This is a genomic window from Dechloromonas sp. ZY10 (genome assembly GCF_041378895.1).
Lineage (GTDB): Bacteria > Pseudomonadota > Gammaproteobacteria > Burkholderiales > Rhodocyclaceae > Azonexus > Azonexus aquae.
Window position 1 is genome coordinate 977,501 of sequence record NZ_CP144212.1, and the last position, 115,343, is coordinate 1,092,843.

Annotated in this window: 96 protein-coding genes and 1 other RNA gene (2 of these 97 running past the window's edge); 79 read left to right on the forward strand and 18 right to left on the reverse strand. The window is 59.6% G+C overall.

Annotated elements, in window-relative coordinates; genetic code table 11:
- The 28 genes from VX159_RS04460 to ybiB form a co-directional block, all read left to right on the forward strand.
- Positions 1-461: the 3' portion of a hypothetical protein gene (locus tag VX159_RS04460; protein ID WP_371324784.1), read on the forward strand. 202 nt of this gene lie to the left of the window's left edge; 461 of the gene's 663 nt are visible here — the last part of the coding sequence; its start codon lies off the left edge, out of view; its stop codon occupies positions 459-461.
- A gap of 92 nt (positions 462-553) precedes the next feature.
- Positions 554-982 (forward strand): nucleoside-diphosphate kinase, encoded by a 429-nt coding sequence (gene ndk / locus VX159_RS04465; protein WP_371324785.1) that lies wholly within the window; start codon positions 554-556, stop codon positions 980-982.
- Positions 983-1,000: 18 nt separating this feature from the next.
- Positions 1,001-2,095 carry a 23S rRNA (adenine(2503)-C(2))-methyltransferase RlmN gene (rlmN, locus tag VX159_RS04470; protein ID WP_371324786.1) on the forward strand — a complete coding sequence of 365 codons (1,095 nt, stop codon included), beginning with the start codon at positions 1,001-1,003 and terminating at the stop codon, positions 2,093-2,095.
- Positions 2,092-2,865 (forward strand): type IV pilus biogenesis/stability protein PilW, encoded by a 774-nt coding sequence (gene pilW / locus VX159_RS04475; RefSeq protein WP_371324787.1) that lies wholly within the window; start codon positions 2,092-2,094, stop codon positions 2,863-2,865. Before rlmN ends, pilW begins: the two co-directional genes overlap by 4 nt.
- Positions 2,862-3,788 (forward strand): helix-turn-helix domain-containing protein, encoded by a 927-nt coding sequence (locus tag VX159_RS04480; protein WP_371324788.1) that lies wholly within the window; start codon positions 2,862-2,864, stop codon positions 3,786-3,788. The genes pilW and VX159_RS04480 overlap by 4 nt, the downstream gene beginning before the upstream one ends.
- Positions 3,789-3,794: 6 nt before the next feature.
- Positions 3,795-5,024 carry a flavodoxin-dependent (E)-4-hydroxy-3-methylbut-2-enyl-diphosphate synthase gene (gene ispG / locus VX159_RS04485; RefSeq protein WP_371324789.1) on the forward strand — a complete coding sequence of 410 codons (1,230 nt, stop codon included), beginning with the start codon at positions 3,795-3,797 and terminating at the stop codon, positions 5,022-5,024.
- The gene (gene hisS / locus VX159_RS04490; RefSeq protein WP_371324790.1) at positions 5,021-6,319 is read left to right on the forward strand and encodes a histidine--tRNA ligase; all 1,299 of its coding nucleotides are present in this window, start codon (positions 5,021-5,023) and stop codon (positions 6,317-6,319) included. Before ispG ends, hisS begins: the two co-directional genes overlap by 4 nt.
- Before the next feature lie 5 nt (positions 6,320-6,324).
- On the forward strand, positions 6,325-6,963 hold the full coding sequence (locus tag VX159_RS04495; RefSeq protein ID WP_371324791.1) for a YfgM family protein: 639 nt from the start codon (positions 6,325-6,327) through the stop codon (positions 6,961-6,963).
- Positions 6,963-8,117, forward strand: a complete 1,155-nt coding sequence (bamB, locus tag VX159_RS04500; protein WP_371324792.1) for an outer membrane protein assembly factor BamB — start codon at positions 6,963-6,965, stop codon at positions 8,115-8,117. Before VX159_RS04495 ends, bamB begins: the two co-directional genes overlap by 1 nt.
- Entirely contained in the window at positions 8,114-9,439 is a 1,326-nt protein-coding gene (der, locus tag VX159_RS04505) for a ribosome biogenesis GTPase Der (RefSeq protein WP_371324793.1), read from the forward strand. The genes bamB and der overlap by 4 nt, the downstream gene beginning before the upstream one ends.
- An 84-nt stretch (positions 9,440-9,523) precedes the next feature.
- Positions 9,524-9,760 carry an RNA chaperone Hfq gene (gene hfq, locus VX159_RS04510; protein ID WP_011288708.1) on the forward strand — a complete coding sequence of 79 codons (237 nt, stop codon included), beginning with the start codon at positions 9,524-9,526 and terminating at the stop codon, positions 9,758-9,760.
- Between the two features lie 63 nt (positions 9,761-9,823).
- Positions 9,824-10,978: a GTPase HflX gene (gene hflX / locus VX159_RS04515; protein ID WP_371324794.1), complete on the forward strand. Its 1,155-nt coding sequence runs from the start codon at positions 9,824-9,826 to the stop codon at positions 10,976-10,978.
- A gap of 35 nt (positions 10,979-11,013) precedes the next feature.
- A complete protein-coding gene (gene hflK / locus VX159_RS04520; protein WP_371324795.1) occupies positions 11,014-12,318 on the forward strand; it encodes an FtsH protease activity modulator HflK in 1,305 nt (434 codons plus the stop codon).
- Positions 12,318-13,205: a protease modulator HflC gene (gene hflC / locus VX159_RS04525; RefSeq protein WP_371324796.1), complete on the forward strand. Its 888-nt coding sequence runs from the start codon at positions 12,318-12,320 to the stop codon at positions 13,203-13,205. Before hflK ends, hflC begins: the two co-directional genes overlap by 1 nt.
- Positions 13,202-13,387 carry a DUF2065 domain-containing protein gene (locus VX159_RS04530; protein WP_371324797.1) on the forward strand — a complete coding sequence of 62 codons (186 nt, stop codon included), beginning with the start codon at positions 13,202-13,204 and terminating at the stop codon, positions 13,385-13,387. Before hflC ends, VX159_RS04530 begins: the two co-directional genes overlap by 4 nt.
- Positions 13,384-14,538 carry an ATP phosphoribosyltransferase regulatory subunit gene (locus tag VX159_RS04535; RefSeq protein WP_371324798.1) on the forward strand — a complete coding sequence of 385 codons (1,155 nt, stop codon included), beginning with the start codon at positions 13,384-13,386 and terminating at the stop codon, positions 14,536-14,538. Before VX159_RS04530 ends, VX159_RS04535 begins: the two co-directional genes overlap by 4 nt.
- A gap of 4 nt (positions 14,539-14,542) precedes the next feature.
- Complete coding sequence (locus VX159_RS04540) at positions 14,543-15,850, forward strand: adenylosuccinate synthase (RefSeq protein ID WP_371324799.1); 1,308 nt, start codon at positions 14,543-14,545, stop codon at positions 15,848-15,850.
- Positions 15,851-15,992: 142 nt separating this feature from the next.
- An RNA gene (ffs, locus tag VX159_RS04545) (signal recognition particle sRNA small type) lies at positions 15,993-16,091 on the forward strand.
- A 27-nt stretch (positions 16,092-16,118) separates the two neighbouring features.
- Positions 16,119-17,750: a DNA polymerase III subunit gamma/tau gene (gene dnaX / locus VX159_RS04550; RefSeq protein ID WP_371324800.1), complete on the forward strand. Its 1,632-nt coding sequence runs from the start codon at positions 16,119-16,121 to the stop codon at positions 17,748-17,750.
- Between the two features lie 12 nt (positions 17,751-17,762).
- The gene (locus VX159_RS04555) at positions 17,763-18,086 is read left to right on the forward strand and encodes a YbaB/EbfC family nucleoid-associated protein (protein ID WP_371324801.1); all 324 of its coding nucleotides are present in this window, start codon (positions 17,763-17,765) and stop codon (positions 18,084-18,086) included.
- Positions 18,087-18,686 carry a recombination mediator RecR gene (gene recR, locus VX159_RS04560; protein ID WP_371324802.1) on the forward strand — a complete coding sequence of 200 codons (600 nt, stop codon included), beginning with the start codon at positions 18,087-18,089 and terminating at the stop codon, positions 18,684-18,686.
- Between the two features lie 83 nt (positions 18,687-18,769).
- On the forward strand, positions 18,770-19,366 hold the full coding sequence (petA, locus tag VX159_RS04565) for a ubiquinol-cytochrome c reductase iron-sulfur subunit (RefSeq protein WP_371324803.1): 597 nt from the start codon (positions 18,770-18,772) through the stop codon (positions 19,364-19,366).
- Between the two features lie 3 nt (positions 19,367-19,369).
- Positions 19,370-20,671 carry a cytochrome bc complex cytochrome b subunit gene (locus VX159_RS04570; RefSeq protein WP_371324804.1) on the forward strand — a complete coding sequence of 434 codons (1,302 nt, stop codon included), beginning with the start codon at positions 19,370-19,372 and terminating at the stop codon, positions 20,669-20,671.
- A 13-nt stretch (positions 20,672-20,684) separates the two neighbouring features.
- Positions 20,685-21,404, forward strand: a complete 720-nt coding sequence (locus tag VX159_RS04575) for a cytochrome c1 (RefSeq protein WP_371324805.1) — start codon at positions 20,685-20,687, stop codon at positions 21,402-21,404.
- Between the two features lie 82 nt (positions 21,405-21,486).
- Positions 21,487-22,092 carry a glutathione S-transferase N-terminal domain-containing protein gene (locus VX159_RS04580; protein ID WP_371324806.1) on the forward strand — a complete coding sequence of 202 codons (606 nt, stop codon included), beginning with the start codon at positions 21,487-21,489 and terminating at the stop codon, positions 22,090-22,092.
- Positions 22,092-22,541 (forward strand): ClpXP protease specificity-enhancing factor, encoded by a 450-nt coding sequence (locus tag VX159_RS04585; RefSeq protein ID WP_371324807.1) that lies wholly within the window; start codon positions 22,092-22,094, stop codon positions 22,539-22,541. The genes VX159_RS04580 and VX159_RS04585 overlap by 1 nt, the downstream gene beginning before the upstream one ends.
- 130 nt (positions 22,542-22,671) lie before the next feature.
- Entirely contained in the window at positions 22,672-25,395 is a 2,724-nt protein-coding gene (locus VX159_RS04590; RefSeq protein WP_371324808.1) for a molybdopterin-dependent oxidoreductase, read from the forward strand.
- 15 nt (positions 25,396-25,410) lie between these two features.
- Positions 25,411-26,394 carry a DNA-binding protein YbiB gene (gene ybiB / locus VX159_RS04595; RefSeq protein WP_371324809.1) on the forward strand — a complete coding sequence of 328 codons (984 nt, stop codon included), beginning with the start codon at positions 25,411-25,413 and terminating at the stop codon, positions 26,392-26,394.
- 176 nt (positions 26,395-26,570) lie between these two features.
- On the opposite strand, the gene VX159_RS04600 is transcribed toward ybiB, so the two are convergent.
- Both VX159_RS04600 and VX159_RS04605 read right to left on the reverse strand, forming a co-directional pair.
- Positions 26,571-27,653, reverse strand: a complete 1,083-nt coding sequence (locus tag VX159_RS04600) for a two-component system response regulator (protein WP_371324810.1) — start codon at positions 27,651-27,653, stop codon at positions 26,571-26,573.
- Positions 27,650-32,314: a response regulator gene (locus VX159_RS04605; protein ID WP_371324811.1), complete on the reverse strand. Its 4,665-nt coding sequence runs from the start codon at positions 32,312-32,314 to the stop codon at positions 27,650-27,652. The genes VX159_RS04600 and VX159_RS04605 overlap by 4 nt, the downstream gene beginning before the upstream one ends.
- 330 nt (positions 32,315-32,644) lie before the next feature.
- Between VX159_RS04605 and nirB the strand changes: the two genes are divergently transcribed.
- The 10 genes from nirB (at position 32,645) to VX159_RS04655 (ending at position 46,326) form a co-directional block, all read left to right on the forward strand.
- Positions 32,645-35,098, forward strand: a complete 2,454-nt coding sequence (gene nirB / locus VX159_RS04610; protein ID WP_371324812.1) for a nitrite reductase large subunit NirB — start codon at positions 32,645-32,647, stop codon at positions 35,096-35,098.
- 26 nt (positions 35,099-35,124) lie between these two features.
- Positions 35,125-35,433 carry a nitrite reductase small subunit NirD gene (gene nirD, locus VX159_RS04615; protein ID WP_371324813.1) on the forward strand — a complete coding sequence of 103 codons (309 nt, stop codon included), beginning with the start codon at positions 35,125-35,127 and terminating at the stop codon, positions 35,431-35,433.
- Between the two features lie 75 nt (positions 35,434-35,508).
- Positions 35,509-35,955, forward strand: a complete 447-nt coding sequence (locus VX159_RS04620; protein WP_371324814.1) for a hypothetical protein — start codon at positions 35,509-35,511, stop codon at positions 35,953-35,955.
- Between the two features lie 213 nt (positions 35,956-36,168).
- On the forward strand, positions 36,169-37,383 hold the full coding sequence (locus VX159_RS04625) for a nitrate/nitrite transporter (RefSeq protein ID WP_371324815.1): 1,215 nt from the start codon (positions 36,169-36,171) through the stop codon (positions 37,381-37,383).
- Positions 37,384-37,462: 79 nt separating this feature from the next.
- Positions 37,463-39,103 (forward strand): methyl-accepting chemotaxis protein, encoded by a 1,641-nt coding sequence (locus VX159_RS04630; protein ID WP_371324816.1) that lies wholly within the window; start codon positions 37,463-37,465, stop codon positions 39,101-39,103.
- 15 nt (positions 39,104-39,118) lie between these two features.
- Positions 39,119-40,825 carry a protein phosphatase 2C domain-containing protein gene (locus VX159_RS04635; RefSeq protein ID WP_371324817.1) on the forward strand — a complete coding sequence of 569 codons (1,707 nt, stop codon included), beginning with the start codon at positions 39,119-39,121 and terminating at the stop codon, positions 40,823-40,825.
- Positions 40,826-40,913: 88 nt separating this feature from the next.
- On the forward strand, positions 40,914-41,987 hold the full coding sequence (locus VX159_RS04640) for an HD domain-containing phosphohydrolase (protein WP_371324818.1): 1,074 nt from the start codon (positions 40,914-40,916) through the stop codon (positions 41,985-41,987).
- Positions 41,988-42,005: 18 nt separating this feature from the next.
- Positions 42,006-45,206, forward strand: coding sequence for an ATP-binding protein (locus tag VX159_RS04645; RefSeq protein ID WP_371324819.1), 3,201 nt, complete (start codon positions 42,006-42,008; stop codon positions 45,204-45,206).
- A gap of 155 nt (positions 45,207-45,361) precedes the next feature.
- Entirely contained in the window at positions 45,362-45,733 is a 372-nt protein-coding gene (locus VX159_RS04650; RefSeq protein WP_371324820.1) for a sirohydrochlorin chelatase, read from the forward strand.
- Between the two features lie 17 nt (positions 45,734-45,750).
- A complete protein-coding gene (locus VX159_RS04655; protein WP_371324821.1) occupies positions 45,751-46,326 on the forward strand; it encodes an ANTAR domain-containing response regulator in 576 nt (191 codons plus the stop codon).
- Positions 46,327-46,394: 68 nt separating this feature from the next.
- On the opposite strand, the gene VX159_RS04660 is transcribed toward VX159_RS04655, so the two are convergent.
- Entirely contained in the window at positions 46,395-48,389 is a 1,995-nt protein-coding gene (locus VX159_RS04660) for a methyl-accepting chemotaxis protein (protein ID WP_371324822.1), read from the reverse strand.
- Between the two features lie 195 nt (positions 48,390-48,584).
- Positions 48,585-48,938: a hypothetical protein gene (locus VX159_RS04665; protein ID WP_371324823.1), complete on the reverse strand. Its 354-nt coding sequence runs from the start codon at positions 48,936-48,938 to the stop codon at positions 48,585-48,587.
- On the opposite strand from VX159_RS04665, the gene VX159_RS04670 reads away from it, so the two are divergent.
- From VX159_RS04670 to VX159_RS04850, 37 genes are all read left to right on the forward strand, one after another.
- Positions 48,931-50,112 carry a CmpA/NrtA family ABC transporter substrate-binding protein gene (locus VX159_RS04670; protein WP_371324824.1) on the forward strand — a complete coding sequence of 394 codons (1,182 nt, stop codon included), beginning with the start codon at positions 48,931-48,933 and terminating at the stop codon, positions 50,110-50,112. The genes VX159_RS04665 and VX159_RS04670 overlap by 8 nt on opposite strands.
- 45 nt (positions 50,113-50,157) lie before the next feature.
- Positions 50,158-51,096, forward strand: coding sequence for a nitrate ABC transporter permease (gene ntrB / locus VX159_RS04675; protein ID WP_371324825.1), 939 nt, complete (start codon positions 50,158-50,160; stop codon positions 51,094-51,096).
- Positions 51,097-51,108: 12 nt separating this feature from the next.
- On the forward strand, positions 51,109-51,906 hold the full coding sequence (locus tag VX159_RS04680) for an ABC transporter ATP-binding protein (RefSeq protein ID WP_371324826.1): 798 nt from the start codon (positions 51,109-51,111) through the stop codon (positions 51,904-51,906).
- 115 nt (positions 51,907-52,021) lie between these two features.
- On the forward strand, positions 52,022-53,176 hold the full coding sequence (locus VX159_RS04685) for a response regulator transcription factor (protein WP_371324827.1): 1,155 nt from the start codon (positions 52,022-52,024) through the stop codon (positions 53,174-53,176).
- A gap of 27 nt (positions 53,177-53,203) precedes the next feature.
- Complete coding sequence (locus VX159_RS04690; RefSeq protein WP_371324828.1) at positions 53,204-57,184, forward strand: PAS domain S-box protein; 3,981 nt, start codon at positions 53,204-53,206, stop codon at positions 57,182-57,184.
- Positions 57,171-58,286 (forward strand): HD domain-containing phosphohydrolase, encoded by a 1,116-nt coding sequence (locus tag VX159_RS04695; protein ID WP_371324829.1) that lies wholly within the window; start codon positions 57,171-57,173, stop codon positions 58,284-58,286. The genes VX159_RS04690 and VX159_RS04695 overlap by 14 nt, the downstream gene beginning before the upstream one ends.
- Positions 58,287-58,305: 19 nt before the next feature.
- Positions 58,306-60,132: a diguanylate cyclase domain-containing protein gene (locus tag VX159_RS04700; protein WP_371324830.1), complete on the forward strand. Its 1,827-nt coding sequence runs from the start codon at positions 58,306-58,308 to the stop codon at positions 60,130-60,132.
- A gap of 132 nt (positions 60,133-60,264) precedes the next feature.
- Positions 60,265-63,297 (forward strand): FimV/HubP family polar landmark protein, encoded by a 3,033-nt coding sequence (locus VX159_RS04705; protein WP_371324831.1) that lies wholly within the window; start codon positions 60,265-60,267, stop codon positions 63,295-63,297.
- Positions 63,298-63,373: 76 nt separating this feature from the next.
- Positions 63,374-63,982, forward strand: a complete 609-nt coding sequence (locus tag VX159_RS04710; RefSeq protein WP_371324832.1) for a hypothetical protein — start codon at positions 63,374-63,376, stop codon at positions 63,980-63,982.
- The gene (gene truA / locus VX159_RS04715; RefSeq protein WP_371324833.1) at positions 63,982-64,770 is read left to right on the forward strand and encodes a tRNA pseudouridine(38-40) synthase TruA; all 789 of its coding nucleotides are present in this window, start codon (positions 63,982-63,984) and stop codon (positions 64,768-64,770) included. The genes VX159_RS04710 and truA overlap by 1 nt, the downstream gene beginning before the upstream one ends.
- Positions 64,771-64,881: 111 nt before the next feature.
- On the forward strand, positions 64,882-65,508 hold the full coding sequence (locus VX159_RS04720; protein ID WP_371325491.1) for a phosphoribosylanthranilate isomerase: 627 nt from the start codon (positions 64,882-64,884) through the stop codon (positions 65,506-65,508).
- Positions 65,509-65,678: 170 nt separating this feature from the next.
- Positions 65,679-66,896 carry a tryptophan synthase subunit beta gene (gene trpB, locus VX159_RS04725; RefSeq protein ID WP_371324834.1) on the forward strand — a complete coding sequence of 406 codons (1,218 nt, stop codon included), beginning with the start codon at positions 65,679-65,681 and terminating at the stop codon, positions 66,894-66,896.
- Positions 66,897-66,923: 27 nt separating this feature from the next.
- Complete coding sequence (gene trpA, locus VX159_RS04730; RefSeq protein ID WP_371324835.1) at positions 66,924-67,730, forward strand: tryptophan synthase subunit alpha; 807 nt, start codon at positions 66,924-66,926, stop codon at positions 67,728-67,730.
- Complete coding sequence (gene accD, locus VX159_RS04735; RefSeq protein ID WP_371324836.1) at positions 67,727-68,593, forward strand: acetyl-CoA carboxylase, carboxyltransferase subunit beta; 867 nt, start codon at positions 67,727-67,729, stop codon at positions 68,591-68,593. The genes trpA and accD overlap by 4 nt, the downstream gene beginning before the upstream one ends.
- Positions 68,594-68,601: 8 nt before the next feature.
- Entirely contained in the window at positions 68,602-69,924 is a 1,323-nt protein-coding gene (folC, locus tag VX159_RS04740) for a bifunctional tetrahydrofolate synthase/dihydrofolate synthase (protein ID WP_371324837.1), read from the forward strand.
- A 3-nt stretch (positions 69,925-69,927) separates the two neighbouring features.
- Positions 69,928-70,716: an SPOR domain-containing protein gene (locus VX159_RS04745; protein ID WP_371324838.1), complete on the forward strand. Its 789-nt coding sequence runs from the start codon at positions 69,928-69,930 to the stop codon at positions 70,714-70,716.
- Positions 70,716-71,207: a CvpA family protein gene (locus VX159_RS04750; protein WP_371324839.1), complete on the forward strand. Its 492-nt coding sequence runs from the start codon at positions 70,716-70,718 to the stop codon at positions 71,205-71,207. Before VX159_RS04745 ends, VX159_RS04750 begins: the two co-directional genes overlap by 1 nt.
- Positions 71,208-71,299: 92 nt before the next feature.
- Positions 71,300-72,838 (forward strand): amidophosphoribosyltransferase, encoded by a 1,539-nt coding sequence (gene purF / locus VX159_RS04755; protein ID WP_371324840.1) that lies wholly within the window; start codon positions 71,300-71,302, stop codon positions 72,836-72,838.
- The gene (locus tag VX159_RS04760; protein ID WP_371324841.1) at positions 72,838-74,043 is read left to right on the forward strand and encodes an O-succinylhomoserine sulfhydrylase; all 1,206 of its coding nucleotides are present in this window, start codon (positions 72,838-72,840) and stop codon (positions 74,041-74,043) included. The genes purF and VX159_RS04760 overlap by 1 nt, the downstream gene beginning before the upstream one ends.
- A gap of 101 nt (positions 74,044-74,144) precedes the next feature.
- Positions 74,145-75,443 carry a DEAD/DEAH box helicase gene (locus tag VX159_RS04765; protein ID WP_371324842.1) on the forward strand — a complete coding sequence of 433 codons (1,299 nt, stop codon included), beginning with the start codon at positions 74,145-74,147 and terminating at the stop codon, positions 75,441-75,443.
- A gap of 79 nt (positions 75,444-75,522) precedes the next feature.
- The gene (locus VX159_RS04770) at positions 75,523-76,764 is read left to right on the forward strand and encodes an HD-GYP domain-containing protein (RefSeq protein ID WP_371324843.1); all 1,242 of its coding nucleotides are present in this window, start codon (positions 75,523-75,525) and stop codon (positions 76,762-76,764) included.
- 228 nt (positions 76,765-76,992) lie between these two features.
- Entirely contained in the window at positions 76,993-78,702 is a 1,710-nt protein-coding gene (locus VX159_RS04775) for a GspE/PulE family protein (protein WP_371324844.1), read from the forward strand.
- Complete coding sequence (locus VX159_RS04780; protein WP_371324845.1) at positions 78,702-79,934, forward strand: type II secretion system F family protein; 1,233 nt, start codon at positions 78,702-78,704, stop codon at positions 79,932-79,934. The genes VX159_RS04775 and VX159_RS04780 overlap by 1 nt, the downstream gene beginning before the upstream one ends.
- Before the next feature lie 3 nt (positions 79,935-79,937).
- Positions 79,938-80,438 (forward strand): type II secretion system protein, encoded by a 501-nt coding sequence (locus VX159_RS04785; RefSeq protein ID WP_371324846.1) that lies wholly within the window; start codon positions 79,938-79,940, stop codon positions 80,436-80,438.
- Positions 80,439-80,454: 16 nt separating this feature from the next.
- Complete coding sequence (locus VX159_RS04790; RefSeq protein WP_371324847.1) at positions 80,455-80,868, forward strand: type II secretion system protein; 414 nt, start codon at positions 80,455-80,457, stop codon at positions 80,866-80,868.
- A 71-nt stretch (positions 80,869-80,939) separates the two neighbouring features.
- Positions 80,940-84,773: a DUF6701 domain-containing protein gene (locus tag VX159_RS04795; RefSeq protein ID WP_371324848.1), complete on the forward strand. Its 3,834-nt coding sequence runs from the start codon at positions 80,940-80,942 to the stop codon at positions 84,771-84,773.
- Positions 84,754-85,260, forward strand: a complete 507-nt coding sequence (locus VX159_RS04800; protein WP_371324849.1) for a Tfp pilus assembly protein FimT/FimU — start codon at positions 84,754-84,756, stop codon at positions 85,258-85,260. The genes VX159_RS04795 and VX159_RS04800 overlap by 20 nt, the downstream gene beginning before the upstream one ends.
- Complete coding sequence (locus VX159_RS04805; protein ID WP_371324850.1) at positions 85,244-85,702, forward strand: prepilin-type N-terminal cleavage/methylation domain-containing protein; 459 nt, start codon at positions 85,244-85,246, stop codon at positions 85,700-85,702. The genes VX159_RS04800 and VX159_RS04805 overlap by 17 nt, the downstream gene beginning before the upstream one ends.
- The gene (locus VX159_RS04810; protein ID WP_371324851.1) at positions 85,702-86,586 is read left to right on the forward strand and encodes a type II secretion system protein; all 885 of its coding nucleotides are present in this window, start codon (positions 85,702-85,704) and stop codon (positions 86,584-86,586) included. The genes VX159_RS04805 and VX159_RS04810 overlap by 1 nt, the downstream gene beginning before the upstream one ends.
- Positions 86,583-87,080 carry a hypothetical protein gene (locus VX159_RS04815; protein ID WP_371324852.1) on the forward strand — a complete coding sequence of 166 codons (498 nt, stop codon included), beginning with the start codon at positions 86,583-86,585 and terminating at the stop codon, positions 87,078-87,080. Before VX159_RS04810 ends, VX159_RS04815 begins: the two co-directional genes overlap by 4 nt.
- A gap of 366 nt (positions 87,081-87,446) precedes the next feature.
- Positions 87,447-88,277, forward strand: coding sequence for a hypothetical protein (locus VX159_RS04820; protein WP_371324853.1), 831 nt, complete (start codon positions 87,447-87,449; stop codon positions 88,275-88,277).
- Positions 88,274-89,035, forward strand: coding sequence for a PilN domain-containing protein (locus VX159_RS04825; RefSeq protein ID WP_371324854.1), 762 nt, complete (start codon positions 88,274-88,276; stop codon positions 89,033-89,035). The genes VX159_RS04820 and VX159_RS04825 overlap by 4 nt, the downstream gene beginning before the upstream one ends.
- The gene (locus tag VX159_RS04830) at positions 89,032-89,712 is read left to right on the forward strand and encodes a hypothetical protein (protein WP_371324855.1); all 681 of its coding nucleotides are present in this window, start codon (positions 89,032-89,034) and stop codon (positions 89,710-89,712) included. The genes VX159_RS04825 and VX159_RS04830 overlap by 4 nt, the downstream gene beginning before the upstream one ends.
- Entirely contained in the window at positions 89,697-90,089 is a 393-nt protein-coding gene (locus tag VX159_RS04835) for a hypothetical protein (protein ID WP_371324856.1), read from the forward strand. The genes VX159_RS04830 and VX159_RS04835 overlap by 16 nt, the downstream gene beginning before the upstream one ends.
- Before the next feature lie 20 nt (positions 90,090-90,109).
- Positions 90,110-92,008: a pilus (MSHA type) biogenesis protein MshL gene (mshL, locus tag VX159_RS04840; protein ID WP_371324857.1), complete on the forward strand. Its 1,899-nt coding sequence runs from the start codon at positions 90,110-90,112 to the stop codon at positions 92,006-92,008.
- Complete coding sequence (locus VX159_RS04845) at positions 92,005-92,943, forward strand: ExeA family protein (protein ID WP_371324858.1); 939 nt, start codon at positions 92,005-92,007, stop codon at positions 92,941-92,943. Before mshL ends, VX159_RS04845 begins: the two co-directional genes overlap by 4 nt.
- Before the next feature lie 30 nt (positions 92,944-92,973).
- The gene (locus VX159_RS04850; protein WP_371324859.1) at positions 92,974-93,996 is read left to right on the forward strand and encodes a tetratricopeptide repeat protein; all 1,023 of its coding nucleotides are present in this window, start codon (positions 92,974-92,976) and stop codon (positions 93,994-93,996) included.
- A gap of 73 nt (positions 93,997-94,069) precedes the next feature.
- Here VX159_RS04850 and recQ read toward each other — a convergent pair whose 3' ends face one another.
- The 6 genes from recQ to VX159_RS04880 all read right to left on the reverse strand — a co-directional run bounded on the left by recQ (position 94,070) and on the right by VX159_RS04880 (position 100,318).
- Complete coding sequence (recQ, locus tag VX159_RS04855; protein WP_371324860.1) at positions 94,070-95,911, reverse strand: DNA helicase RecQ; 1,842 nt, start codon at positions 95,909-95,911, stop codon at positions 94,070-94,072.
- Between the two features lie 63 nt (positions 95,912-95,974).
- Positions 95,975-96,703, reverse strand: a complete 729-nt coding sequence (locus tag VX159_RS04860) for a UDP-2,3-diacylglucosamine diphosphatase (protein WP_371324861.1) — start codon at positions 96,701-96,703, stop codon at positions 95,975-95,977.
- Complete coding sequence (locus tag VX159_RS04865; protein ID WP_371324862.1) at positions 96,700-97,197, reverse strand: peptidylprolyl isomerase; 498 nt, start codon at positions 97,195-97,197, stop codon at positions 96,700-96,702. Before VX159_RS04865 ends, VX159_RS04860 begins: the two co-directional genes overlap by 4 nt.
- A gap of 12 nt (positions 97,198-97,209) precedes the next feature.
- On the reverse strand, positions 97,210-97,827 hold the full coding sequence (locus tag VX159_RS04870; protein WP_371324863.1) for a peptidylprolyl isomerase: 618 nt from the start codon (positions 97,825-97,827) through the stop codon (positions 97,210-97,212).
- Positions 97,797-99,188, reverse strand: a complete 1,392-nt coding sequence (locus tag VX159_RS04875) for a L,D-transpeptidase family protein (RefSeq protein WP_371324864.1) — start codon at positions 99,186-99,188, stop codon at positions 97,797-97,799. The genes VX159_RS04870 and VX159_RS04875 overlap by 31 nt, the downstream gene beginning before the upstream one ends.
- Entirely contained in the window at positions 99,158-100,318 is a 1,161-nt protein-coding gene (locus VX159_RS04880; RefSeq protein ID WP_371324865.1) for a tetratricopeptide repeat protein, read from the reverse strand. Before VX159_RS04880 ends, VX159_RS04875 begins: the two co-directional genes overlap by 31 nt.
- A 117-nt stretch (positions 100,319-100,435) precedes the next feature.
- Here VX159_RS04880 and cysS point away from each other — a divergent pair, with 117 nt between their 5' ends.
- Positions 100,436-101,809, forward strand: a complete 1,374-nt coding sequence (cysS, locus tag VX159_RS04885; RefSeq protein ID WP_371324866.1) for a cysteine--tRNA ligase — start codon at positions 100,436-100,438, stop codon at positions 101,807-101,809.
- Positions 101,810-101,949: 140 nt separating this feature from the next.
- Here the strand turns inward: cysS and VX159_RS04890 are convergent, their stop codons facing one another.
- From VX159_RS04890 to hrcA, 8 genes are all read right to left on the reverse strand, one after another.
- Positions 101,950-103,053: an ABC transporter substrate-binding protein gene (locus VX159_RS04890; protein ID WP_371324867.1), complete on the reverse strand. Its 1,104-nt coding sequence runs from the start codon at positions 103,051-103,053 to the stop codon at positions 101,950-101,952.
- A 203-nt stretch (positions 103,054-103,256) separates the two neighbouring features.
- Positions 103,257-104,390 carry a molecular chaperone DnaJ gene (gene dnaJ / locus VX159_RS04895; RefSeq protein ID WP_371324868.1) on the reverse strand — a complete coding sequence of 378 codons (1,134 nt, stop codon included), beginning with the start codon at positions 104,388-104,390 and terminating at the stop codon, positions 103,257-103,259.
- Positions 104,391-104,533: 143 nt separating this feature from the next.
- Positions 104,534-106,477 carry a molecular chaperone DnaK gene (gene dnaK, locus VX159_RS04900; protein WP_371324869.1) on the reverse strand — a complete coding sequence of 648 codons (1,944 nt, stop codon included), beginning with the start codon at positions 106,475-106,477 and terminating at the stop codon, positions 104,534-104,536.
- 117 nt (positions 106,478-106,594) lie between these two features.
- On the reverse strand, positions 106,595-107,149 hold the full coding sequence (gene grpE / locus VX159_RS04905; RefSeq protein ID WP_371324870.1) for a nucleotide exchange factor GrpE: 555 nt from the start codon (positions 107,147-107,149) through the stop codon (positions 106,595-106,597).
- A gap of 124 nt (positions 107,150-107,273) precedes the next feature.
- Positions 107,274-108,893, reverse strand: coding sequence for a methyl-accepting chemotaxis protein (locus VX159_RS04910; RefSeq protein WP_371324871.1), 1,620 nt, complete (start codon positions 108,891-108,893; stop codon positions 107,274-107,276).
- A 25-nt stretch (positions 108,894-108,918) separates the two neighbouring features.
- The gene (locus tag VX159_RS04915; protein WP_371324872.1) at positions 108,919-109,974 is read right to left on the reverse strand and encodes a VCBS repeat-containing protein; all 1,056 of its coding nucleotides are present in this window, start codon (positions 109,972-109,974) and stop codon (positions 108,919-108,921) included.
- A gap of 67 nt (positions 109,975-110,041) precedes the next feature.
- Positions 110,042-111,145, reverse strand: a complete 1,104-nt coding sequence (gene hemH / locus VX159_RS04920) for a ferrochelatase (protein ID WP_371324873.1) — start codon at positions 111,143-111,145, stop codon at positions 110,042-110,044.
- On the reverse strand, positions 111,145-112,173 hold the full coding sequence (gene hrcA / locus VX159_RS04925) for a heat-inducible transcriptional repressor HrcA (protein ID WP_371324874.1): 1,029 nt from the start codon (positions 112,171-112,173) through the stop codon (positions 111,145-111,147). Before hrcA ends, hemH begins: the two co-directional genes overlap by 1 nt.
- Positions 112,174-112,237: 64 nt before the next feature.
- Between hrcA and VX159_RS04930 the strand changes: the two genes are divergently transcribed.
- The 3 genes from VX159_RS04930 to VX159_RS04940 form a co-directional block, all read left to right on the forward strand.
- Positions 112,238-113,149 carry an NAD kinase gene (locus VX159_RS04930; RefSeq protein WP_371324875.1) on the forward strand — a complete coding sequence of 304 codons (912 nt, stop codon included), beginning with the start codon at positions 112,238-112,240 and terminating at the stop codon, positions 113,147-113,149.
- On the forward strand, positions 113,149-114,810 hold the full coding sequence (gene recN, locus VX159_RS04935) for a DNA repair protein RecN (RefSeq protein WP_371324876.1): 1,662 nt from the start codon (positions 113,149-113,151) through the stop codon (positions 114,808-114,810). The genes VX159_RS04930 and recN overlap by 1 nt, the downstream gene beginning before the upstream one ends.
- Before the next feature lie 154 nt (positions 114,811-114,964).
- Positions 114,965-115,343 carry the 5' portion of a putative metalloprotease CJM1_0395 family protein gene (locus VX159_RS04940; RefSeq protein ID WP_371324877.1) on the forward strand. It continues 167 nt past the right edge of the window, so the window shows 379 of its 546 coding nt (coding positions 1-379); the start codon lies at positions 114,965-114,967; the stop codon falls past the right edge of the window.

Consider the following 115,343-nt stretch of genomic DNA (forward strand, 5'->3'; position numbering starts at 1 on the left):
GCAATGACCTGGAATTGGCGCTTGTTGCTGCTCCTGACGAAGAGGGAAATCTGGAAGCTTATTATTCTCAGCTGCTCCTCGGATTTATTCAAGCGCGAATGATTGTTACGGTCGACGCAGGGAAGGAGCAAATTCTGCACATGCGTGAGCGGGCTTCCAAAGCCGAGTATATGGAGAGCGCAACCAAGAAAATTCGCCTTCATCCGGAAGATATCGAGACAGCGCAGGGGTTGCCGATTCGTGCGCTGGCAGTGATTCCCTCCGCTAATCTAGAGGAAGCAGTCTTGCTAGAGCGCTTTGGTCCGCCGGCTGAGCGCCTGGAGGATGATCACAAGCGTGTCCATTTGCTTTATCCGGCAAAAGGGCTGGCAATTGTTGTCGATCCCAAAGGGAAGGAATTGCTGCAGTATGTTGCGCCGAGAAATTTTTCGGTGCTGAGAGAGCCATTGCGCAACCCTTGAGTTTGGTCGTTACCAAGTGATACGGCGGAGAGGTAGCTAATCTGCTAGAATCCCCGGTTTTTCAACTGACTAGCTTTTTTCGGAGCAAATTCATGGCTATCGAACGTACCCTTTCCATCATCAAGCCCGACGCCGTCAAAAAGAACGTTATCGGCCAGATCTACTCCCGCTTTGAAGGTGCCGGCCTGAAGGTCATTGCGGCCCGCATGACTTGGTTGTCCGAGCAGGAGGCTGGTCAATTCTATGCTGTGCACAAGGAGCGCCCTTTCTTCAAGGATTTGGTTGAATTCATGACCTCTGGTCCGGTTATGATCCAGTGCCTCGAAGGCGAGAATGCCATCGCCAAGAACCGCGAGTTGATGGGCGCAACCGATCCGAAGAAGGCCGAGCCGGGCACTATTCGCGCTGACTTCGCCGAGTCGATCGACGCTAACGCAGTTCACGGCTCTGACGCTCCGGAAACCGCTGCCGTTGAAGTTGCTTTCTTCTTCCCGGGCATGAATACCTACTCCGGTCGCTAAGATCGTAGCTGACTGAATATGACCGTCAATTTACTGGATTTCGATGCAGAGGGCCTGTTAGCCTGGTTCGCTGAGAATGGCGAAAAGCCGTTCCGTGCTCGCCAGGTATTGCGCTGGATGCATCGGTCCGGCGTGGCGGACTTTGATGCCATGACCGACATTGCCAAGAGCTTGCGCGACAAACTCAAGGCGATGGCGGTCGTGCTGCCGCCGACCGTGGTTTCCGACAAGTTGTCGGACGATGGTACGCGGAAGTTTTTGCTCGACGTGGGCGGTAACAATGCGGTTGAGACTGTCTTCATTCCCGAGGACGACCGCGGAACTTTGTGTATTTCTACTCAGGCAGGCTGTGCGCTCGATTGCGCTTTTTGCTCTACCGGTAAACAGGGATTCAATCGCAATCTGACAGTTGCGGAAATTATTGGGCAGCTTTGGCGGGCCAACCAGGCGTTGGGCGTTGTTCATGGCGACGAACGTGTCATTTCGAACGTCGTGATGATGGGGATGGGAGAGCCCCTAGCTAATTTTGACAACACTGTGGCTGCGTTGCGCCTGATGCTCGACGATCATGCGTATGGTTTGTCAAGGCGGCGTGTAACCGTTTCGACCTCGGGGTTGGTTCCTGCAATGGATCGATTGCGCGATGAGTGCCCGGTTGCACTGGCGGTCTCCTTGCATGCGCCCAACGATGCTTTGCGCGACCAATTGGTCCCGATTAACCAAAAATACCCATTGGGTGACTTGATGGCCGCTTGTCGCAGATACCTGGAGAAGGCGCCTCGCGATTTTGTGACCTTCGAGTACACTATGCTGGATGGTGTGAACGATAGTGATGCACATGCACGGGAATTGTTGGCGTTGGTTCGCGACGTGCCGTGCAAATTCAATTTGATTCCTTTCAATCCTTTCCCCGGGGCGCCATTCCGGCGGTCAAGCAGTGAACGTATCCGTAAGTTTGCTGATCGCTTGATTCAGGCCGGAATTGTTACCACTACCCGCAAGACCCGTGGTGATGATATTGATGCTGCATGTGGCCAACTGGCCGGTCAGGTCAAGGACAAGACGCGTCGTACTGGCGCCGTGCCGTTGCGTTTTCAGGAACTGAAGCCGTGATCAGGGGTTTGTGTCGCTGCCTGTTTTTTATTCTCCTTTCAAGCATGCTTGGGCTGGCTTGGGGCCAGCAGGAAAGCAGTCGTGCCTTATCCGATGCACGAAGCCGGGCGCGTATTCATGCGGAACTCGGCGCGGCCTATTTCCAGGCCGGTAATCCTGCCGTTGCATTGGAGGAGCTGGAGATCGCACTGGCATCGGACTCGTCGTACTTTCCGGCCTACAGTATTCGTGGTTTGGTACTTGCAAGCCTTAAAGAGAATGCAAAGGCGGAAGAGGATTTCAAGAGAGCCATGGCGTTGGCCCCTAAAGACCCTGAGGTCAATAACAACTATGGCTGGTATCTTTGTGAGACCGGGAAGCCGCGCCAATCCATCAGTTTCTTTTTGGAGGCTTTGAAAAGCCCTTTGTACGAGACCCCTGAGCGCGCCTACGCCAATGCCGGCTCGTGCGCCTTGAAGGCGGGTGACCAGGATGAAGCCTTGGGATATTTGCTCAAGGCGCTCCAGTTCTCTAAGGACGGCGGTGCCTTGCCGCGTATGTTACTGGCCCGCTTGTTCTATCAGCAAGGGCGCCTGGATGAGGCGCGGATCTATCTGGCGGATGCTATGAAGCTGATTGAGCCGCCTAGTGCGGAGATTCTCTGGCTCGGGATTCGGTTGGAACGGAAATTGGGAAATCGTTTGGCTGAAAGTAGCTATGTTGCGCAATTGCGGAGCAGGCATCCGACTTCCTCTGAGTATCAGGATTTTCTCAAGGGTAACTTTGAATGAGCGAACAAACGGGGTCCGTCGATATGGTGGATGGAACTGAGGCCGGTTATCCAGCCGCCACGCCTGTTGGCGAGTTGTTGCGGGGAGGTCGCGATGCAAAGGGACTGACCAAGGCGGACATTGCGCAGACCTTGAAGCTTGGCGTGCGGCAAGTAGAGGCTCTCGAACGCGGGAACTGGGAGTTGTTACCTGGGGCAACCTTTATTCGTGGTTTTGTTCGTAACTATGCTCGCTTGGTGCAATTGGACAGCGAACCGCTGATGCGAGAACTTGATCGCTGCCTGATTCAGAAGGAAAACCGGCTTTCCCTTCCCGATGCCCAGCCGACTGATATGCCGGTGGCTGGTGCTCGCATGGCTCAAAGGGACCGTGTGGTCGTTTTTTCGGGATTGGCACTGGTTGTAATTGCTTTGCTGATTTATAGCTTGTTTGCCGCAGATCTCTCTGCCTTGCGGGATCAAGCGCAACAGATGCTCGACGCAGCCAAAAAAACAGAAGAGAAGGCTGCCGTCGTGTCGTCGCCGGTGCAGGAAGCTTTGATGCCACCGGGGGCTTCGGAACGAGATGTGCTGAATCCTCAGAACGCGGTTAACGACGCAGCCGTTTCGTCCTCTGCTCCCGTAGCCGCTGTCAGCAACCCAAATCCGCCTGTGGCTACGGTAGATGTGCCGAGTAGCGGCAGCAATCCGCCACAGATTCGTTTCTCTGTCCTCAAAGAGTCCTGGATTGAGGTTCGTGATCGCGATAACCGGGTTTTGTATTCGCAGCGCTTGCCTGCTGATAGCGAGCATGTCTTGTCCGGGCAAGGCCCCCTTTCGCTGGTCATCGGCTACGCTCCCGGCGTCAAGCTGTTCTGGCATGGGCAGGCTGTGGATCTGCAACCACACACCAAGGGTGACGTCGCCCGTCTGGTTCTGGAGTAATTGTCAGTGGCCGCCGCAAGCAAGCGCAATACTAAAAGTTGTCATGTTGGTCATGTTCTCCTTGGGGGGGATGCACCGGTAGTGGTGCAATCAATGACCAATACCGATACCGCCGATTACCTCGCCACAGCGATTCAGTGTGCCGAGTTGGCCCGTGCCGGTTCTGAACTAGTGCGGATTACGGTCAACACGCCCGAGGCAGCTGCTTCTGTTCCCAAAATTCGTGATCATCTGGGACGAATGGGCTGCGATGTGCCATTAATCGGTGATTTTCACTACAACGGACATCGTTTGCTGGCAGAGCATCCGGCATGTGCGGAGGCTTTGGCAAAGTACCGGATTAACCCTGGCAACGTTGGTTTCGGTAAAAAGAAGGACGAGCAATTTGCGCAGATGATCGAATTCGCCTGTCGCTACCAAAAACCGGTTCGTATTGGTGTCAATTGGGGCAGTCTTGATCAGGAATTGCTGGCACGCGTGATGGATGACAACAGCCGCTCTGCGGCTTCGCTTGATGCGACCCAAATCATGCGTCATGCCATGGTGACATCAGCCTTGGAATCGGCTGCGAAGGCACAGGAAATTGGTTTGGAGGCGGAAAAGATCATTCTTTCCTGCAAGGTTTCAAGTGTTCAAGATCTGATCGCCATTTATCGCGAACTGGCTAGGCGTGCCGACTATGCGTTGCATCTTGGATTGACTGAAGCCGGTATGGGGTCGAAAGGCATCGTCGCTTCAACTGCCGCCTTGTCTGTTTTGCTGCAAGAGGGGATTGGTGACACGATCCGCGTTTCGCTCACACCTTTGCCGGGTGGTTCCCGGTCGGAGGAGGTTATTGTCGCGCAGGAAATTTTGCAGAGCATGGGCTTGCGCGCGTTTACTCCGATGGTGGCTGCCTGCCCAGGGTGTGGTCGTACGACATCCACCTTGTTTCAGGAATTGGCTGGCGAGGTTCAGGATTTTGTTCGGGCAAAAATGCCAGAATGGCGATTGCATTATGATGGCGCAGAAAACATGACCTTGGCGGTGATGGGGTGCATTGTCAACGGCCCTGGCGAGTCCAAGCATGCGAATATCGGCATTTCCCTTCCTGGTACCGGTGAGGCCCCGGCAGCTCCCGTGTATGAAGACGGAGTCAAGACGGTAACCCTCAAGGGGGAGAACATTGCCAGTGAATTCAAGCAAATTATTGAGCGCTACGTAGAGCGTACTTACAAAAAGAAGTTACAAAAATGAGCCAAACCCTACAGTCTGTTCGCGGGATGAACGACATCCTGCCGGATGAAGCAGAATTCTGGGAAATTTTTGAAGAAACTGTCCGTTCCTGGTTGAAGGCCTATGGCTATCGGCCAATTCGGATGCCCATCGTTGAGCCGACGCCGCTGTTCAAGCGAGCGATTGGCGAAGTCACCGATATTGTCGAAAAGGAGATGTATTCCTTTACTGACAGTCTCAACGGCGAACTTTTGACCTTGCGTCCCGAGGGTACGGCGGGCTGTGTGCGGGCATTGATCCAGCACAATCTTGCGGCTCAGCATCCTCGGCGCCTTTACTACATGGGGCAGATGTTTCGCCATGAGCGGCCGCAAAAGGGGCGTTATCGTCAGTTTCATCAAGTAGGTGTTGAAACTTTTGGTTTCTCCGGCCCAGATATTGATGCCGAGTTGATTTTGATGGGAGCCCGGCTGTGGGCCGATTTGGGGTTGGAAGGGATTCAACTGCAAATCAATAGTCTGGGGCAGCCGGCGGAACGTGCTGAGCACCGCTCTGCCTTGATCGCTTATTTTGAACAGCATCTCGAAAAGCTTGATGAGGATGCCAGGCGCCGGTTGTACACCAATCCGTTGCGGATTCTCGATAGCAAGAATCCGGACTTACAGGCGCTTTGTGCTGCAGCGCCCAAATTGATTGATTATCTCGGAGAGGAGTCGCTCGCCCATTTTGAGGGGGTTCAGCAGATACTCCGCGATGCCGGGCAGCCTTTCACGGTCAATCCGCGTTTGGTGCGGGGTCTCGATTACTACAATCTGACGGTATTTGAATGGGTTACCGATAAGCTTGGGGCGCAAGGAACCGTTTGTGCCGGTGGGCGCTATGATGGCCTGGTCGAGCAGTTGGGGGGGAAAGTCACCCCGGCTTGCGGCTTTGCGATGGGGATTGAACGCCTTGTTGCATTGATTCGGGATAGCGGCGGAGAGCCTGCACTTGCCGCTCCGGATGTTTATTTGGTGCATCAAGGAAGCGCAGCCAGTCGCTTGGCGTTTCGTGTTGCCGAAGGTTTGCGCGATCAGGGGATCAACGTTCTCCTGCATTGTGGCGGCGGAAGCTTCAAGTCGCAGATGAAGAAGGCAGATGCCTGTGGTGCGCCCTTTGCCATTGTGATTGGTGATGATGAGGCGGCGACCGGCGAGGCGCAATTGAAACCTTTGCGTGCTGGTGCAGGTGAACAGCGTAAACTGAAAGTGGATGACCTCGCGGAGTCAATCATCGGTCAGTTGATCGACTCCGAAACAGTTGGCGAACAGGAATAAGCGATATGGCGCATTACGATCTCGAAGAACAGGAGCAGATTGATTCGCTCAAGGCTTGGTGGGGAATGTATGGCAACTTGGTGACTGGGCTGGTGGTTGTCGCTTCCTTGGCCGTCATTGGTTGGCAGGCTTGGGGTTGGTATCAGAATGCTCAGGCAGCCAAGGCTGCTGCCGTATACGGTGCTTTCGAGCAAGCATTGCAGGCCGGTGATGCACAGCGGATCAAGGCTGCTACCGGAGAGTTGGCCGAAAAATATTCGTCCACTCATTATGCGGCCTTGGCTGCATTGCAGGCTGCTCAGCATTCTGTTGCTTCGGCTGACTTGAAGACTGCGAAGGCTCAGTTGTCTTGGCTGGTTGATAATGCCAAAGATGAGATTCGTGACTTGGCACGCATGCGTCTGGCTGCTGTCATGCTCGATGAGCAGGCATTTGATGCCGCTGCTGCGATTTTGGCTGTAACGCCAGCGCCGGCATTTCAGGCTCGCCAGCAAGAGCTTTTGGGCGATGTTTATGTAGCCCAGGGGAAATATCAGGAAGCCAAGGCCGCCTACCGGACTGCGCTCGAAAAAACGCAGCAAAAGCCGATGCCCGGACGGGAATTGCTACAGCAGAAACTTGATGCCCTAGGCGAGGCCGCATAATGTCCTATCGAATTTTGCCGGTGGTTTTGGCGCTGGCGATGGCTGGATGCTCAACGCTAGGCGACGCGTTCGATTCGCTTAACCCATTTTCCTCAAGCGCCCCAAAAATGGCGCCGTTGAAAGCGATAGCCGCAACGGCCGAGGTACGTTCAAGCTGGAGTGCTAATGTTGGCAAAGCCGGCGAATATACCCTGAGTCCGGCGGTGGTCGGCAATGTGGTCTATGTGGCTGCACAGGATGGAACGGTGGCAAAGCTCGAAGAGGGTCGTAACGTTTGGCAGATCAAGACGGCGATGCAACTCTCAGGGGGCGTAGGTGCTGATGGGAAAATGGTTGTGGTCGGAACACGTTCCGGCGACGTATTGGCCTTTTCTGCTGTTGATGGCCGTACCCTTTGGCAAGCCAAGGTGAGTAGCGAGGTACTTGCCGCACCGGCCGTGGGGGAAGAGGGGGTTGCCGTGCGCAGCGGCGACAACCGGATCGCGCTGTTGAACCTGGCAGACGGCACTCGCAAGTGGGTCTATCAGCGCTCAACTCCGGCACTTTCCATTCGCAGCACTGCGGCTCCGGTATTCGCCGACCGCTATCTGTTCGCCGGTTTCCCCGGGGGTAAGCTGGTTGCGTTGGCCTTGACCAATGGTGCGCCAATTTGGGAGGGTACTGTAGCCCAGCCCAAGGGGGCGACCGAAGTGGATCGGGCGGCCGATGTGGTTGCTGCTCCGGCGGTTGATGGCCGGCAAATCTGTGCAGTTGCCTTTCAGGGGCGAGTGGCTTGCTTCGATATGGGGCAAGGCGGTTCCATGGTGTGGTCCCGGGATCTTTCTTCGGCCAGTGGCCTGACGCTCGATGGCCGTTATCTGTTCGTGACCGATGACAAGGGGGCCGTGCACGCCCTGGACCGCCTGACTGGCAGCAGCTTGTGGAAGCAGGCCGCCTTGTTTAACCGCAAGGTCTCCGCGCCAGCCGTCAAGCGCGGCTTGGTGGCCGTTGCCGATGGCGAAGGGGTGGTGCATTTCCTTTCGCGTGAAGACGGTAGTTTTGTTGCAAGAAAAACGACCGATGGCACGCCAGTTCGTGCCGCTGTTCAATCAATTGGTGCGGGCTTCCTGGTGCAAACCGCCGGCGGCAGTATCAGCAAGTTCGAGGTGCAATGAAGCCAACTCTCGTTTTGGTGGGGCGGCCGAATGTCGGCAAGTCTACCCTGTTTAATCGTTTGACCCGCTCACGCGACGCGATCGTCGCCGATCTCCCCGGTCTGACCCGCGACCGTCATTATGGACACGGTCGACTGGGAAAAAAGCCGTATTTGGTGGTTGATACCGGTGGTTTTGAGCCGCTGGTCAAGGACGGGATTCTCCATGAGATGGCGCGTCAGACGGAGCAGGCGATTGCGGAAGCCGACGCGATCATCTTCGTGGTCGATGGCCGGACTGGGCTCACCCCGCACGACAAGGAAATCGCCAACAAATTACGCCGCCAGCAGGTGCCGGTGTTCGTGGCGGTCAACAAAGCCGAAGGGATGAATCGCGGCATGGTTGCCGCCGACTTCCATGAACTCGGCCTGGGTGAGCCGTACGCGATTTCTTCTGCCCACGGCGAAGGGGTGCGCAATTTGGTTGAATTGGCTTTGGAAAGTTTTCCGGAGCCGGATGAGGATGAAGAGAAGGAAGAGGTGGTCAAGGTTGCTATCGTTGGTCGCCCCAATGTCGGCAAATCAACCTTGATTAACGCCTTGCTCGGCGAGGAACGGGTCATTGCCTTTGATGCGCCCGGTACGACCCGCGATGCCATCGAGATCGATTTCGAACGCGATGGCAGAAAATACGTCTTGATCGATACCGCTGGGATGCGTAAGCGGGGCAAGATTTTCGAGGCTATCGAGAAATTTTCGGTGGTCAAGACATTGAAGGCGGTCGAGGATGCCAATGTGGTGATTCTGATGGTCGATGCCCAGGCCGATGTGTCCGATCAGGATGCCCATATCGCAGATTTCGTTGTGCAGTCGGGGCGAGCCCTAGTGGTTGCGGTTAACAAATGGGACGGGCTTGATGCCTATGTCCGGGAGCAAACGCGGCAGATTTTGCAGCGTAAATTGAAGTTTCTTGATTTCGCAAAATTCCACTTCATTTCGGCTCGTGAGAACGTCGGTCTGAAGAACCTGTTTCGTTCGGTAGATGCTGCCTATCGTGCAGCAATGACCAAGTTATCGACCCCGCGCTTGACTCGCGTACTTGCTGATGCAGTAGCCAAGCAGGCTCCCGCCAAACATGGCTTGTTCCGTCCGAAGCCACGCTACGCCCACCAAGGTGGATCGAATCCACCGATCATTGTGGTGCACGGAAATGCGGTGGATCAGATCACCGACAGCTATCGCCGGTATTTGGAGCATACATTCCGCGAGGCTTTCAAGTTGCAGGGAACGCCTTTGCGGATTCAGTTTGTCGCCGGCAAGAACCCGTTTGCCGATAAGGAGTAAAGGAAAACGCAAATAGTTTTCCCTTGCATCGGAAAATTGGGTACATTAGACCACTCATATAACAACACACATGGAGTCCACACCATGAGCAACAAAGGGCAACTTTTACAAGACCCCTTCCTCAACGCGCTTCGTCGTGAGCACGTTCCCGTTTCGATTTACCTGGTTAACGGTATCAAGTTGCAGGGGCAGGTCGAGTCCTTTGATCAATACGTCGTGCTGCTGAAGAACACGGTAACTCAGATGGTATATAAGCATGCCATCTCTACGGTGGTTCCCGCCCGTCCGGTGAATCTGCAGCAGGAACAGGCTGCCGAGTAATTTTCGCATCCTCTCTTTTCGGCCTGCCCTGGTGGCAGGCCGTATTATTTTATCGGAGCGACAATGATCGAACGGCCAGCCGCAGGTGAGCGGGCAGTCATCGTTCAACTCGACTTCGGCCAGTTCGATATCGATGACCAGGTTGAAGAGGTTCGCCTGTTGGCCGAGTCTGCAGGAGCCGTAGTTCTTGCCGAGGTGCATGGAAAGCGCCAAAGTCCTGATCCCAAAACCTTTGCCGGCAAAGGTAAGGTCGACGAGATCGCTGCTGCGCTCGCTGCTGCGGGGGCCGATCTGGCGATTTTCAATCATGAGTTATCGCCTGCCCAGCAAAGAAATCTCGAACGGGATTTAAAGTGCCGGGTTGTCGACCGCACTAGCCTGATCTTGGATATTTTTGCCCTGCGCGCTGCGAGTTCCGAAGGTAAGCTGCAAGTTGAGTTGGCGCAACTTGAGCATCTTTCTACCCGCCTGGTTAGGGGTTGGACACACCTCGAGCGGCAGCGAGGGGGGATCGGGATGCGAGGGCCTGGCGAGAAACAGCTTGAAACCGACAGGCGCCTCTTGGGGAATCGTGTCAAATTGCTCAAGGAGCGGCTTGCCAGATTGTCCCGTCAGCGCGGCGTGCAGCGCAAAGCCCGGCGGCGAGGAGATGTCCTGAATGTATCGCTGGTTGGCTATACCAATGCAGGTAAATCCACCCTCTTCAATGCCTTGACCCATGCTGGGGTTTATGCGGCAAATCAATTGTTTGCGACTCTGGATACCACCTCGCGCAAACTGTGGGTCGAAGGTGGCGGGAATATCGTCATCTCCGATACCGTCGGTTTTATCCGCGATTTGCCGCACTCGCTGGTCGATGCCTTTCATGCGACACTCGAGACGGCAGTCGATGCGGATGTATTGCTGCATGTGGTGGATGGAGCCAGTCATGCTAGAGATGAGCAGATTGCCGAAGTTGGGAAGGTCTTGGCGGAAATTGGCGCCGCGGGTTTGCCGCAAATCCTATTGTGGAACAAGATCGATCTGACCGAGGCCTCGCCGGGGGTTGAGCGTGATGGATATGGTAATATCGCCAAGGTCCGAGTCAGTGCACGCACCGGCGAAGGGCTGGAACTTTTGCGGGCCACTTTGGCCGAATATGCGCAGGCCAAAGCCGAGGCGCGCCGTAAGGCGCATGCCGAAGCTGCTTGTGAAGCAGAATCAGATTACTTCAATTAAAAACCCCGAGCATGATTCCGACCTTAGGCATATTCATGTCACTGAACGATCCCGGCTGGGGAAATCGTGGCAGTAACGATGGTGGCAACAACTCCGGCGGTCCTCGCCGTCCTGGTGAAGGTCCTCCTGATCTTGAGGAGTTGTGGCGAGATTTCAATCGCAAACTTAATGGTATTTTTTCCGGTAAGCGCAGCGGAGGGCAGGGGGGCGGCGATGGTCCTCGCATGCCACCGGTAGATTTTAATCCCCGCTTCCTAGGGGGGGGGCTCGGCTTGCTGGCTATTCTGGTCGCGGCTCTGTGGCTTGCATCCGGCTTCTACATTGTTGATGCATCGCAACGTGGGATCGTTCTGCAGTTCGGTAGTTTCAAGGAAACTACCGAACCCGGTTTGCGCTGGCGCCTTCCTTATCCGATGCAGTCCCACGAACTGGTGAACCTGACCGGGGTGCGCACTATTGAAATTGGATATCGAGGCAGCGAACGTAACAAGGTTCTGAAAGAAGCATTGATGCTCACCGATGATGAAAACATCGTGAACATCCAGTTTGCCGTTCAGTACATTCTGAAGGACCCGGTTGAGTACCTGTTCAATAACCGCAGCACGGACGAGGCGGTAGTAGGTGCCGCAGAGTCTGCTGTACGCGAGATTGTCGGGAAGAGCAAAATGGACTTCGTCTTGTACGAAGGGCGCGAGCAGATCGCAACGCAAGCCGCCAAACTGATGCAGGATATTCTCGATCGTTACCAAAGCGGCATCCTGATTTCCAAGGTGACAATGCAAAATGCTCAGCCTCCGGAACAGGTGCAGGCCGCTTTCGATGATGCAGTCAAGGCTGGACAGGACCGCGAGCGGCAAAAGAATGAAGGTCAGGCTTATGCTAACGATGTGATTCCCAAGGCCAAAGGAACATCCGCTCGTTTGCTCGAAGAGGCCAATGGTTATCGGCAGCGGGTGATTTCGACCGCCGATGGGGATGCATCGCGCTTCCGCCAGATTGTCGCAGAGTATTCGAAGGCACCGGAAGTTACACGTCAGCGGATGTACCTTGAAACCATGCAGCAGATTTTTGCCAACACCAGCAAAGTCTTGGTTGATGCCAAGGGCCAAGGAAACTTGCTCTATCTGCCGCTGGATAAACTCATGCAGGCGACGGCCGGTGTTGCTGTTCCGAATGGCGAAGCCGTGGTTAGCGGTCCATCCGGCCGGGTTGCAACGCCCTCCTTGCCCACTGAGGTTCCGCCGCAACTGGAGGCGGCTCCGAAGGTAGGAGGGGGCGGTTCATATTCGTCGTCTGGGCGTGATGGCTCATTGCGTTCGCGTGATCGGGAGGGGCGTTGATGAGCCAGCGTATCAATTTCCTGGGGGGTCTGGCTGCAGCGATTCTGGCAGTTCTCGCAATGTCGATTTTTACAGTCGATCAGCGCCAGTACGCCTTGGTCTTTCAACTGGGTGAGGTCAAGCGTGCAATCGCGGAGCCTGGTTTGTATTTCAAGGTCCCATTAATCCAGAATGTTCGCTATTTCGAGAAGCGCATCATCACGCTGGATAACGCTGAGCCGGAGCGCTTCATTACTTCGGAAAAGAAGAATGTCCTAGTTGATTCCTATATCAAATGGCGGATTGTTGACCCGAAGCTCTACTACATCTCAGTTGGTGGCGATGAAGCTAGAGCCAAGACCCGCCTGAATCAGACAGTGAATGCTGGTCTGCGTGAAGAGTTCGGCAAGCGCACAGTGCACGATGTGGTTTCCGGGGCGCGTGACAAAATCATGGATCAGATGCGTGAAAAGGCTGATGCCGACTCTCGCAAGATCGGGGTTCAGATCGTTGATGTTCGCCTGAAGCGTGTCGAGTTGCCGACCGAGGTCAGCGAGGCGGTCTATCGTCGAATGGAGGCTGAGCGCAAGCGGGTTGCCAATGAACTGCGTTCCGAAGGGGCTGCGGAGGCCGAGAAAATTCGTGCCGATGCGGATCGTCAGCGTGAGGTGCTGATTGCGGAAGCGTATCGTGAGGCTCAGAAAATCAAGGGTGAAGGCGATGCCAAAGCGACTGCAATTTATGGTCAGGCGTTTAGCCAGAACTCCGAGTTTTATGCTTTCTATCGTAGTCTTGAAGCTTATCGTGGTAGTTTCAAGAGCAAAAATGATGTACTTGTTGTCGAGCCTGGTGGCGATTTCTTCAAATACATGAAGAATTCCGGTCGGGGCAGCGACAAGCACAAATGACCGATACCCTGTTGCAGGCCTTCGCGCTGATGCTGATCATCGAAGGGGCTATGCCGTTCATTGCCCCTTCTGCCTGGCGGGAAACCTTTCGCCGCCTGATTCAGTTCTCTGATGGGCAGATTCGTTTTGTCGGGTTGACTTCAATGTTGCTCGGCCTGATTTTTATTGTGTTTTTTTCATGAACTGGCTGTTACCTGAACATATTGCCGATGCACTGCCGCTAGAGGCTGCCCGGATCGAGTCCCTGCGCCGCACGGTGCTGGATCATTTCACCCGGCGGGGTTACGAATACGTGATGCCGCCGATGCTAGAGTATCTTGAGTCATTATTGACCGGGGCTGCCCAGGATTTGCGGTTGCGAACCTTCAAGTTGGTCGACCAGTTGTCCGGTCGGACCATGGGCGTTCGCGCAGACATCACCCCGCAGGCCGCCCGCATCGATGCGCACTTGCTGAATCACCAGGGGGTGACCCGGTTGTGCTACTGCGGTAGCGTGCTGCACACTTTGCCTGCCAGTATTTCGGCAGGAAGAGAACCCCTCCAGGTCGGTGCCGAGCTTTATGGCTATGCCGGGATCGCTGCTGACTTGGATGTTATCCGACTGATGGCAGGGGCTTTCGAGACCATGCAGTTGCCAGTGTCGCGCATTGATCTGGGGCATGTTGGGATTTTTCGTGCCCTGGCTGAAGCGGCTGGGTTGCCTGCAGAATCCGAGGATGCGTTGCTTGATATTCTGCGGGCCAAGGATGTGCCCGCCTTGCGTCAGTTCTGTTCCGAATTGTCATCGCCCTATCGCGAGGCGTTGTTGGCTCTGCCTCGCCTCTACGGTGGTGCTGAGGTCTTGGACCGTGCCGAACAATTGCTGCCGCCGCTACCAGAGATTCGGGAGGCGCTGGCTGGGTTGCGTTATCTGATCGACAATGCGCCAGATTTGCCGTTTTCAATCGATTTGGGTGATTTGCGCGGTTATCACTATCATAACGGCGTCGTTTTTGCGGCTTATAGCCAAGCTTATCCGGCTGCTGTAGCACAAGGCGGGCGCTATGACGGTGTCGGTCGCGCATTTGGCCGGGCGCGCCCGGCAACCGGCTTCTCCCTCGATTTGCGTGAAGTGGCGCGCTTGGTGCCACCGGCTGTGACCAAGGGGGCAATCCTGGCGCCGCATGTCGGGAATGATCTGGTACTGGTGGCGCATATCAATGCGCTTCGGGCGCAGGGCGAGAGTGTGGTTGAACTGTTGCCAGGGGAGTCAGCCTGTGAGGGGCCTTTCTGTGATCGCAAGCTGGTGCATGTTGGCGGTCGCTGGATTATCGAAGCAATACAAGAGGACTGAAAAAATGGCCAAGAATGTAATCGTCGTGGGGACCCAGTGGGGCGACGAGGGAAAAGGCAAAATCGTTGATTGGTTGACCGATCACGCCAAGGGCGTTGTGCGCTTTCAGGGGGGGCATAATGCGGGTCATACGCTGGTGGTTGGCGAGAATGTCTATAAGCTCAATCTGGTCCCGTCCGGAATCGTTCGCGATGGTGTCGATTGCTACATCGGCAATGGCGTGGTTCTCGATATTCACCACCTCATTTCGGAAATTGGAGAACTTGAAAAGGGGGGGATCAATGTTCGCTCCCGGCTCAAGATCAGCCCGGGGTGTCCGATCATTCTCCCCTATCATTCCGCAATTGATAAGGCGCGTGAGGCGGCTAAGGCTGGCGACAAAAAAATCGGCACTACTGGAAAGGGGATTGGCCCGACCTACGAGGACAAGGTTTCCCGCCGTGGGTTGCGGGTTTATGACTTGTTCTACCCCGAGCGCTTTGCCGAAAAGCTTAAGGAGGTTCTGGAGTATCACAATTTTGTCCTGACCCAGTACTTCAAGGCTGATCCAGTTGATTTCCAGTTGGTCTACGATCAGGCAATGGCTGACGCTGAGGTAATCAGGCCGATGGTCGTCGATGTTTCTGCCGCACTTTATGATGCCAATAAAGCCGGTCAGAACATGCTGTTCGAAGGCGCCCAAGGGACCCTGCTTGATATCGATCACGGGACCTATCCTTTTGTTACCTCCTCAAATTGTGTTGCCGGTCAGGCTGCGGCTGGGGCAGGGATTGGTCCGGGTATGCTGCATTATGTCCTCGGAATCACCAAGGCCTACTGTACACGGGTTGGTGGCGGGCCGTTCCCTAGCGAACTTGATATCGATGCCGAAGGGACTCCTGGTCACCAGATGTTCACGGTGGGTAAGGAGTTTGGTACCGTGACCGGCCGCAAGCGTCGCTGCGGGTGGTTTGATGCGGCGCTGCTCCGGCGTTCGGCTCGGATCAATGGGTTGACAGGTCTGTGTATTACCAAACTTGATGTTCTCGATGGGCTCACGGAGATCAAGATTTGTACGGGTTACAAGCTGGATGGCAAGGTGCTTGATTTGCTACCGATCGGTGCTGACGACGTTGCGCGCTGCGAACCGATCTACGAAACCATGCCGGGCTGGGAAGGAACCACTTTCCGGGTCAAGTGCTGGGAGGATTTGCCTGTTAACGCGCAGGCTTATCTGAATCGCCTTGAGGCCCTGTGCGAAGTTCCGATCGCGATTGTGTCTACCGGTCCTGAGCGCGACGAAACCATTCTCAAGCAACACCCGTTCAAGTAAGCATCGAATTACATATTCTTACGGTCAACGGGCCTACGGGCCCGTTTTTCTTTGGCAGCGCTGAATCATCGTTTTGTCGGTGATGCAATAAAACCCCCCCGTAGAAGCGTTATCCGCGAAATGCTGTGCTAGAATTCGCGCCGGCGGGTCTCCCCGCATTGCAGGGTGGTGAACCTGGTCAGGTCCGGAAGGAAGCAGCCACAGCCATTTACTGCAAGTGCCGGGGGTTAGGCTCGCCATTTTCATTTTTGCTTCTGGTGTGAGGCGCATGAGTTATCAGGTTCTTGCGCGCAAGTGGCGGCCGCGCAATTTTTCAACGCTGGTTGGGCAGGAGCACGTAGTTCGTGCCTTGACGCATGCGCTGACCGAGCAGCGTCTTCATCATGCCTACCTTTTCACCGGAACGCGCGGGGTTGGCAAGACCACGCTGGCGCGCATCCTCGCCAAATCACTGAACTGTGAACGCGGTATTACGTCCGAGCCCTGTGGGCAGTGCTCGGCCTGTCTCGAAATCGATGCCGGGCGCTTTGTCGATCTGCTGGAGGTCGATGCGGCCACCAATACCCGTGTTGACGAAATGCGGCAGTTGCTCGAAAACGCCGTGTACGCACCGACCCGTGGGCGCTTCAAGGTCTATGTGATTGACGAAGTGCATATGCTCTCAACTTCAGCCTTCAATGCAATGCTGAAGACCTTGGAGGAGCCGCCTGAGCACGTCAAGTTCATTCTGGCTACGACCGATCCGCAAAAAATCCCGGTGACTGTGCTGTCGCGCTGCTTGCAGTTCAACTTGAAGCAAATGCCTCCGCCGGCGATCTGTGGGCATTTGTCGCATGTGCTGCAGGCAGAAGGAGTGCCCTTTGAGGCGGCCGCTCTGGCGCAGATTGCGCATGCCGCGGCGGGCAGTATGCGTGATGCTTTGTCGCTGCTTGATCAGGCTATCGCGCATGGGGCGGGGGCCGTATATGATGGCCAGGTTCGCGCCATGCTGGGTACGGTCGATCAAGATCACCTCTTCGCGCTGCTTGAAGCGGTGCGGCTCGGTGATGCCTCTGAATTGTTGCGGGTGGCCGCTGACATGAGTGTGCGCAGCTTGTCTTTTGCCTCGGCTTTGCAGGCCTTGGCGGGGCTGCTCACCCAGATTCAGGTGGCGCAGTGTGCGCCGGCCGCGATTGCAGAGGATGAGCCGGGGCGCGATCGTCTGCTGGCCCTGGCGGCGGGGTTTTCGCCCGAATTCGTGCAGTTGGCCTATCAGATTGCGATTGTTGGGCGCTCTGAGCTCGGCTTGGCGCCGGATGAATATTCCGGTTTCGTGATGACCTTGCTGCGCCTGCATTCATTTCGGCCGTCTTCAGTTGCCGATGTGGTCGCTGCGGTGGCGCCCCGGGCCAAGTCATTGGTGCGCAGTCCCATCGCACCCGGAGGGCAGATGGCGGTTCGAGGCGAGTCTGAAATGGCTCCTTCCAGGGCTGTGGTGGTTGAGTTGACTGTGGCAAATTCGACCGAAGCTGCCGGGGGTGGGGTGGTTGACTGGCGGAGAGTTGTCGCGGAGTTGCCGATTTCAGGGCTGGCGCGGGAGCTTGCGCAAAACTGCGAGTTGCGCCAACTGGACGATGCCTTGTGTCTTCTACGTTTGCCGCCGGAGCGTGGCCATCTGCAGATGAAGGCATCGCAGGACAAGTTGCAGCAAGCCCTGGCGGCCTATTTCGGTCGTAACCTCGCCCTTCGTATCGAGGTCAAGCAAATTGACGGAGATACGCCGGCGGCGCAGGCCGGACGTGAGCGTGAGCAGCGCCAGCAGCAAGCATGTGCCGCGATTGATCGTGACCCATTTGTGCGTGAAATGCTCGAGTCCTGCGATGCGGTGCTCGACAAGGAAACTATTAAACCCGTTGGCTAATGGAGTGAATCGATGTTGAAAGGTGGATTGGGCGGCCTGATGAAGCAGGCTCAGGCGATGCAGGACAATATGAAAAAGGCGCAAGAGCAACTTGCCCTGGTTGAGGTTGAGGGGCAGTCCGGTGCGGGTATGGTCAAGATCGTGATGACCTGCAGCAACGAGGTGCGGCGCATCAATATCGATCCGTCTGTCATGGATGACCGGGAAATGCTGGAAGACTTGATTGCGGCTGCATTCAACGATGCAATCCGCCGCGCCGAAGCTGTTAGTCAAGAAAAGATGGCCGGTTTTACCTCTGGCCTGAAGTTGCCGCCTGGCTTCAAGATGCCTTTCTAAGTGAACCCCAGCGGTCTTGAGGCTTTGATCGAGGCCTTGCGCTGCTTGCCGGGTGTCGGTCCGAAATCGGCGCAGCGCATGGCCTACCATCTCCTGCAGAGTGATCGTCTGGGAGCGCGGCGGTTGGGTGACGCCCTGTTGCACGCCTTGGATGCAGTGCGCCATTGTCAGCGCTGCAATACCCTTTCCGAATCCGATTTGTGCGACCGCTGCGCCTCCCCGCATCGCGATTCCTCGTTGTTGTGCGTCGTCGAGACTCCGGTCGATATGAACATGATGGAGCAAACCTTGGCTTACAAGGGGCTCTATTACGTATTGATGGGGCGAATTTCTCCGCTTGATGGAGTCGGTGCCCGCGAATTGGGGTTCGAGCGACTGCTTGATCGGGTTCTTGATGGAGCGGTGAAGGAAGTGATTCTGGCGACCAACTACACGAATGAGGGCGAGGCAACTGCGCATTACCTGAGTGCGATGCTGGCGCCTCGCGGGATTCGTGTGACCAGGATCGCGCGCGGTATACCTGTAGGGGGGGAGCTCGAATTCGTTGATCCGGGAACGCTGGCGCAGGCCTTGCGGGAGCGAAAGTCCTTTGCTGAATGATGTCGGCTTTTAACAGGGCTGCGCTTGCCGTATAATCTCGCGTTTATGTTCCATCCCATCCAATTCCTTTAGGGGTCAGCGTTATGAGCAATCAAGGAAAAGTGGACTGCGGTCGCCGGCGTCTTGTCGTCGCGACGGCAGCCGTGGGCGGGGCAGGTGCCGTGGGGGCGCTTGTACCGTTCGTCTCCAGCTTGCTTCCTTCCGAGCGCGCCAAAGCAGCAGGTGCGCCGGTCGAAGTCGATATCAGCAAGCTCGAAGCAGGTCAGATGTTGACCGTCGAGTGGCGCGGCAAGCCGGTGTGGATTATCAATCGCACCAAGGAGATGCTTGATACCTTGCCGAAACTGGCTGATGCAGTGGCCGATCCGAAGTCTGAAAAGAATCAGCAGCCGGCCTACGCGCAGAACGAAACCCGCTCGATCAAGCCTGAGCTTCTGGTGGTCGTCGGTATCTGTACTCACCTTGGCTGCTCTCCCTCCAATAAGTTCAAGAAGGGGGCCGAGGAAGGCATGGGCGGTGACTGGCTGGGTGGCTTCCTGTGCCCCTGCCACGGTTCCACCTTCGATTTTGCTGGCCGCGTCTTCAAGGCAAAGCCCGCACCGACCAATCTCGAAGTTCCGCCGCACGTGTATCTCTCTGATACGCGCATTCTGATCGGCGAAGACAAGAAGGGGGCTTAAGAAATGGCTGGTGGTACTTTTGAAAAGTACAAGTCCGACGGTTCGATTGCCGGCAACGTACTGGAATGGGTTGATGCCCGTTTCCCCGCAACTTCCATGTGGAAGGGGCACCTCTCCGAATACTACGCTCCGAAGAACTTCAACTTCTGGTATTTCTTCGGTTCGCTGGCACTCTTGGTGTTGGTGATCCAGATTGTCACCGGCATCTTCCTGGTCATGCACTACAAGCCGGATGCAGCCGTTAACGCCAATGGCGTGCCGGTGGCCTTCGCTTCCGTCGAGTACATCATGCGCGACGTGCCGGGCGGTTGGATCATCCGCTACATGCACTCGACCGGCGCTTCGGCCTTCTTCATCGTGGTTTACATGCACATGTTCCGTGGCTTGCTCTACGGTTCCTATCGTAAACCGCGTGAACTGACCTGGCTGTTCGGTGTCGGCATCTTCCTGGTGCTGATGGGTGAAGCCTTCTTCGGCTACCTGCTCCCTTGGGGCCAGATGTCCTTCTGGGGCGCCCAGGTGATCGTGAACCTGTTCTCGGCGATTCCCATCATCGGGCCGGATCTGTCGATCGTCATCCGCGGCGACTTCGTCGTTGGCGATGCCACGCTGAACCGCTTCTTCTCCTTCCACGTGATCGCCTTCCCGCTGGTCCTGCTCGGCCTGGTCGCCGCGCACATCCTGGCGCTGCACGAAACCGGTTCGAACAACCCGGACGGTATCGACATCAAGGAAAAGAAGGACGAGAACGGCATTCCGCTCGACGGCATTCCGTTCCACCCCTACTACTCGGTCAAGGACATCGTCGGTGTCATCGTCTTCCTGATGGCTTTCTCGGCAGTGATGTTCTTCGCACCGGAAGGTGGTGGCTACTTCCTCGAAACCCCGAACTTCTACCCGGCTGACCCGCTGAAGACCCCGCCGCACATCGCACCGGTCTGGTACTTCACCCCGTTCTACTCGATCCTGCGTGCCGTGACCTACCCGCTGTTCGGTCTCGACGCCAAGTTCTGGGGCGTCGTCGCCATGGGCGCTTCGGTGGTGATCTTTGCTTTCCTGCCCTGGCTTGACCGTTCCCCGGTGCGCTCGATCCGCTATCGCGGTCCGATCACCAAGGTCATGCTCACCATCTTCGTGATTTGCTTCTTCATCCTCGGCTATCTGGGCACCCTGTCCCCGTCGCCGATGGGCGAACTGGTTTCCCAGGTTTGCTCGGTGTTCTATTTCGGTTTCTTCCTCGGCATGCCGTGGTGGTCCCGCATGGACAAGTTCAAGCCGGTCCCCGAACGTGTCACGATGAAGTGAGAGGATGCCTAAAATGAAAAAATTCCTGATCGCATTGCTCTTTGCTCCGATGCTGGCACTGGCCAGTGGCGGCAACGTGCATCTCGATAAATGGCCGGGTTCGGTCAGCGATAAGGCCGCGCTGCAAAACGGCGCCAAGCTGTTCGTCAATTACTGTCTGAACTGTCACGGTGCGTCCTACATGCGCTACAAAAACCTGCTCGATCTCGGCTTGACCGAGCAGCAGGTCAAGGACAACCTGATGTTCACCTCCGACAAGATCGGTGGCCTGATGGCTGTTGCCGCTCGTTCTGACGAGCAGAAGCAGTGGTTCGGTGCTACGCCTCCGGACCTGACGATTCTGGCTCGTGCCCGTGGCGAGGCCGGAAACGCCGGTGCTGGCGCCGACTGGCTCTACACTTACCTGCGTTCGTTCTACCGTGACGAAAACCGCCCGACTGGCTGGAATAACGTGATTTTTGAAAATGTCGGCATGCCCAACCCGCTGTGGGAAGTGCAAGGCCAGTACAAGCTGAATCACGAAAGCCATAAACTCGAGCAGGTTGTTCCGGGTAAACTCTCCCCGACCGAATACGACAAGGCGATTTCCGACCTGGTCGGGTTCATGGTCTGGATGGGCGAGCCGCAGCAGGAGTTCCGCAAGACTCTGGGCTTCTTCGTTCTGGCTTTCCTGGGCTTGCTCTTCGTGGTCGCTTACGCGCTCAAGAAGGAATACTGGAAAGACATCCACTGATCCTTGCCGGATCGGATCGCGGCATCGCGGCAGGGCTTTGGCCCCGCCCCGATGCCGAATCGCATTTTGAGGCTAACCGCTTATGATGAACCTCTATTCGGGCACGACCTGCCCCTTCAGCCACCGTTGCCGTATCGTCCTCTTTGAAAAGGGGATGGATTTCCAGGTGATCGACGTCGATCTTTTTAACAAGCCAGAGGAAATGGCGGCTATCAATCCGCATAACCGTGTACCCGTCCTGGTCGAGCGCGATCTCGTCCTGTTCGAGCCTAACATCATCAACGAATATATTGATGAGCGCTTCCCGCATCCGCAGTTGATGCCGGCAGACCCGATCATGCGCGCGCGCGCGCGTCAGCTGCTTGTTGGTATGGAGCGCGAGATTTTCGTGCACATGGAAGTCCTGGAAAAGAGCAAGGCTGGCGACAAAGCTGCCGAAAAGGCTCGCCAGGAAATCAAGGCTCGCCTGACCGAGATTGTGCCAATCTTCACCAAGCAGAAATTCATGCTTGGCGATGACTTCTCGATGCTTGACGTTGCGATCGCGCCGCTGCTGTGGCGCCTCGATCACTACGGAATCGATTTGGGCAAGGCAGCTGCACCCTTGATGAAGTACGCCGAACGGATCTTTACCCGTCAAGGTTTCATTGATGCGCTGACTCCGTCTGAAAAGGCCATGCGCAAGTAATGACCGAAATGGAAGAGCAACTCCCGTCGACCAAACCCTATTTGTTGCGTGCAATCTGGGAGTGGTGCAACGACCACGGCTATACCCCGTACATCGCTGTCGAAGTCGACGAGATGACCCGGGTTCCGCGCGAATTTGTCCGCGACGGGCAGATCGTGCTGAATGTCGGTCCGACGGCCACCAACCGCTTGCAAATTGGCAATGAATACGTCGAGTTTCAGGCGCGCTTTGGTGGCGTCGCTCGCGAGTTGTCGGTACCGGTCGGCCGTGTGGCTGCAATTTACGCTCGCGAAAACGGTGCTGGCATGGCCTTCGAAGTGGAAGCCGCAGGTAGCCCCGGTAGTGTGCAGTTGGCACCTGTAGCTGTGGCGACGCCGTTTCCCGATGAGCCGCCGCCTGAGCCGCCCCGGCCGGAAGGCGGGCGCCCCAAATTGCAGCGCATCAAATAAGGGCTCGACTACGGTCGACGCACCAAAAAGAGGAAAATTGCTCAGCCGATTTTCCTCTTTTTCTTTTTTAATCAATGGTTTCGTCGGTTGGCATGGCTGTTGCTGTTCCTCTTGGCAAGGAAGGGCAACCATGAAAAACGAAGTTAAATCCACCTGTTGTTATTGCGGCGTTGGCTGCGGCGTGCTGATCGAGCACGACGGAATCCGGATTACCGGTGTCCGCGGCGATCCGGATCATCCGGCAAACCTCGGTCGGCTCTGCACTAAGGGCGCCAGTTTGCATCTTGCCGCCCAGCCAGCCAGCCGCCTGCTCCATCCCGAGCTGAGGGCGCAGCGCGGCGCAGCCGGGCAACGTGTAAGCTGGGCGCAGGCCCTGGATACGGCGGCCGCACGGTTCGCCGAGATCATCCGCGCGTACGGGCCGAACAGTGTCGCCTTCTACGTCTCGGGGCAGCTCCTGACCGAGGACTACTACGTCTTTAACAAACTGGCCAAGGGGCTGATCGGTACCAACAATATCGATACCAATTCGCGCCTGTGCATGTCTTCGGCGGTGGCTGGCTACAAGCAGACTTTGGGGGCCGATGCGCCACCTTGCAGCTACGAGGATATTGCCCTGGCCGGGACCTTGCTGATTGCCGGAGCCAATCCGGCTGTGGCACATCCGATCGTGTTTCGCCGGATTGAGGATGCCAAGGCCGCGAATCCCGAGCTCAAAATCATCGTGGTCGATCCCCGCCGCAGTGAAACCGCTGAAATCGCCGATCTGCATCTGGCCTTGCGACCCGGCACTGACATTGCCTTATTCAACGGCTTGCTCAATATTCTGATCAACGAAGGCTGGCTTGATCAGGCTTACATCGCAGCCCACACCGAAGGTTTTGAGCGCCTCAAGGAGATCGTCCGTAGCTACACGCCAGCACGGGTTGCCGAAGTGTGCGGCCTGGCGACTGCCGACCTGCTGCTTGCGGCGCGCTGGTTTGCCCAGAATGGTCCGGCTCTTTCCTTGTATTGTCAGGGGTTGAATCAATCAGCGCACGGCACTCACAACAATGCGTCCTTGATTCACTTGCACTTGGCAACCGGGCAGATCGGCAAGCCCGGAGCCGGCCCATTTTCCCTGACTGGCCAGCCAAATGCGATGGGCGGACGGGAAGTCGGCGGACTGTCCAATCTCTTGCCTGCTCACCGCGACCTGGCTAATCCTGACCACCGGGCCGAAATCGCCCGCTTCTGGGGGGTGCCGCACGTACCGGCGCAGCCAGGCAAGGCTGCGGTTGATCTGTTTCGAGCCTTGCGAACTGGTGAGATCAAGGCGGTGTGGATTGCCTGCACTAATCCCGCGCAGTCGCTGCCTAACCAGGCAGGGGTGCGTGCTGCCTTGGCGGGGGCCGAGTATGTGGTGTTGCAGGAGGCCTTTGCCGATACCGATACCGCCGATTACGCTGACCTGCTCTTACCGGCGTCGGCCTGGGGCGAAAAGCATGGCACGGTAACCAATTCCGAGCGCCGCATCAGCCGCGTGCTGCCTGCCGTCCCCGCACCGGGCGAGGCCCGCCATGACTGGGAAATCGTCGTCGATTTTGCCCGTCGCCTGGGGAGGGCTCTCGACCATCCAGCAACTGAACGGCTTTTCCCGTATATCTCCAGTGAAGAAGTGTTCAACGAACACCGGGCAACGACCTGCGGGCGTGATCTCGATATCGGTGGTCTTTCCTATGCCTTGCTGGAGCAAGCTGGGCCGCAACAGTGGCCATTCCCGTCAGGGGCTGCACAGGGCCGGGCCCGGCTTTATGAGGACGGTCGTTTTCCGACCCCGAGTGGACGTGCACGTTTTGTCGAGGTTGTCGATGCCGGCACGGCCGATTCTTTGGCTGAGGCTTATCCAATCAGTCTGCTCAGCGGTCGGATGCGTGACCACTGGCACGGCATGAGCCGAACCGGTAGCGTGCCCCGGCTGTTCAATCTTGAGGATGAGCCCCTTCTGTCGATGCACCCGTGCGACATGCGGCATCGCGGCCTTGCCGATGGTGATCTTGCGGAGGTGCGCAATGGTCGCGGCAGTCTGCGGGTGCGAGTGATCAGCGGTAGCGGCTTGGCACAGGGCCGGGCGTGGATGCCGATGCACTGGGGCAGTAAGTTCATGAATTCTCCCGGGGTCAATGCCCTCAGCTGCGATGCCGTTGACCCCTACTCGCAGCAGCCGGAACTGAAGCATGCAGCCGTAGAAATCGAACGCCTGGATTTGCCATTCCCGTTCGCCGTACTGCGGCGATGTGCCGACCGCGACGAAGCTCTGGAATTGTTGCGGCGGTTGCGCCCGCAGTTGGCCCATTTTCCTTATGCGACACTCAGTCTGTATGGCCGCAAGGCTGCGGTGGTAGTGCTGCGCGGCGCTACCGCAACGGCCCAGACGGCCGAAGAACTGACCTTGCTGGACCAGGCTTTTGGCCTGGCCGGGTTGACCGGAGCAATGGTTTATAGCGATCCGGCGCGGGGAGTCGAGAAAAAGGCCTGGGCTAGCGCCGGGGTCCTGCACGGGGTGCGGTTGGCTGGCGAAGCCCTGGCTCAGTCCTGGCTCAAGGCGGCGCTCGCTGAGGGGGGGCTGGAAGCGGCCATGCTGCGCTTGGCGCTGGCGCCCAGTGCCCGTCCGCCACAAGTTTTGCCAGTAAGGCAGATCGTCTGCAAGTGTGCGGATGTCAGTGCCCAGCAGATCGAGGAAGCTGTGCTGGCCGGTGCCGATCTGGCGCAACTGCGGGAAGATTTGAAGTGCGGCAGTTTTTGCGGTGGCTGCCTCCCCGACCTCAAGCGTCTGGTGGCAGAATACACGCCCCGTCACCCTGTAGCTGCCTGAGAGCAGGAGAGCAAGATGAGCTTTGCCCATTACATCAAGGAACTTGGTCGCGGTGCGCAGGGCGCACGCGACTTGGCGCGCGACGAAGCCAGCGTACTTTACGGGGCGATGTTGGACCAATCTGTCCCCGAGCTGGAGTTGGGGGCAATCATTGTTGCCCTGCGGGTCAAGGGCGAGGCGGTCGATGAAATGCAAGGCTTTCTCGATGCCATCGACAGCCGGACGGAAAAACTCCGGTTGCCACCGGGCCGGGCCCGTCCGGTCGTACTCCCAACCTATAACGGAGCGCGCAAGGAGGCGAACCTGACGCCTTTGTTGGCATTGTTGCTGCAGCGGTTTGGCGTACCCGTACTGGTGCATGGCCTGCTTGAAGGCTATGGGCGGGTTACTACCGGGCAGATTTTCCGGGAATTGGGGATTCTTCCTGCAACCACACCGATTCAGGCCCAGCAGGCCATCGACCAGGAGCACCTGGCGTTTGTTCCGGTCAGCGTATTGCATCCCGGTTTGCATCAATTGCTCTCGCTGCGCTCCCGGATGGGAATCCGCAATAGCGCCCACAGTCTGGTCAAGTTACTCAACCCGTTTGCCGGCGAGGCCGTGCTGGTGGCCCCGGCGACGCACCCCGACTTTATCGAGTTGATGCGCACGCTGCTTGCCGAACGGGATAGTTGCGGCCTTCTGCTGCGAGGTACCGAGGGGGAGCCGTATGCTAATCCCAAGCGCCGGCCACGCCTGGAAATGTTGCGTTTTGGCGAGTCGACCGTGTTATTCGAGGCCGAGCATGAAAGCCTGCGTGCCTTGCCGCATTTGCCCGAGAGTGCGGATGCAGCGAGTACTGCGGAGTGGACCCGGCGGGTACTCGACAAGCAGATTCCTTTGCCTTCGCCGCTCGCCAATCAGCTGGCTTGCTGCCTCTATGCCAGCGGACATGCCGCCGACTTGCATCAGGCCAAGGCAATGGTAGCGGTAGAGGCCTGCTCCAGTGCCTTTGCCTGAGTTCGGCGAGCATCTTGCCTGAGCAGTGAATCAGGCCGTGTTTCTTGAGTTTGGCAGATCCGATTTTTGTGCCGGCGGGGTTGGCTCGGTTTTACCGGAAATCCCGGCCGGTGCAGCGATCGGTGCCGGGAAAGGCGAGGTCTGCTTCACTCGGGGCTTGGCAAACCGATGCCGGATCAGTCGGAAAAGGTCCTGGCAATCTCGATGAATCGTTCTTCCTCGGCGAGAAATGCATCAACTACCGCTGGGTCGAAATGATTGCCGCGACCATTGCAAATGATTTCTTTGGCTTGCTCATGGCTGAATGGCGGTTTGTAGACCCGGCGGCTGATCAAGGCATCGTACACATCGGCCAGTGCCATCAACCGGGCTGACAGCGGGATCGCTTCACCGGCCAGGCCTTCCGGGTAGCCGCTGCCATCCCATTTCTCTTGATGCGAATAGGCAATTTCCTTGGCATAGCGGAGAAAGTCGACCTCCATCCCCAGTTGTCGCTCAGCGTGTTCGATCGCGTCGCGGCCGAGTTGAGCGTGGGTTTTCATGATTGTCATTTCATCGCTGTCGAATGGGCCCGGCTTGAGCAGTACTGCATCGGGAATCCCTACTTTGCCGATGTCGTGCAAGGGGGCTGATTTGAAGAGCAATCCAATGGTCTTCTCGTCAAGCATGTGCGCGTAGCCGGGCTGCTGACTCAGGGCTTCGGCCAGGGCCTTGACGTAATGCTGGGTCCGGCGGATGTGGTTGCCGGTTTCATTGTCACGGGTTTCGGCGAGCGAGGCCATCGCCAGGATGGTGACATCCTGGATCGCCTGTACTTCCAGTGTTCGCCGATGTACCTCTGCTTCCAGGTAGCGATTGCGGTCGGCCAGGAAGAGTGCTGCCGCGCGTAGTTGCAGATGGGTTTTTATCCGAGCCAAGACAATCGCCGGTTTGATCGGTTTGGTCAGGTAATCGACTGCCCCGAGGGCGAGGCCGGTTTCTTCGTCGGTTTCTTCGCTTTTTGCGGTCAGGAACAGTACCGGAATTTCCCGGGTTTGCGGATTGGCCTTGAGCCGTCGGCAAACTTCGTAGCCGTCGATTTCCGGCATCATGATGTCGAGCAGGATCAGGTCCGGCGCCGGTTCGGTTGCGGCCAACTCAAGTGCGCGCAAACCATGGTTGGCGACCTTGACCCGGTAGCTGTCGCGCAGCAGGGCGTGCATCAATGCCAGATTTTCCGGGGTGTCATCCACAACCAGGATGGTGGCCTGGGTATTCATGCCTTGATCTCCTCGGTGGTGTGGCTAGCCTGCAATTCGTTGGCTGCGCGTTCGAAATCGAAATTGCCGATGGCGTGGGCGAGCGCAGGAAAGCGCTCACCCAAGCGGGCTCGCAGTGCAGACTCGTGGTGGTTGAGCAGTTCGCAGGCAACCGGGTCGCCTTGGCGCAAGCAGCTTTCCAGTTGCTGCAGTAGTTCGGCCGAAGCCGGCGCTACCTGCAGGTTGCCAGCGGTCGCAGCCGGTGCCGCCAACTGCTGCAGCAGTGCGGCCAGAAGTTGCTCGAGTTCGCGCACACACGGGGCGAGTGCCGGTGGTGGCGAGGTCAGTGGGCCGGCTTGCTGCACGATTTGTTGTTCGAGCTCTCCGGCTAGTTGCATCAAGGGCAATGCGCCAATATTGCCGGCGACGCCGCGCAAGGTATGAGCCAGGCGGGTCGCAGTGTCGCGATCGTCGGTGGCACAGGCAACTTTGAGGCGCTCGCCGGTATCCCCTTGGTTGACCGTGAATTTGCGCAGTAGCGATAGGTAGGATGAAGTCTTGCCCAGCACGCATTTAAGGCCTACCCGGGTGTCCAGTCCGGTAATTTCCGGCAGTTGCTGTTCCTGGACCACCGTGTGAGGGGGTAGCGCGGTCGTACCGACCATTTGGCGCGGGCCAATCCGGCGCAGCAGCAGTTGGTAGAGTTCACCGGGATCAATCGGCTTGGCCAAATGCTCGTCCATGCCGGCATCAAGGCAGCGCTCGCGGTCGCTGGGCAAGGCATTGGCGGTCATTGCGACAATCGGCAGTAAGGCATTGCCGTCGCGTTCGCGAATTTTCCGGGTGGCAGTGATGCCATCCATCACCGGCATCTGCATGTCCATCAGGACCAGATCGTAGGACTGAAGTCCGCTCATCTCAACCGCCTGCAGCCCGTTTTCGGCGAGATCGACTTCGGCCCCGCTTTCGGCGAGCAAGCCAAGGGCCACTTCCTGATTCAGCTCGTTGTCCTCGACAAGCAGTATCCGCGCCCCGGCCAGACGTCCTGTGATTTGGGGTTGCGCCGACAGGTCGAAGCTTTCGCGGCGTTCCTCCAGTTCGTTTTGACCGAGGACGCTGGCAATCGTCTCGAACAGCACCGACTTATTGATCGGCTTGATCAGGCTGGCCTGGAAGCCGGCCTGGTGCGCTGCATGCAGCGCCTCCTCGCGGCCGAAGGCCGTAATCAGGATCAACTTGGGCAGTTTGGCCAATTGCAGGGCCTGCAGTCGCTCGGCGGTTTCGATGCCGCTCCAGCCGGGCATCTGCCAGTCGATCAGCGCCAGTGCATAGTCACGTCCGGCATCGGCAGCGGCCTTGACCATGGTCAGGCCGACCGCACCGTCGCTGCAGGTATCGACGGCCAGGCCCATGTTGCAGAGGGTTGCGGCGAGGGCTGCCAGCGCGCTTTCGTTATCGTCGATCAACAGTACCGGCAGGTCTTGCAGGTCGCTGGCCAGAATCTTGCGGTGGGGCTTGTTCTCACCCGCCTTCAGCCGGGCGGTAAACCAGAAGCGCGAGCCTTTGCCAGGGATGCTGCTGACCCCGACCTCACCCCCCATCATCTCGGCCAGTCGCCGGGAAATCGCCAAACCTAGCCCGGTACCGCCGTAACGCCGGGTGGTTGAGCTATCAGCCTGATGGAAGCTCTGGAACAGTTTCTGCTGCTGCTCTGGGTTGAGCCCGATGCCGGTGTCGCTGACCGTAAAGCGGAGCAGGTATTGATCTTCGTCCTGATCAGCGATTGAAATTTCAATTTCGATCGAGCCGCGCTCGGTAAATTTCACCGCGTTGCTGGCGAAGTTGAGCAGAATCTGGCCCAGTCGCAGTGGGTCGCCGATCAAGGTCTCCGGAACCTGCGGCGAAACGTTGAAAATCAGTTCGAGGCCTTTGGTCATCGCCTTTTCCTGGGTCAGGTTGGCAACGTTTTCGAGCACGCTCTCGACCTCGAACGGAATTGCCTCGATTTCCAGCTTGCCGGCCTCAATTTTGGAGAAGTCGAGGATGTCGTTGATCACTCCCAGCAGGTGCTGGCTGGAGGCGTTGATTTTGGCCAGATAGTCCCGCTGCTTCGGGGTCAATTCGGTTTTCAACGCGAGATGGGTCATACCGATCACGGCATTCATCGGAGTCCGGATTTCATGACTCATGTTGGCCAGAAAGTCCGATTTCATCTGCGTTGCCTGTTCGGCCAGATCTTTTGCTTCGCGTAGGGCCAGTTCGGTTTCCTGCTGTTGGCTGATGTCCTGAATCACGCCGATCCAGCCGCTACGTGTCTCATCCTGTTGTCGCTGGCCATGGAAACGCAGCCAGTGGCGGCGGCCGCAGGGCCAGATCACCGAGCTGTCGAACTGCCAGCGGTTGCGCATGTCGAGCTCGGTAAACAGTTCGCTGATCGCGCTCCTCTCTACCCCCTCCAGGCCGGCGATGAATTCGCTGAGCGGCGCATGCAGGTCGCCGGGGATGCCTCGTACCAGAATGTTTCCCCGCTGGTCGAGATGGAGCATGCTGTCGTCCGGGGTATATTGGAAAACTCCGAGGTCTGCGGCTTCCTGCGCCAGTTCGAGCCGGCGCGATGCCTGCTCGATTGCCTTTTCGGCCTCGCGCCGGCGGGTGATGTCGCGGCTGACGCAAACTACCCGGCTGACCTCTCCTTGCTCGTTGCGTACCGGATAGTAGCTGTGGTCGAAGTGGCGCTGCCCCTGGCTGTCTTCGAACAATTCGGGGCGGCCGCTGTGCAGGGTGCGCAGGAAGACTGCATGTCGTTGCTCGTGGACCGGGTCAGGGTCTGAGAAGTAGCGCTGGCTGCCCAGCAGGCGTTCAGGCGTGTCGGCCAGGGCTCGGGCTGCCGCATCGTTGATCCGGAGAATCCGACCGGAGTGGTCGAGGATGCAGACCAGCAGGCCGGGGGCAGCAATCATCGCCTCAATGTTCTCCTTGGCTTCATTGAGTTCCTGCAGCATCATCCGGCGTTCGCTGATGTCTTCAATGATCCAGATCGCTGCCCGCTGGAAGCCCGGAACATCGACGGTCTGGCCGGCGATGCGTCCCCAGAAGCTACGTCCGTCATGTGCGCGCAGCGGCCACTCCAGTTCGCCGTGGCCGTGGCTGGCCAGAGCCGGCCCGATCTGACTGGCGAACTCCCGGTAGCTGGCCTCTGACTGGAAAATCATCGCGGTTTCGGCGCCGATCAGCTGGTCCCTCTGGCCGCAACCGAACAAGTTGGCAAAACAGTGGTTTACCTGGATGTAACGGCCGTCACCGCTGAATGCCACACCGACCGGAACGTTTTCCAGAATGATCCGTTGCTCCTGGCTCAGCGCCAGTAGCTGCGCCTGTTGTTGGCGGGCTTGGGTGATGTCTTCGATATAGCCGTTGTACAGGGTGCTGCCGTCTTCTTGCGGCATCGGTTCGGCCACACTGTGAATCCAGCGTTCCTCGCCAGCGATGCACAGCCGCAGATCAGTTGCCCAGGCCTGACGTCCGGCGACGGCTGCATCGAGGATTGCATCGTAGGCTTGCCAGTCGGCGGCGGCCGCATAGCGGAACAGATTGCGCCGGTCGGCTGCGAGTTCCTCCGGCTGAATTCCCATCAACTCGGCAACCTGGCGGCTGTAGTAGGTCGGATGCCGGTGTCCGTCCAGATCGCAGTGCAACTGGAAGACGCCAATCGGGGCATGATTTGTGATTTGCTCCAGGCGCTGCTGAATTTTTCGGGCTTCGTTGCGGCTGCGCAACGAGAGCAGGCTGAGCGCTGCAATTACCAGCGTTGCCAGGATGCCGCCAAACAAGGTCAGATGACCCAGACTGCGGCTGCCCTCATGCCAAGAGGGGCCGGTCGCGATGCGTAATTGCCAGTGCCGTTCCGGAGGCGAAATATCGACATTGTGCAGATGTCGGACCGGGGCGCTGTCGTCGCCACCCCGGGTCAGCAACGGAACGGGCGAGCCAGCTCCCTGTTCGAGCAACTGCAATTGCAAGTCGTTCAATTCGGCATCGCGCACAGCCCTTTGCATCAGCCCGTCAATCTCGATCACCCCGAGCGCAATCCCGCGGATCAGGCGTTTGCGGTCATCGCTCTGGGTTGGTAGCGGCAGAGCGTAGACCGGCTGCCCGATTCCGAACAGCAGGCGGGGGCGGTCGGCCCGGCCGGAAGCCAGACTGCTGGTGGCCAATGGCGTGCCGGCACCGACGGCACGGTCGAGCGTTAGTTCGTCAAATGGGGCAACCGGCAACTGGCCGAGACGGCCGGGCAGATCCAGGTCGGGTTCGGCAAATACCGGCATTAGCGGGCCGCGTTCGGCATGGTCCAGTCCGGGCTCGTGCCATTGATAGAAGATCAGGCTGTTGAGGCCAGGGGTGCGGCTCAATGCTTCGTGCGCATAGTAAGTGAACTCGTTGTCGCCGAGCCCCGGTACGGATTGCCAGAACCAGCCGCTAGCTTGGACTGTCAGCGTGGCCTGACGAATGTCTTCAACCAGTTTTTCGGCGAGATGGGCTGCAGCCAGCTGGAAGCGGCGATGACTTTGCTCATCGGCAAGCCGCTGCACAAAATGGCTGACAAATAGCGAGGCTGCCAGGCCAAGGACCAGAATCAGCAGCGGAGACCAGGTTTTGATGGCTGTGAGTCGATAGTCCCGCATCTTGAAGCCCTCCCCGGTGGCGGCGCATTGCTTTGCCCGTTTGGATGAGCCGATTGTGAGCGCAGTTCCACGGTCGACGTGTCGAAAATGTAAATTTTGCAGCTTCTGCCGGTGCAGGTTTTGCACTGCCGTGGTGAGCCTCTGCCCCGAAGCAGTGCGTTTTGAGCCACGTCGAGGATCCGAAGTCACGGAGTGACGCGGCTTTCAGGGGGTGGCACATGCTTTGCTAAAGGAAAGGCATCACAGCGACTGGGCTGCCAACGGGGGCGGCCGGATGGCAAAGGGGTCATGCGCTGAATCGAATTGTGCTTTGCCCCCTCGGAGTTCATCATGCAGAAACCCCGTCTTGTCCTGATCGGCAACGGTATGGCCGGTATCCGGACCATCGAAGAGTTGCTCAAGATTGCCCCGGATCGCTACGAGATCACGATTTTCGGTGCCGAACCGCACCCCAACTACAATCGCATCCTGCTCTCGCCAGTGCTGGCTGGCGAAATGCAGGTCAAGGACATCGTCCTCAACGAGCTCGACTGGTACGCCGAAAACGGTATCACGCTGCATGCCGGCAAGCAGATCGAGCGGATTGACCGGGGTGCCCGCAAGGTCATCGCCAGCGACGGCACCGAGGCGACTTACGACCGACTGTTGATCGCCACCGGCTCAACGCCATTCATGCTGCCGATCCCCGGTAACGACCTGCCTGGCGTGCTCGGTTACCGCGACATCAAGGATACCGACGAGATGATTGCTGCGGCGACCAGGTATCCGCATGCCGTGGTGATCGGCGGCGGTCTGCTTGGTCTAGAAGCGGCGAATGGCCTCAAGCTGCGGGGCATGGACGTCACCGTCGTGCATATTGGCCCATGGTTGCTCGAGCGCCAACTCGACGAAGTGGCTGGCAGAATGTTGCAGAAATCACTTGAGGACAAGGGGCTCAAATTCCTGCTGCAGAAGCACACCGAGGCGCTGATTCGGGGTGAAAGCGGTCGGGTTGCCGCAGTTCGCTTCAAGGATGGCATGCAGATTCCGGCCGATCTGGTAGTCATGGCTGCCGGCATCCGCCCCAACTATGCACTGGCCGAGCAGTCAGGCATTTATTGCAACCGTGGCATCGTGGTCAACGACACCATGCAGACCTACGATCCGAAAATCTACGCGGTTGGCGAATGCGTCAGCCATCGCGGGATTGCGTACGGCCTGGTGGCACCGTTGTTCGAGCAGGCCAAGGTCGCCGCCAACCATCTGGCGGGTTACGGTATCGGCCGCTATACCGGTTCGGTGACCTCGACCAAGCTCAAGGTCACCGGCATTGACCTGTTCTCGGCTGGCGATTTCATGGGCAGTGACGGGACCGAGGAAATTGTCCTCAACGATCCGCACGGCGGCGTATATAAAAAGCTGGTGATCAAGGAAAACAAGCTGGTCGGCGGCGTGATGTACGGCGATACCGCCGACGGCCCGTGGTACTTCCAGTTGTTGAAGGATGGTCGCGATATTCATGACATCCGCGATGCGCTGATTTTCGGCCAGTCGCTGGTTGGCGATGTTGGCCATGCCGGTAACAGCAAAGCCTCGGATATGGCCGATACAGCCGAGGTCTGCGGCTGCAACGGGGTGACCAAAGGCTGCATCGTCAAGGCGATCAAGGAAAAAGGGCTGTTTACCCTCGATGAGGTGAAAAAACACACCAAGGCAGCCTCGTCTTGTGGTTCCTGCGCCGGTCTGGTCGAACAGATTCTGTCGGCGACCATCGGTGGCGCTTATACCCCGGCAGCGTCGGACAAAAAGCCGATCTGCGGCTGTTCCGAGCATTCGCACCTGGCTGTGCGCGATGCCATCCGCGAACAGCAGCTGACTAGCAAGGAGGCGGTTTTTGCCGCGCTCGGCTGGTCGACCGTGGATGGCTGCGACAAATGCCGTCCGGCGCTCAATTACTACCTCATCTCGACCTGGCCGCACTTGGCGCAGGACGACCCGCAATCGCGCCTGATCAACGAACGCGCCCATGCCAACATCCAGAAGGACGGCACCTATTCGGTGGTGCCACGGATGTGGGGTGGCCTGACCACGCCGGCCGAGCTGCGCGCCATTGCCGACGCCGCCGAGAAATACCAGGTGCCGACGGTCAAGGTCACTGGCGGCCAGCGGATCGATCTGCTTGGCGTCAAGAAGGAAGATTTGCCGGCGATCTGGGCCGATCTCAACGCTGCCGGGATGGTTTCCGGCCACGCCTACGGCAAGTCGATCCGTACCGTGAAAACCTGCGTCGGTGCCGAGCACTGCCGCTTTGGCACGCAGAAATCGATGGCGATGGGCGTCAAGCTGGAAAAGATGCTGTTCGACATGTATGCGCCGCATAAGGTCAAGCTTGCCGTTTCCGGTTGTCCGCGCAACTGCGCCGAAGCCGGGATCAAGGACGTCGGCGTGATCGGGGTCGATTCCGGTTACGAGCTGTACGTTGGCGGCAATGGCGGGATCAAGACCGAGGTCGCACAGTTTCTCTGCAAGGTCAAAACCGACGAAGAAGTGCTTGAATACTCGGGTGCCTTCCTCCAACTCTACCGCGAAGAAGCTTGGTATCTGGAGCGCACCTGTCACTGGCTGGAACGGGTCGGTCTCGATGCCGTCAAGAGCCGCATCGTCGAGGATGACGAAAGCCGCAGAGCATTGCACCAGCGCCTGCTCGACGCGCTCAAGGATGCCCGCGACCCGTGGCAGGCCAGCCGTGAGGCCAAACCGGTCAAACAATTCATCCCCATCGTCCCGGTTACGGTCGACGCCTGAAATCGGCCAAAAGCAAGGAGCCCAACATGAACTGGAAACTGATCTGCCCGCTGGAAGACATTCCGCGCCAGGGATCGCGGATCGTCCGCCCGGAAAAGGGGGGCGATATCGCCATCTTCCGCACCGCCGACGACGCGGTTTTCGCCCTGCACGACCGATGCCCGCACAAGGGCGGGCCGCTCTCGCAAGGGCTGGTTCATGGCCACCGGGTGACCTGTCCGCTGCACGGCTGGAACATCGGCCTGGAAGACGGCCGGGCGGTGGCGCCGGATGTCGGCGGCTGCGACCGTTTCGCGGTCAAGGTCGAAGCCGGCCAGGTGTTTCTCGCGTTGTAATCCTCTACCGAATCAATCTCTCCTTAGCGGGGCGGCCGTCAGGGCGGTCGTCCCGCATTTTTTTGGAGGTCTGCAATGACCCAGCCCTTACCTAGCTCCCGCCGCCTGCACCCGTTCGCCGGCCAACGCCTGAGCGCTGCCGAATACGTCGACATGCTGCTGCCGCCGCGCATCCATCTCGAACTGCTGCTGACCGGCGAAACGATCAATCCGTGGCACCTGACCTCGGTGGTCGGCGTCTTCAACGTCGCGACGGCGCTGGCCTACATGCACCACGACCGGCGCGCGATCCGCCTGTACGAAGCGATCTCGCAACTGGTGCTCGGCATTTCGCGGGCAGGTTTTGACCAACCGGGGATGCGTGAGCGTTTGCGCAAGACCTTCAACATCGCCGACGATTATCTGCAGCAGCAAACCCGGCCCGATCTGCTGCGTGCGGTGCGTCTGGTCGAATACCAGATCCGCCACGGCCAGGCGACGCCGCTGGTGCTCGAACCGGTTGCGGCCGATGCACTGTGCTGAAGCAGGGTGGCACTGTCCTGGTGCCGGGGGCGGGCAAACCCTGCGGGAATGGCCGTGAAAACGCCATGAAACGGCGATTTCATGCTTGGCATGGGCTTTGCTGATAAGCCTGCAAACAAGCGAATCACCTGCCAACGCCGGCGGGCCGATGACAACGACGTCATGCGCTGAAACCGATTTTGCCCATCCGGGCGCGCAACGTTGGAGTCGATCATGAACAAGAAATCCTTTCTGCAAGCCGGCCACACGCCCACGCTCCTGGCGGCTTTCCTCTACTTCGACCTGGCCTTCATGGTCTGGGTCCTGCTCGGGCCGCTGGCGATCGGGATCGCCAAGGATCTTGGCCTGTCGCATGCCGAAAAGGGCTTGATGGTGGCGACGCCGGTCCTCGCCGGGGCGCTGCTGCGGATGGTGATGGGCGTGCTGGTCGATCGCCTGTCGCCGAAGAAGGCGGCGATCATCGGCCAGGTGGTGGTGATTGCCGCCCTGGCCTACGCCTGGCTGGTCGGGGTGCATTCGTTCAAGGAAGTGCTGGTGCTCGGGATCTTCCTCGGCGTCGCCGGCTCGTCGTTCGCCGCCGCCTTGCCGCTGGCCTCGCGCTGGTATCCGGCGGAACACCAGGGGACGGCGATGGGGATTGCCGGTGCCGGCAACTCCGGTACCGCTTTCGCCGCGCTGTTCGCACCGGGCCTGGCCATGGCCTACGGCTGGAACAGTGTTTTTGGCCTGGCACTGATTCCGCTGGTGCTGGTCTTCGTCGCCTTCCTGTTCATGGCCAAGGATGCGCCGGATGCGCCGCCGCCCAAGACCTTGGCCGAGTACCTCAAGGTCCTCAAGGACAAGGATGCCTGGTGGTTCATGTTCTTCTACTCGGTGACTTTTGGCGGCTTCGTCGGCCTGGCCTCGTCGCTGGTGATCTACTTCAACACCCAGTACGGGCTCGATCCCAAGATGGCTGGCTTCTTCACCGCCGGCTGCGTCTTCGCCGGTTCGCTGGTGCGCCCGATCGGCGGCAACGTCGCCGACCGTATCGGCGGCGTCAAGTCGCTGACCGTGATGTACATCTTCGCCGCAGTTTTCCTCGCTATCGTTTCCTTCGGCCTGCCGGAAGCCTGGATGGCGCTGGTCGTCTTCGTCGGCGCGATGCTGGCGCTGGGCATGGGTAACGGCGCGGTCTTCCAGCTGGTGCCGCAGCGCTTCAAGAAGGAAATCGGCGTGATGACTGGCCTGGTGGGCATGGCCGGCGGCGTCGGCGGCTTCTACCTCGCCTCTAGCCTCGGCTACGCCAAGCAGATGACCGGTAGCTATCAGTCCGGATTCCTGATTTTCGCCGGGTTGGCGGTCCTCGCCCTGGTCGGCCTGACCGGGGTCAAAACCCGCTGGCGCACTACCTGGGGCGCCAGCCACCTGACGACTGCAAAAATCTGACGAGCTGCAGCGTTCTGGCAACGAACCGGCAGCATTGCCGGTTCCCGACTGTTTGCATTAAGACGAGGAGGTTGGGGCGATGAACAAATTGGGGCTTAAAGGATTGTTCGCTGTGTTGCTGCTGGTGCTGGGGGGGGGGTTCGTCCTTAGTGCCGGTTTTGTGATGCGAACCTTGCAGGAGGTACGAATCGGTAGCGAGGCGTATCAGGAGGTGATTCACTCCAAAGATGTGATTGCTGATGTGTTGCCGCCGCCCTTGTATTTGATCGAGTCGTATTTGCTGGTTTTGGAGGCGGCAAATCTTCAAGATGGGCCGCAACTGGAGGCATTGCATCAGCGTTTCTCCGAGCTGGAAAAAGAGTATCTGGAACGGCATCGCTACTGGCAGTCGATTCCTCTGCAACTTTCTCTTAAGCAAGCGTTGCTGGAAGCCTCATGGCAACCTGCACAGGCGTTCTATCAGGAGGCGGGGCGGGTCTTCTTCCCGGCGCTCAGGAGTGGCGATCTTTCGAATCAGAAACTTAGTCTGGATAAGCTGCGTACTTTTTATCGGCTGCATCGGACCGAGGTCGACCGAGTGGTTGTCTTGGCAACAGCGTTTAATCAGGATGCCGAAGAGACAGCGAATACTTTGGTGTCGTCCCGGCAGTGGATGTTGTCCGGAGTCGGTTTGCTGATTGTCCTGCTCTCGCTGGGGGTGGCTGCCTTGATTAGCCGGAGAATCCTGAATTTACTGGGGGGCGAGCCACTGTTGGCGTTGCAGTTGGTTCAGCGAATTGCCGCAGGCAATTTGGCGCGGCTCCCAACCGTGGCGGCAGATCGTGGGCTACTGCTCGAAATCGAGCGGATGCGTGTTGGTTTGGTGGCCTTGGTCCGCATTATCCGGGCGGCAGTGGTCCGCCTCGAAACGACGGTGCCCGAACTGATCCATGTTGCCGAAACCGTCAGCCAGGTTGCGCATGGTCAGTCGGATGCGGCACAACGAATGGCCGCTGCGACCGAGGAGTTGAATGTCAGTATTGCCGAGTCGTCATCGGTTGCCGTCGATTCAAAGCGTCAGATTGACCACGGGCAGGTGCTGACCGACTCCGGTGGCGAGCATATTGACCGGAGTGTGCAGGAAATGGGCAGGATCACTGAGTTGGTGAGGGCTACGTCCGCCGAGGTTGCGTCATTAGGGCGCCGGTCCGGTGAGATTTCTGCCGTAACGCAGGTGATCCAGGAAATTGCCGATCAGACCAATTTGCTGGCCTTGAACGCGGCAATCGAGGCCGCCCGGGCTGGCGAGAGTGGCCGGGGATTCGCTGTTGTCGCCGATGAGGTGCGCAAACTGGCCGAAAGAACCACTTCCTCGACGCGTGAAATCGCGGTCACGGTAGCGGCGATCCAGAAAGACACCGATGATGTTGCGCGTTGTATTCATGGTGCGGTGGTGCAGGCTGATGCGGTAGCCGGCTTGGGGGCCCAGGCAGGAGAGTCGATTACCGCGATTCGGCAGATGACTTCGGCACTGGTTGAGGCGATGGCTGAAATGAGTATTGCCTTGCAGGAGCAGGGGGGGGCAAGTCGGGACATCGCTGTCCAGGTTGAGCAGTTGTCGCAGCAAGCCGAGCACTTGGCAGCAAATGCCGGGACCAACAGCGAACAGGCGCAATTGATCAAAACGTTGGCGCAGGATCTGGCCGTCACCGTCGGACGCTTTTCCCTCGGCGATGACTGAAAATAGAGGGGTGTGATGCAGCGAACAGGGAATGGGGAGTTGGTGCTGGCGACCGGGCAGTCGTCATTGACCGGACCGCGCGAACGCAACGAAGATTTTGCCGGCGTGGCCACCCCCGAAGGCGCAGTTCTCGCTGATAAAGGGGCGGTGGCGGCTGTGGCCGACGGAATCGGCGGGCATCGCGGCGGACGTGAGGCGGCTGAATACTCGGTGCGCGGTTTGCTGGCCGACTATTACGCGACACCGGATACCTGGAGCGTACAGCGCAGCATTGAAACCGTGACCACGGCACTGAACCGCTGGGTGCTGGCCGAGAGTGGACGCAATCCCGAGTTGACCGGAATGGCGACCACCTTGTCGGCGCTGGTGTTGCGCGGTTGCCGCTACTATCTCGCGCATGTCGGTGACAGCCGGATATACCGCTGGCGCGACGGCCGCCTGGACTTGCTGACTGTCGATCACCTGTGGGAACACCCGGAACTGAACAACGTCCTGGCCCGTGCGATCGGGCTCGATGCCCGGGTCTTGCCCGATTTTTCCGATGGCCAACTGGCGGCCGGCGATCGCTTCCTGTTGGTCTCTGACGGAGTCTGGAGCGTGTTGCCCGATCCGCTGCTCGCGGAGGTCCTGCTCGATCACCCGGAACCGCAGGCGGCAGCAGCAGCGCTGACCAGCCTGGCGCTGGCTCAGGGGGGGGCGGACAATGCCACTGCCGTGGTCGTCGATGTGCTCCGGCTGCCGCCGGCCGGATTGCTTGACCGGCTTGAAGCGGGGGCAGGTCTGCCTGTGCCGCCCCGCCTGAAACCGGGGCAGCAGTTGGATGGCATGGAGGTCGATGAAATCCTGCACGATGCCCGGGAAACCGTGCTCTACCGTGTCCGCCAGCTGCGCAGCGGCCAGATCCTGGTGCTCAAGACCCTGCAGCCGGCGATGGCCGACGACACGGTGGCATTGAATGCTCTGCTGCTTGAGGAGTGGCGGGCCCGGCGTGTGGTTTCGGCGCATTTTCCCCAGGTCCTGCCGGCCGCCGAGCGTTCCTGTCTTTACTACCTGATGACCTGGCATGCCGGCGCCAGCCTGCAGGCGCGGCTCGAAGCCGGGCAGCATTTTCCAGTCGCCGAGGCTGTCCGCCTGGCCTTGGCGTTGCTTAAGGCGCTGGCCTTGCTGCACCGGCTCGATATCGTGCACCGTGACGTCAAGCCCGACAACCTCCACCTGGGCCAGGACGGCGTGCTGCGCCTGCTCGATCTCGGGGTCGCCTTCAGCCTGGCGGAGATTACGCCGGGGATGACGATCCCGCCGGCCGGCACCCCCTCGTTCATGGCCCCAGACCTGTTTGCCGGGATGCCGCCGGATAAGGGCCACGATCTCTATGCGGCCGGCGTGAGCCTGTATTACCTGCTGACGCGCAAATACCCCTACGGTGAAATCGAACCCTTCCAGCAACCGCGTTTCGGCGAAGCGCAGCCGCCGACACGCTGGCGGCCGGAGATCCCGGGCTGGCTTGAAAATATCCTGCTCAAGGCAGTCGACCGTGACCCCGGGGCGCGTTTCGAAACCGCCGAGGAATTCCTGTTGGCGCTGGAGCGGGGGCCGCAGCGTCCGCTGGCGGCTCCCTCCCGGCAGCCGCTGATGGCCCGTAACCCGTTGCGTGCGTGGAAACTGCTGGCTGCCTGTTCGCTGGTTGCCAATCTGTTGTTTTTGCTTTTTCTCCTGCGCTGATCCTGGTATTCCTTGAATGAACCAGTGGTGCCAAACAGAGGTCGGAGACTGAAGTCTGCTAAACAATAGTGATATCCTTGCGGGCGCCATGGATAAGATACCCAATCAGAATGCGCGGATTCTCGTTGTCGACGACGAACCGGCCAACCTCAAATTACTGGATAAAATGCTCCGGGGGCAGGGGTATACGCAGGTTGTACTGATACAGTCACCCTTGCAGGTGCTTGAAAAATATCGAGAAGTACCTCCTGACCTGATCCTGCTCGACATCAACATGCCCGAGATGGACGGTTTTGCCGTGATGCAGCAATTGCATGCATTGCAGGATCCGTTGGCGCCGCCAATCGTGATCCTCACGGCGCAGCATGGTCAGGCCTACCTGCTGCGAGCCCTGGCCGAAGGGGCGCGTGACTTCATCACCAAGCCGTTTGACCGGGTTGAATTGCTGATGCGAGTCCGCAACCTACTCGAAGCGCAGCAGGGCAAGCGTTTGCTGCACCAGCAGAACGTGGTGCTGGAGGAAATGGTCCGGGTCCGTACCGAGGCACTTAATTCGACCCGCTTGCAGGTGATTCGCCGGCTTGGCCAAGCGGCCGAATACCGCGATAACGAAACCGGCTATCACATTCTGAGGATGAGCCAGATTTCGGCATTAATTGCCCGAGCCCTCGGCTGGGATGAGGCTGCTTGCGATTTGATGCTGAATGCCAGTCCGATGCACGATATCGGCAAGATCGGAATTCCCGATGCGGTACTGCTCAAACCCGGCAAGCTCGACCCGCACGAGTGGGCGGTAATGCAGACGCACGCAACGATCGGTGGGCGCCTGCTCGATGGTGACGACTCCGAATTGTTGCGTACTGCTCGCGAAATCGCCCTCAGTCATCATGAAAAATGGGATGGCAGCGGCTACCCGGAGGGACTGGCCGGCGAAGCGATTCCGTTGTCCGGACGGATCGTCGCGGTGGCCGATGTGTTCGATGCGCTGACCTCGGCGAGGCCCTATAAGCAAGCGTGGCCGGTTGCCGAAGCGGTGGCCCATATCGAGCATCAGTCCGGAAAGCATTTCGATCCGGCAGTAGTAAGTGCATTCCTGCAGGTCCTCCCGGAAATTATTGAAATCCGTGATCGCTATGTCGAGCAGGTCGAACACTTTCTTTAATCGACTCCAGGTTTGATCATGACTTTTCGCTTGCGTCACCTGCTGGTCTTCTCGATCTCACTGTTGCTTTTTCTGTCCATCTTCATGGTGGTTCTGGTCGGACAGCATTTACAGCAAGAGTCGCTGGAGGCACATTCGCAGGAGCGTACCGAGATGGCTGTTGTCCAGGCCTCGCAGCGCCTGAGCCAAGGAGTGCTGGAACGCTTTCTCGATCTCGATGTGGTGGTACGCCGCTTGGTCGAGAACGGTCAGGTTGGGCCTGAGAGCATTCAGGAATTGTTTGACCAGATTCAGACCCGCTACCAGGGGTATGCCTGGCTGGGGCTGACTGACCATCGTGGGCGGGTACTGGCTGCTAGTCGTGGGTATCTCCTGGGGGCAGATGTAGCAGCCCGTCCTTGGTTCGTGCATGGTGCACGCGGGGCTTACCTTAGCGATGTCCATCCTGCGTTGTTGCTTGCCGATGTCTTGCCCAAGGGGCCGGATGGTTTGCCGCCAAGATTGATCGACATGGCCGTGCCCCTATTAGCAAACGGCGAGGTAAAAGGTGTTCTCGCCTCGCATCTCAACTGGGAGTGGGTGGTTGGGCTGCTCGGTGAGTTCGAGCAAAACAGCTTGCGCGGGGTCAAACGTGAAATCCTGTTGCTGACCCGTGAGGGGCGGGTTTTGCATGGACCTACCGGGGTGCAGGGCCAACTTTTTTCTGGCCTGCCGACGTTGGCTTATGAGGATAGTGGTCCGCGTTACTGGTCGGATGGTCAGTGGCGCAATGCTGCGATTCTGATTCAGGGGAATGAGTACTTCAGTCCGCCAGGTTGGGTATTGCTGGTTCGTGAGAGTCGGGGCGATTTGCTTGGGCTGGGCGAAACCATGCGCAATCGCTTCTGGTGGGCAGTAGTGCCAATCCTTCTCGCCTTTCTGGGGCTGGTTGGCCTGCTCGGGCGCTATCTTGCACGGCCGATCGAGATGATCAGTACTGCCATGCGTAATGACTCGGTCATTCCGGAGGTGTCCGGTTGGGCTGAAGTCAATGAATTGCGCAACAGCTTGGTGCACATGACCGGCCGCTTGATGCAGCAGAAGGACTTGGTTGAATCCGAGGTGCGAGCCAGAATGGCAGAGTTCGATCACCTCCTGCAGGCCTTGAATAACCACACTTTGGTAACGATGGCCGATGCTCGGGGCGACATCACCTATTGCAATGACCTGTTTTGCGAAGTCAGTGGTTATCGTCGCGATGAGGTTCTTGGCCAGAACCACCGCATCGTCAAATCCGGCGTTCATCCCGAAGCCTTTTATCAGGAAATGTGGCAAACCCTCAAGGCCGGGCGTACTTGGTCGGGGATTCTTGCCAACCGCCATAAAGACGGCCACCTCTATTGGGTCAAGAGTGTGATCGCTCCCGGTAGTCAGGATTCAGGTTCTCCGCATGCTTACGTTTCGGTCCGAACCGACATCACTGAACTGATGGAAATGCAGCAGTCGCTGCAGCGTCTGAACCGGGATTTGTTGCGGCAAGGAACCTTGCTGACCTTGCTGAGCAAGATCACGGCCACGGCTAATGAGGCATTTGATCGCAAGGATGCTTTGTTTCGGTGTCTTGAGGAAATTTGCCGATTTATGAACTGGCGCATCGGTCATGCCTATGAACTGGTTGAAAGCGCTGCAGGTGAAGCGCGCTTACGCACCCTTGATGTGTGGTTTACTGCCGACGAAGAAAAGTACCGTGCTTTCATCGCTCGTTCTTGCGAACTGGAATATCAGCCTGGCCAAGGGTTGCCTGGGTTGGTCTGGTTGCAGCAGGCGCCCGTGTTTACCTGGCTCAGCCAGTGGAACGAACGGACTTCGCGTCGTTACCGTGAGGCAATTGCCGCGGGCTTTAACAGCGGCTTGGCGATTCCGGTGTTTGCCGGCCATCAGATCCTTGGTGTGATTGAGTTTTTCAGCGATGGTGGCAGCGAGGTTGATGATGAATTTCTCGACACCTTGCGTAATGTTGGGCAACAACTGGGTTTTGTCTTCCAGCGGCATGATCAGGCTGTGCTTTTGAATCAAGCCGTCAGTGAAGCCAACCGGGCCAATCAGGCCAAGTCGGATTTCCTGTCGAGCATGAGTCACGAATTGCGCACGCCGATGAATGCGATCATTGGTTTTGCCCAGATGCTGGAACTGGATGGCGATCTGACTGCTGATCAGCGTGACAACGTCGGTGAAATACTGCGCGCGGGACGGCACCTGTTGCATCTGATCAACGAGGTTCTCGATTTGGCCAGGATCGAGTCCGGCAGGCTGGAATTGTCACTGGAGCCGGTAGCGCTTGCATCTCTGGTCAACGAGTGTGTGCAACTAACGATGCCGCTGGCCGGCAAGCGCAGCATTGCGCTGCACTGCTCAGCCTTGCCGGGCGCGTTTGCCCGGGGGGATGCGCTACGTTTGAAGCAGGTGTTGCTCAATCTGCTCAGCAACGCAATCAAGTACAACCGCGATGCAGGAGCGGTGCACGTCAGCGGACAGGTAACGGCAAGCGGAATGTTCCGGATTGCGGTCAGCGATACCGGAAGCGGAATTCCAGCCGGGAAAATCAGCGAACTGTTCCAGCCGTTCCAGCGCTTGGTCGGTGCCCACAGCAAGGTCGAAGGTACTGGTATCGGATTGACCATCTGCAAGCGTCTGATTGAGGAAATGCGCGGCCAGGTTGGTGTTGACAGCGTAGTCGGCGAGGGTTCGACTTTCTGGTTTGAGGTACCTCTGGCGAGCGAGCAGGCGATCATGCCGACCGACGCGCCGCACGATAGTTTGTTATTGGCAGAGGATGGCGATGTCGAGTTGGCCGGGCAGTTGTATGTGCTCTGCGTCGATGATAATCCGGCCAATCTAAAGTTCCTGGAGCGCTTGCTGGAGCGGCGCAAAGGGGTCCGTGTGGCTCTGGCTGGAACGCCGGGCGAAGGGATTGAGTTGGCCATGGCCGAGTGTCCCGACTTGATTCTGCTCGACATCAACATGCCCGAGATGGATGGGTATCAGGTATTGCAGATTTTGCGTGCCAACGCTTCTACCGCCGGTGCCTGCATTGTCGCAGCGACGGCGAACGCGATGAACAGCGAGGTCGAGCGTGGACGGCATGCCGGGTTTGATGATTACTTGACCAAGCCGCTCGATGTGCAGCAGGTCTATGCGCTGATTGATCGCCTGAGCGAGCGCAAACTGCTCTCCGTCTGAGTACCCGGATGTTGCTTTTCGCTGTTTTTCACGGTTGACCGTGGAAAACAGCGAAAACTGATCGAAATCGCATTCGCCATGGAACCTCGCAGCTAAGATGCCTGTCCATTGAGCGGGGCCGGAGCCGGCCCGGTCCCTTTTTCCGGAAAACTACTATGACTACCGCCGTCATCCTCTTTGCCCATGGCGCTCGCGATCCCGAATGGGCCCGCCCCTTGCGTCAGGTACAGGCTGCGCTCAGTGAGGCGCAGCCCGCGATTCACTATGCCCTGTGTTTTCTTGAGTTCATGCAGCCCGACCTGCAACAGGCTGCTGCCGAGTGCATCGCTGCCGGAGCCAGCCGGATTGTTGTCGTGCCGCTGTTTATTGCCCAGGGAGGGCATCTGAAGCGAGAGTTGCCGGAAATGCTGGCGCAGTTGCGGAGCGCCTGGCCGCAGGCCGAATTCGCCTTGACCGGACCAGTTGGCGAACATGCGCTGGTGATTCAGGCGATGGCCCGAGCTGTGCGGGAGATGGCTGGCACGTAGTTTGCACGGTAGCAGCCATGCTTACCGTACTCGTCATCGATGAATCCCGCAGCCGGGCAGGCGAAATCTGTGCCGGACTGGCGCTTGCCGGGTATCAGGTCGCCGCTATCCTGGCCGGCGCGGACAACCTTGCGCAGGAAGTCGAACGACTGCAGCCGGACGTGATCCTGATCGACAGCGATAGCCCCAGTCGCGACACGCTCGAACATCTGGCAACGATGCACCGCGATATGCCGCGCCCGGTGGTGATGTTTACCCATGAAGACGGCCAGGAAACCATCCGCGATGCAGTCAAGGCCGGGGTTTCGGCCTATATCGTCGATGGTCTTGACCCGAAACGGATCAAACCCATCGTCGAGGTGGCGCGGGCGCGCTTTGAGGAGTCGCTGGCATTACGCCGGGAACTTGAGGCGATGTCGCGCAAGCTGTCCGATCGCAAACTGGTCGAACAAGCCAAGGGCATCCTGATGAAGGCACGTGGGCTCGACGAGGATGCGGCATATCACGCGATGCGGCGACTGGCGATGGAGCGTGGCCAGACGCTGGTCAAAGTGGCCGGCGACGTGATTGAAATGGCAAAAATGTTGCTGTGACCGCCGGATTGGCGAACCAGTCCGGTGCGCGGAGTGCCCGCTTTGCACCAGACTGAGGCGCCCTCCGCCTAAATCCGGTAGCGGGCAACAGCTTCTTGCAAGCGGGCTGCCAAGGCCTCCAGGCTGTGCGCGGTTTCACCGTTGGCCAGTGCTGCCCGACGGCTTTCGTCGGTCATCTGGGCGATTTGCTCGATATTGCCGGCGACTTGCTGGATAGCACCGTCCTGTTCGCGAACCGCGTCGGCGATCCCTTGCACATGTTCGACCACTTGCGTCGAACCGTCGCCGATGCCGTGCAATGCCGCTTCAGATTCGGCAACCAGAGCCCGGTTTTTGGCCGACTCACTATCTGCTGCGTGCATCGATGCGGTTGCAGTTGCGATCTGTTCGCGGATTCCGGCCACCAGCCCGGTAATTTCTCCGGTCGAGGTAGCGGTACGCTCGGCCAGTTTGCGGACTTCGTCAGCAACTACGGCAAAGCCACGGCCAGCTTCGCCGGCGCGAGCAGCCTCGATGGCGGCATTGAGCGCCAGCAGATTGGTCTGTTCGGCAATTTCCTTGATCACCAGAATGATGCCGCCGATTTGCTCGGAACTTTGCTCCAGTGCGCTGACCTGTTCCGTCGAGTGGCCAATCAGGGCGCCGATCCGGTCGATGTTGTGTACGGCGTTTGCCATGACTTGCAGGGCGATCCGGGTTTCCTTGCCGGAGTGACTGACCAGGTTGCTGACCGTGCCAGCGCTGCTGGCGGTTTCGCTGACGCTGACCGAAATCTGTTCCATTGCAGCTGCTGCGCTGGCAGCAGAGTCGGCTGACAGTGATGCGCTATGAGTGATTTCACCTGCCGAACTGGCCAGGTGCTTGGCCGAAGTGGCGATCTGGGTGCTCGAACTGGCGGTTTCCGACAGGATTTCACGGAATTTTTCGCTCAGGCGATTGAAGGCTTCGGCGGTGCGGATTACCTCGGCCGCGCCCAGGGCTGGTACCTGGCGGGTGAAGTCGTTGTGGTTGACTGCGTATTCTGCGGCTTCCACCATTGCCGACAGAGGCCGGCTGATGCCTCGCCCAAGCAGCAGGGCGATCAGGATGCTTAGCGCAACCGCAAGCAGAGTCAAGCCGCCGGTGCTCCAGAGCATCCGCTGGTCGGCAGCAACTTCGCCTGCCGCAGCAGCACGGATGCTTTCGGCAAGTTGCTTTTCCAGATTATGCAAGGCGTCGATCTTGTCGCTGATCGATTTGAACCAGTGACCGGGATCGACCTCGAAGCCTCCGTTGTGAGCCCGCTCGCTCATTACCGCGCGCATGCGCGCGACTTCGCGGCTGGCTGCGGTATCTGCCAACTCGCGGAAAGTACGCGCCTGTTCGGGACTGGCGAGACCGAGGAACATGTTGAAATAGGCTTCCTGGCGACCGATCCGTTCGGTGATCGAGCGCAGTTGCGCGGGTTCGACCTTGTCGGCGACAAAAACCGGCGTGCTCAGGGCGCGCTCCTGGCCGGCGTTCTCCTTGCCGCGGACAAAAGCGATATAGGCCGTGGCCTGTTTGCCGATGGCTGCATCGCTGTTGTAGTCGGCGACTGCGTTCATCGCATTGACCAGTGCGGCAATGGTGTTAACGAAATAGGCCGTCGATTCGCTTGCTGCAATCGCCTGCCCATCTGCCCGCCGCCGGAGTTCAGCAAGTCGTTCGAGCTGGGCGTTGGCTTCGCCGACGGCTGTCTCGAGAGCGGGCATGCTTGCGAGCGCCAACTCACCGCTGCGCAGTTGCCAGTTGCCGCGCATCTGGTTGGTCTGGTCGCGCAGGCCAGGCAAGGTATCGCTAAACTTCTTGCCACCCGACTGGATGAAGCCCGCCGTCGCGCCGCGCTCGCTCTGCAAGCGATGGATCAGGTCGCCTGCGGCTAGCGACAGGCGTAAAACCTGAGCGGTATTTTCAGCATTCCGCAATTTGTTGTGCGCTGTCAGCAGCAGGTAGCCGGCGCACAGGATCAGTGCCAGCAAGGGAAGTGCGATCAGCCACAGTAAGCGCTGGCGGATTGAGGCAGAAGCAGGGGTTGGGGGCATGATGCGTCCTGGGCGAGGGTTCGTGGGCTGATCTGCTTGCAGCTGACCGTCGCTTCTTGTTGGGTGGGGCAGATGGGCGCTTTATATCCTTGTTATTACTTTGGATATATAGAACCTTGGGATTACGTCTTTTGTTTCTTGATTTTTGTAAAAACCAATCCCTTTGTTTGTGCGCGATTTTGGCTTTGGCACTAATCAAGTGCCGGGGTGTATTTTTGTTTGTGCCTGGCAAAGTTTTTTAAATCGTTGATTTATTTGTTTAAATATTTTTTTGTCGGGATGGCACGAGGGTTGCTCTAAGAAGACAAACATCCGGCCAACGAGGGTCGGAGAGCGGGGCAGCGTTGGCTGGCCCGAAGGACAAAGGCGTCCATTCCGCTGCTTGCGCTTGCGCAACGCGGGATGTGGCGCCTTTTTGTTTTTCGTTTTGTCATTCGAGGAGCACGTAATGAAAGAACTCGTTCCTGTAACTGTCGCTGCGTCGGAAAAAAAAGCTTTTTCCCGTCGTGATTTTGTTTCCGCCGCCCTGGGAGCTTCTTTGATGAGCATGGTTCCGCCCGGTGTCCGCAGCGCGGCGTGGGCCGCCGGGTCGGATGCCCCCGAAAAGAAGGAAGTCCGGATCGGCTTCATTCCGCTGACTGACTGTGCCTCGGTGGTGATGGCCGCAGTCAACAAGTTCGACGAGAAGTACGGGATCAAGATCATCCCGACCAAAGAGGCCTCCTGGGCTTCGGTCCGGGACAAGCTGGTCAATGGCGAGCTGGATGCCGCCCATGTGCTTTATGGGCTGATCTACGGCGTGCAGTTGGGCATCGGTGGTCCGAAGAAGGACATGAATGTGCTGATGAGTCTGAATAACAATGGCCAGGCGATCACGCTGTCTAGCCAGCTCAAGGAAAAGGGGGCCACCGACGGCAGCAGCCTGGCCAAGCTGGTGGCCAAGAAGGAGCGTGAATACACCTTCGCCCAGACCTTTCCTACCGGCACCCATGCGATGTGGCTGTATTACTGGCTGGCGGCGCAGGGGATCAATCCCCTGAAGGATGTCAAGACCATCACGGTGCCGCCGCCGCAAATGGTCGCCAACATGCGGGTTGGCAACATGGACGGTTTCTGTGTCGGCGAGCCTTGGAACAACCGCGCGATCATCGACGGGATCGGTTTTACTGCAGCCACGACGCAGGATATCTGGACTGATCATCCGGAAAAGGTGCTTGGCACCACTGCGGAGTGGGTGCAGAAGAACCCGAACACGGCACGTGCCGTGGTCGCTGCGATTCTCGACGCCGGCAAGTGGATCGATGCCTCGCTGGCGAACAAGCAGAAAACCGCTGAAACCATCGCCAGCAAGGCTTACGTCAACACCGATACCGAAGTGATCGTCGCCCGCATGCTCGGTCGCTATCAGAACGGCCTGGGCAAGAGTTGGGACGACAAGAACCACATGAAGTTTTTCAACGACGGCGCGGTGAACTTCCCTTACCTCAGCGACGGGATGTGGTTCATGACTCAGCACAAGCGCTGGGGGTTGCTCAAGGATCACCCGAACTATCTGGAGGTCGCCAGGAAGGTGAATCGTATCGACATCTACAAGCAGGGGGCCAGTGCTGCCGGCGTGACGTTGCCCAAGGGAGAGATGCGCAGCAGCAAACTGATCGATGGCGTGGTTTGGGATGGCAAGGATCCTGCCAAGTACGCCGATGGTTTCAAGGTCAAGGGCTAAGGCCCGGTATGCCGCCGCCAATTCTGGCGGCGGCAGGAGAGAGCAATGAGTGCAACGACGATGGATGGTGGTTTTTGCCCGGACAAGGCAGTTGACCGTGAACCGGCAGCAGGTGTGCCGGGGAACAGTGTGATTCACGAACAGGCCAAGGATAAAGCCATGGAAAAGACGATTGCGGTGACCTCGGGCATCCCCTTCAGTGAGCGCCTGGGCGCTCGGTTACGCGGCATCCTGCCGCCGGCGATCGGCCTCCTGGTTTTGCTCGGTATCTGGCATGTTGCGACCTTCAAGGGCGGTAGCATTCCCGGCCCGGCACAAGTCTGGCAGGCAGCGGTTGCCTTGTTTTCTGATCCTTTCTACCGCAATGGTCCGAACGATCAAGGGATTGGCTGGAATGTGCTGTCTTCGTTGCAGCGGGTTGGGATCGGTTTTGGCCTGGCGGCCCTGATCGGGATTCCGCTGGGTTTCATCCTCGGGCGCTTTCCCTTTCTGTCGGCGATGATCAATCCACTGATCAGCCTGCTACGTCCGGTATCTCCGTTGGCCTGGTTGCCGATCGGCCTGCTGGTGTTCAAGAAGGCCGATCCGGCGGCGACCTGGACCATCTTCATCTGCTCGATCTGGCCGATGATCATGAACACCGCGCAGGGGGTGCAGAGGGTGCCGCAGGACTATCTCAACGTCGCCCGGGTGCTGGCGCTGTCCGAATGGAAAGTGGTAACCAAGATCCTGTTTCCCGCCGTCTTGCCCTACATGCTGACCGGGATCCGTTTGTCGATCGGCACGGCCTGGCTGGTGATCGTTGCAGCCGAAATGCTGACCGGCGGTGTCGGGATTGGTTTCTGGGTCTGGGATGAGTGGAACAACCTGAAAGTTGAGCACATCATCATCGCGATTTTCGTGATCGGCATTGTCGGCCTGATTCTCGAACAGGCCCTGATCCTGATCGCCAAAAAGCTGACCAAGGAATCGGCAGGAAGCTAAGGGAGAAAAATCATGGAAAAATTTGTCAGCATTGAACGTGTCGGACAGACCTTCGAAACCAAGAAGGGCAAGTTTGTCGCCTTGCGCGAGGTCGATCTGAATATCCGTAAAGGTGAGTTCATCGCCCTGATCGGGCACTCCGGTTGCGGCAAGTCAACCTTGCTCAACCTGATCGCCGGTCTGACCCGGCCGACTTCCGGTGTGCTGCTCTGCGATGGGCGGGAGATTGCGGGGCCCGGGCCTGAGCGGGCGGTGGTGTTCCAGAACCACAGCCTGCTACCCTGGCTGACCTGTTTTGAAAATATCTATCTGGCGGTTGAGCGGGTCTTTTCGCAGAAGGAGGGCAAGCCCAAGCTCAAGGCGCGCACGCAGGCCGCCATCGAGTTGGTCGGGCTGGCGCACGCAGCGCAGAAATATCCGCACGAAATCTCCGGTGGCATGAAGCAGCGCGTGGGGATTGCCCGGGCTTTGTCGATGGAGCCCAAGGTGTTGTTGATGGACGAACCGTTCGGTGCGCTCGATGCCTTGACTCGTGCCAAGTTGCAGGACGAATTGATGAAAATCTGCGAGGCGACCCAGGCGACGACGGTGATGGTGACTCACGATGTAGATGAGGCAGTGTTGCTGGCCGACCGTATCGTGATGCTGACCAACGGGCCAGCCGCGACCATTGGCGAGATTCTCACGGTCAACCTGCCGCGCCCGCGGAATCGCCTGACCCTGGCGCACGATCCGGCTTACATCGAATGTCGGGCTGCCGTCCTCGAGTTCCTTTACGAAAAGCAGGCACACGTCGAAAAAGCTGCTTGATCCCCACTTTTAGCTGTCACCTACCTCTCGGGTGAGCTTGTTCCGCCGCAGCATGGGAGGCATGTTGCGGCATTTTTTTGGCCATGCCAGGGGTGGCCTGAAAGGAGAATCGAACATGGAGCCAACTCTTGTACTGCCAATGGCCAGGCCCTTGGTGATGGCTGTGGATGATGATGCGGTGATCCATCAATTGCTTGAATTCGCGCTTGCTGAACAATTCGACCTGCATTGCTTTCTTTCTGCGGAAGAGGCGCTGATGCAGTTTGATGTCCTGCTGCCCGACTTGCTGGTGCTAGACATTGGGCTTCCGGGAATGGACGGGTATACCGCCTGTGCCGAGTTCCTTGCGCAATATTCGGTACCGGTGATATTCCTTTCTGGACATGACACCCTTGAGGAGCGTTTGCGCGCCTTTGATGCCGGCGCTTGCGATTTCATGGTCAAGCCGGTTGCGCCAGAACTGGTCTTGCGCAAATGCTTGATCGCGGTATCCCATTTGCAGAAAGAGCGACTGCTGCAAAACAAAAATGCCGAGTTGCAGGCTTCGGCATTGGCATTTCTCTGCGATGTTGCGCAAAGTCGGGCGCTGCTCGATTTTGTTGCAAGAGCACTGAAGTGTCTTTCATTGCCGGAGTTGGGGCAATGCATTCTTGAAACTACTGCCGGTTACTCACTGAATTGTTTGCTTCGCCTGCGCGGCAATGGAGCTTCCTTGTCTTTCGGGATGCAAGGAAATGCCAGTCAGCTGGAGATGTCGGTTCTGGATAATCTCGAATGTTCGGGGCGAATTTTTGGCTTTCGCGACCGGTTGGCCATCAACGATGACAAACTGAGCTTGGTGGTTACCAACCTGCCTGTGGATCCGGTCCAGCGAGGACGGGTTCAGGACAACTTGATGCTGTTGGTCGAGGCGGCCAGTCAAATCGTTGAGACACTGATCGTGCGTGCTGAATCGGCAAGGCGGGCCGAGGCCATTCAGAGCGCCCAATGTGAGGCGCATTCGGCAATTAGCAGTTTGCGTGAGCGCTACCGCAATCAGCAAATCGATACCCGGATTTTGCTTCAGGAGTTGATTTCGGCAATCGAAGGGGCCTATTTCTCATTGGGGCTGACCGATGCCCAGGAGTTTCAGGTCAGCACAATTTTGCGAGATCGCTCGGAGAAGATTTTGACTTTGTTTGAACAGGGGATCGAGTTCGATCACACCTTCTCTGCGGTCCTGGCTTCGTTGGCACCGGCTGAGCGGGAAGCGGCAGCATTCCTCTTTTAGCGCGAGGGGGTTGGCGTGCCGCGGCGGTTGAAGCTTTTATTCGTCTGCATCCTGGTGGCGGGCAATCTGTTCATGTTCGCTTCACAGTTCTGGATGTTAATCCTGGCCAGAGAAAGAGCCGAGCAGAGGGCGTTGGCGCAAACCCGGAATTTGACGCAGACAATTCAGCATGGACTGGAGGCGCAGTTTGATCGGTACGAGAAAATTCTGCGGGTGAGCGCCAAATTATTTGCGGAGCGAGGGCAATTATCGGTGCCTGGGCAGATGGGGGTGGAGTTGCTGCGCCAGCAATTGCCGGAAGGGGTCTTTCTCCTGGCGACCGATGCCCGGGGGAGGTTGCTTACTGGGGAACGGTCTTTATTGAATGAAATCGGCGGGCTGTCCCGTTTTCGCTTGCTGGAGTTGGATGCCCAGTCGGGGATGCAGGTTTTTCCTCCGAGCCATGAGCCCTCCAGCCGGTCGCAGCATGTGACGCTTGCCCTGCCTTATCGTCAGCCAGGGGGGGCGTTTGGCGGCTTCGTCTTCATTGTGCTGCCGGACGATTTTTTTGACGCCATGCTGGGCCAGTTGCAGCTTGGCGAAAATGGTGTCGTAACCATCCGCGATGCCAGTTTGGCACTGGTTGCACGCTATCCGCGCAAAACCCACGGCGTAGAACTGGCGTATGGCAGTCGCTTGAGCGATCAGCCTGTGGTGGACATCGTTCATGACGAAATCTTGAACGGTAGCTTCAATCTGGCTGCTTCCTATGATGGTGTTGCACGCGTCTATTCGTTCGGCAAGTTTTTGCACGTTCCACTGATTATATTTGCAGGTCTGGCGCGTCAGGATTTTCTTGCCGAATGGCAGGCAGAGTGCTTGCGTTCATTAGCTCTCGGGGTTGGTTTTCTGATGCTATCGGTCTTTGCCGGCTTGGGGCTACTACGTTTGCTTAATGAGCTCGGGCGCGAGAGTGACAAGAATTCGCTATTTCTTCGCCATGCCAGCGACGGGCTGTATATTCTCGACCGACACGGATATCTGCAGGAGGCAAGTGAGTCTTTTGCGCACATGCTGGGAGATGCCCGGGAGAATATTCTCGGTAAGCATGTTTCTGCCTGGAATCCAGAATGGCCGCCAGCGGTCCTGACAGAAGCCATCTTGCCTGGCTTTTTGAACCTCAGGATCCCCTGCACTTTTGTTACTACCTATGTTTATCGGGGGCGAAGTATTCCGGTCGAGGCAAGCGTTGTGAGTTTTGAGCAGGAAGGAGAGCGGTGTCTCTACGTTGCGGTCCGGGACATATCGCAGCGCTTGTATTGGGAGCAGGACCGTAGTCGCTTGGTAGCAATTGTAGAGTCTTCGGAAGACGGCATGCTGAGTTGTGATGCCAAGGGGGAGATCAATACCTGGAATCAGGCAGCGGCCAATATTTTTGGCTTGTCACGCGAAGCGGTTCAGGGGCTGCCATTTGTCAATTTCTTTTCTGGGGCTGCCAGAGAGGCCTTGTTGAAAGCACTCAATCGGGTCAGCGAGGGCGGATTGGTCGAGCGCCTAGAGTTGTCATTTTACCGCGAGCAATACGGGGAAATGAGGCTGGCCTTGACCCTGGTTCCTTTGCCAATACCAAAGCAGGAACATTCCGGTGTCTCCATATGTGTCCGGGATGTGACTGAGTTGCGGGCTTCCGAGAAGTTGCTCCGATTACGTTCTGCTGCATTGGAGGCGACGGATACTCCTTTGCTGATTGCGACCCTTGACGGAGAGGTGGTGTGGGCGAATCCTGCTTATCGGGAATTATTTCCTCTTGATGTACAGAGGCGCTTGCCCGAGTTTGCATATTGGGAAAATAACGAACCTGTCTTTTATCACCGCTTGCGTCAGCAGCTGTGTCATGGAGAGTCCTGGTCTGGGGAGCGGCAAGGGCGTCGTTTGCGAGGGGAACCTTGCTACGAAGAGGTATCAATGAGGCCGGTCAGCGATGCTGATGGTGTTTTTCGCTATCTGGTGGTGGTTAAGCGGGATGTTTCAGTCCGCAAGCGTGCGCAGGCTGAACTGGAAGCAAAGGTGCTGGCACGGAGCGTCGCCTTGCAGGTGGCAGAAGAGCGGACGCGTTTGATTCTCGATTGTAGTGCCGGCGGGCTCTACGGTGTGGGAAAGGATGGTTGCCTACTGTTCGTTAATCGATCGGCGGCCAGTATGCTGGGACGGGATGCGGGGGCAATGGTGGGACACAGCCTTGGTTACCTTGCTGTGGTGAAAAATCCATCAAGCCCGTTGTTGCAATTGCCCCCTGTGGCCTTGGTTGAAAGGCAAAGCGGGCGAGAGGAGTTTTTCCGTAGCGATGGCTCATTTTTTACTGCCAGCTATGCGACCGAGCCGCTGTCTGCAAATGGTGAAGTACTGGGCGTGGTGGTCAGCTTTATGGATGTCTCTCGCGAGGTTGAAGCGGCAGAGGCACTTGAGGCGGCCAGGACAGAGGCGGAGCGTCTTAGTCGTGCCAAAAGCGAGTTTTTGGCCAACATGAGCCATGAAATCAGAACACCGATGAACGGTGTACTGGGGGCCGCACAACTTGGGTTTCGGCAAAGTCCGCCAGGCGGGGCGGCGGCACGGCAGTTCTCGCGTATTTTGACGTCTGGTCAGCTTTTGCTGGGAATCATTAACGACATTCTTGACTTGTCGAAAATTGAGGCCGGAAAAATGCTCCTGGAGCGCTTGCCAATGTCGTTGGCTCAGGTTGGACGCTCTGCGCTTGCTCTGTTTGGCGAACAGCTGGACCAGAAGGGATTGGGGCTCATCCTGAATATCTTTCCGGACGCAGAGATAGTGTGTGAGGGCGATCCGTTACGGGTTACCCAGATAATCAATAATTTGCTGTCGAATGCAATCAAGTTCACGGCCTCTGGAGAAATTCGTGTCCAGCTTGATTGGCGTCAGGGGCAGGCTGTCATTCGGGTCGAGGATAGCGGGATTGGAATGTCGGAAGAGCAGCTTGCTCGCCTTTTCACCCCCTTTGAACAGGCTGATAGTGCGACTACTCGGCGCTACGGCGGAACCGGCCTTGGGCTGAGCATTACGCGTAACCTGCTGACCATGATGGGAGGGGGAATTAAGGCTGAAAGTTCTTCCGGTAGAGGGAGTTGCTTCGAGTGCTGGTTTCCTGCCCCGGCTTCGGAACAGAATCCCGCTACCGTACCCGATGCCCAGTTGGCATTGCCGGAAGGGGCCGCACTGGCCGGTTTGCGAATCCTGGTGGTCGATGATACCGAGGTTAACCGCTTGGTTCTTGAGGAAATGCTGCAGGAAGAGGGAGCGTTGGTCAGTTTGGCCGCCAGTGGAGAAGAGGCGGTGGCCCTGATTCGTCAATTCCCCGGTGTTCAGGTGGTACTGATGGATGTGCAGATGCCGGGTATGGACGGTTGTGCTGCAACCCGAGAAATTCACCGGGTCCAGCCTTCCTTGCCGGTTATCGCGCAAACAGCGCATGCAATGCAAGAAGAACGATTACGTTGTTTTGCCGCGGGCATGTGTGACCTGGTAGTTAAACCGGTCGATTATCGGCAGCTGGTCCGGCGACTTGCCAAATATTTGCCGGCGAATGCTCCCGGGGTCGCCTCTGCGGAGTCCACACCAGATCTGGTCGTGACGCAGGTGGACGGTGGCGGGCGCGGGGGGCTTGACTGGGATGGCTTGCAGGAGCGCTACGCTACCAAACCAGTGTTTGTCGAGCGCTTGTTGCGGGTGGTGCTGGATGCACATCGGGAAACGCCGGGTAAGCTTCGCCAGTCGGCGCAACTTGAGGATTGGGAGTCTTTGTCGAGAACTGCTCATGGACTCAAGGGGACCTTGGGGACAATTTTTGCATTTCCTTTGATGGAGCAGGCTCGGGTATTGGAGGTGCTGTCCTGCGAGCAGTCCGTCTCGGCGTTCATGCTGGCGGGAGAAATGGCTGAGCAACTGGACAGTTTATGCCGGGAAATCTCCGCCTTTTTGTTGCAGAGGGAGGCGGAAAATGCAATCCAGTGAGTCCGGTCGTCCCATCATCCTGATCGCGGACGACGAGGCGGCAGTGCTGTTGGTGCTAGAGGAAATGTTGGAGTCAGATTACCGCGTGCTCACTTTTTCCAATGGCTGCGAAGTGTTGGCATACCTGCAGGGTGGGGGTAAGGCGGACTTAATCCTTTCTGACATCATGATGCCAGAAATGGATGGGCTGGCATTGTGCCGGGCATGCAAGGCAATGCCGGAGCGCAGTGAGACCCCGTTGCTGTTTATCTCTGATCTGGAGAGTGAGGCCGATGAGTCCTTGGCATTGTCGCTGGGGGCTGAAGATTTCATTCATAAGCCATTCCGTCCCCGCATCGTGCACGCCAGGGTGCGCAATCATCTGGCTTTTGCTCAGGCACGAATGGCTTTGCGTCAGCGCAATGACTGGCTTGAGCGCGAGGTATCCAGCCGGACTGAACAGATTCGCTTGCGCGGCCGCGAGCTGATGGCTTCCCATGAGGCGACTATCGTTGCTCTTTGTGCGTTGGCGGAGGCAAGGGATAACGAAACCGGTAACCATGTGCTGCGTACCCAATACTACGTCAAAGCCCTGGGGGAGGCACTGCAGAAAAAACAGGGAAGTGTGCTTCTCAGCGACGAGGCGTTGCATATGATCGTGCGTTCAGCTCCGTTGCATGATATTGGCAAAGTTGCGATTCCTGATGCGGTGCTGCTCAAGCCGGGAAAGCTGGATGCTGCGGAGTGGGAAATCATGCAGCGCCACTGTGAAATCGGTGAGGGGGCTTTGGCGCAAGCAATCACCGCCTTGCCGGAAAAAGTAAATAGTTACCTTTATTACGGCAAAGAAATTGCCGGTGCCCACCATGAACGTTGGGATGGTTCCGGGTATCCGCGAGGCTTGTGCGGGGAGGAAATTCCCCTGTCGGCAAGATTGATGGCAGTTGCCGATGTCTATGACGCATTGATTTCTCGGCGTGTTTACAAGCCGGCAATTTCTCATCTCGATGCAGTGGCGATGATTCTGCAGGGAGCCGGCAGTCATTTCGATCCGGAAATCATTGAGGTGTTTGCTACCGTGGCTGATGAGTTTGCCCGGATCGCCGCGCGCTATTGCGATTGATCGGCCGGAGGAGATAGGTATGGAGAACCATGGTCAACGTTGGACCGGGGCGCTCTGGGTGCTGACGCTGTCTGTGCAGGTGTGCTTTGTTATCTTGGCTTATATGCAGGATGATTGGGAACGGCAGGATCAGCGGGAGGCGCAGCGGCAGTTAGCCTTGGTAGTCCGGAATCTTGAGCGGTTGGGAACGTGGGGGCGATTCTCCGCAACCGAGTTGCGGAGAATCGATGCTGCCGATGTCCAGTCTGAATTGGTGGCACTGAGCGGTCTGCAGATGTTGCAACAGGCTGGTTACGACTATGAGTTGCGCTTGGCCGAGCCGGCGGTGCGGAGAGGCGGAAAGTCCTGGCTTTCTTCGGGAGGGGCGCTTGCAGGCGATGCGCTTTATGCCGATCTCGTTGTATTTGGCGGCGGTGGGCAGCTGGCGCTTTGGAATTATGCCCGACAGCGTGAGTCCTCCTGGCATTTCTGGGTTTGGTGGGGAGGAATATTTTCCCTGGGGCTGTCCGTGTTTGCCTGGATTCTGATTGATCGTTACCTAAAGGCCATGGAGTTGTCGGCGGCTCTCCAGCTCAGACGGCAGGCAGCCTTGTTTTCTGCCATGAGTGAGGCGGTTGTCGTTCTCGTTGAGCATGAGGGAGAGTGGCTAGTGGAGGAGGTCAATCCGGCGGCCGAGCATTTGTTTGCAGGTAGTGAGGTGGTGCGAGGCTCTCACTGGCGGAATTTGTTTTCGGCACAGGAGGGAAGTGCCGAAAAAGAGATCGCGTCGGGATTGGCAACGAGAGCGGGAATTGCTGAGGGAGTCGGTAGCTGGCGTCAGGCAAATGCTCAGGAGGATGAAATTTGGCTGGAGTATGCACTGCTGCCCTTTGCAGCGGGTGGGGTCGTTCTTGTCTTGCGCAATGTGACGGAGAGGCGATTGCGAGAGGAGGGATTGAATCTGTATCGAAGCGTTTTTAGGGGGAGTGGTGAGGCGATTCTGGTCACTGACAGGAAAAATCGGATCATTGAGGTGAATCCCGCTTTTTGCCGCTTGACTGGTTATGCGCGTGAGCATGTGGTCGGACTTGATCCTCGCGTGTTGGCATCCGGTAAGACGGGCTCTGACACTTATCGAGAAATGTGGTCAGACTTGCAACTCTCAGGTATGTGGCAAGGTGAACTCTGGGACCGGCATCGCGATGGCCATGTCTATCCCAAGTGGGCGGTGATAACTGCTGTACACGATGACTTTGGGGATGTGCAGCACTACGTTGCCACATTTCTCGATATTTCGGAGCGCAAGGCCAGGGAGGAGCGGGTGTCGCACCAGGCCTATCACGATAGTCTGACCGGATTGCCGAATCGCTTGCGGTTCAATGAGTATCTGGCGGAGGCTTGTAATGCGGCCAAGCGTAATTCTGAAATGTTAACTTTGATGTTTCTAGATCTGGATGGATTTAAATCGGTTAATGACCGCCATGGTCACGCAATGGGCGATGTCTTGTTGGTTGAGGTGGCTGCGCGCTTGCGTGCCTGTGTACGGGAAACTGATTTTGTTGCCAGGCTGGGAGGGGACGAGTTTGTAATCGTTTTGCCAGGAGGGAAAAGAGGCGCTGCCAACGAGCGAGTTGCCGGAAAAATACTGGCCTCCCTGAGTCGGGAGTATTCGCTATCGGGTGTTCGGGTGTCTTCGACGCCGAGTATCGGCATTGCAATTTATCCGCAGGCCGGAGATACGCCGGAGGCGTTGCTGCAGCAGGCGGATGCGGCAATGTACCGGGTCAAGCACAAGGGTAAAGCTGATTTTTGGGTGGCAGCACCGATTGCCGCTGTTGAGGCTGGACAGGGAGATTTTGTTTTATAAGCGGGATTTGGAGAATCTAAATGAGCTTGCATTGCTAACTATATGATGTTAATTTGAAAGTCCAGAATTTACGCTCAGGGTTTGGCCGTGAACGGGAACAATCCATCAAAACTAAAAAAACGCGCTGCCGCATTGGCTGTCGCCTCCTGTCTCTCGTTGCTGCATGTGGGGGTTGAGGCGGCTGGTCTGGGCAAGTTGACCGTCCTGTCCTCGCTGGGGCAACCGTTGCGTGCCGAGCTTGATCTCGGGGCGACGCGTGACGAACTTTCGGGGATGACTGCCCGTCTGGCCTCTCAGGATGCTTTCCGGCAAGCCGGCATCGAATACGCGCCGGCACTCTCCGATCTGCGCTTCGTGGTTGATAAGCGTCCCAATGGCGCGGCGGTGATCAAGGTTAGTTCCAACAAGGCAATCAACGAACCCTTTCTCGATTTTCTGGTTGAACTGAACTGGCCTGCCGGTCGCCTGGTCCGGGAGTACACCTTCCTGCTCGATCCGCCCGAGGTCAAGTCGCGCCAGAGCGCGCCGGCCGTGGCTGAGGCCAAGGTGGTGGAGGGGGTACGCGACAGCGTGCGCACGCCAGATCCCGTGTCTCGCAAGCCTGAGCCCTTGGCTGCACCGGAACCCTCAAAACCCTTGCCGCCAGCCAAGCCCGAGAAGGCAGAAAAAACTGAGCCGCGTCCAGGCATAGAAACACCGACGGCTACCCGCATCGTCCAGGCAGGGGACACCCTGCGCAAGATCGCCAGCGAAACCAAGCCAGAGGAAGTGACGCTGGAGCAGATGCTGGTCGCGCTTTACCGCAAGAATCCGGACGCTTTCCTGGGTAACAATATTCACCGGATGAAGTCCGGTGCGATTCTCAGTATTCCGGATCGCGAAGCTGCCGCTGCAGTCACCGCTGCCGAGGCGCGCAAGGTATATGTCAGCCACACCGGTGACTGGCAGGCTTATCGCCAGAAGCTGGCTGCTGCTGCGCCCGTTTCGGCTGCCCGCGACGATGCCGGGCAGGCCAGTGCCGGCAAGATCACTGCCAAGGGTGATGAGAAACTTGCGCCGGCCGAGGCGGGCAAGGATCAGCTGCGCGTATCGCGTACTGAACTGGTGGGCAAGGGCGGCGCCAAGTCGGCCGCCAGCGAAGCCGATGTGATTGCCCGCGAAAAGGCCCTGAAAGAGGCGCAGGAGCGCCTGGCCATGCTGGAGAAAAATGTCGGCGAGATGCAGAAGTTGCTGGAGATGAAGAACCAGCGCCTGGCCGACCTGCAGCAGCAGTTGAGTCAGCAGAAGGAAGCCCGTCCGGTCGAAGCGCCCAAACCGGTCGAGCCAGTCAAGCCGGCTGAGCCCGCCAAGCCGGTGGCTGCCGAGAAGCCGGTGGAGGTGGCCAAGGTGCCTGTGCCTGCCGAAGCGGCCAAGCCGGTCGAGGCGCCTAAGCCCGAGGAAGCTGTCAAGCCGGAAGAGGCGACACCGCCGGCAGCGGCTCCGGCAGAGGCGCCGAAGCCGGTTGAGGCGCCGAAGCCGCCGCGCATGCCGCCGCCGCCGCCCGAACCGGAACCCGAGCCGGATTTTGTTGCCATGCTGCTGGAGGATCCAAGCCTGCTCGCCGGTGGTGGCGGGATCGCTGCCCTGTTGCTCGGCTATGCCCTGTATCGGCGTCGGCGCAGCCAGGCGACCGGTGATGCGGGATCGACCACGATGGGCAGCAGCGCTGCCACTGCCTACCCGGTGACTGGTGGGCAGAGTATCGATACGGCAAATACCCCGCCCCAGACCGGCGATTTCAGCCAGACCGGCCCGGGTACTATCGATACCGATGAGGTCGATCCAGTAGCCGAGGCGGATGTTTACATGGCTTATGGGCGCGATGCGCAGGCCGAGGAAATCCTGCTTGAGGCCTTGCTCAAGGACCCCCACCGGATTGCGATTCATGTCAAGCTGTTGGAAATTTATGCGCAGCGGCGCAGTCTGAAACAGTTTGAAACCCTGGCTGGCGAAGTTTATGCCCAGACGGGGGGGCAGGGGCCGGAGTGGGCCAAGGTGGCCGCTTTGGGGGCTGGTATCGATCCCGGCAATCCGCTCTATTCGGGTGCTCAGGCAACCGCTGCAGCGGCGACGGCAACGGCAACGGCTTTTTCCCCGGAGGCGACGATGATCGTCCAGCCGGAGGACAATCCTCAGCTGACTGCCGCGCCGGTTCCGGTCGAATCCGTGATCGAGCCCGAGTTGCCGTCGGTGGAAACTTCGAGCCTCGATTTCGATCTGGGCGAACTGCCGGCCGAGATGCCGCGGGTGACCGAGGCACCGCAGACAGACGGCAATCTGCTCGACTTCGATCTGGGGGCGCCGCAGCCTGAATTGACTCAGCAGGTTGAGCCTGAGGCGGTTGTCGTTGATGAGGGTAATCTTCTCGATTTCGATCTTGGCGAAGCCGTTGCCGTTCCGGCAATCGGCGAGGTGCCAACTGAACAGGCGGGCAATGAACTGGACTTTGACCTCGATTTGCCGCTCGCTTCGGAACCTGAGGTGACCGAGGCGCCGATCCTGCCAGCACTCGATGAAACGGTAAGGACTACTGCGGCACCGCTCGAAATGTCGATTCCCGACATCAATCTCGATCTTGCCGACTTGCCGCCGGCTACTGAAGCGCCGCTTGGTGAGTTTGACCTGCAGCTTGATCTTCCGGCCGAACCCGAGCCGGCCCTGACGGCCGCGCCGATCCTGCCGGAAACGGCTCCGGACGACGTAGTCCTCGAGTTTGATCTGGGCGATCTGCCAGCGACAAGCTCCGAGGCTGCAACTCCGGCACCTGCCGAGGACAACGCGCTGGCGGTCGATCTTGATCTCGACTTCGATCTTGATCTGCCGGCTGCTGATGCTTCGCCGGCAGAAGTCCCAGCAGCGGCACCGCTACCGGAATTCGATCTCGGCGACCTTGATCTGGACCTGGCGGTGACTGCCCCGGCAGAAGCCGAGGTGGCTCCGGCCAGCGGCGAGATCGTGCGCGATGCGCACTGGGAGGAGGTCAATACCAAGCTCGATCTGGCCAAGGCCTACGAGGAAATGGGTGATCTGGAAGGGGCGCGCGAGCTGCTCAATGAAGTGGTTGGCGAGGGCACTCCTGACCTGGTGGCGCAAGCCCAGGAAGTGCTGTCGCGTATCGCGGGCTAAGCCCTGGCGCGGTAGAATCGCGCACTACCCATGGACATGGCCCCGCAAGGGGCTGTGTGCTTTTTGAGGAACCGTTTTGCATCCTTCTGCCCGCCTCGCCCTATGGCTGCTGGCCGTGCTCGCGGCGCAAGCCCTGCACATTCCAACGCTGCTGGTGCTGGGGGCCGGTGCCTTGCTGGCAACGGCCGGGGCGCTTCCTCTGTGGCTCGGTTATTGCCGGCGTGCGCGCTGGCTGCTGTTGACGCTGTGGCTGGTTCTCGCCTGGCATGCGCCGGGCGAAGCCTGGTTCGAGCAGGCCTGGCTACCGACGCGCGAAGGCGTGGCGCTGGCCAGCGAACAGGCGATTCGTTTGTTGACTGTGCTTGCTTGTCTGGCCTGGGTTTATGCGGCGGGCGGGCGAGCCGGCATGCTGGCTGGTCTGTGGGGCTTGCTGGCACCCTGGCAGCGGCAAGGCGGTGCCGGCGAACGGCTGGTGGTGCGTCTGGCGCTGGTGCTTGAACATGCGCAGCAAGCGCATCCTCCCGGTGTGTGGAAGGAGTGGTTGGCGGCGGGCGGGAATATTCCACTGGCGGCGCCGCCGGTGCTGCGCCTGGAAGTGCCGCGCTGGGGCTGGCGTGATAGCGGTGGCTTGTTGTTGGCTGCGCTGGCTCTGGGCAGCTTGTTGATCGTCGACGGAATGCTGTGATGAGAATTGCTCTCGGACTTGAATACTTTGGCCACCGTTTTCGCGGCTGGCAGAGCCAGGCCAGCGGCGGTACTGTGCAGGACGCGCTGGAAACGGCGCTGGCACAGATCGCGGCCGGGCCGGTGGCGACGCTGTGTGCCGGGCGCACCGATGCTGGCGTGCATGCGACGCAGCAAGTGGTGCATTTCGACGTCAGCGTTGAGCGGCCGCTGACCGCCTGGGTGCGCGGGGTCAATACGCATCTGCCAGATGGTGTTGCGGTGCGCTGGGCGCAGCCGGTCGATGACGAGTTTCATGCCCGCTTCTCGGCGCGCGGTCGGCGTTACCGCTACCTGCTGCTCAACCGGCCGCAGCGGCCCGGGCTGTGGCAGGGGCGGGTCGGCTGGTATCACGGCGAACTCGATCTGGGTGCGATGCAGGTGGCTGCTGCGCGCTTTATCGGCGAGCACGATTTCTCGGCCTTCCGCGCCGCCGAATGCCAGGCCAAATCGCCGATCAAGACCATGAGCCAGGCGACGGTCCGCCGTTGCGGCCCGCTCCTGGTCTTCGATTTTGCCGCCAGCGCCTTCCTCCACCACATGGTGCGCAACCTGGTTGGTACGCTGGTGCACATCGGCAAGGGCGCGCAGCCGGCCAGCTGGGCCGACGAGTTGTTGCAGATGCAGGATCGCAAGCTGGCAGCACCGACCTTCGCGCCCGATGGCCTGTATTTCCGGGGGCCGGTGTACGAAGCTCACTGGCAACTGCCCGACCCGGCGGACGACCTGATCGACGCATTTTTACTGTAAAACCCGCGCTGCCACGGTCGACGGCGAAAAATGGGCAAAATCCCGGTCGACCGTGAAAGCCGCAATCCGCCGGTGATTGTTCCTCAAACCGTTTCCCCGGAAGTGTTCCCGATGACCCGAATCAAAATCTGCGGCCTGACCCGCGAGGCCGATGTCGATGCTGCAGTGGCGGCGGGGGCCGATGCCCTTGGCTTCGTCTTTTATCCGCCCAGCCCGCGCTACGTCAGCCCGCAGCGGGCGGCCGAACTGGTGGCGCGGGTGCCGCCCTTTGTCGAGACGGTTGGCCTGTTCGTCAATGCTGCGCCGGCAGAGGTGCTGGCGACTTGTGCGGCGGTGCCGCTCAATCTGCTGCAGTTCCACGGCGACGAGGACGCCGCTTATTGCCAGCAGTTTGCGCGCCCCTGGCTGAAAGCGGCACGGGTGAGGCCGGGGTTGAATCTGCTAGAATTCGCGCGCTCGTTCGCGGCAACGCGCGGCTTGTTGCTCGACGCCTTCGTCGAGGGTTACGGCGGCGGCGGCCACGTGTTCGACTGGACGCTGATTCCGCCCGACCTGCCGGGGCATTTGATCCTTTCCGGCGGGTTGACCGTGGATAACGTCGGCGACGCGGTCGCTCGCGTGCGGCCGGCGGCGGTCGATGTCTCTTCCGGCGTCGAAGCGAGCAAGGGCATCAAGGATCACCAGAAAATGGCGGCCTTCGTCGCTGCCGTCAGGGCAGCCGAGCGGACGGCCGCTTAGGAAGTCGGGGCGCACGCGTAGCGGGCGCCGGTTTGCAGACGCAGAGAGAAAAAATGCGTAAATCTGCGGGTGGCATCACCCGGACGTGTTGGCGGCGCCATCTGGCGAATCATCCCTGAACCCGGGAGCCATCCCCGTTCGCGTCCATTTTTTCTCCAAGGAAGATTGCCATGTCCCAGAATTCGACCACCGCTCCCTATGCTTTCCCCGATGCCCAAGGCCACTTCGGCCCCTACGGTGGCGTCTTTGTTGCCGAAACCCTGTTCGGCGCGCTCGACGAACTGAAGGCCGCTTATGCGGCGGCGCAGGCCGATCCGGCTTTCCGCGCCGAGTACGATTACGAACTCAAGCACTTCGTCGGCCGCCCGTCGCCGATCTATCACGCCAAGCGTCTCTCCGAGATTTGCGGCGGCGCCCAAATCTACCTCAAGCGCGAAGACCTCAACCACACCGGCGCGCACAAGGTGAATAACTGCATCGGCCAGGCCCTGCTCGCCAAGCGCATGGGCAAGCCGCGCGTCATTGCCGAAACCGGTGCCGGCCAGCACGGCGTCGCCACCGCAACGGTTGCCGCCCGCTACGGCTTCGAATGCGTGGTCTATATGGGCGCCGAGGACGTGCGCCGCCAGGCGGCCAACGTCTATCGGATGAAGCTCCTCGGCGCCACCGTTGTGCCGGTCGAATCCGGCTCGAAGACGCTGAAGGACGCGCTCAACGAAGCGATGCGCGACTGGGTGACCAACATCCACAACACCTTCTACATCATCGGCACCGTCGCCGGCCCGCATCCTTATCCGATGCTGGTCCGCGATTTCCAGAAAATCATCGGCGAGGAGTGCCTGGAGCAGATGCCCGAAATGGCCGGGCGCCAGCCGGATGCGGTGATCGCTGCGGTTGGCGGCGGTTCCAACGCGATGGGCATTTTCTACCCCTACATCAACGTCCCCGGCGTTCGCCTGATTGGCGTTGAGGCAGCGGGTGAGGGCGTCGATACCGGCAAGCACGCGGCCTCGCTGACCGCTGGCGTCCCCGGCGTGCTGCACGGCAATCGCACCTACCTGCTGCAGGATGGCGATGGCCAGATCATCGAGACGCATTCGGTCTCGGCCGGCCTCGACTATCCCGGCGTCGGCCCCGAGCACGCCTGGTTGAAGGACCTCGGTCGCGCCGAATATCAGCCGATCAAGGACGACGAAGCGCTTAAGGCCTTCCACGACCTGTGCCGGCTCGAAGGCATCATTCCGGCGCTCGAATCCAGCCATGCGCTGGCCTACGCGATGAAGCTGGCGCCGTCCCTGGCCAAGGACAAAATCCTGCTGGTGAACCTGTCCGGTCGTGGCGACAAGGATATGCACACCGTTGCCGAAAAATCCGGGATCCAGTTCTAAGCCGCCCGCTCACGCCAGGAGAAAAACATGTCGCGTATTCAAAACACCTTTGCCCGGCTCAATGCGCAAGGCCGCAAGGCGCTGATCCCCTTCATCACCGCCGGCGATCCGGCGGGCGAACTGACCGTGCCGCTGATGCACGCGCTGGTCGAAGCCGGCGCCGACATCATCGAACTCGGGGTGCCGTTTTCCGATCCGATGGCCGACGGCCCGACCATCCAGCGCGCGTCCGAGCGGGCGCTGGCCAAGGGCATGAGCCTGCGCAAGGTGCTGCAGCTGGTCGCCACTTTCCGCAGCGCCGACGACAAGACGCCGGTGGTGCTGATGGGCTACGCCAATCCGATCGAGGCGATGGGGCAGCAGAGCTTTGCCGAAAAGGCCGCGCAGTCGGGTGTCGATGGCGTGCTGGTGGTCGATTACCCGCCGGAAGAAGCGGTCAGCTTCGGTGCTGCGATCAAGGCCAAGGGCCTCGATCCGATTTTCCTGATCGCGCCGACGTCGACCGTGGAACGCATCGAACAGGTCGCCGAAATCGCCTCGGGCTATGTGTATTACGTGTCGCTGGCCGGGGTGACCGGTTCCGGCGCCTTGAATGTCGACGCCGTTGCCGAGAAACTGCCGGCAATTCGGGCCAAGACCGGCCTGCCGGTCGGCGTCGGTTTTGGTATCCGCAACGCCGAAACGGCGGGGCGCATCGCCGGTTTTGCCGACGCCGTCGTGGTCGGTAGCCGGATTATTGAAGAAATCGAGAAGTCGACCGTGGAAACGGCATGCGCCAACGTCAAAGCGTTGGTCGCCGATCTGCGGCGCGGGATGGATGAGGTTAAAGCATGAGCTGGGTCAATAAAGAAAACTCCCCCAAAATCAAGCGCGAGCAGGGTTCGCGCCGCGCCAACATGCCGGAAGGCCTGTGGCACAAATGTAGCGCCTGCGAAGCAGTGCTCTACGCCACCGACCTGGAAAGCAATCTGCAGGTCTGCCCCAAGTGCGGCCACCACCACCGCCTGTCGGCGCGCGCCCGCCTGGAAGTACTGCTCGACGCCGATGGCCGCAACGAAATCGGTGCCGAAGTCGGGCCGATTGATACGCTGGAGTTCAAGGATTCCAAGTCCTATCCGCAGCGTCTCGAAGGCGCCAGCCAAAGCACCGGCGAGCGAGATTCGCTGGTGGTGATGCAGGGCACGCTGAAGTCCCTGCCGGTGGTTGCCGCCGCCTTCGAGTTCGAATTCATGGGCGGTTCGATGGGCTCGGTGCTCGGCGAACGTTTCGTGCGTGGCGTCAACGCCGCCATCGAAAGCAAGTCGGCTTTCATCTGCATCACCGCTTCCGGCGGTGCGCGGATGCAGGAAGGCCTGTTCTCGCTGATGCAGATGGCCAAGACCAACGCTGCGCTGGCCAAGCTGGCCGACGCTGGCCTGCCTTACATCGCGATCCTGACCGATCCGACCATGGGCGGCGTGTCCGCCTCCTTTGCCTTCGTCGGCGACATCGTCATTGGCGAGCCCGGCGCGCTGATCGGTTTTGCCGGCCCGCGCGTGATCGAACAGACGGTACGCGAAAAGCTGCCGGAAGGCTTCCAGCGTTCCGAGTTCCTGCTGGAGAAGGGCGCCATCGACCTGATCGTCGACCGGCGCGAAATGCGCGAAAAACTGGCCCAGCTGCTGGCCCAGCTGCAAAAACGTCCGCTCGCGGCTTGAGTCAGGCAATGCAGACGCTCGCCGACTGGCTGGCCCACCTCGAAGGCCTGCACCCCAAGGGGCAGGCCGGGATCGAACTGGGTCTGGATCGCATCCGCCGGGTCAAGGACGTGCTTGGGCAGCAACAGCACTGCCCGGTGATCATCGTCGGCGGCACCAACGGCAAGGGTTCAACCTGCGCCTACCTGGAAAACATCCTCAAGCACGGTGGTTACAAGGTCGGCTGCTACACCTCGCCGCACCTGCTCGCCTATAACGAGCGGGTCCGTGTCGATGGCCGGCCGATTGACGACGCTGCCTTGTGCGCTGCCTTTGCCCGCGTCGAAGCCGCGCGGCTGACGGCGGGGACCGATGGTGGGCCGGAAACCCTGACCTACTTCGAATTCGGCACGCTGGCCGCCTGGGAAGTCTTCGCCGCCGCCGGGATCGAGGTCGCGGTGCTGGAAATCGGGCTCGGCGGCCGCCTTGACGCGGTCAACGCCTACGAACCCGATATTTCCATCGTTACCGGGATCGCCCTCGATCATACCGACTGGCTGGGGCCCGACCGCGAGGCCATCGGCTTTGAAAAGGCCGGCATCTACCGCGCTGGCAAGCCGGCCTTCTGCGCCGATCCCAACCCACCGCAAAGCCTGCTCGACCACGCCGCCGCCATCGGTGCCGATCTGCACCTGCTCGGCCGCGATTTCGGCTTCGAGCGGCCGGCGGCCGAAGCCTCGGAAAACCGCCTGCAATGGCGCTGGTGGTGCAAGAAGGACGGACAATTGCTCAAGCGCTCGCTGGCTTACCCCGGCCTGCGCGGTCCGACCCAGTTGCTCAATGCCAGCGTCGCCTTGGCAGCGCTGGAAGCCTTGACCGCGCGTTTACCGGTGACCATGCAAGCGATCCGGCCGGGCTTGATCGAAACCGAACTCGCCGGTCGCTTCCAGGTCTTGCCGGGCAAACCGGCAATCGTCCTCGATGTCGGCCACAATCCGCAGGCGGTCGCGGTGTTGGCCGGCAATCTGTCGAACATGGGTTTTTTCGACCGTACCCACGCGGTGGTCGGGATGCTGGCCGACAAGGACATCGCCGGTGCCTTGCAGCCGCTCAAGGGGCGCGTCGACTACTGGCACCTGGCAACGCTGGACGGCCCGCGCGGCACGGCGGCCGAGGCGCTGGCGGCGATTGTCGCGGACGGCGACCTGGGCGGCGAGGTGTTTTGCCACCCGTCGCCGGAGGCCGCCACCGAGGCTGCCAAGGGCGCAGCGGGCGAAAGTGATAGAATTCTGATCTTCGGTTCTTTCCTGACGGTCGCCGGCGCCTTGCGCGTACTGCGTCCGCAATCCTGAGGCATGGAAGACAACGACCCGCAACAGCATCTGAAAAAACGCGCCCGTCGCCGTCTGGTCGGCGCGGTCGCTTTCGCCTCGGTGGTCGCCGTGGTGCTGCCGACGATCATGGATCAGGAGCCGCGCCAGCCGGTGCAGGATGTCGAAATCCGCATTCCCGGCCAGGACGAAAAGCCTTTTGCGCCAAAGTTTGCGCAGGCACCGGTCGATTCGGTGGCCCAGGCCGAAGCGCCTCAGCGCGCCCCGGCGCAGGCCCCCGAGGCTACGCCTCCTTCTCCCCCGCCGGTGGTCGTCGCGCCGGCAACCCCCGCCGTTGCGCCCAGTGCCCGGTTGGTCGAAGCCGTGCCGGCCAAGGCCGAGCCGCTTGCTGCTGCAAAACCGCCGGAAAAGCCCGCCGACAAGCCTGCACTTGAAGTCAAGGCCAGCAAGCCGGCCGACAAGCCAAGCGACAAGCCGGCAGAAAGACCCATTGCCAAGCCCGATGAAGGCAAGCGGGCCGCCGCAATCCTTGCTGGCCAGTTCGGCGAGCCCGCTACTGCGGCGCCGCCGGTCGCGGCCAAAGGCGGAGAGCATCTGGTACTGATCGGAGCCTTTGCCAACGAGGGGAATGTCAAGATTCTCAAGAGCAAGCTCGGCGAACTCAACATCAAGACGTATACCGAACCGCTCGATACTCCGCAGGGGCGCAAGATTCGTCTCCGCGCCGGGCCTTTCCCGAGTCGCGATGCGGCTGAAAAAGCCCTGGAAAAAATGCGCCGGATCGGTGTTTCCGGCGTCGTCGCTCCCCGCTGATGACCATCTTCGATTACATCGTTCTTGCCATTGTCGGCTTCTCGCTGCTCTTCGGGCTGTGGCGAGGCGTCGTTGGCGAAATCATCGCGTTGCTGGCCTGGGCGTTGGCGGTATTTGCTGCCGTTGAATTCGGCGCCGTGATCGGCGCGCATGCCTTCGACGGTATGGCCGACCCGGCGATGCGAACGCTGGCCGGCTGCGTATTGATTTTTGTCAGCGTTCTGGTGCTTATGGCGCTGGTGCGGATGGCCGTGCGCAGCATGGTCAAGGCGCTCGGTTTGTCGGTTTCGGATCGTTTGCTCGGCATGGTGTTCGGTGTGGCGCGCGGGCTGCTGGTCGTGCTGGTGCTGGTGGCACTTGGCGGCATGACTTCAGCGCCGCAGCAAAACTGGTGGCGGCAGGCAAGTTTGTCGCCGGCCATGGAAATTGCGGTGCTGGCCTTGCGGCCCTGGTTGCCGGATGATCTGGCAAAGCGGATCAAATTTGGTTAAACGGAAGGTTGACCGTGAATGCGGGCCGGTTTCAGCCGGTTCTCAACGCATCAGCCTTCTTACTCGATTTAAATACTAGGCAGGAAAAGATTATGTGCGGGATTCTCGGTGTCATGGCAAACACGCCGGTCAACCAGTTGCTTTACGATGGCCTGATGGTGCTGCAGCACCGTGGTCAGGACGCGGCCGGCATCGCCACGGTCGAAGGCAACACCTTTCACCTGCATAAGGGGCCGGGGCTGGTGCGCGACGTGTTCCGTACCCGCAACATGCGGGCGCTGCCCGGCAACTGGGGGATCGGGCACGTCCGTTACCCGACCGCCGGTTCAGCTTACAACTTTGCCGAGGCTCAGCCTTTCTACGTCAATTCGCCGTTCGGCATCGTCCTTGGCCACAACGGCAACCTGACCAATGCCGAGCAGCTCAAGGAAGAGATGTTCCGCATGGATCGCCGGCACATCAACACCAATTCCGATTCGGAAGTCCTGCTCAACGTGCTGGCGCACGAACTGCAGGCCGCCTCTTCCGGTTACGAACTGGATATCGACGCGATTTTCCAGGCGGTGGCCGGGGTGCATCGTCGGTGCCGTGGCGCCTATGCCGTGGTGGCACTGATCGCCGGCTACGGCCTGTTGGCTTTCCGCGACCCGCACGGCATCCGGCCGCTGGTCTATGGTGAAAACCACTCCGCCGAAGGTACTGAATATCTGGTTTCTTCCGAGTCGGTCGCGCTCGACACGCTGGGTTTCAAGGTCGTCCGCGATCTGGAACCGGGGGAGGCGATTTTCATCGACCTCGACAAAAAGTTGCATAGCCGCCAGTGCGCACAGCAGCCGCTGTATGCCCCGTGTATTTTTGAATACGTTTATCTGGCGCGGCCAGATACCGTGATCGATGGGGTTTCGGTCTACGAAGCGCGGCTGAAAATGGGCGAGGCGCTGGCTGAAAAGGTCAAAACCATGATCCCGGTCGAGGAAATCGACGTGGTGATCCCGATTCCGGACTCCAGCCGTCCGTCTGCAATGCAGCTGGCGCAGGCGCTGGGCATCCCGTTCCGCGAAGGTTTCGTCAAGAACCGCTATGTTGGCCGCACCTTCATCATGCCGGGGCAGGCGATGCGCAAGAAGTCGGTGCGCCAGAAGCTCAACACCGTCGGCCAGGAGTTCAAGGGCAAGCGTGTACTGCTGGTCGATGACTCGATCGTGCGCGGCACCACCAGTCGTGAAATCGTCGATATGGCCCGTGCCGCCGGCGCGGTCAAGGTCTATTTCGCCTCGGCCTCGCCTCCGGTGCGTTTCCCCAACGTTTACGGCATCGACATGCCGACCCGTGCCGAGCTGATCGCGACCGGCCGCACTGATAACGAGATCGCTGCCGAAATCGGCGCCGATGCGCTGGTCTATCAGGATCTGGAAGCGATGAAGCAGTCGATCACTGCGCTGCGCAGTGACCTGACCGTGTTCGATGCCGCCTGTTTTGACGGCTGCTATGTGACCGGCGACATCGATGAGTACTACCTCGACGCGGTCGAAGGCAAGCGCGGCGGCAAAGCCGGCAAGAACGACGACGACGGCGACGGGAAGGCCTCGCAGCAACTGGCCTTGCAGGTTTCGGCAGGCGGGCAGGACTGATGGCTGGCGCGCTGGAAAAATTCGGCGCCGAGGGGGCCGCGTATCAGCCGGAGACCCTGGCCATTCGCGCCGGGCAGGAGCGCAGCCAGTTCGGGGAACATGCCGAGGCGCTGTACCTGACCTCCAGCTTCGTCTTCAAGAGCGCGGCCGAAGCGGCCCGCCGCTTTTCCGGTGAGGAAACGGGCAACGTCTATGCCCGTTTTTCCAATCCGACCGTCAGCATGTTCGAGGAACGCCTGGCTGCCCTCGAAGGCGCCGAAGCCTGCGTTGCCACTGCCAGCGGCATGGCCGCGATCATGGCGACGGTACTCGCCCACCTCAAGCAGGGCGATCACATTGTTGCCTCGAACAGCCTGTTCGGCGCCACCGTACAGTTGTTCTCGAACATCCTGGCGCGTACCGGGATCACCACCACCTTCGTCGCGCAGACCGATCCGGCTGCGTGGGAAGCGGCGATCCGCCCCGAGACCAAGTTGTTCTTCCTCGAAACCCCGTCCAATCCGCTGACCGAAATTGCCGATATCCGGGCGTTGACCGTGATTGCCAAGGCGCGCGGCATTCTGGTCGCGGTCGATAACTGTTTCTGCACGCCGATTCTGCAGAAGCCGCTCGAACTCGGCGCCGACCTGGTCATCCATTCGGCGACCAAGTACCTCGACGGCCAGGGCCGTGTCCTCGGCGGTGCCGTCTGCGGCGCCAAGAAGCTGACCGACGAGGTCTTCAAGTACCTGCGCACCGCCGGTCCGACGCTGTCGGCGTTCAACGCCTGGGTCCTGCTCAAGGGCCTGGAAACCTTGAAGCTGCGGGTCGAGGCGCAGGCCGCCAACGCCGCGCAACTGGCCACCTGGCTGGAAGCGCATCCCAAGGTCGAGCGGGTTTACTACCCCGGCCTGCCTTCGCATCCGCAATACGAGCTGGCGCAGCGCCAGCAGAAGAGCGGCGGTGCGATTGTTTCCTTCGTCGTCAAGGGCGGGCGCGAGCAGGCGTGGACGGTGGTCGACCACTGTCAGCTGCTGTCTATCACCGCCAACCTCGGCGATACCAAGACCACCATCACCCATCCGGCCTCGACCACCCACGGCCGCATCACCCCGGAAGCCCGCGCGGCTGCCGGCATCGGCGAGGGCCTGCTGCGCATCGCCGTGGGCCTGGAGTCGGTGCTCGATCTGCAAGCCGACCTCGAACGCGGGCTGGCGCAGATTTGATTTTTTTACCGGGAAGCGCAGAACGGACGATCCACGCCGTTCTGCGCCCGGCTCATCGCTTTTGTCCTTGAGCCACGGTGTTCAATTTTTTCAGGAATTCCATGAAATTTACCGACCTCGGCCTTAATGCCGAAATCCAGCGTGCCGTTGCCGAACAAGGCTATGACACGCCGACGCCGATCCAGCAGCAGGCGATTCCCGCCGTGCTCGCCGGCCACGACCTGATGGCGACGGCGCAGACCGGCACCGGCAAGACCGCCGGGTTTACGCTGCCCATCCTGCAGCGACTTACCGCCGGCGCCAACGACCGCCTGAGCCGGGTCGCGCGGACGCCGCGCGTGCTGGTGCTGACGCCGACCCGCGAACTGGCGATCCAGGTCGAGGAGAGCGTGCGCACCTATGGCAAGCACTTGCCGATCAATTCGCTGGCGGTCTTTGGCGGCGTTGGCATCAATCCGCAGATCGGCCATTTGCGCCGGGGCGTCGATATCCTGGTGGCGACGCCGGGGCGCCTGCTCGACCACGTGCAGCAATCCACGGTCAACCTGTCGGCGATCGAGATTTTCGTCCTCGACGAGGCCGACCGCATGCTCGACATGGGCTTCATCCGCGATATCCGCAAGATCATCGCGCTGCTGCCCAAGGAACGGCAGAACCTGCTCTTCTCGGCGACCTTCTCGCCGGAAATCCGCGAACTGGCGACCGGCCTGCTGCACCAGCCGGTCAGCGTCGATGTCGCGCCGCGCAATACGGCGGCCGAAACCGTCAAGCAGACGGTGATCGAGACCAATCGCGAGCAGAAGAAGGATTTGCTCGAGCATTTGTTTAACGAGCGCAGCCTGCACCAGGTGCTGGTCTTTGCCCGCACCAAGCACGGTGCCGACGCACTGGCGCGCAAGCTGGACAAGGCCGGGATCAAGGCCGGCGCAATCCACGGCGACAAGTCGCAGGGGGCGCGCACCCGCGTGCTCGGCGAATTCAAGGAAGGCAAGCTGGCGGCGCTGGTGGCGACTGACATCGCCGCCCGTGGCATCGACATCGACGGCTTGCCCTATGTGATCAACTACGAACTGCCCAATGTTCCCGAGGACTACGTGCACCGGATCGGCCGGACCGGCCGTGCCGGGATGGAAGGCGAGGCGATTTCGCTGGTCTGCCACGACGAGCGGCCGCAACTCAAGGACATCGAGAAGCTGATACGGCGTTCGCTCGACCGCGTCGTGGTCCCCGGTTTCGAGGCGGCCGCCCAGGCCGCACCGCGTCCGCCGCAACCGACGCCGGCCAAGCGCAGCGGTCAGCCGGCCCGCAAAGGCGGTGGCGAACGCAGTGGGGGCGGTGGCCAGAAGGCCGGCAACCCGCGTAACGGCCAGCCGCACCGCAGCGGCAGCCGGCATCGCTGATCGCCGCTGGCTGCTTGCCGGGGAAGCGGTGAGCAGCTACTGTTCTGACTCTCCTGTTCGACCTCCGTCAGCCATCGTCATGCCGCGTGTTTCCGTTGATCGCCTGCAGCCGGGCGTATTCATTTCCCTGGCCGAACTCGGCTGGCTCGACCACCCCTTTCTGCTCAATGGCTTCCGCATCGCCGATGCGGGCCAGATCGGGGTCTTGCGGCAAATGCGCCTGGAGTCGGTCGAATGGGACCCCGAGCGCAGCAGCGTCGAGCCACTCCCGGAAAGCGGGGAGGGCGCTGAGCCGGAAGTCGATTTCGCCGCCGGTGCGCTCGACGCGATGCTCGACTCCAAGCGCGAGCGGGCTGTCCGCGTGCGCGAGCAGCGCGAGCGCCTGGCCCGTTGCGAGCGGCTTTACGAGCAGGAAACTGCCGGCATGGGCGAAATCCTCAAGGACCTCGGCGCGCGCCCGGTCGAATCGCACGCCCGGGCCAAGGCGGCGGTCGGGCGCATTGTCGTCGGCCTGCTCAAGGCCGACAGCGTCGCCGTGCACCTGGTCAACATGAAGGGCAAGGAGCCGGGCCTGGCGCATCACGCGATGAACGTGATGGTCCTGTCGCTGCTGCTCGGCAAGGCTGCCGGGGCCGGCGAAGAGGATTTGAAAAATCTCGGCCTGGGCGCATTGTTCCACGATGTCGGCAAGACCGATGTGCCGTCGCGGGTGCTGAAGAACGCCCAGCGCTCGGCGTCGGAAGAGCATTTCTACCAGGCCCACGTCGGTTACGGGATCAAGAACGTCGCGGCGATTACCGACATGGCGGTCGCTGCCAAAAACATCATCGCCTGCCATCACGAGCGTTTCGACGGCAAGGGCTACCCCAATCACCTCCCCGGCGCCAAGATTCCCCGTCTGGCGCGGATGGCGGCGATTGCCAACCGCTACGACAATCTCTGCAATCCCTTCGACCTGCGCACGGCGAAAATGCCGACCGAGGCGGTGGCGCAGATGTTCCGCGTCGAGGGAGCGGCGTTTGATCCCGAATTGCTCAGCCTCTTCATCAAGGTCCTGGGGATTTATCCGCCGGGCAGCTTCGTCCAGTTGAGCGACGGCAGCGTCGGCATCGTCGTCGAAACCAACAGCCGCGAATTGCTGCGCCCGCTGGTCATGCTCTACGACAAGGATGTACCGCGTCACGAGGCCCTGCTGATCGATCTGGCCGACGCCGACCTCGGCGTCAAGCAGGCGCTGCATCCGGCCAAGCTGCCGCTGCCGGTGGTCGAATACCTGGCGCCGCGCGGGCGGGTCGATTACTACGTCGAAGCGGTGCATTGAGCGGTTTTGCCGATGATTCACGGTCGACCGTGAATTTCGGCCTTTTTGCCGCCGCTGCAGATGGGCTGCATTTTGGCTTTTGCCGGTTTTTGACTTTTTGACGGATTGTTGATGGTGGCGCCGCTAAAACATGCTCGCGGCTTGCCGCCATCGGCAAAAGCCGCTAACGTTGCGCGTTGCCGCCGCCCCGGCGGATACTGAACCCTCTTCCCTTACCAGGAGTCCGGGATGCCCCCCCCGCAGAAAATCCGCCTCGGCGACCTGCTGATCGAGCAGGGCCTGTTGACCCAGGAGCAGCTCAAGGCTTCGCTGGATCAACAAAAGGCAACCGGGCGCAAGCTGGGGCGGATCTTCGTCGATAGCGGCTACGTCACCGAAGAGGGTATTTCGCAGGCGCTGGCCCGGCAGTTGCGGGTGCCTTTCATCGATCTGCGCGGCTTCAAGCCGCCCGACGAGAAACTGCTCAAGCTGCTGAGCGAAGCCCAGGCCCGCCGTTTCCGGGCGCTGGTGCTGGGTGAGGAAGATGGCCTGTTGCGGGTCGGCTTCGCCGATCCGACCGATCTCCAGACCTATGACGAGGTTGGCCGCCTGGTGCGCCGCGAGATGAATATCGCGGTGGTCACCGAAAGCCAGTTGCTGGCGCTGATTGACCGGGTTTACCGGCGCACCGAGGAAATCTCCGGGCTGGCCAAGGAGCTGACCGCCGAACTTGGCGAATCGACCGTCGATTTTGGCGATGTGATGGGGCTCACCGCGACGGCCGAAGACGCGCCGGTGGTCAAGCTGATTCATACCGTGTTCGATGAGGCGATGCGGTCCCGGGCGTCCGACATCCACATCGAGCCGGAAGAAAAAAGCCTGCGCATCCGTTTCCGCATCGACGGCGTGCTGCACATCCAGACCGAGGCCGACATCAAGGTGGCCGGGGCGCTGGCCCTGCGGCTCAAGCTGATGTCCGGCCTCGATATTTCGGAAAAACGCCTGCCCCAGGACGGTCGCTTCAATGTCAAGGTGCGCAACCACTCGGTTGATATCCGGATTTCGACGCTGCCCACCCAGTACGGCGAATCGGTGGTGATGCGTCTGCTGGCGCAGAATGCCGGGCTGCTCAGCCTCGACGCGGTGAGCATGCCGAAGAAAGTGCTTGAGGTCTTGCGCCGGGCCATCGCCAAGCCCTCCGGGATCGTTCTGGTCACCGGGCCGACCGGCTCCGGCAAGACCACCACCCTGTATGCCGCGCTCAACGACCTGAACTCGCCCGAGCGCAAGATTTTGACGGTTGAAGACCCGGTTGAATATCGCTTGCCGGGGATCAATCAGGTCCAGGTCCAGGAAAAAATCGACCTGACCTTCGGCCGGGTCTTGCGTGCCGCCTTGCGTCAGGATCCGGACGTGATCCTGGTCGGCGAAATGCGAGACCAGGAAACCGCCGAAATCGGCCTGCGGGCGGCGATGACCGGCCACCTGGTGCTGTCCACGCTGCACACCAACGACGTGTTGTCGACGCCGATCCGCCTGCTCGACATGGGCATCCCGCGTTACATGGTGGCGCTCAGCCTGCAACTGGTGATGGCGCAGCGCCTGGTTCGGGTGGTCTGCGAAAGCTGCCGTCAGCCGCATGCGCCGACGCCGACCGAACATGCCTGGCTGCTCGATGCCTTGAAGGGCTACAAGAACGAGCCGCGTGCTTTCAAGGGCGTCGGCTGCGAGCAGTGCAACATGACTGGTTATCAGGGGCGGACCGGGGTATACGAATTCCTCGAAATGACCACCGACATCGTCGATGCGCTGAACGACCCCGACCCCAATCGCTACGTCCAGGTGGCGCGCCGGCAGATGGTCGGCAATACCTTGCGCGACGACGCCTTGCGGCTGGTGATGACTGGCCGGACGACGGTCGATGAGGCGATGCGAATCACCGGCCAGGTGGATGACTGATGGCGTTTTTTGAATATACCGGCCGTGCCGGCGACGGCAGTGAAGCACGCGGGGTGCTCGAAGCGGCGACTCCGGGGGCCGCTGCCGACCAGTTGCTGCAACGCGGCATCCGGCCGGTGCGGATCGTTCCGGGCAAGGCGCCGGCCCAGGCGCTTGATCTCGGGGCCGTGTTCGCCAATCTCAACAAGCCGAAAATCCTGCCGGCCGATGTGATGCTGTTCACCCGCCAGCTGCATACCTTGCTGCGTGCCGGCGTACCCATCCTGCGAGCGCTCGCCGGTCTGCAGGAGTCGATGAACAATCGCTCGATGCAGGCGGTGCTGCAGGATATCCGCGACAGTCTGCAGGGCGGGCGCGAACTTTCGGCCTGTTTTGCCAAGCACCCGCGTGTCTTCACGCCGTTTTACGTGTCGATGGTGCGGGTCGGCGAAATGACCGGCCTGCTCGAAGAAATCTTCATCCGCCTTTACGAGCATCTCGATTTCGAGCGCTTCATGCGCGAGCAGGTCAAGTCGGCGCTGCGCTATCCAAGCTTCGTGGTGATGGCCATGGCGGCGGCGATCGTGGTCGTCAATCTGTTCGTGATTCCGGCCTTTGCCAAGGTGTTTGCCGGTTTCAAGGTGCAACTGCCTTTGATGACCCGGATCCTGATCGGCTTCTCGGACTTCATGCAGAACTATTGGTACCTGATGCTTGCCGGTATCGTCGCTGCGGTCCTCGGTTTCCGTTCGTGGACCTCGACGGCTAGTGGGCTTTACCAGTGGGACCGGATCAAGATGCGCATCCCGGTCGCCGGCAAGATCGTGCAGAAAGCGACGCTCGCCCGTTTTGCGCGCAGCTTTGCGCTGGCTTTCCGCAGCGGCGTGCCGGTGATCCAGGGCTTGTCCAACGTCGCGCTCACGGTCGACAACGCCTATGTGGCAAAAAAGATCGAAGGCATGCGCGAAACCGTCGAGCGCGGCGAAACCGTGCTCCGGGCAGCGGTCGCATCCGGCATCTTCACGCCGGTGGTGCTGCAGATGATTGCGGTGGGCGAAGAGTCCGGCGCGCTCGATGAAATGATGGGCGAAGTCGCCGAAATGTATCAGCGCGAAGTCGAGTACGAATTGAAGACCCTGGCGCAGCAGATCGAGCCGATCCTGATCGTCTTCCTGGGGGCGATGATACTGGTCCTGGCGCTGGGGATTTTCCTGCCCTTGTGGGACCTGGGCAAAGCCGCCCGAGGAGGATGACGGATGCGCCAACGCGGTTTCACCTTGCTCGAACTGGTCCTCGTGATCATCATCTTCAGTCTGCTGGTTGGCGTTTACCTCCGCTCGGTGCGGCATTATCAGGAAATTGCCGAGCAGGCGACGGTCTCATTGACCCTGTCCAATATCCGCACCGGCATGGCGCAGGAATGGGCCGACCGTATCGTCAATGGCAAGGCGGGAGAAAAAATCGAGCATCTGGTTGGCAGCAATCCCGTCCGCTGGCTCGAAACGCCGCCGCCCGCCTATTACGGGGAAATCAAGAATCCCAACCTGGAGCGCATGGAAGCCGCTGCCTGGTACTTCGATCTGGCTCAAAAAGAACTGGTTTATGTCGTAAATAACGGAAATGAGCTGGAAGTGGAAAATATGTCAGGAAGGAAAGTCTTGCGCTGGAAAGTCGCACTGGAGGACAATTCAAGCCAGGTCTCGGCGACATTTGGCAATCTGATTTTGCGGCCGGTCGTAAAGTATCGTTGGTTTTAATTACAGGAGTGGAAGAATGAAAAAGCAGGCGGGTTTTACCCTGATCGAACTGGTCGTCGTGATCGTGATTCTCGGCATTCTGGCAGCCACGGCGCTGCCGAAATTTGTTGATCTCGGCTCCGATGCCCGCAAGGCGACCCTCAAGGGCTTGCAGGGTGCGGTGCTCGCTGCCGCCAACATGGCTTACGCGAAGGCCGCCGTTGCCGGTCAATTGGGTGCAACGGGTACGGTGGATATCAACGGCACGTCGAGGAGCCTGAAATACGGCTATCCGGCAAGCACCGAGATTCATAATTTGCTGCAAGATAGCGCCGGAGCGACGTTTTCCGCCGGGGTGTGGACCTTGCAGACCAATTGCACGGCGACTTACAACGAAGCCACGGGGGCCAATGCGCCGGCAACGGTATCGCTGACTGAAACAGGCTGCTAACCAGAAGATTTTCCGTTTGTTTGCTGCGCAAGCATTGGATTAATTCACTATATTCGCTTGGACGGGGCGAGATGGCAGTTTGGCCTCTCGCCTTTTCTTTTGAGCTGGGTGTTTCTGGTTGGGTGGCGATTTTGCGTAAACTAATGTCGTTTATTTCGTCGATAGTCAAAACCCTGGCCGTGTTAGTTGGAGTTTGGCTATCGCTTGCCCCGGCTCAAGCTGTGACCTATGCCAATGCTTCGATCCCGCTGGCCTGGATCGACCCGATCTCCGGCGGACACACTCGTGTCGGTTACAACACCGGGACCTATTTTTTTTCCAATACCGGGGGGTGTGGAACCAGCGGCACAACGCTGGATGACACCCTGAGCAACGAAATCACGCTCGGATTTGCGTTCTGGTTTGGCGGGGTTTCCTATAACTCGGTACGGATCAGCACCAACGGCCGGCTGCAGTTCAACAATACCACCTGCGGTGCCGGGACCCAGAATATCGGGCCGCCGCAGACCTATCCCTATGTCTATCCCGATGCCGGCCTGAGTCGGACCATGAAGATATTTGGCGCGGATCTGGATCCGACGGATTTGGTCGATAGCTCGAATTATCCTTCTCCTGCTGCGCGAACCAATTGCAAGCGTTCTGGGTCAGGTGCCAATTCATGTGGCATTTACATCGCTACCCTCGGTGCTGCACCTTATCGGAAATTTGTTGTTACCTGGTACAACGTTCCCGAGTGGATCAATTTCAGTAATACCTCCGGTAGTTTCACCATGCAGGCCATCCTGCACGAAAACGGTGAATTCGTTTTTCAGTATCTGAGTTTGAACCACGGCGGAACCGGCCAGGCCGAGGTCGGTTGGCAGATTGATACCCAGGATTACGACGTTCTGCAGTTTCCCAATGGCAGCGAGCCCGACAACAATACTGCGATCAAGTTTTACATTCCGCAGCCGATGGCCGAGTACCGGATGGAGCAGGGAAGCTGGCCGAGTGGTGCCAGTGTGCTCGATACCAGCGGTAATGCCCGTCACGCATCGACGTTCAACGCGGGTGCGGGCGGTTTGCCAGTGCCCACACCCAGTGGCCGGGTTTGCCGTGGGGCGTCAATTCCGAGCAACTCCTCGGCGGCCGATATTTCGGCAATCGCGACGCCATTCAGCATGCAAACAGTCGGTAGTCAGGGCACGGTCACCTTTTGGTATCGCCATGTCGATAACTCGACTCCGCGCATGTTGCTGGATGCATCGGGAGTCAGCGCACTCAATGGTAGCAGTCGCTGGTTTTACGCAATGAAGACTGCGAGCCGGCAGCTTAAGTTTGTGGTTTATGACAATGCCGGGGTCCGCTACGAGGCGCTTACTGCTGCCAATACGCTGTCTACGACTGGAAACTGGGACCATATCGGGGTTTCCTGGAATTTTAATGCCAAGGCCGGGACTGGCCAGGATCGCCTGCTGTTGTGGATCAACGGTACTCTGGTGACGACGCTGACCTTCACCACTTCGCAGCCGTTGGCGACAACCATTGGCACTCTATACATTGGCGATAACCGCAGTTCTCTGGGAGTTGAGGATAACTCTGGCAATCCTTCGGCCAGCGGCGCCCGGGGAACCGGAAACTCCGCTGGGAGTGTGATTGACGAAGTCCGCATCTATAACTTCGAGGGCGGGAAGGGCTTGATTGATCGTGATCGGAATCAGGCTTCCGGTTGTTTGGCCAGCTATGGGGTCGCGCATTTAGGCACAGGTTCGACCTGTCAGCCAACGACGATTACCATTTCCGCCTATGATGCATCTGGCAATCTTTTGGTCATGCCTAATAACACCACTACGATTCAGGTCAGCACCTCTACCGGGCGCGGAGATTGGGCGATCATCAACGGCTACGGGGTGTTGAACAATGGTACTGCCGACGATGGTGTCGCAACCTATCTGTTCAATGGCGAGTATCAGGTTGTTCTAGGGCTCACGCATAGCCTTGCCGGGGTTGTCAATATCAACGTGACCGACGGCCAGCTGGTGGAAAGTGCTACGCGAGACCCGAATTTGACGGTCAGTTTGTGTTCGGGGATTGCCGGCTTCAACGCTTGCGATCAGATTGCCACGGTGCTGCGTTGTGTGCCGCCGGTAACCAGCGATCCAGGCAATGTCGCTTATGCTCGCCTGCGCACCAAGCTGGCAGGGGATGGGTTTGCGTTCGATTTGGTGGCCTTGAAAGGCGATGGCACGATTGAGACCAGTTTTGCCGGTCGGGTCAATGTTGATCTGGTAGCAAATAGCAACGACGGTGTGGCAATTTCGGCGGCCAACTATTGCCCGGTGTCCCAAACCGCCATCATTCCGGTAGCGACCAATGTGCCTTTCGGTTCGCTGGCGGTCCCGCCGGATGCTGCGGGCTACGCTAAAACCACAGTCACGGCCAACATGCTGTCTACCGTAGTGACGGGCAACCCTGGGTATCAGGCTTATCGTGATGTGCGGGTGCGGATTACCTGCAATTCCACTTACTGTCCGCCAAGTGGCATGGTGCGTTGTTCAAGCGACAATTTTGCAATCCGACCCAAGGATGTCACGGTTACTCCGGTAGCCCCGTTGGTAGTGAATAACAACTCGTACGCGGGGGCTGTTGGCTACAGTCAAATTGCTGGTTCGGACTTCTCCTTGCAGGCAATAACGGTACCCGGTTACAACGGTGTTCTTGGTTTCGACCGGAGTGGAGGCTTGATTACCAGCTGTTGGGGGGCTTCGGCTGGCTGTCCGGGGCCGCTGCCAACGTCAGCCTTGCGGAATGTCGCGGGCACCTCGGTGGCAACGTTCAACACCGCGACAGTGGCAACCGGTGGAACTGGCAGCAGCGTGTTCCAGTACCATGATGCGGGAACCTTCCGTTTTGAACCATCGTCAGTTTCTGATCAGGCCTATACCACGGTTGACCAGCCGAATGACTGCATACAAAACAGCAGTACCAATATTGCAGATGCGCAGGGGCGAGTTGGCTGCACTCTGGCGAATCAGGCACAGGTCGGACCGTTTGGCCGTTTTCGCCCGAATAATTTTCTCTACGTGAGTGGTGGAGTGACCCAGAGTCAGGGAGGGTTCAGCTATTTTGGCCGCACCAACGATTTTGCCCTGACTTACACACTTGAGGCTCGTAGCTTGGGGAACCCGACGGCAGCGGATGCAATCGTGACGACCCGCTATGACGCTGCCACCCCTAATCTGGTGGCTAGTGATGGGGCAGCTACGACGGATTTGCTTGCAAGCGGACGGGTTGCCTGGGTGGGAGGCGGCGGGGCCTGGAGCAACGGGCAGTATGTCTTTAACTCCGGCAACTCTCTGACCAGGCCAGCCACTCCGGTAGGCAATGGTCCATATGAAAATCTGTTTTTTGGAGTCAATTTGACTGAGTCAGGCCTCGATGGCGTGACTATGACAACACCCAGGAATTTCAAATTGGGAGGGCCAAATTGTACGGTGGCTTGTACGCACAAGCAGATCAACCCGGTTGCCGCCATTGCACGTTTTGGCCGGCTGCGCTTGAGCAATGTCTATGGCAGCGTTTCGCCGCTGCAGATGCCTGTCGAGGCGCAATACTGGGGGGGGCGCTCCTGGGTTAAAAACACCTTGGATAATGCCAGTTTGAGCAGCGTTGTCCTCAGTTACGATACGGCGGGCTGGACTTTGCCGGCATTGCCGACGCTGGCTGGCGGTTCGGCATTTCTGACCATCAATCCGGCCAGCGTTGGAGTGCGCACGGTGACGGCCAATCTGGCGGCGATGCCCTGGTTGCAAGGTAACTGGAACGGTGCGGCTGCCTATGACCAGAATCCTTCGGCGGTTGCCTCCTTTGGGGTATATGGTACGTCGCAGGCACAACGGGTGATTCATGTCCGTGAAATGTTCTGATCCGCCGGGGGCGGTGCGGGGGGGCTGTCAATCCGGATTTACGTTGATTGAACTGGTCACGGTGATGATCCTGATCGGGATACTTGCTGCGGTCGCCTTGCCGTCCCTGAATGCCGCCTTTTCCTTTCGCGATACGGAGTTTCGCGCCCGGGTGATCGCAGCCTTGCGGTATGCGCAGAAAAGTGCGGTCAGTCATCGTCGTCTGGTTTGCGCTGCATTCGCTACGAGCAGCGTGACTCTGACCATCGACCATGATCGCAGCGGGGCCTGCGATAACCGTGCCTTCAACTTGCCTGGAACAGCCAGCAATCAGGTGCAGGGCAGCGGTAATGCGGCTTTTGCCACACCCCCGGCGGCTTTGTTCTTTCAACCTGACGGCCGGGTGACGACGGATGCTGCAGGGGCGACACCTGTGGTCCTGAGTGCGAGTATTGATGGGCGGCCTTTTCTTGTCCAAGGGAGTACCGGGTATGTTGGCGAGCCGTAAGCCGGCGGGCTTTACGCTGGTCGAACTGGTGATCACGATTGTCGTGATCGGCCTCGGGCTGGCCGGCCTGGTGACGGCCTTCGCCACAGCTGTTCGCGGTTCCGCCGATCCGGTAGTGAACAAGCAGATGTTGGCGATTGCCGAGGCGATGATGGAAGAGATTACCCTCAAGCCCTTTACTGATCCAGGCACTGCCGGGTCGATTCCGGCGGCAGGTTGCGTGCGCTCTGCCGCTGATGATGTTGGCGACTATGCCGGTTATGTTAACCGCCCGGTGTGCGACATGGATGGTACGGCGGCAGCGGACCTGGCTAATTACCAGGTCAGCGTTGCCTTGACTTTGAATGACCCGCTGGGTGCCAGTACGGCGACGCGGATTACCGTGACCGTGACCAATGGCGACCGTAGTTTGGCCTTGGTCGGTTGGCGAGGCAATTACTGATGTCAGGCTATTCGGGTTGGCTGCACTCCCCTCGGCAGCGAGGCTTTACCTTGATCGAACTGGTCATGGTGATGGTTTTGCTGGGGGTTCTGTCGGCGTCTTTCCTGGTTTTTTTTCGCCCGATGCTTGACGCCTATATTGATGCTCAGCGTCGTGCCGACCTCAGCGACCTGGCCGACACCGCTTTGCGCCGGATGATGCAGGAATTGCGCACGGCGGTTCCGAACTCGGTCAATCTGGTTAACCAGAACTGCTTTCAGTTTGTTCCCGGCATCGGGGGCGGCCGCTATCGACTCGATTTCAACGCCGACAATGATGTGGCGCCGCCCTGCGTACCCTCAGCGAACTGCAGCGCCTTTCCCGACCCAGCGGGGGCGGCTGGTGCTGCGACAACGGTCGATATTCTGGTGCGCGATAGTGTTGCGCCGATTGTTGCCGGTGATTTTCTGGCGATCAACAGTCAGTCGCAGGGGGCCTTTTATGGTGCAGCCGGCGGCGCTGCCGGAGGGGCTAGGTATACCGTCAATGCGGTAGCAACGCCGAGGGCTAGCGATGGTGTGCAGCGTGTCACCTTGAATCGCAATCCTGCTGCCGGCGGCTATGCCGGGGGGCGTTTCCAGATGGTCAGTGCGGCCCAGCCATCGGTTATGTACAGCTGTACAGGAGGGCGTTTGTTGCGCAGTGTTCAGGGTACGGCAGCGCTGGCAGCGTGTGCGGTAGCTGGCGAGGTGGTGGCGAGCGATGTTGCTGCCTGCGATTTTTCCTATGCCGCCAATCCGAGCGCAACACAGACCAACGGTTTTGTCTCCTTGTTTCTACAGTTGGCACGGGATGGGGAGCGGGTCAGCCTTTCCTATGGTGTGCATGTGGATAATCTGCCATGACCAAGTCTTTACAGGGGCAGCGCGGGCTCGGCGTGATTGCGGCGATTGTCGTCCTGGTCATTCTGGCCGCGCTGGCTGCCGGAATGATGGCTTTTTCGACTGGGCAGCAGGTGGCTTCGGCGCAGGATATCCAGTCGGCGCGTGCCTGGCAGGCTGCCAAGGCCGGTAGCGAGTGGGGCTTGATCCAGGTTCTCGATTCGGCAGCCGGGATCTGGCGGCAAGGCGGGCCGGCCGATCCTTGCCCGGCGGCTCCCGGGGTGGGAGCTGTGGTCAGTGGGGCGCCGCTTGACCTGACGGCGCTGACTGGTTTCAGAGTCGCCGTCAGCGTCCAATGCTGGCGTTACAACGAGGGGGAGACCGCGCCGAGTGTGGCGCGGGTTGTCCGTCTCTACCGGATCGAGGCGATTGCCTGTAATGCCGTCGCCTGTCCGGCCGCCGATGCCAGCGGGCAGGGCTACATTGAGCGTCGGCGTGCTGTGCTGACTTTCAATTGATACTGCAGGCACCGGTCAGCTGTATCCATCGGTGGGCGGGCGCGGCCAGCGGGCGTCTTGCTCGCCTGATTTTTCTCCTTGCACGGTACTGACTCCTTGGGCAGAAGGAGGCTTGGCGTTTTTGTTGAAAAAATAAAAAAACTGCAAGCGCGGTTCCGAAGCCAGCGGTGTTTTTCAAGGGGCTTGCCTTGGAAAATGAAAAATCGTTGAAAAATAAATAGTTGGCGTATAGTATTCAAGCTAATTGTAGGTTTGTGAGAGGCTTGGATGTTTTCGTTTGCGAGGCGCATGCAAAAAGGTGGGCTGGTCGCCGTGGGCTTGCAGCCCGGACGCGTTCAGTGCGCCCGCTTTGCGCACGGAAATGACATGCCGTCTCTGGACTTGTGGCTGGATGAGCCGGCACAGGCATCGCGCTTGCAGAGCTTGCAGCAACTGGCCAAGATGCATGGTTTGAAATCAATGCGTTGCAGCAGTCTGCTGGCCCCCAGTGACTATCGCTTGTTGCAGACCGAGGCGCCAGCAGTGCCAGATGAGGAGGCGCGTGAAGCCTTGCGTTGGCAGTTGCGCGACCAAGTCGATTTGCCGGTTGAAAGTGCAGTCATTGATTACCTGCCTTTGCCCGATGCCAGTAATGGCAGTCGTCCCCGCCAACTGTTTGCCGCCCTTGCTGCGGATACGGTGATCGGTCCGCTGGTGCAGGATTTTCAGCAGGCGGGATTGGCGCTGCAGGTGATCGACCTGCCGGAAATGGCTCAGCGCAATATCGCTGCGCTGTTTGAAGCGGAAAACCGTGGCCTTGCCTTTTTGGCCTTCGGAGAGAGCTCGGCGTTGCTCACCTTCAATTTCCAGGGAGAGTTGTTTGCCCTGCGCCGGATCGAGATCGGGGCAGCGCAATTCGCCGGAGCACCTGCCGAGCGCCGGGAGCAACTGGCCGAACGGGTGGTGCTGGAGATGCAGCGATCAATGGACACGGTCGACCGTCAATTCAGCGGAATTTCACTGTCGCGCCTGATGGTTGCCTTGCCGCCCGAAAGCGGGCTGGAGGCGCATTTCGCCAATGCTTTCTATTTGCCTTTCGAGCCGGTCGACCTGACTAAAGTCATTGATCTGTCAGCCTGTCCGGCATTGCTCGATCCCGATTTGCAGCGCCAGGCCTTGTGGGTTCTTGGCGCGGCCTTGCGGCAGGAGGAGGGATGATGCAGCAGCGCAATCTCAACCTCTATGATGCGCGCTTTCTCAGGAAGCGCGACTGGCTGGCTGGCCGTTCGGTCGCCTTGTTGGCACTGGGGGCCGTGTTCGTGGTCAGCCTGGGCGCCGGCTGGGCGCGCTGGTCGTTGGCGCAACAGGAGTTGCAGGCCAAGACACAGGGGGCGCAACTGCAACTGGTGCGTACTTCGTTTACCGAATTGACCCAGCTGTTGAGTAACCGCAAGCCCAATCAAGCCTTGATTGAAGAAATCGGCGTGTTGCAGCGCGATGTCGGTCTGGCTGGCGAAACCGAAAAGGTTTTGCAAGGAATGGCCGGAGGGGGCCAGCAGGCACAACTGGGTGACATGATGCGGGTGCTGGCCCGGGTCAATGTTGAAGGGATGTGGCTGACTGGTCTGGCAATCATGGATGGCGGGCGGGATCTCGAAATTCGCGGTCGAGTGCTTGACCAGTCGCTGCTGCCGGCGTATTTGCGGCGTCTTGAAAACGAGCCGGCGTTTCGCGGGCGGCGTTTCGCGGCACTGGAGATGCGCGGTGCCCAGTGGGAGCCTCCTGCCGACCAGGCGGCATCCGCTCGTGCCGGACGGACAGAGAACAAGCGCGAGCGCTGGTATGTGGATTTTGCCTTGCATACGACCCCGCCGGTGGTGGGTGAGGCAAGCGGTCAGGGCAAGGCAGTGGTGCCGGTCAAGATGCCCCTCGATGCAAAGCTGATTGAGGCTGGGCGGCAAGGAGTGGGGCTGTGAGCAAACGTCTGGATTCCCTGTTTGCCCGCTTCGATGCTCTTAGTCGGCGCGAACGCATGCTGGTGGCGATTGCTTGCGTGGGCGGCGTATTGATGATCGGCAATAGTTTGTTCATCGATATTCCGTTAGCGCGGGCGCGGATCATCGGCAAGCAATTGCAGGGTGAGCAGAGCGAGCTGCGTATGCTCGAACAGCAGGTGGCAGCACTCAGTTCGGGGATCAAGGACCCCGATCAGGAGAATCGCCAGCAGCGAGACCGCCTGCGCCAGCAATTGGATGACTTGCGTCGGAGCATTCAGGCGCAAGGTAAAAATCTGGTTAAACCGGATGAGGTTCCTGTCTTGCTCGAAAGCTTGCTTAATCGGCACGCCTCCCTGCGCCTGTTGAGCATGCGTACGCTGGCAGTCGAACCGGCGGTCAGCCCGCCGGCAGCTGCCGGTGATGCCGCCAAGGAAGGGGATGCCCGGCCGAGCGAGGCCCTCACGATCTGGAAGCATGGGGTTGAAATCCGTCTGCAGGGCGGCTATCAGGAATTGCAGGCGTATGTGGGCGAACTGGAGGCTTTGCAGCAGCGTCTCGCCTGGGGGCCGGTGCGACTGCAAGCGAATTACCCGAAGAGCGAGCTGCAACTCGTTCTTTATACCTATAGTCTGGACCCGGTATGGCTCAAGCTTTAATCCGCGGCTTGTTGCTGTTGGCCTGTTCAGTGTCGGTGCTGGCGCAGGGCCGGGATCCGACTCTGCCGCCCAAAGGCTATTATGTGGCCCCAGCCGGTCAAAGTACCGGCGAAATTGGTGATGGCGAGGAAGCACCGCCGCCGCGGGCGTTGCAAATTGTCGTCAGGCCGCATGCCGCGCGCCCGTTTGCAGTGATTGACGGGCAGGCGATTTCCCTCGGGGCGCGTTATGATGACAAGCGTTTGGTGCGTGTCGAGGAGACAGAAGTCGTTTTGTCCGGACAAAATGGCCGGGAGACCTTGGCAATGACGCCAAGTGTTGTGAAAATGCCGGTTGTTTTGGCCGATGCCCGCAGCAAGCGGGGTGAGGGACGATGACGAGTAAGGAAACGGGTGGAATGAGCAGGCTGGGACCATGGGTTGCCGTGGTTGCCTCGGTACTGGCCGGCTGCGCCGCACCGCGTGTGCCGCAAGACGAAACCTATGGCAAGATCGCCAATCAGGTCGAAGTGGCGCGCGAAACCGTTTCGAAGCCCAGCCGTGCTGCAGAACTCGCCAGCCGGGAGCTCAATGCCGCCCTGCTGCCACCCTTGCAGGTCGAAGCGCCCAAGGCCCCCCGGGTCAGTGAGCAGCGTTTCGATCTGTCGGTCACCAATGCGCCGGCCAATCAGGTCTTCATGGCCCTGGTTTCGGGCAGCCGCTACAGCATGCTTTTGCCCCCCGACTTGAGCGGCAACATCACGGTGAGCCTCAAGGATGTGACAGTGCGCGAAGCGCTGGATTCGATTCGCGACCTGTATGGGTACGATTTCCGGGTCCAGGGAACGCGCATCACCATCATTCCCAATACCTTGCAGACCCGCTTGTTCCAGATCAGCTACCTGGCCAGCAAGCGCGGCGGTACCTCGTCGACCCGGGTTTCTTCCAGCGGGATTGCTACCGGTGGTACCGGAACCGGGGCAACGGCTGGTGCTACTGGTGCCGGCACAACTGGCGGTACGCCTAGCGGCGGGCAGGGGACTGCCGCCCAGGGAAATGTACTGAACGAAGCAGCCAGCGTATTTACCGGTGTCCTCAATGACTTCTGGTTCGATTTGTCCCAGGCGTTGGCTACGGTCTTGGCCTGTGAATTCGATGTTTCCCGCGCCAGCGGCTCTTCTAGCGCAATGAGCGTACTCGCCGGCCAGTTGATGGGCCAGCGAATCGACAAACTGAAGTGTCCGGAGGGGCGTAGCTATCTGATCAACAGCCAGTCCGGGGTGGTCATGGTGCGCGGTCTGCCTTCCGAATTGCGCGAGGTTGAGCGTTTGCTCAAGGTCTTGCAGGCCAACATCGAACGACAGGTGATGATCGAGGCCAAGATTGTCGAGGTGGAGTTGAAGGACGAGTTCCGGACCGGCATCAACTGGGCTGCCTTTGACAAAAATGGCGGCCATCGTCTTTCTGCCAACGGCAATACCAACAACTATGCCTTCCCGGGTGGCCGTCCCATGGAAACCTTCAGCGGCCAGCTGGATGGCAATGGCAATCCAATCACCTATGCAGCCAGCCTGGCCGGAGCCACGACCGGTATTCTCAAGCAGTTTGCGGTGCCTGGTGCTTTGGGGCTGGCTTTCCAGACGGGCAATTTCGGTTCGCTGATCAACTTCCTGCAGACCCAGGGCAATGTTTACGTGATGTCGAATCCCCGGATTGCAACCTTGAACAACCAGAAGGCGGTGATCAAGGTCGGGTCCGACGATTATTACATCACGGCGGTGACACCACCGGCCCAGAACGCCAATACCACCGGCAATACGGTCACCGCACCGACCATCACCGCGCAGCCCTTCTTTTCCGGGATCGCGCTCGATGTAACGCCGCAGATCGACGATACCGGCACCATCACCCTGCATATTCGTCCCTCGGTCACCGAGGTGTCCGAGCGCGACAAATCAATCAACTTCGGGCAGTTCGGGCAATACACCGTTCCTTACGCCTCGACCAAGGTCAAGGAAAGCGACAGCATTGTCCGTGTTCGTGACGGGATGATCGTGGCGATTGGCGGTTTGATGTCGGAAGGTCAGAGCAGTGGCGGCAACAAGGTGCCGGGGGTGGGCGACGTGCCGGTCGCTGGGCATCTGTTCAAGCAGACCGAACGTTCAACGCAGAAGCGTGAACTGGTGATCCTGCTCAAGCCGACCCTGATTCAGGAAGATGTGGATTGGCGTCAGGACCTGGAAGAAACCCAGGCTCGCCTGCGCGAGTACGACCCGGCAAGAATCCGCCAGGTACCGGATGTCTTCAGCAAGCCATGAGCGACGATTCGCAGGATGAGCAACTGGCAGCCTCTCTGGCCAGCCTCGACAGCACTCTGGCCGGGGCGGTAGCCACCGGCCGATTGCCGGCACCGCTGTATCTCGCGCATTTCGGCTTGCGTGAGGCGCCGTTTGGTATCACGCCCGATACCGAGTTCATCTGCACCACCCAGAGCCACCAGGAAGGGTTGAACACCCTGATGCTTGCCTTGCAGGGTGGGGAGGGGTTCGTCAAAATCACCGGTGAAGTCGGTTGCGGCAAAAGCCTGCTCTGCCGGCGTCTGTTGCGCATGCTTGAAGGCGGCGATTACGTGACCGCCTATTTGCCCAATCCGGCATTGTCGCCGGAAACTCTGTTGCGTTCGATTGCGGCCGAACTGGGGCTGGATTTGCCGGAAAACCGTCACCCCTACTGGTTGTTGCGTTTGCTTAACGAAGGTTTGCTCAGCTTTGCCGCGTGTGGCAAGAGCGTCCTGCTGGTGATTGACGAGGCGCAGGCGATACCGATCCAGACGCTGGAAATCCTGCGCTTGCTCTCGAACCTGGAAACCGAGAAGCGCAAGCTGATGCAGATCGTGCTTTTTGGGCAGCCCGAACTTGACCTTACCCTGGCCAATCCGGCGATCCGGCAGTTGTTGCAGCGGATTGCCTTCTCCTATCGCCTGACCGGCTTGCAGAAGGATGAATTGCACCCCTATTTGCGCCATCGCTTGCGCACGGCTGGCTTGGCCGGAGGAGAGGTATTTGCCGATGATGCGGTCGCAACCTTGTACAAGGCAACCCGTGGTACGCCGAGGCTGGTCAATATCCTGGCTAATAAATGCCTGCTCGCCGTGTTTGGCGAAGGTGGCGTGATGGTCAAGTCGCGCCATGTCCGGGCTGCTGCGCGCGACACCGAAGGTGCGCACCGGCCGTGGGGCTGGTGGGGCCGTTAACGGGGGAATTGCGTGAGCCTGATCAATCGAATGTTGCAAGACCTGGATCAGCGTCAGGGCGCAGCCGGCACGCCGGCGGCCTTACCGGCCGGTGTCCGGGTGGCTGCGGCCGGACCGGCAGCCGGGCCGCGGTTGCGCCCCCAGGTTGCGCTGCTCGGCCTGCTAGGCTTGGGGTTGGCGGCTGGTTTCCATTTTTGGGACGGTCCCTTGCCCTTTTTGCCGAAACCCGAAATAGCGGTTGCCGTGCCGGTCTCCATGGATGCACTGTCGGTACCGGCAGCGGTACAAACGGTACCGGTGGCACCGACTGTCGAGGCCCCAGCCGAACCGGCAGATAATCCGGCTCCCGAGGTGGCGGCAGCACCGGCTGAGTCGCCTGTGCCACGCCCGCGCAAGCCGGCAGGCGAAGCCGGCGCCCGGCTGAATCCGACGCGTGACGTGGCAGCCAAGGCGGTGGCTGCGCCGGTGGAGAAAAATGTGGCGCGTAGCGATCGGCAGAATGTCGCTGATTTTCACTACCGCCAATCGCTCGATGCTTACGCCCTCGGGCGAACGACGGAAAGCCTGGCGCAAGCCCGGGAGGCCTTGCGCCTTGATCCCGAGCATCTCGATGCCCGCCAATTGCTGCTTCGCCAACTGGTCGAGCAGCGTGACATGGACAGCGCACGGAGTACGGTGCGCGAAGGTTTGCAGCGACATCCGGAACAGATCGCCTGGATCAAGCTGGCCTTGCGGCTGGAACTGGAAAAAGGCGATCTGAATGCTGCGCGCACCTTGGTTGATCAGGCTCCGCCGGCAGCGTTGGCTCAGGCCGATTTCCAGGCGCTGGCCGGAATGCTGGCACAACGCCAGGGGCGGCAAGGCGATGCCGCCGACCACTTCCGCACTGCCCTCGGGCGTAATCCTGCCGATGGCCGTTCGTGGATCGGCCTGGGGCTGGCTCTCGAAGCGCAGGGGCATGAGCCGGAAGCACGCGAGTCCTTCCGCCGTGCTTTGGCGAGCGAAGGCCTGCCGGCTGAGCTGCAGGCGCTGGCCCAGAAAAAGACGCGTTGAGCGAATTGGTTGCATTTTCACGGTCGACCGTGAAAGTGCGCAAAAAACCACCTGTTGCTCCGGATCAGCGGGCTTAATGCGGGCTGTTACGGATCAGGTTCAGTAATTCTTCGCCGTAATGTTCGATCTTGGCGCTGCCCATGCCGCTGACCGTGGTGAGCAGGCCGCGACTGGTCGGGCGAACCTCAGCCAGTTCGCGCAGGGTCTTGTCGTGCAGGATGACGTAGGCCGGTACGCCTTGTTCGCGCGCGGTGTCGCTGCGCCAGCGCCGCAATTCCTGAAATAGCGCTTCGTCTTCCGGGTTCAGGTTGCTGGCGGCAGCGCTACTGCTGCTGCGCCCACTGCTGACCGTCTTACGGCTGACCCGGCGCAGTTCGACCCGGCGTTCGCCCTTGAGCACCGCACGCGCGGCGTCGGTCAGTTGCAGTGCGCCGTGTTCGGCCAGGTCGATGTGGATCAGGCCAGCGGCAGCCAGCTGGCGGAAAACGCTCTTCCAGCTGCGTTCGTCGAGATCGGCGCCGACCCCGAAGGTTGGCAGTTGATCGTGACCCCACTGCTTGATCTTGTCGTTGAGCTTGCCGCGCAGCACGTCGATCAAATGGCTGGCGCCAAAGCGCATGCCGGTGCGGAAGACCGCCGACAGCGCCTTCTGGGCGGCTTGCGTGCCATCCCACAGTTCCGGCGGCTCCTGGCAGATGTCGCAGTTGCCGCAGGCCGCGCGTTCCTCGCCAAAGTAGTTGAGCAGTACCTGGCGGCGGCAGCGCGGGGCTTCGCAATAGGCCAGCAAGGCGCTCAGGCGCTGGGCTTCGAGAATCTTCTGGCCTTCGCCGGCGCTGCTTTCAGCAATCCGCGCGTGTTGCAGGGCCACGTCCTGCATGCCGTAGGCCATCCAGGCTTCGGCGGCTTCGCCGTCGCGGCCGGCGCGGCCGGTTTCCTGGTAGTAGGCTTCGATGCTCTTGGGCAGGTCGAGGTGGGCGACGAAGCGTACATCCGGCTTGTCGATGCCCATCCCGAAGGCGATCGTCGCGCACATGATCAGGCCTTCTTCGCGCAGGAAGCGGCGCTGGTTGCTGGCGCGTTCTTCGGCAGGCAGGCCTGCATGGTAGGGCAGGGCCGGGTAGCCTTCGGCGGAGAGCCAGGCGGCGGTTTCCTCGACCTTCTTGCGCGACAGGCAGTAGACGATCCCGGCCTGGCCTCTGCGCCCATCGAGGAAAGCGAGCAACTGCTTTTTGGCATTGTCCTTTTCGACCACGGTGTAGCGGATATTGGGTCGGTCGAAGCTGGAGAGGAAAACCCGGGCGTCGGTCAGGCCCAGACGCTGCAGCATTTCCTGGCGGGTGGCCTGGTCGGCGGTGGCGGTCAGTGCGATCCGGGGCACGCGCGGGTAGCGCTCGTGCAGGGTCGATAGCTGCAGGTATTCCGGACGGAAGTCGTGGCCCCATTGCGAGACGCAGTGGGCTTCATCGATGGCGAACAGCGCCAGCTTGCCGGCCTCGTCCAGCGCATCGAGCATCGCCAGCGTGCGGTCGAGCAGCAGGCGCTCCGGGGCAATGTAGACCAGGTCGAGGTCGCCGCTGAAGACGGCTTGCTCGATCGCCTGCGCAGCGCGCCAGTCGAGGGTCGAGTTGAGGCAGGCGGCGCGCACGCCAAGCTGGGTCAGCGCATCGACCTGGTCCTGCATCAGCGCGATCAGCGGCGAAACGACCACCGCGCAGCCGGGGCGGAGCAGGGCCGGAATCTGGTAGCACAGGCTCTTGCCGCCGCCGGTCGGCATCAGCACCAGCGCATCACCACCGGTAGCGACGTGGTCGATGATTTCGGCCTGGGCACCCCGGAAGGCGGGATAGCCGAAGACCTCGCGCAGGACATCGAGCGCGCTGCGGGGTAGGGGCTGGGAAGAAACGCGGTTATTCACGGTCGACCGTGGAAAAGGCTGGTTTTTGCTGCCTTGCCGCGACCCGGGCGCTGCGGCTCGGCATCAGGCAGTCGGCCAGCGGTGGCGGGTGAGTGCCTCGCCGTCCCAGGCGAGGTAGTCGCCGTGGGTTTCGTGCCAATCGCCGAGAACCCAGCGCTCGACGTGGATGCCATCGACGATGTGATCGTGGGTCGCCGGCTGGTGCGTGTGGCCGTGGATGAAGGTGGCGTAGCCGTGGTCGCGCAGGAAATCGTCAGTTGCCGCAGCCTGCAGGTCGCTGTAGGGCGAGTCCTTGGTCTGTTGGCTGGCGATGCTCTGGGCGCGCATCTGCGCGGCCAGTTGGCGTCGCTGCTCGCGTGGGCGGGCGAGGAAAGCCTGTTGCCAGGCCGGGTCACGCAATTGGCTGCGCACCTGCTGATAAGCAAGGTCGTCAAGGCAGAGCGCATCGCCGTGGGCGAGCACGAACTGCCACTCGGGCGTAGACAGGATGTAGGGTTCGCGCAGCAGCTGGCAGCCACAGGCCTGTGCAAATTCCTCGCCCAGCAGGAAGTCGCGATTGCCGTGCAGTACGCCGATGCGGACGCCGGCCTCGCTGGTCGCACGCAAGCCGGCGACAATGCGGGCGTTGTCCGGGTCGCTGAGGTCGTCGTCGCCGATCCAGGCTTCAAACAGATCGCCGAGCAGATACAGCTCGCGGGCCTGGCGCACCGGGCCGGCGAGAAAATCGAGAAACAGACCGGTCACCCCGGGCGATTGGGGTGACAGGTGCAGATCGGAAGCAAAAAGGATCAAACGATTTCTGCTTTTTCGATGATCACGTCTTCGACCGGAACGTCCTGATGGAAGCCCTTGTTGCCGGTACGCACGGCACGGATGGCATCGACCACTTCCAGGCCTTCGACCACTTCGCCGAACACGCAGTAGCCCCAGCCCTGGCCCATCGGTGCCTTGAAGTCGAGGAAGTCGTTGTCGACGGTGTTGATGAAGAACTGGGCGGTGGCCGAGTGCGGGTCGTTGGTGCGGGCCATGGCGATGCTGCCGCGCTTGTTCTTGAGGCCGTTGGCGGCTTCGTTCTCGATCGGGGCCTGGGTCGGCTTCTGCTCCATGCCGACAGCAAAACCGCCGCCCTGGATCATGAAGTTCTTGATCACGCGGTGAAAAACAGTGCCGTTGTAGTGGCCGGCTTCGACATAGGCCAGGAAGTTGGCAACCGTCTTCGGAGCCTTCTCGGCATCCAGCTTGAGGGTAATAGCGCCGTGGTTGGTGGTCAGCTTGACTTGCGACATGATGGGGAGTCCTTATTTTTCGGAAATGATTTTGACGTTCTGGATAATGATCGGAGTCACCGGAACGTTTTCGTAATAGCCCTGGTTGCCGGTCGGCACCTTGGCAATCTTGTCAACGATGTCCATCCCCTGCGTGACCTTGCCGAAAACGGCATAGCCCCAGGCGCGCCCATCGGTCGGAGCGCGGTGGTTGAGGAATTCGTTGTTTTTCAGGTTGATGAAGAATTGCACCCGCGCCGAGTGGGGGTCGGCAGTACGGGCCATGGCAATCGTGCCGCGCTCGTTGCCGAGGCCGTTGCCGGCTTCGTTCTGCAATGCCGGGGTGCGGGCCTTCTTTTCTTCCATCGACTGGTTGAAACCGCCACCTTGAATCATGAAGCCGTCGATCACGCGGTGAAAGATCGTGCCTTCGTAAAAGCCATGCTTGGCGTTGTAAAGAAACATTTCGACCGTGCGCGGGGCCTTCTCGGGGTACAACTCAAGCGTGACCTTGCCCTGTGAGGTGGTCATTTCGACAGTCGGCACGGCCAGGGCCAGTGCGGAACACAGCAGACCGGCGAGCAGACTGCCGCTGCGGGCAATAAACGATGTGTGGCGCATCAGGCGCTCCCTTCGTAGATGATTTTCCATTTGCCATCTTCCTTCTGCCAGTACTGCCGCTTCTTCATCCGGTTGTCCAGATTGTTGCTGCGGTAGTCCTGCTCAAAGGTGACGACAACCACTTCTTCCTTGCCCGGGTTGCGGAAAACGGAGAGGTTGTCGAGCTTGACCTTGATCCATTCCTTGCCGGCGCCGACCTGTCGCTTCTGGGTGGCAAACTGGTCGAAATCCTGCTTGTCTCCTGAACGGAAGCGCTTCGAGTAATGCTTGAGGTAGCGTTCGACATCGCGACTTTCCCAGTCGCTGCGCCAGGCTTCGATGCTGCGGTTGAGTTCGCCGCGTTCCTTGTTCCAGTCGTCGAGCGACAGCCATTCAATCGAATTGCTGATGATCACCGGGGTGACGCCGACCTGCAGGTTTTTGGCTACGGCATCCAGGTCCTGATTGGCGAGTACCACACAGCCATCGGAGGCACGCGGTGGCCGGGCATAGGTGTCGGAGGGGGTGCCGTGTAGCCAGATGCCGCTGCCGCCCCGGCCCTGGCGCTTGTCCAGTTCGTTCGGGTAATTGAGCGGAAAGGCACCGCTACCGTAGAGGTCAGCAAGCTTCTGGCGCGGCAGGTTGGCGGTGATGTGATAAACGCCGATCGGGGTCTTTTTGTCACCCTCGATCAGCTTGTCGGTGCCCAGCTTGCCATGGGTGACATAGTAGTCGGCGACAAAGCGTGGACGACCGCCGTTCTGGGTATCGTTCTCGTAGAGGTACAGTCGCGAACGCTTGGTGTCCACCACGATGGCGTGCTTCTGGTCCGGTTGCATCTGCAGCAGATAACGCGGAACGGCATCACCCGGGGGTTTTTCACGGTAGGCGTTGAGGCGCGCCAAGGCTTCCGCGCGGAGGTCGGCAACCTTGTCCGCCGGGGCATTGTTCAGCGCGCCAAAGCTTTGGATCGGGCGGCTGCGGGCCAGCAGCAAATCGCCACGGATCAGGTGTGCTAGGCGGTAGTTCGGATACTGCTTGAGCAAATTTTCGGTCAAAGCCAAGGCTTCGTTCAGCCGGTTGGCCTCAATCTCACGAAAAATCCGGGTCAGGCGGGCTTCCGGTGCCGAGTCTGAAACGGTCGCTGGCAATCCGCGCCCAGCCACGCTTGTGGTGGCAGCAAGGGCGGTGACAGAGGCAGTTGCAGCAGCTGCTTTGGGCAGCGGGCGGGAGGTGCTGGGCGTATTCGCCGCAGCGCCCTTCTTGCTGGCGACCACTCGGGTGGTCGGCCCCTTGTCCTTCTCCTTGTGTTCCTGGACCTTGGCTTGTGCCGCGAGCGGCAGGCTGACGCAGAGCGCCAGCATCGTCAGCTTGCCTTGCATCAACGGGATTTTTCTTCCTTGATCAGCCATTTTCCGCCGCTACGGACGAAGATCATGACCTTGCTAGCCGAGGTGGAAATGCCGGGGGCCTTGTAATGCTGGCGCAGTTTGACAGTGGCCTGGTTGCCTTCAATGGTGATCTTCGGCGTATCGTAGCTGACCGAGATCTTGCCTCCCTTACCGGCGATCCGCTGCTCGCGTTCCTCTTCCCAGGCTTTGCGCGACATCCCTTTGGGGGTTTCGAAGTCGCTCGCGTAAGCGGCAAAGTAGGCCTTCATTTCCTTGCGCATCCAGGCGCCAGACCAGGCGGCCAGGGCCTTGTTGATGTCCTCGATTGCCGGGTCCGGCTTGCTGCCAGCGCTCTCGGCTGAGGGTTTGGCTGTCGTGCCGGTCGCGGTGGCCGGTGCCACGGCAGGCGTTGCCGGAGTCAGGCTGGGCTTGGCTGCAACGACCGGCGGTGGCGGTGGTGGAAGCGTGGCGGCGGGTGCCGGTGGGCTTGCGACGGCAGGCTTGGCGGCTGGCGTAGCGGAGGCTGTGCTGGCAGCCGGTGCGCTGCTGGGGGCAGCACTGGGTTTGACATTGCCGCGCCCGGAGGTGGTGATCAGGTCGCGGATCAGCGCCAGTTTGTTCTGCGTTGCAGAATTTGCACTGTCAAGTTGCAGGGCCTTGTCATAGGCTTGGCTGGCCAGCTTGGCGTAAATGTCACCCAGATTTTCGTAGGCAATCGCGTACGACGGATGGGTGCGGATCGCCATTTCGAGTGCGGAGCGGGCCTTGTCGTACTGCTTCTGCTGGGCGTGGAGCACGGCCAGATTATTGTAGGGTTCCGGTAGTTCGGGGTAGTCCTCGGTCAGCTTGGTGAATACTGCAATCGCATCGCCGGCACGATTCATTTCCGTGTAAATCAGACCCTTGAGGAAGCGGCCTTGTGCATCTTTCGGGCGGCTGGCCAGATAGGCGTCGACTTTCTCCAGGGCTTGAGGGTACTGTCCCTGTTTGATCAGGCGCTGCACATCGGGGAGATTGTCGGCGAAGACGGGCGCAGTCATGCCAATCAGCAAGCCGGCAGCGGCGACGCGCAGCGTGCGCAACGACAGGAGGCGAGAGCTGCGACCGGAGTCGGAGCCGGGCTTGAGCGGGAATTTCGAGGTCGGCGGCATGCTATAATCGGCAGGTTTCACAATCTTCCGATTCTATCAAAAACGCCGCTAAATCCATAGGTTCAGGCAGGCTTCGTTGCCTCCTGTGCCCGGAACTTTACGGCGGGAACCACCGGCATGCTCAAGATTTTCAATTCCCTGAAGCGCGAAAAAGAGGCGTTTACTCCCATCGAACCGGGCAAGGTCCGGATGTACGTCTGCGGCATGACAGTCTACGACTATTGCCATCTTGGGCATGCGCGGGTGATGGTGGTGTTCGATATGGTCTACCGCTGGCTCAAGGCCTCCGGTTATGACGTGACCTATGTCCGCAACATTACCGATATCGACGACAAGATCATCAAGCGGGCCAACGAAAACGGCGAAACCATTCAGCAATTGACGAATCGTTTCATCGCCTGCATGCACGAGGATGCAGATGCCCTGGGTGTGCTGCGTCCCGATCACGAGCCGCGCGCTACTGAGTATGTGCCGCAGATGCAGGAAATCATTCAGCGCCTGGAGGCTAACGGCCTGGCCTACCAGGCCGCCGATGGCGACGTGAATTACGCGGTGCGCAAGTTTCCCGGTTACGGCAAGCTGTCCGGCAAATCGCTGGACGACTTGCGTGCCGGCGAGCGGGTCGAGGTCGACTCGGCCAAGCAGGATCCGCTCGATTTTGTGCTGTGGAAGCATGCCAAGCCAGGCGAGCCGGCCTGGCCGTCGCGTTGGGGCGATGGGCGTCCGGGCTGGCATATTGAATGCTCGGCGATGAGTTCGAGCATTCTTGGTCAGCATTTCGACATTCACGGCGGCGGCCAGGATTTGCAGTTTCCGCACCACGAGAACGAAATCGCCCAGTCCGAAGGCGCCAATTGCTGCACCTACGTCAATTATTGGATGCATAACGGCTTTGTCCGGGTGGACAACGAAAAAATGTCGAAGTCGCTCGGCAATTTCTTCACCATCCGCGAAGTACTGCAGCAGTACGATGCCGAAGTGGTACGTTTCTTCATCCTGCGGGCCCATTACCGCAGTCCGCTCAACTATTCCGACGCGCATCTCGACGATGCTCGGCGCAGTCTCGATACGCTGTACTTCACGTTGCGTGACGTGCCGCCGGTGGCACAGGAGATCGACTGGGACCAACCCTATGCGGCCCGCTTTGCCGCCGCCTTGAACGAGGATTTCGATTCTCACGGCGCGGTGGCGGTGCTCTACGAACTGGCAGCCGAGGCCAATCGCCAGAAAAGCGGCGAGCTTTCAGGGTTGCTGAAGGCCTTGGCGGGCTTGATTGGTCTGCTTGAGCGCGATCCGCTGGCTTACTTGCGCGGCGCGGTGGGCGCTGCCGGCGGGCCGGATGAGGCCGAAATCGATCAACTGGTAGCCGACCGGGTTGCTGCCAAAAAGGCGCGCAACTTCGCCGAGGCTGACCGGATTCGCGATCAGCTCAAGTCGCTGGGGATTGTCCTCGACGACACCGCGCAGGGAACCAGCTGGCGGCGCGCTTGAGTTATTGGCGGGTTCTCTGTCGCAAAACAACAACGGCCCTGAATCAGGGCCGTTGTTGTTTGTTCGCTGAAAAATGCCGATTTGTGGTGTTGACCGTGACCATCCCGCAAAAATGCGAGGTAACGTCGGGCGTGCTGTGGTCAGCGCAAGATTTTCCCGTCGGGGCCGACCACGGTCAGTTCGACGAAGCGCGAACCGGTTCGGTGTTTGCTGCCGTAATCGATACGGTAGCCACCGAGGTCAAAGTGGTTGAGGCTTTCCAGCGCGGTAATCAGCTTTTCCCGCGTCAGTTCCTTGCCGGCCCGCTTCAGGCCTTCCTGTAGCGTGCGGGTCATCAGATAAGCTTCCAGGCCATGGTAGGAGGCTTTGTCATCGCCGACGAGGCGGCGGTAGTCGCGTACGATCGGCAGCGTGTCGTTCCACAGATGCGGTACGACCTGCGCGATGACTACGCCGCGGGCATCCTTGCCCAGGTCGCCAATGAATTGTTCGGTGCCAATCGGCGAAAGGGTCACGAACATTGGGTATTGCCCGGTTTTTTTCATTGCCTGGATAAAACTGACGGCCGGTTTGTGTAGCGCAACCAGGATCACAGCCTGGACGGATTCGCCGGCAATTTTGCTGACGGCAGCACTCAGATCCGGGTTCTGGCGGTCAATGGCTGCTGCTACCGTCAATTCCAACTGGTGTTGTTTGAGTGCCTGAGTGGCGCCGTCGAGTCCGGAACGGCCAAAATTGTCGTTGTGATAGAGCACGCCGATCCGTTTGAGGCCCAGTGAGACCAGTTGCCGGACGATGGCGCTGGTTTCATCGGCATAGCTGGCGCGGGTATTGAACAGATAGCGGGCATTGGGGTTGATGGTGAAGGCTTCGCGGAGCGGGTCGGCGCCGGAGATGGTGCCCACCAGCGGTACGCGGGCCGGACCGAAAGCCTGATTCATGGCATCGATGGTGGGGTTCGAGCCGTAGTAGCCGATCAGAGCAAAAACCTTTTGGTCATCGATCAGTCGGCGGGTATTGCTGACGGTACGACTGCTGTCATAAGCGTCATCGAGTGCCAGCAGTTGCAGCTTGCGGCCGTTGATGCCGCCTGCCTGGTTGATCTGTTCGAAGCCCGCTTGTATGGCATATTGCATCTGCTTCCCGTAGCCGGCAATCGGGCCGGAAAAGGGGGCTGACATCCCGATCAGGATGTTTTTGTCGTCGATGCCCGGTTCGCCATGCGCCAGCAGTGAAAACATCATGGAGCCTGCGACCGCCAGCCATTTCAGAATGTCCATGAGCCTAGTGAGGGTGACGGGATAGTGCCTGCATTCTAACAGCCGCCAGAGAGAATCGTGCCACTACCTCTTACTTTGGTTATAGGTGCTGCGGTTGCTGGAAAACTGGCAGCAAGAAAAAAGCCCGCCATGATCGGCGGGCTGGCAGGACGGCGGCAGGATTCGCGTCAGTCGCCGAAAAATTCCTTAACCTTGTCCATCCAGGACTTGGCGCGCGGATTGTGGGTGGTTTCGCTTTGCTCGCTGCTTTCGGCCAGTTCGCGCAGCAATTCCTTTTGCCGTTCGGTCAGGTTGACCGGGGTTTCGACGACGACGTGACACATCAGGTCGCCGTGCGTATGGCTGCGAACCCCCTTGATGCCTTTGCCACGCAATCGGAAAACGCGGCCGGTCTGGGTTTCCGGCGGAATCTTGATGCTGGCGGCGCCATCCAGAGTCGGGATCTCGATTTCCCCACCGAGGGCGGCAGTAGTGAAGGAGATCGGCATCTCGCAATGCAGGTCGTTGTGGTCGCGCTGGAAGACCGGGTGCGCCTTGAGGTGAATCTGGACGTACAGGTCGCCCGCCGGGCCGCCGTTGACGCCGTGTTCGCCCTCTCCGGCCAGACGGATGCGATCACCTTCATCGACCCCCGCCGGAATCTTGACGGCCAGCGTCTTGTGTTGCTTGACTCGACCGGTGCCACCGCAACTGCCGCAAGGATCGGGGATGTAGCGGCCGGTGCCATGACATTTCGGGCAGGTTTGCTGGATCGAGAAGAAGCCTTGTTGCAGGCGAACCTGGCCGGCGCCGTGGCAGGTGGGGCAAGTCTTGGCCTGGGTGCCTGGCTTGGCACCGGAGCCCTCGCACTTGTCGCAAGCCTCCATGGTCGGGATGCGAATCTTGGTTTCTGTCCCGTGGGCGGCTTGTTCCAGCGTGATTTCGAGGTTGTAGCGCAGGTCGGCGCCGCGATAGACGTTGGAGCGTCCGCCGCCACCACCACCGGCTCGTCCGCCGAAAATTTCGTCGAAGATGCCGCCGAAGGCATCGGCAAAGCCGCCGCCGCCAAAGCCGCCGCCGCCCATGCCGGCTTGCGGGTCTACCCCGGCATGACCGTACTGGTCGTAAGCCGCCCGCTTCTGTCCGTCGGAAAGGATTTCGTAGGCTTCCTTGGCTTCCTTGAACTTTTCTTCAGCCGACGGATTGTCCGGGTTGCGGTCCGGATGGTATTTCATGGCCAGCTTGCGGTAGGCCTTCTTGATCTCGTCGTCCGAAGCGTCGCGGTTGACGCCAAGGATTTCGTAAAAATCGCGTTTACTCATTTTTTAGGATCGAGGAATTAGTGGTTAGGATCGAGTGATCGGCAGGGTTATCAAGGGTCAGGAGGACTAAAACCGGGCCGGGGATTTTTCCCTGAACCCGGTTGCTCGCAGCTAAAAGCTCGATCCTCGATCCTGACGGATCCTTACTTCTTGTCCTTGTTCACTTCCGTGAATTCGGCATCAACCACGTCGCCTTCGACCGTCTTTTCCTTGGCCTGCTGTTGCTGGCCGCCTGCGGCACCGGCGGCAGCACCGGCTTCGGCCTGCTGCTGGGCATACATCTTTTCACCCAGCTTCTGGGCGGCAGTGGACAGGGCTTCGGTCTTGGCGGTGATGACGTCCTTGTCGCCGTCGCGCAGCACGTCCTCGACGTCCTTGATCGCGGCTTCGATGGCTTCCTTCTCGGCAGCTTCGAGCTTGTCGCCGTATTCGGTCAGCGACTTCTTGACCATATGCACCATGCCGTCGGCCTGGTTGCGGGCGTCAGCCAGCTCATGCGCCTTCTTGTCTTCCTCGGCGTGCAGCTCGGCGTCCTTGACCATGCGTTGAATTTCTTCTTCGCTCAGGCCGGAGTTGGCCTTGATGGTGATCTTGTTTTCCTTGCCGGTGGCCTTGTCCTTGGCGGTGACGTGCATGATGCCGTTGGCGTCAATGTCGAAGATGACTTCGATCTGCGGCGTGCCACGCGGAGCCGGCGGGATGCCTTCGAGGTTGAACTGGCCGAGGCTCTTGTTGCCAGCAGCGACTTCACGCTCGCCCTGCAGGACGTGGATGGTCACCGCGGCCTGATTGTCGTCGGCGGTCGAGAAGACTTGCGAGGCCTTGGTCGGGATCGTGGTGTTCTTCTGGATCAGCTTGGTCATGATGCCACCCAGGGTTTCGATACCCAGCGACAGCGGGGTCACGTCGAGCAGCAGCACGTCCTTGACTTCACCCTGCAGCACGCCGCCCTGGATGGCAGCGCCGACGGCGACAGCTTCATCCGGGTTGACGTCCTTGCGCGGCTCCTTGCCGAACACTTCCTTGACCTTTTCCTGCACCTTCGGCATGCGCGACTGGCCGCCGACCAGGATCACGTCGTCGATGTCGCCGATCTTGCAGCCGGCGTCCTTCAGGGCGGTCAGGCAGGGAGCAACGGTGCGCTCGATCAACTCGTCGACCAGGGACTCGAACTTGGCGCGGGTGATCTTCAGTGCCAGGTGCTTGGGGCCGGAGGCGTCGGCGGTGATGTAGGGCAGGTTGATTTCGGTCTGCTGGCTGGAGGACAGCTCGATCTTGGCCTTTTCGGCCGCTTCCTTCAGGCGTTGCAGGGCCAGCACGTCCTTCTTCAGGTCGGCACCGGATTCTTTCTTGAATTCGTCGATGATGTAGTCGATCAGGCGCTGGTCGAAGTCTTCGCCGCCGAGGAAGGTGTCGCCGTTGGTGGCCAGCACTTCGAACTGCTTTTCGCCATCGACGTCGGCGATTTCGATGATGGAGATGTCGAAGGTGCCGCCACCGAGGTCATAGACGGCAATTTTCTTGTCCTTGCCGGCCACCTTGTCCATGCCGAAAGCGAGGGCTGCAGCGGTCGGTTCGTTGATGATGCGCTTGACTTCCAGACCGGCGATGCGGCCGGCGTCCTTGGTGGCCTGGCGCTGGCTGTCGTTGAAGTAGGCCGGCACGGTGATGACCGCTTCGGTGACTTCCTCGCCGAGGTAGTCTTCGGCGGTCTTCTTCATCTTGCGCAGCACCTCGGCGGAAACCTGCGGCGGGGCGATTTTCTTGTCGCGCGCTTCAACCCAGGCGTCGCCGTTGTCGGCCTTGACGATCTTGAAGGGCATCAGGGAGATGTCCTTCTGCACTTCCTTCTCTTCGAAGCGGCGGCCGATCAGGCGCTTGACCGCGTACAGCGTGTTCTTCGGGTTGGTCACGGCCTGGCGCTTGGCCGGGGCACCGCAGAGGATTTCGCCGTCTTCGGTGTAGCCGATGATCGACGGGGTGGTACGCGCGCCTTCGGCGTTCTCGATGACTTTCGGCTGGCCGCCTTCCATGATGGCGACGCAGCTGTTGGTGGTGCCGAGGTCAATACCAATGATCTTGCCCATGTTCTGTTCCTTGCTAGGTGAATTGCTGATGTTCGTGAATTGGGGGCTGGCTTTCAGATTTCAAGCGCCCATTTCAGGCAATTTTCACGGTCGACCGTAAAAATTGCCGTTTTTGTCTTACTTGCCCTTGGCCACCATGACCAAGGCCGGGCGCAGGGTGCGTTCGGCAATGGTGTACCCCTTTTGCAGGACGGTGACCACGGTGTTGGCCTCCTGCTCGGAGTCGACCATCCCGATGGCCTGGTGCTTGTGCGGATCGAATTTCTCGCCGACCGGGTTGACCTCGTTCAGGGCGTTCTTTTCGAAGGCGGAGACCAACTGCTTCAGCGTCAGCTCAACCCCTGACTTGAAGCTTTCGACGGTTTGTTCCTGTACGGCCAGTGCTGCTTCGAGGCTGTCCTTGACCGCCAGCAATTCACCGGCAAACTTTTCGACGGCAAACTTGTGGGCCTTGGCAATATCCTCCTGTGCGCGACGGCGGATGTTTTCCCCTTCGGCTTTGGCGCGCAGCCAGGCGTCGTAGTGCTCGGCCGCCTTCAGTTCGAGGGCTTGCAGTTGTTCCTGCATGCTGGGCAGGGTGTCGATGTGGGCGCCGTTCTCGGCAACCTCGGCGGCAGTGGCTTCGCCGGTGTTTTCGGGCAGGGCTTCCTGCGGGGTCTGTTGCTCGGACATCGGGTTTCTCCAATAAAACTTTTCCCCATCTGGGGGCATTCAGCCAGCTTTCAAGTCTGGCAGGAAAAAATAATCCGCAATAAAAAAGGGCGCCCCTCGGACGCCCTGGATGGCTTGCCGGCGTTCAGACCCGGAAGCGCCCGACCAGATTGCCTAGTCCGTCCGCCAGATTTTTCAGGTCGTGTGCGGCCTCAGCCGTTTGTTCGACCGACTGGTTGTTGTCCCGAGCCATGGCAGCAATCGACTCGATACTGGATTCGACATCGCTGGCCACCCGACGCTGTTGTTCGGTGGCTGCGGCAATGGCGTCAAGGCCACGGCCAACTTCCAGCACCGAACCGTTGGTCGCCTGCAGAACGTCGGCGACACTGGCAACGGCTGTCTGACTGCTTTCCAGGTGCTCAAGGCCAGCATCGATGCTGCGCCGGACCGACACCGACTGGGCATTCAGGCTGGAAGTGATGGCGTCGATTTCACTGGCTGAACGCGATGATTTTTCGGCCAGCTTGCGGACTTCGTCGGCAACTACAGCAAAACCTCTTCCCTGCTCGCCGGCCCGAGCCGCTTCGATTGCCGCGTTGAGCGCGAGCAGATTGGTTTGCTCTGCAATATCCTTGACCTCACGGGTCATCTGGGTGATTGCGTCGGTGTTGCGGACAAAATTGTTGACCGATTCGGCCATCTCGGTGACCGCTTGAGCTACGACATTCATTTCCTGGCGCAGGGTTTCCAGATTACGGCCGCCTTCCTTGGCTCTTTCCAGGCTTTCCTGCGATTGGTGCTGGACGTGCTCGGCACTCTGGGCGATCGAGGCGATGCTGGTTACCAGTTGCTCGACGGCAGCAGCGGCGCCAATCGACTTTTCATTCTGCAGGTGCGAGCTGTTGGAAACCGCATCGGCGCTGTCAGAGAGCGAAGCAACTCGCGAAGAAACCTGTTGCGCCGAATCGCGAACCTGGCGTACGAGTTGATTGAAGTTCTCCATCATCTCGTTGAAGACGAAGGCGGACTGGCCGATTTCATCTTTCCCCTTGACTGGCAGTCGCCGGGTCAGATCGCCTTCGCCGCGTGCGATGTCGCGCAGGCCAATGCGCAATTCCTCGAGCGGGGCGGTAACGAAATGCCGGCTTAACCAATAAACGATCAGCAGCAACGCACCCAAGGCACCGAGGGCGGCGCCGGCAATCTTGAGGCGGAAGGAGGCAACTTCAGCTTCCACCGAGTCGAGCGAGACCTTCATGCTGACTACGCCGAGCACGGTGCCCTCAGGGACCTGATGGCACATGATGCAATCCTTGCCCAGATAGTTCTTGGCAGCCTTGGTTGGATTGATCACGCGCAGGAAGGTGCCGCCGCTGTCGCTTTCGACGGACAGGTGCGGTTTGCCGCTGTCCATCACCTGCTTTTCCAGATTGTCGAGCTCGCGCTTGCTTTTACTGTCAGGGCCGAAAAGCTTGCTAACGGCCTCGCCGCGGGCGACATGCAAATCCTTGATGATCGATAGCTGCTTGATCTGATCGAGGAAAACTTCCCGCTGGCCAACCGTACCGGTGATCATCATGCCGGTCAGGCCGGCCATCGTCATTTCGTGGATGCTCTGGGCAAAATCTTGCGCCTGCCTGATCGCCGTCTCCCGGTTGACCTGGGTGGTCCAGAGGATGGCTCCCACCCAGATGATTGCCAGGGTCAGCCAGATGGCTGCGGTAAGACGGACCCATATTTTCAGGTCGGCAAGGCGTGGCATTTTGCTCCCTTTCGGTTCGCCCCGGCTAAGCGGTCAGATCAATTTGCTGGATTGTGCCAGTATTGCCATTTTCCTGCAAAAAAATCCCGGTGCTGCGAACTGCGCCCAGCAGTTGGTTGTTGCGATCCTTGATTTCAAAGGGGCTACTGACCTGGCCGAGGTGGATGGCGCCAACCCCGACTGCGTCCAAAGTCTGGAGTGTTTTCTCTCCGTTTTCGCCCAGGCTCCAGATGCGCAAATGCCCGAAAGCGCTGTCGCCTTCGTCAATCCAGCCATTGCCGTCTTCATCGAGTTTGGCCAGTTCGGCAAAACCGTTGTCGGTTTCGGGTCCGAAGAGCTCTTTGCCGTTATTGACCTTTCCGTCATTGTTTCGGTCAAAGACCAGAAAGCCGCTGCCGGCCGCGACAAAATTGATGTTTTCGCTGTGGCCGTCGGCATTGAGATCGAAGGCAAAGCGCTGGTCGGTCAATTGGGCTGCGTTGCCATTGAAGTTCAGGACCAATGGATCCTTGCGCCGGGGCTCTTGCCCAACCCGCAAGGTCTGGCTGCTTTCCTGATAAAACTCGCGCTGCATCGAGAGTTCAATCTTGAACGATATTTCCTGGCCGTCGGCGGTAAGTACTTTCCCCTCGGCAGCGAATTGTGTCGATTCGACCTCTCGGTAGGTTTCCCGGCGGGTTAGTTCGAAACCGGCCCGGCTACGCTCAAGGCTGGCTTCGATCGAGGCCTGCTGACTACGCGTACTGCTAATTTCGCTCTGCAGTTCGGCGCTGTCGAAAATCTCCACTTCGTGGCCGAGGAAGAATTCGACCACTGAGCGAATCAATTGTGTTTTGGGGTCTTTGGCGACCTTGTCCCGAATTTCGTCATCGATTTCACGTGCCTGTCCGCTGCCATCGGCTGCCGCCAATTCGCGGCCGGCAGATGAAATAAGGACATTGGCAGGAGTCTCGCCGTTGCCTTGGGGAGGTTGGGCAGCGGGACGCAGTCCTCCCCAAGTGCGTAATGTTTCATGCACTTCGCGCTGTTTCCGCGCAGCGTGCGCCGAGTCCATTTGTACATTGCTGGCTGCAATTTTCATCGCCGTTCTCCAAGGCAGGGGATGTCCGGGTTAACGGCGGGTATGGCCGGCAATTAAGTGTGCAGGACTATTTATTTCTCCCCAGTGCACTAGCGCGGCGCGCAGAGTCAGCGAGTGCGGTCTGGTCGGGTTGTGCTTGCTCCAGCCAGCCCGCCAGTGCTTGTACGGTGATCGCATGCAGGGTATCGATCCAGTCCGGGCTTTCGTTGAGCGCGGGAATGTAGTGATAGGCCTTGCCGCCGGCAGCAATGAAATCGTCGCGTCCTTCAAGTGCGATTTCTTCGAGTGTTTCCAGGCAGTCGGCGACAAATCCCGGGCAGATGACATCGACCCGTTCGATTCCTTCTCTGGCCCAGGTTGCAAGGGTCGGTGCGGTGTAGGGTTGCAGCCATTCGGCTTTGCCAAAGCGCGACTGGAAGCAGACTTGGTATTGGCCTTGTTGCAAACCCAGTTGTTCAGCTACCAGTCGCCCGGTTTTCTGGCATTCGCAAAAATAAGGGTCGCCAAGGTCCAGGCTGCGCTTGGGCAAACCATGAAAACTGAGGAGCAATTTGTCGCGTGGGCCGAGTTGACCGTGGTTGTCCCAGTGTGCGCGAATGCTGTTTGCGAGCGCACTAATGTATCCGGGGTGGTCGTGAAAGTGCTTGATGAAACGTAGCTCGGGCTGGTTGCGGGTCTGCAGGAGCCAGCGGGCGGCCTCGTCCACCACGGTGGCGCCGGTGCTGGCGGCATATTGTGGATAGAGCGGCAGCAACAGGATGCGCTCGGCTCCCTGTGCCTTGAGGCGTGAGAGGGTGTCGGGAATGCTCGGGGTGCCGTAACGCATTGCCCATTCGACCCTGACCGGGACGCTCCGCTGGGCGAATGACTTGGCCAGCAGTTGCGCTTGTCGCTCGGTGTGAACGCGTAGCGGCGAACCTTCGTTCATCCAGATGCTGGCGTATTTGGCAGCGGATTTTTTCGGGCGGGTGTTGAGAATGATCCCGTTCAGGATGGGCCACCAGACCAGGCGCGGGATTTCGACGACACGAGGATCGGAAAGAAACTGCTTGAGGTAGCGGCGCAATGATGGTGCATCAGGAGCGTCCGGGGTGCCCAGGTTGACCAGGACAACAGCCGTGTGACCGGCCGTGCCATGCTGGTACGGCGGTTCGGGGAGATAGCGGGGCATCAGGGGGTATCCGGGTGGGAAAGTGCGGAGGAAAGCATGCGGGCGGTGATGTCAACAATCGGAATCACGCGCTCATAGGCCATGCGGGTCGGGCCAATCACGCCAAGTGAGCCGACCACCTGGCCATTGACTGAGTAGGGTGCGGCGATCACGCTGCATTCGTCGAGCGGAGCGATGCCCGATTCGCTGCCAATAAAAATCTGGACGCCGTCGGCACGATGGGAAACATCAAGCAGGCGCATCAGGCTGGAGCGTTGTTCGAACAAGTCGAAGAGCTTGCGCAGGCGTTGCATGTTCGAGGCCAGTTCGTCGACGTCAAGCAGGTTTTTTTCACCGCTGATCACGTAGGGCGAATTATTTTCGGCCAGGGCTGCATCGCCGGCTTCGAGGGCCAGGGTCATCAGTGGTTTGATGTCGTCGCGCAGTTGCTGGATCTCGTGCGACAGGCGGCGACGAATCTGCTCGAAATCCTGGCCGGCAAAATGCTGGTTCAGGTAGTTGGCAGCAGTGGTCAGCTCGCTGGCGCTGTAGCTGCGGTCGGTATGGACGATGCGGTTTTGCACGTCGCCATCGGTGGTGACCAGGATCAGCAGGATACGTTTTTCGGAAAGGCTGAGAAATTCGATTTGCCGGATCAGCGTCTGTGTTCGTCGCGGTGAAACTACCACTCCGGCAAAATGGGTCAGGCTGGAGAGCATCTGCGAGGCATTGGCAATCAACTGGCTGGCTGGCAGCCCGTGCAGGGCTTCCTCCATTTCGCCGAGTTGACGGGCTTCCAGCGGTTGTACGGTGAGCAGGCTGTCGACAAACAGACGATAGCCGCGCGCAGTCGGAATCCGTCCGGCCGAGGTGTGCGGGCTGGCAACAAAGCCAGCATCTTCGAGGTCGGCCATGACGTTGCGGATCGTCGCCGGCGACAGGTCGAGACCGGAAACGCGCGAAAGGACGCGCGAGCCGACCGGTTGGCCCTCGGCGATATAATGTTCGACCAGTGTCTTGAGCAGGCTTCTTGAGCGTTCATCCAGCATGGCGCGATTGTACAAAAAACATGGGCAGACGCAGCAAGCGCTTTTTGTGCAAGAATTCGCCCCCATGATTAGAAGCTATGCTTCCCTTCGTCCCCCGCGCACCATCGCCCTGATCGGCCGTTACCACAGTCCGGAAATCGCAGAGTCCCTGCGCCGGCTGGCAGAGTATCTGCACGAACGGGGTGTTTCCGTTTTCGTTGAGCGCGAGACGGCCGAAAACATTGGCCGCCTGGTCGATCTGGCGCGTTGGGTGACTTGCGGTTTCAACGATATCGGGGCCCATGCCGATCTTGCCATCGTCTTGGGTGGCGACGGCACCATGCTGAATGCCGCCCGGCGGCTGGCACGTTACGGGGTGCCGCTGGTCGGGGTTAATCAGGGGCGGTTGGGGTTCATGACCGACATCGGTCGTGACGATATGCTGACCTGCATGGACGATCTGCTCGACGGGCGGTTTACGCCCGAGAAGCGGATGCTGCTCGCTGCCGAGATCGTGCGCCAGGGGCGCGAGATCGCCAGCAATATGGCACTTAACGACGTGGTGATCGACAAGGGTGCCATCGGCCGGATGATCGAGTTCGAACTCTTCATCGACGGCGAGTTCATTTACAACCTGCGCTCCGATGGTCTGATCGTTTCCACGCCGACCGGCTCCACCGCTTATTCGCTGTCGGCTGGCGGGCCGATCCTGCATCCGACGTTGACCGGCATCGCGCTGGTGCCCTTGTGCCCGCACGCCTTGAGCAACCGTCCGATCATTGTCAATGACAGCGCCGAAATCGAATTGCGGATCGCCAATGCCGACGATGCGCGGGCGCATTTCGACGGCCAGGTTACGCTTGATCTGCAGCCGGACGATTGCATCCGGCTGCGCCGTTCCGAATACACCATTTGTCTGCTCCATCCGCCGGGCTACAGCTATTTTGCGATGTTGCGGCAGAAACTGCATTGGAGCGAACGTCCCAAGGGGGTTTGATGCTGCGCAGTCTGTCGATTCGTGATTTCGTGATTGTTGATCGGCTGGAGTTGGAGTTTTCTTCCGGGTTCGGTGCATTGACCGGTGAAACCGGGGCTGGCAAGTCGATTCTGATTGACGCTTTAGCCTTGGCCCTTGGCGAGCGAGCTGACGCTGGCGTGGTCCGGGCAGGGCGTGAGCGTGCCGAGGTGGGAGCGGTCTTTGATATTTCGGCTCAGCCCGAAGTTGCCGAATGGTTGGCGGCCCATGATTTCTCGCACGACGACGAATTGCTGCTGCGGCGTGTGATCGATGCGGGCGGGCGCTCCCGGGCGTATATCAATGGTTCTTCCGCCACTGCCCAGCAGTTGCGCGAAGTAGGTGACTGGTTGGTCGATATCCACGGTCAACACGCGCATCAATCGCTTTTGCGGCCGGACGCCCAGCGTCAATTATTCGATCAGCACGCTGGCTTGTCCGGGCTGGTGATGCAGTTGGGTGAAACCTGGCGGGCCTGGCGAGCTGCGCGGCAGACGCTGGAGCAGGCGACTCACGACGCCGAGAGTCTGCAACGCGAGCGCGAGCAACTCGAGTGGCAGGTGGCTGAACTTGAACGTTTGGCTTTTACGGTCGACGAATGGAATCAGCTCGAAATCGAGCAGCGCCGTCTGGGGCATGCGGCTGGTTTGATGGCCGGTGCACAATTCGCGCTGGAGGTGCTGGCTGGCGAAGAAGTTGCGTGCGAAAAGCAGGTCGATAGCGCGGTAGCCCGCTTGCAGGGTGTGGCCGAGTTCGATCCGGCGCTTGCCGAGGTTGCCGCTTTGCTGGAGTCGGTGCAGGCCGAACTGGGTGAGGCGGTGTCCCAGCTGCAACGCTATCTGGATCGAGTTGATCTTGACCCGGAGCGTCTAAGCGAGGTTGAGCAGCGGATTGATGCCATTTTGGCGCAGGCGCGTCGTCAGCGTGTGACGCCGGCGGAGTTGCCGGCATTATTGATCGGTTGGCAGCGGCGATTGGGCGAGTTGCAGGCCGCGGCTGACCTGGAGTTGTTGCAATCGCGTGTGGTTGCGACCGAAGCTGCCTATCGTGCCTTGGCGGGACAGTTGTCCGAGGCTCGCCGGGCTGCGGCGGTTGAAGTTGGTCGGGCCGTCAGTGCAACCATGCAGCAGTTGGCGCTGGCCTCCGGTCGTTTTGAAGTCGCTCTGCTGGAAGTCGAGCGACCGGCTCCCTTTGGCCTGGAGCAGGTTGAGTTCCGGATCGGCGGACTGGCTGGCAATGAAGCCAGGCCCTTGGCCAAGGTGGCTTCAGGGGGCGAGTTATCGCGTATCAGTCTGGCAATTCAGGTTTTGACTTCGCGTTCAGCCAAGGTTCCAACCCTGATTTTTGACGAAGTCGATGTCGGGATCGGTGGAGGGGTAGCCGAGATTGTCGGGCGGTTGTTGCGACAACTTGGAGCGGAGCGCCAGGTGCTTTGCGTGACTCATTTGCCGCAGGTTGCGGCCCGGGCCAACTGGCAGTGGCAGGTAGCCAAGTCGCGTCAGGGTGAGGAGGTGGTTAGTTCGATCTACCCGCTGGGCGAACAGGAGCGGATTGGTGAAATTGCCCGCATGCTCGGCGGGGTTGAGTTGACTGAAATCACTCTGGCACATGCGCGCGAATTGCTGGCCCTAGAAACCATTTGATTGGTTTCGGCTAGTAGCGGGGCTATAGTCAATACGAGTTTTTGGTTTCTGTCGGACACGTTTGGCCTGACCCAAATGGTGGGTTTTATTTCATTCGCCTGAGGTTTTGGCCTGGCTGGGCCTGGCGCCACCTCCTTCTGCAGATCGTGTTTCCATGTCTGTTGCCTATCCTGTTTCAATTTCGTTAGCCTGGCCGTCAGGTGTCCCCCTCGCTGGGCGTGCATCCAGTGGTTCCGGTCGAGGGCGGGAAGGGGTTGATGAGGCGCAGCAACTGGTTCGCTTGGCGGCTGTTGATCGCAAGGTTCGAGCTCATGAGCAGGCTCATCAGGCGGCTGGTGCGGGGCTGGCCGGTAGTGCCAGTTATCAATATCAGCGGGGGCCTGATGGCCGGCAATATGCTGTCGCCGGAGAAGTGGCGATTAGTATGGCGCCCGGCCGTACTCCGGGTGAAACACTGGCCAGGGCAGAGCAGGTACAGGCGGCGGCATTGGCGCCTGCCGATCCGTCGGCGCAGGACCGTTCAGTGGCAGCGC

What these genes read in the sequence shown, in the direction of transcription:
- ndk (WP_371324785.1), top strand. Translation starts at nt 554, where the DNA reads ATGGCTATCGAACGTACCCTTTCCATCATCAAGCCCGACGCCGTCAAA.
- rlmN (WP_371324786.1), top strand. Translation starts at nt 1,001, where the DNA reads ATGACCGTCAATTTACTGGATTTCGATGCAGAGGGCCTGTTAGCCTGG.
- VX159_RS04480 (WP_371324788.1), top strand. Translation starts at nt 2,862, where the DNA reads ATGAGCGAACAAACGGGGTCCGTCGATATGGTGGATGGAACTGAGGCC.
- hisS (WP_371324790.1), top strand. Translation starts at nt 5,021, where the DNA reads ATGAGCCAAACCCTACAGTCTGTTCGCGGGATGAACGACATCCTGCCG.
- VX159_RS04495 (WP_371324791.1), top strand. Translation starts at nt 6,325, where the DNA reads ATGGCGCATTACGATCTCGAAGAACAGGAGCAGATTGATTCGCTCAAG.
- bamB (WP_371324792.1), top strand. Translation starts at nt 6,963, where the DNA reads ATGTCCTATCGAATTTTGCCGGTGGTTTTGGCGCTGGCGATGGCTGGA.
- der (WP_371324793.1), top strand. Translation starts at nt 8,114, where the DNA reads ATGAAGCCAACTCTCGTTTTGGTGGGGCGGCCGAATGTCGGCAAGTCT.
- hfq (WP_011288708.1), top strand. Translation starts at nt 9,524, where the DNA reads ATGAGCAACAAAGGGCAACTTTTACAAGACCCCTTCCTCAACGCGCTT.
- hflX (WP_371324794.1), top strand. Translation starts at nt 9,824, where the DNA reads ATGATCGAACGGCCAGCCGCAGGTGAGCGGGCAGTCATCGTTCAACTC.
- hflK (WP_371324795.1), top strand. Translation starts at nt 11,014, where the DNA reads ATGTCACTGAACGATCCCGGCTGGGGAAATCGTGGCAGTAACGATGGT.
- hflC (WP_371324796.1), top strand. Translation starts at nt 12,318, where the DNA reads ATGAGCCAGCGTATCAATTTCCTGGGGGGTCTGGCTGCAGCGATTCTG.
- VX159_RS04530 (WP_371324797.1), top strand. Translation starts at nt 13,202, where the DNA reads ATGACCGATACCCTGTTGCAGGCCTTCGCGCTGATGCTGATCATCGAA.
- VX159_RS04535 (WP_371324798.1), top strand. Translation starts at nt 13,384, where the DNA reads ATGAACTGGCTGTTACCTGAACATATTGCCGATGCACTGCCGCTAGAG.
- VX159_RS04540 (WP_371324799.1), top strand. Translation starts at nt 14,543, where the DNA reads ATGGCCAAGAATGTAATCGTCGTGGGGACCCAGTGGGGCGACGAGGGA.
- dnaX (WP_371324800.1), top strand. Translation starts at nt 16,119, where the DNA reads ATGAGTTATCAGGTTCTTGCGCGCAAGTGGCGGCCGCGCAATTTTTCA.
- VX159_RS04555 (WP_371324801.1), top strand. Translation starts at nt 17,763, where the DNA reads ATGTTGAAAGGTGGATTGGGCGGCCTGATGAAGCAGGCTCAGGCGATG.
- petA (WP_371324803.1), top strand. Translation starts at nt 18,770, where the DNA reads ATGAGCAATCAAGGAAAAGTGGACTGCGGTCGCCGGCGTCTTGTCGTC.
- VX159_RS04570 (WP_371324804.1), top strand. Translation starts at nt 19,370, where the DNA reads ATGGCTGGTGGTACTTTTGAAAAGTACAAGTCCGACGGTTCGATTGCC.
- VX159_RS04575 (WP_371324805.1), top strand. Translation starts at nt 20,685, where the DNA reads ATGAAAAAATTCCTGATCGCATTGCTCTTTGCTCCGATGCTGGCACTG.
- VX159_RS04580 (WP_371324806.1), top strand. Translation starts at nt 21,487, where the DNA reads ATGATGAACCTCTATTCGGGCACGACCTGCCCCTTCAGCCACCGTTGC.
- VX159_RS04585 (WP_371324807.1), top strand. Translation starts at nt 22,092, where the DNA reads ATGACCGAAATGGAAGAGCAACTCCCGTCGACCAAACCCTATTTGTTG.
- VX159_RS04590 (WP_371324808.1), top strand. Translation starts at nt 22,672, where the DNA reads ATGAAAAACGAAGTTAAATCCACCTGTTGTTATTGCGGCGTTGGCTGC.
- ybiB (WP_371324809.1), top strand. Translation starts at nt 25,411, where the DNA reads ATGAGCTTTGCCCATTACATCAAGGAACTTGGTCGCGGTGCGCAGGGC.
- VX159_RS04600 (WP_371324810.1), bottom strand. Translation starts at nt 27,653, where the DNA reads ATGAATACCCAGGCCACCATCCTGGTTGTGGATGACACCCCGGAAAAT.
- VX159_RS04605 (WP_371324811.1), bottom strand. Translation starts at nt 32,314, where the DNA reads ATGCGGGACTATCGACTCACAGCCATCAAAACCTGGTCTCCGCTGCTG.
- nirB (WP_371324812.1), top strand. Translation starts at nt 32,645, where the DNA reads ATGCAGAAACCCCGTCTTGTCCTGATCGGCAACGGTATGGCCGGTATC.
- nirD (WP_371324813.1), top strand. Translation starts at nt 35,125, where the DNA reads ATGAACTGGAAACTGATCTGCCCGCTGGAAGACATTCCGCGCCAGGGA.
- VX159_RS04620 (WP_371324814.1), top strand. Translation starts at nt 35,509, where the DNA reads ATGACCCAGCCCTTACCTAGCTCCCGCCGCCTGCACCCGTTCGCCGGC.
- VX159_RS04625 (WP_371324815.1), top strand. Translation starts at nt 36,169, where the DNA reads ATGAACAAGAAATCCTTTCTGCAAGCCGGCCACACGCCCACGCTCCTG.
- VX159_RS04630 (WP_371324816.1), top strand. Translation starts at nt 37,463, where the DNA reads ATGAACAAATTGGGGCTTAAAGGATTGTTCGCTGTGTTGCTGCTGGTG.
- VX159_RS04635 (WP_371324817.1), top strand. Translation starts at nt 39,119, where the DNA reads ATGCAGCGAACAGGGAATGGGGAGTTGGTGCTGGCGACCGGGCAGTCG.
- VX159_RS04640 (WP_371324818.1), top strand. Translation starts at nt 40,914, where the DNA reads ATGGATAAGATACCCAATCAGAATGCGCGGATTCTCGTTGTCGACGAC.
- VX159_RS04645 (WP_371324819.1), top strand. Translation starts at nt 42,006, where the DNA reads ATGACTTTTCGCTTGCGTCACCTGCTGGTCTTCTCGATCTCACTGTTG.
- VX159_RS04650 (WP_371324820.1), top strand. Translation starts at nt 45,362, where the DNA reads ATGACTACCGCCGTCATCCTCTTTGCCCATGGCGCTCGCGATCCCGAA.
- VX159_RS04655 (WP_371324821.1), top strand. Translation starts at nt 45,751, where the DNA reads ATGCTTACCGTACTCGTCATCGATGAATCCCGCAGCCGGGCAGGCGAA.
- VX159_RS04660 (WP_371324822.1), bottom strand. Translation starts at nt 48,389, where the DNA reads ATGCCCCCAACCCCTGCTTCTGCCTCAATCCGCCAGCGCTTACTGTGG.
- VX159_RS04670 (WP_371324824.1), top strand. Translation starts at nt 48,931, where the DNA reads ATGAGCATGGTTCCGCCCGGTGTCCGCAGCGCGGCGTGGGCCGCCGGG.
- VX159_RS04665 (WP_371324823.1), bottom strand. Translation starts at nt 48,938, where the DNA reads ATGCTCATCAAAGAAGCTCCCAGGGCGGCGGAAACAAAATCACGACGG.
- ntrB (WP_371324825.1), top strand. Translation starts at nt 50,158, where the DNA reads ATGAGTGCAACGACGATGGATGGTGGTTTTTGCCCGGACAAGGCAGTT.
- VX159_RS04680 (WP_371324826.1), top strand. Translation starts at nt 51,109, where the DNA reads ATGGAAAAATTTGTCAGCATTGAACGTGTCGGACAGACCTTCGAAACC.
- VX159_RS04685 (WP_371324827.1), top strand. Translation starts at nt 52,022, where the DNA reads ATGGAGCCAACTCTTGTACTGCCAATGGCCAGGCCCTTGGTGATGGCT.
- VX159_RS04695 (WP_371324829.1), top strand. Translation starts at nt 57,171, where the DNA reads ATGCAATCCAGTGAGTCCGGTCGTCCCATCATCCTGATCGCGGACGAC.
- VX159_RS04700 (WP_371324830.1), top strand. Translation starts at nt 58,306, where the DNA reads ATGGAGAACCATGGTCAACGTTGGACCGGGGCGCTCTGGGTGCTGACG.
- truA (WP_371324833.1), top strand. Translation starts at nt 63,982, where the DNA reads ATGAGAATTGCTCTCGGACTTGAATACTTTGGCCACCGTTTTCGCGGC.
- VX159_RS04720 (WP_371325491.1), top strand. Translation starts at nt 64,882, where the DNA reads ATGACCCGAATCAAAATCTGCGGCCTGACCCGCGAGGCCGATGTCGAT.
- trpB (WP_371324834.1), top strand. Translation starts at nt 65,679, where the DNA reads ATGTCCCAGAATTCGACCACCGCTCCCTATGCTTTCCCCGATGCCCAA.
- trpA (WP_371324835.1), top strand. Translation starts at nt 66,924, where the DNA reads ATGTCGCGTATTCAAAACACCTTTGCCCGGCTCAATGCGCAAGGCCGC.
- accD (WP_371324836.1), top strand. Translation starts at nt 67,727, where the DNA reads ATGAGCTGGGTCAATAAAGAAAACTCCCCCAAAATCAAGCGCGAGCAG.
- folC (WP_371324837.1), top strand. Translation starts at nt 68,602, where the DNA reads ATGCAGACGCTCGCCGACTGGCTGGCCCACCTCGAAGGCCTGCACCCC.
- VX159_RS04745 (WP_371324838.1), top strand. Translation starts at nt 69,928, where the DNA reads ATGGAAGACAACGACCCGCAACAGCATCTGAAAAAACGCGCCCGTCGC.
- VX159_RS04750 (WP_371324839.1), top strand. Translation starts at nt 70,716, where the DNA reads ATGACCATCTTCGATTACATCGTTCTTGCCATTGTCGGCTTCTCGCTG.
- purF (WP_371324840.1), top strand. Translation starts at nt 71,300, where the DNA reads ATGTGCGGGATTCTCGGTGTCATGGCAAACACGCCGGTCAACCAGTTG.
- VX159_RS04760 (WP_371324841.1), top strand. Translation starts at nt 72,838, where the DNA reads ATGGCTGGCGCGCTGGAAAAATTCGGCGCCGAGGGGGCCGCGTATCAG.
- VX159_RS04765 (WP_371324842.1), top strand. Translation starts at nt 74,145, where the DNA reads ATGAAATTTACCGACCTCGGCCTTAATGCCGAAATCCAGCGTGCCGTT.
- VX159_RS04770 (WP_371324843.1), top strand. Translation starts at nt 75,523, where the DNA reads ATGCCGCGTGTTTCCGTTGATCGCCTGCAGCCGGGCGTATTCATTTCC.
- VX159_RS04775 (WP_371324844.1), top strand. Translation starts at nt 76,993, where the DNA reads ATGCCCCCCCCGCAGAAAATCCGCCTCGGCGACCTGCTGATCGAGCAG.
- VX159_RS04780 (WP_371324845.1), top strand. Translation starts at nt 78,702, where the DNA reads ATGGCGTTTTTTGAATATACCGGCCGTGCCGGCGACGGCAGTGAAGCA.
- VX159_RS04785 (WP_371324846.1), top strand. Translation starts at nt 79,938, where the DNA reads ATGCGCCAACGCGGTTTCACCTTGCTCGAACTGGTCCTCGTGATCATC.
- VX159_RS04790 (WP_371324847.1), top strand. Translation starts at nt 80,455, where the DNA reads ATGAAAAAGCAGGCGGGTTTTACCCTGATCGAACTGGTCGTCGTGATC.
- VX159_RS04795 (WP_371324848.1), top strand. Translation starts at nt 80,940, where the DNA reads ATGGCAGTTTGGCCTCTCGCCTTTTCTTTTGAGCTGGGTGTTTCTGGT.
- VX159_RS04800 (WP_371324849.1), top strand. Translation starts at nt 84,754, where the DNA reads ATGTCCGTGAAATGTTCTGATCCGCCGGGGGCGGTGCGGGGGGGCTGT.
- VX159_RS04805 (WP_371324850.1), top strand. Translation starts at nt 85,244, where the DNA reads ATGTTGGCGAGCCGTAAGCCGGCGGGCTTTACGCTGGTCGAACTGGTG.
- VX159_RS04810 (WP_371324851.1), top strand. Translation starts at nt 85,702, where the DNA reads ATGTCAGGCTATTCGGGTTGGCTGCACTCCCCTCGGCAGCGAGGCTTT.
- VX159_RS04815 (WP_371324852.1), top strand. Translation starts at nt 86,583, where the DNA reads ATGACCAAGTCTTTACAGGGGCAGCGCGGGCTCGGCGTGATTGCGGCG.
- VX159_RS04820 (WP_371324853.1), top strand. Translation starts at nt 87,447, where the DNA reads ATGCCGTCTCTGGACTTGTGGCTGGATGAGCCGGCACAGGCATCGCGC.
- VX159_RS04825 (WP_371324854.1), top strand. Translation starts at nt 88,274, where the DNA reads ATGATGCAGCAGCGCAATCTCAACCTCTATGATGCGCGCTTTCTCAGG.
- VX159_RS04835 (WP_371324856.1), top strand. Translation starts at nt 89,697, where the DNA reads ATGGCTCAAGCTTTAATCCGCGGCTTGTTGCTGTTGGCCTGTTCAGTG.
- mshL (WP_371324857.1), top strand. Translation starts at nt 90,110, where the DNA reads ATGAGCAGGCTGGGACCATGGGTTGCCGTGGTTGCCTCGGTACTGGCC.
- VX159_RS04845 (WP_371324858.1), top strand. Translation starts at nt 92,005, where the DNA reads ATGAGCGACGATTCGCAGGATGAGCAACTGGCAGCCTCTCTGGCCAGC.
- VX159_RS04850 (WP_371324859.1), top strand. Translation starts at nt 92,974, where the DNA reads ATGTTGCAAGACCTGGATCAGCGTCAGGGCGCAGCCGGCACGCCGGCG.
- VX159_RS04865 (WP_371324862.1), bottom strand. Translation starts at nt 97,197, where the DNA reads ATGTCGCAAGTCAAGCTGACCACCAACCACGGCGCTATTACCCTCAAG.
- VX159_RS04870 (WP_371324863.1), bottom strand. Translation starts at nt 97,827, where the DNA reads ATGGAAAATCATCTACGAAGGGAGCGCCTGATGCGCCACACATCGTTT.
- VX159_RS04875 (WP_371324864.1), bottom strand. Translation starts at nt 99,188, where the DNA reads ATGGCTGATCAAGGAAGAAAAATCCCGTTGATGCAAGGCAAGCTGACG.
- VX159_RS04880 (WP_371324865.1), bottom strand. Translation starts at nt 100,318, where the DNA reads ATGCCGCCGACCTCGAAATTCCCGCTCAAGCCCGGCTCCGACTCCGGT.
- cysS (WP_371324866.1), top strand. Translation starts at nt 100,436, where the DNA reads ATGCTCAAGATTTTCAATTCCCTGAAGCGCGAAAAAGAGGCGTTTACT.
- VX159_RS04890 (WP_371324867.1), bottom strand. Translation starts at nt 103,053, where the DNA reads ATGATGTTTTCACTGCTGGCGCATGGCGAACCGGGCATCGACGACAAA.
- dnaJ (WP_371324868.1), bottom strand. Translation starts at nt 104,390, where the DNA reads ATGAGTAAACGCGATTTTTACGAAATCCTTGGCGTCAACCGCGACGCT.
- dnaK (WP_371324869.1), bottom strand. Translation starts at nt 106,477, where the DNA reads ATGGGCAAGATCATTGGTATTGACCTCGGCACCACCAACAGCTGCGTC.
- grpE (WP_371324870.1), bottom strand. Translation starts at nt 107,149, where the DNA reads ATGTCCGAGCAACAGACCCCGCAGGAAGCCCTGCCCGAAAACACCGGC.
- VX159_RS04910 (WP_371324871.1), bottom strand. Translation starts at nt 108,893, where the DNA reads ATGCCACGCCTTGCCGACCTGAAAATATGGGTCCGTCTTACCGCAGCC.
- VX159_RS04915 (WP_371324872.1), bottom strand. Translation starts at nt 109,974, where the DNA reads ATGAAAATTGCAGCCAGCAATGTACAAATGGACTCGGCGCACGCTGCG.
- hemH (WP_371324873.1), bottom strand. Translation starts at nt 111,145, where the DNA reads ATGCCCCGCTATCTCCCCGAACCGCCGTACCAGCATGGCACGGCCGGT.
- hrcA (WP_371324874.1), bottom strand. Translation starts at nt 112,173, where the DNA reads ATGCTGGATGAACGCTCAAGAAGCCTGCTCAAGACACTGGTCGAACAT.
- VX159_RS04930 (WP_371324875.1), top strand. Translation starts at nt 112,238, where the DNA reads ATGATTAGAAGCTATGCTTCCCTTCGTCCCCCGCGCACCATCGCCCTG.
- recN (WP_371324876.1), top strand. Translation starts at nt 113,149, where the DNA reads ATGCTGCGCAGTCTGTCGATTCGTGATTTCGTGATTGTTGATCGGCTG.